Consider the following 101,840-nt stretch of genomic DNA (forward strand, 5'->3'; position numbering starts at 1 on the left):
TTTAACTATCAGTGGTGGACACACACAAATCGTAAAAATTACCAATCATTTTGAGATGGAGATCCTAGGAGAGACCATTGATGATGCTGTTGGTGAGGCTTTTGATAAATCAGCTAAAATATTAGGTTTACCTTATCCCGGCGGTCCTTTAATTGATAAATACGCACAATTAGGAAATCCTAAAGCTTTCAAATTTACGAAACCTAAAGTTGGGGATTTAGAATTTAGTTTTAGTGGTTTAAAAACAGGAATCTTATATTTTGTCCAAAAAAACACAAAAGAAAATCCTAACTTCATTAAAGAGAACTTACACGATATTTGTGCTTCTATTCAATATACCATTATTGAAATCTTAATGGATAAACTAAAAAACACTGTAAAACAAACAGGTATCAAACGTATAGCAATAGCTGGGGGTGTTTCTGCCAATTCTGAAATTAGAAAACGATTAACCACAGCCCAAAAATACTGGGGATGGACAACCTATATACCTAAATTTGAATACACCACAGATAATGCCGCTATGATTGCTATTGCTGGTTATTTAAAATACTTAAACAACGATTATTCTGATATTTCTGTAACTGCCCAAGCGCGTTTAAAAGTTACTGAATAACCCTTTTATAGATTAAAATATGAATAAATTTAAAAGTAGATTCCTTCTCAGCATTACCTATTATTTTTTATGGGTCATTTACTTCCTATTTGCTCGCTTTTTATTTTTAGTATATTATTACGAAAAAACTTCAGAACTAAGCTTCTTTACTACTTTAAAAACATTTGTGTATGGTATTAAGTTAGATTTTTCTTTTGCCGCTTATTTAGCAGCTATTCCTTTTTTTATTATTCTTTTTTCCATTTGGATTCCTAAAAAAATAACCAGCTACTTAATAAAAGGATATACATTTCCTATTATCCTAATTGTTAACTTATTCATGCTAACCGATATTGCTCTATACAAATTTTGGGGAGTTCGTATTGATGTGACTGTACTTAACTATATCAATACCCCTAAAGCAATGTTAGCTTCAGTAAGCACATTACAATTAGTGGGTGGTATAATCATCTGGGTATTACTTTCTACTGCTACTATATATTTTTTCAACAAAGTATTAAACAAAGCGTTTAGCAAAGTGGTTAATGGTCATTTTGTTGAAGCTCCTGTGTTTCTTTTGTTAATTGGTAGTTTAATTGTTCCAATACGTGGTGGTTTTGCTAATATTCCAATAAACCAAAGTAATGTATATTTTTCTACTAATATGTTTGCTAATCATTCAGCAGTTAACTTCATTTGGAATTTCGCTAACACCATTAGTCACAAAACTGACGGTAAGAACCCATACATACACTACAAGCCTGATGTTGCTCAAAACATTATAAACAAAACTAAAAATCAACTTTTAACAGCTAGTACAGATTCTATTCTAAACACACAAAAGCCTAATATAATTTTAATTATTTGGGAAAGCCTTTCTGCTAAAGCTGTGGGAGTTTTAGGCGGTGAATCTGATGTTACTAGTAACCTAAATAAATTAGCCAAACAAGGTATTTTATTTACTAATTTTTATAGTAATGGAGATAGAACTGATAAAGGAATTCCTGCTATTTTAAGTGGTTATTACCCTCAGCCTACTAATAGTATTATGAAAATTCCTTATAAAGCTAGAAAACTACCAATGCTTACTACAGAAATGAAAAAACTAGGTTACAACACTAGCTTTTATTACGGTGGTGATAGTAACTTTGGAAATATGATTACCTATTTACGGAACGGTCAAATAGATAAAATTGTAGATGGAACTGAGTTTGATAAGGAAAATTGGAATTCAAAATGGGGAGCGCACGATCATATTTTTTTAGATCGATTTATGGAGGATTTATCTAACCCCACCCTTAAAGAACCTTTTTTTGAAATAGCACTAACCCTTACTAGTCATGAACCCTATGAATTTCCCGATGAATATAAATTTGGAAAAAGCTCTGTAGAAAACTTATACAAAAGTGCTCAAGCATACACTGATAAAGCTATAGGAAAGTTTATTAACGAGGCTAAAAAACAGTCTTGGTGGGATAATACTTTAATAATTATTTTATCTGACCACGGACATCCGCTTCCTAAACACAAAGGATACTTTAACTCACCTATAAGATTTCAAATCCCTATGGTTTGGTTAGGAGGAGCCCTTAACAAAACAGGTGTTACTATAGACAATTTCAGTGCTCAAAGTGATTTAGCATATACATTAACAGATATGTTAGGTGGAAATCCAGAGCAATTTCAGTTCGGAAAAAACATTTTTAATACTTCTGAAAACCAATACGCCCATTATATATTTAACAAAGGCTTTGGTACAATTTCTAAAAATGGAACCTTTGTTTTTGATTATGTAAGTAATAAGCCCGTAATTAAAGAAGGAAACTACAAACCTTTAGACTCTTTAGGTAGAGCCATAAGTCAAGATGCATATCAAGATTTTTTAGATAAATAAACGTTAATCTTTATTATTAAAAAATGATGTTAAAATCCATTTCATTACATTTACCCTATGAAATGGATTTTATCTTTATTTTTACTTATTTCCTTAGGAATTCAATCACAAAACCTACCTGAAGGCTTTTCATATATCAATGATGTTTCACCAACAATACAGAGTGAACTAAGATATTGTTATAACAATAACTTCATGGGAGTTCCTGTTAATGGATATGAAGAAAACACACTTATAGCAACTACTGCTACTGCTAAAGCTTTGAAAAAAGTTCAAGATGAATTGGCTTTGAAAAAGCTAGGTTTAAAAATTTACGATGCGTATCGTCCTCAAACAGCTGTTAACCATTTTGTAAAATGGGCTAGAGTAATGAGCGATACAATAATGAAAAAACAATATTATCCAGAGGTTAATAAACGTCACTTGTTCAAAAAAGGATATATTTCTTCTAAATCTGGACATTCTAGGGGTAGTACTGTTGATCTTACCATTATCAATTTGGAAACTGGAGAAGAATTAGACATGGGGAGTCCATATGATTTTTTTGGTGTTTCTTCCCATATCACTTATGAGAATCTTTCTGACCATCAAAAAGAAAATAGGCAATTACTGCAAACAGTAATGAAAAAACATGGTTTCAGATCTTACAGTAAAGAATGGTGGCATTTTACCTTAAGAGGTGAACCTTTTCCTAAAACTTTTTTCGATTTCCCTGTAAAATAACTAGTTTTAACTCTTAAATTTATAGAGCCTCATAAAAATCGGCATTATAATTGTTAAGTTTTTTTAATGAAGAAAATAATATCAACACTCGCAATCTTTATTTTATATAGTATAACATCTAATGTTTTTGCTCAAATGGATGGTACAATAGGCAATAAAGAAAAGGAGAATACTTCCTTCGGAATTATTACTGCGCCTGCAAAAGAAGTTATTAAACCTAAGAACTTAGATTTCAATAGTGATAGTGGTTTTAAAACTGCACATAACGACCTACAAAAAGAACTTGAAAAACAACGAGCTAAAAGTGAGTTTGAAAATAAAGGAATTTTAACAAGAGCTAAAATTGCCGAAGAACAACACCTAAAAGCTTTTAAGCAAATAAATGGAATGTATCAATACCCTGTTATTGATCAAGATTTAGGAAGTTTCAGAACAAAAAGTGGTAGTATCAATATTATTTGTAGAGATTACCAATATCCTGATGGAGACAGAGTAACCATCTATATAAATGGCGTACCTGTTGTAAGTAACCTAACACTTAAACAACGTTATCAATCTTTTAATCTTCCTCTAGATGAAGGCATTAACACCATAAAAATTGTTGCCCTAAATCAAGGAACTTCTGGTCCTAATACTGCTGCTTTTAAAATTTACAATGATGCTGGTATGCTAATTTCATCAAATGAATGGAACTTAGCTACAGGAGCAAAAGCTACAATCATTGTAGCAAAAGAAAAATAAATCGTAAAAGTTCTAAAAAACTTATCATAACTTTTCACAATAACCCTTTTTTAAATTACTAAAAACTACTTACTTTTGTAGCTACGTTTTGTAACAAACAAACTTTAAAATAAACAACTAATATATAATGAAGAAAATCACCAAAGAAACCTATATCAACTGGTATAGAGATATGCTATTTTGGAGAAAGTTTGAAGATAAGCTAGCAGCAGTTTATATTCAACAAAAAGTAAGAGGTTTTTTACACTTATATAACGGTCAAGAGGCTGTTTTAGCAGGTTCATTACACGCAATGGATTTGACTAAAGATAAAATGATTACTGCATACCGTAACCACGTGCAACCAATTGGTATGGGTGAAGACCCTAAACGTGTTATGGCAGAATTATATGGTAAAGCAACTGGTACTTCACATGGTATGGGTGGTTCAATGCATATTTTCTCTAAAGAGTACCGTTTCTATGGTGGTCACGGAATTGTAGGTGGACAAATTCCTTTAGGTGCTGGTATTGCTTTTGGAGACAAATACAAAGGTAGCGACGCCGTTACTTTATGTTATTTTGGTGATGGAGCTGCTCGTCAAGGTTCTTTACATGAAACTTTTAACATGGCAATGAACTGGAAATTACCTGTAATATTTATTGTTGAAAACAATGGATATGCCATGGGTACTTCAGTTGAAAGAACTGCAAACCATACCGACATTTGGAAATTAGGTTTAGGGTACGAAATGCCTTGTGGACCTGTTGACGGAATGAACCCTATTAAAGTTGCCGAAGCTGTTGATGAAGCTATTCAAAGAGCTCGTCGTGGTGATGGACCAACTTTCTTAGAAATGAAAACGTATCGTTATAGAGGTCACTCTATGTCTGATGCACAACATTACCGTACAAAAGAAGAAGTTGAAGAGTACAAAAAAATAGATCCTATCACTCAAGTTTTAGATATCATCAAAGAAAACAACTACGCTACTGAAGATGAAATCAAAGCAATTGATAAAGAAGTAAAAGATATGGTTAAAGAATGTGAACAATTTGCAGAAGATTCTCCATATCCAGAACTAAATCAATTATATGATATGGTATACGAACAAGAAGATTATCCATTCATAAAATCTAAGTAAACTATGGCTACAATTATAAACATGCCTCGCTTAAGCGATACAATGGAAGAAGGAGTGGTAGCTTCTTGGTTAAAAAATGTAGGAGACAAAGTTGAAGAAGGTGATATTTTAGCTGAAATCGAAACAGATAAAGCTACAATGGAATTTGAATCTTTTCACGAAGGAACATTATTACATATCGGTGTTCAAGAGGGCGAAACAGCTCCTGTTGATAGTTTATTAGCTATTATTGGTGAAGAAGGAGAAGATTTTTCTTCATTATTAAATGGAAACACTTCTGCTCCTGCTGAAACAAAATCAACAGAAGAAACTAAAACTGAAGAGCCAAAAGCATCAAACACAAGCACTGATATTCCTGAAGGAGTAAAGGTTGTTACTATGCCTCGTTTGAGTGATACTATGACTGAAGGTACTGTGGCTTCTTGGTTGAAAAAAGTAGGTGATAAAGTTGAAGAAGGTGATATTTTAGCTGAGATTGAAACTGATAAAGCTACGATGGAGTTTGAATCTTTCAACGAAGGAACTTTATTACATATCGGAGTTCAAGAAGGTGAAAGTGCTCCTGTAGATAGTTTATTAGCTATTATTGGTGAAGCTGGAACTGATGTTTCTTCATTAGTAGAAGCACATAAAGCAGGTACCTTAACAAGCTCAACTACTACTGAGAAACAAGAAGAAGCTCCTAAAGTAACAGAAGAAAAGAAAACAGAAACTGTAACTACTCCAGTAGCAACTGTATCAAATAATAACGGAGGAAGAATTTTCGCATCTCCTTTAGCAAAAAAAATAGCAAAGGATAAAGGAATCAATTTAGCAGACGTTAAAGGTTCTGGAGAAAATGGCCGTATCGTTAAAAAGGATGTAGAAAATTATACTCCAGCTGCAAAAGTTGAAGCACCTGTAGCTACAAGTACTGCTGCTACTCCATCAGCTGTAACTAATTTTGCTATTGCTGGCGAAGAAAACACTTCTGAAGTTAAGAATTCTCAAATGCGTAAAGCTATTGCTAAGGCATTAAGCAATTCTAAATTCTCTGCTCCTCACTTCTACTTAAATATTGAAGTAGACATGGACAATGCTATGGCTTCTCGTAAAACCATTAACGAAATTCCTGATACTAAAATATCTTTCAATGATATGGTAGTAAAAGCTTGTGCAATGGCATTGAAAAAGCATCCTCAAGTAAACACTAGCTGGACGGATAATGATACATTATTCCACAGTCACATTAACGTTGGTGTTGCTGTAGCAGTAGATGAAGGTTTAGTTGTACCAGTAATTAAGCATACTGATGCTTTAACTTTAACACAAATTGGTGCAGCAGTACGTGATTTAGCAGGAAAAGCTAGAACTAAGAAAATTACTCCTGCCGAAATGCAAGGAAGTACATTTACGGTTTCTAACTTAGGAATGTTTGGTATTGAAAGTTTTACTTCAATCATAAACCAACCTAATTCTGCTATCTTATCGGTAGGAGCAATTGTACAAAAACCAGTGGTTAAAAACGGAGAAATCGTTGTAGGTAATACAATGAAGTTAACCTTAGCATGTGACCACAGAACGGTTGACGGTGCTGTTGGTGCTCAGTTTTTACAAACTTTAAAAACATATATTGAAAACCCTGTTACCATGTTAGCATAGTTTTTAATAAAAGTATAACAAAAAAAGCTCACCAATGGTGAGCTTTTTTATTAAAATAAACTTATTTGATTGGTTTGATGTTTATCAAATTTAGAAAGATCTAGCGGAGGTAAATGTTGATCTTTTAAATATAGTTTTCTTGCTAACTTAAACTGCAGGTTAATTTGTTCGGCTATTTTACCTTCTCCTCGCATTCTATTCCCATAACGAGAATCATTTAAAGCCCCTCCATGACAATCTTCTATTTGATGTAAAATTTTATCAGCTCTATCAGGATAAGTTTTACGTAGCCAATTGGTAAATATTTCTCCTATAGCTCCATTGAGACGCACTATTGTATATCCTATTGATGCAGCTCCTAACTCACTTACTTTTTTTACTAATGGTAATATTTCATGACTGTTTATAGACGGTATTATTGGCGCCATCATTACATTAACTGGAATTCCGTTTTCTGAAAGAATTTGCACTGTTTCTAACCTTTTTCTTATCGATGCTGTTCTGGGTTCTACCACTTTTCTAACCTCTTCCGATAGCGAGGTAATGGATATGCTTACCCTTACCAAATTCAATGCAGCCATTTCTTTCAATACATCTAAATCGCGAAGAATTAATGAGTTTTTGGTTATCATACTTGCTGGATGTTTCAACTTGAGTAGTACCTGCAACATTTTTCGGGTAATCTCTAACTTCTTTTCTATAGGTTGATAACAATCTGTGTTCCCCGAAAACATTATATCTTGAGGTTGCCAATTCTTACTTCTCAGTTTTTTTTCGAGTAATTCTGGTGCATTGGCTTTATATAAAATTTTACGCTCAAAATCTAACCCTGCTGAATACCCCCAATATTCATGTGTATTGCGCGCATAACAGTAAATACAACCATGCTCACACCCCTGATAAGGATTCATAGAATATGAAAAACCTATATCTGGACTCGTTACTTTATTCAAAATTGTTTTAGGATAAATTTCCAAATAAGACGTTTTGTTATTATCAGCTGATTCACTTTCAGCCTCGCAATAATTTAGAAAGTCATCCAACACTGTATGCCGATGCTGTAAAAACTTATTTTGGGTATTGTGTTGTGCGCCACGTCCTTTAATGATGTCCACAGTAAAAAGATGAATAGATTAGAAATCACCTTAAAATTACACTATAAAACACGACACAACTGTTAAAGAAAAAAGATTTTATAAACAAAAAAACCATTCTAGTAAAGAATGGCTTTTCATATTTTAAACTTTTCTTGTTTTGTTCATTAACCAAAAATCGGCCAGTACCAATGTGGTCAACGCTTCTACAATTGGTATTGCTCTTGGAACCACACATGGATCATGACGTCCTTTACCATGAATATCGGTAGCTTCACCTTTTGAATTAATTGTTGCTTGATTTTGCATAATCGTAGCTACTGGTTTAAACGCTACACGAAAATAAATATCCATTCCATTAGAAATTCCTCCTTGAATTCCTCCTGATAAATTAGATTGTGTAGTACCATCTGGATTAAAAATATCATTGTGTTCAGACCCTTGCATTTTTGCTCCACAAAAACCACTACCAAATTCAAAGCCTTTTACAGCATTGATTGATAACATAGCTTTACCTAATTCGGCATGTAATTTATGAAATATTGGCTCTCCTAAACCAACAGGTACATTTTGAACCACACAAGTAATAGTACCTCCAATAGTATCACCTGCTTTACGTATTTCATTTATTTTATCAATCATAATTTCAGCAGACTTTTCATCAGGACAACGTACTATATTACTTTCTGTTTTTGAAAAATCTAATTCTTGATAAGGTTTCATCATAAATACATCACCTACTGAAGAAGTAAATGCATTTATGTTTATATGATTGATTAACTGCTTTGCCAAAGCTCCTGCTACTACCCAATTAGCAGTTTCACGCGCAGAAGTTCTTCCTCCTCCTCTATGATCTCTAATTCCGTATTTTTTGTCGTAAGTATAATCAGCATGAGAAGGGCGATACACATCTGTGTTATGATTATAATCTTTACTCTTCTGGTTTGTATTCTTAATTATAAAACCAATAGAAGCACCTGTAGTAACACCTTCAAAAATTCCTGATAAAAATTCTACAGTATCTGGTTCTTTACGTTGTGTTACAATTTTTGACTGACCTGGTTTACGACGATCTAATTCATATTGAATTGCCTCAAAATCTACTTTCATTCCTGCTGGGAATCCATCAATAACACCTCCTATTGCTACTCCGTGAGATTCTCCGTATGTAGTTACTTTTAAAATATTTCCAAACGAATTAAACATAATTAATAAATTTAAGAACGAAGGTAGAGTTATTTTACAAGAAAAACTACATTTAAAAGTCTATTATTTCTCAATAAACTTCCTGTTTTACCTAGTCTATTATGAGCTTCAATAAGAAAAATAATATTTTTTTCTTATCCGAATTAAAGCAAACATACTGATTGCAAAAGTGTTATAATTACCATTGCTTTTTGACTGAAAAAAAACATAAAAAAAGTAGGCAAAAACTTTTTTAGAATTGAAAAAAGGTCATATATTTGCATCCGCAATCAGGGAATACTTGATGAGGCGCTCAGGAGAAATGGCAGAGTGGTCGAATGCGGCGGTCTTGAAAACCGTTGACTGTAACAGGTCCGGGGGTTCGAATCCCTCTTTCTCCGCAAGTCCGAAGCGAAAGCTTCGGATTTTTTTTTAGGGGATTAAAGAAAAAAAAGCTTACATAATTGTAAGCTTTTTTTGATTTTATGTTAATATTAATACAACACCTTTTTAAAATAAATATATTTGCAGCTTTAAATAAAACAGAATGTTTAAGAGAATCCCTAACTATATTAAGTATCTCTTTAGTAATACTTTATTCCTATTCTTATATATCTCTATTTTCAGAATTATTTTTTATTACTTTTTTTCTGGAATAGAAAATCAACCTACTCATGAAGTATCAAAAGCTTTCTCTTTAGGTATTCGTTTTGACATTAAGCTAGCTGTTATTAGTTTTTTACCTCTTGCTATTTTAATTTTCATTGTTAATTATCGATTTTTTTCTAAACCTTTTTTCAAGAAACTTAGTGTATTTTACATCATTCTTACATATATAACAATTACCTTATTCCATATTTTTGATTTTGGTTATTATGACTACTTAAATATTCGTTTAGACTCTTCTTCCTTACGATTCTTAAGTAATATTGGTATCTCAACACAGGTTCTTTTTGAAAGCTACCCTGTATATAAAGGTATTTTCGCTTTTATCATTTTAATATTCTTCCTGTACAAATTTTCAAGTTGGATTTACAATATTTTTAATACTTCTGAGGAGCATGTTTCAAAAAAGAAAAAGGCATTTTTTATTGTGGTACCTTTTTTATTATTCGCTTTAGGCATTTACAATAGCTTTACACACTACCCTTTACGTTGGAGTGAAGCTTTCTTTTCAAAAAACAATGCTGTAAATCAATTTGCCTTAAACCCTGTTCTATATTTTTTCGATAGTTTTAAATTCAGAAATGAAGGTTTTGACCTTGAAAAAACAAAAAAATACTATCCTGCCATCGCCAAAGAGTTACAATTACCTAAAGACTCTATTTCTTTTAAAAGGATTTATCATAAAAACGATTCATTAAAATACTCTCCAAATATTGTAATTGTAATGCTAGAGTCTTTAGGAACGGTGCCTATGAGTTATTATGGAAACCCTTTAAACTCTACTCCTAAAATGGATAGCATTATTAAAAAAAGCATTAATTTCTCTAATTTTTATGTACATAAAGCAGGTACTGCTGCAAGTGTCTTTGCCAGCATAACCGGTTTACCCGATGTTGATGGAATTAGAACAGCCTCTAGGAACCCTAGAGTTATTGACCAACGAATTATTTTTGATCAATTTAGTGGTTATGAGAAACTTTATTTTTTAGGAGGAAGTGCTAACTGGGCTAATATTAGAGGTATTTTTCAATCAAATATTCAAAACCTAAAAATATTTGAAGAAGGTAGTTTTGAAGAAGAAAACAGAGCTGATGTTTGGGGAATTGATGATTATGATTTATTTAAGGAGGCTAATACTGAACTTGAAAAATTACATATTAATAAAAAACCTTTTATAGCTTATATTCAAACAGCTACAAATCATATGCCTTTTACGGTTCCTGAAAATAAAGAAAGTTACCAGCCTTTAACTAAAGACACCTTTAGTAAAGAGTATTTAAAAAAAGCTGGTTTTGATGGGATTGATAGGTTAAATGCCTTGCGTTACCTAGATTTCAATGTAGCTAGATTCTTGAAAAGAGCTCAAGAATCTGGGTACTATGATAATACTATATTCCTATTCTTCGGAGATCACAATACCTCTATGAGTTATGTAGACCAGTATAGCAAGCTATTTAATTTAAATTTAAACGTTCATAACGTTCCTTTTTTTATTCACGCTCCTAAACTAGCACAACCTAAAGAAATTAAAAAATTCAGTAACTTAATTGATGTAATACCTACTGCAGCGGGTTTAGCAAATATTAATTACACTAATTATACTCTAGGTACAGACGCTTTAGCTAAAAATACTTCAGACTATGCCTTTTTATATTCTAAAATAAAAGGAGAACCTGCTTTAACTATTTTAAAGGATTCTTTATTATTTACCAAGACTGTTAGTAATAACTATAGTCACTTATACAACATGAACGCTAAAGAATATACAACTGACATTAAAAAAAACTATCCAACTTTACATCAAAAATTAGATAGTTTATTAAATGCCGTATATCATAGTACAAAGTACTTATACTATAATAATAAAAAGTAATTATAAATTCATTCTCCTATCTAAAAGATCATATAATTTATAAGCTAAAAGCCCGATAATAGTTCCGTTAATAAAACCAGCCAATATATCTATAGGAAAGTGTACTCCTAGATACAATCTACTGTAAGCAAAAATTAAAGGAAACAGTACTAAAAATTTTATATATTCAACATGCTTTTTAAGTAATAAAATCATAAATACAGTTACAACAGTTGAAGTAGTAGCATGTCCAGAAACAAAACTATAACTTTGAGGTCTAATTAGAGTTCTCAATACATCTTTTATTTCAGGATCATTATTAGGACGCAACCTCTCAAAAACTCCTCTTATAAAATTTGTGAATTGATCAGAAAAAGTAACCAATAGAGTTAAAAAAATAATTGTAAACAATCCTTTCTTCCATCCATAGTATTTAAATACTAAATATAGAATTAAAGCAAACAATGGTGTCCATGAAAACTGGTTGGTTATTGTTAACCAAAACCCATCCCATTGCTCACTCCCTAAATTATTAAGATAAATTAAAAACTCTTTATCTTTTTGTATAATATTTTCTATCAAAACTACTTTCCTACTTTTAAAACTTCTATTTCAAAAATTAAATTTGATTTAGGAGGAATTGGCCCCATTCTTTGATCTCCGTATCCTAAATAATAAGGAATAAATAAACGTACCTTATCTCCTTCTCTCATTGTTTTTACTCCTTCTTTCCAACCAGCTATTAAAGGAAAGTTCTCATCATTAACCGTAAAAACAAAAGCTTCTCCTTTATCTAGGCTTGAATCTATTTTTTTTCCGTCTGTTAAATATAATGTATAATGTGCTGTGGTAGGTAAAGCTGGATTAACTTTTTTTCCATTTCCTTTTTGTAATGATAAAATTTTCAAACCTGAATTGGTTGTAATTGCATCATTAATTCCTTGTTCTTCTTGGTATTTCTTTTTTAGTTCTTCTAATTTTTGTTTACGCTCTACCTCCTTCTTTTCTGCATTTGTTAATTCTTGTTCAAATACTAATGATGCATTGAATTGTTTAGCTTTTTCTCCTATCCTTAAAATCTCTACTTTATTAATAACGTCTCCCTTTTGGATCGTATCTACCACCATTTGACCTTTTAAAACACGTCCGAAAACAGAATGTCCTCCATCTAACCAAGGAGTAGCCTTATGAGTTATAAAAAACTGACTAGAGTTTGTTACCGGTCTTGAGTAGTTAGCCATAGATAAAACACCTGGCCCATCATGCTTATGCAATAATTCACCTTCTTCATCTGTAGTAAATTCGTCAGGAAAAGTATAACCTGCATCTCCACTTCCTTTACCTGTTCTATCACCTCCTTGTATCATAAAGTCTTTAATTACCCTATGAAATTTTACTCCATCATAAAAAGGAATTCCTTTTAAAGAATCAGTCATTTTAGGATGTGTCCCTTCACTTAAAGCTACAAAATTAGCCACCGTCATAGGCACATCTTTATCAAAAAATTTCACCAAAATATCACCTTTATTGGTTTGAATATCTGCATACAAACCATTTTCTAAATTAGAATACTTCGCTGTCTTACATGAAGCAAAAACCACTAATAAGAATAGTAGAACTTTAAATAGTTTCATTAATTTATTTTTAAAAAATTACTTTTATAAACAATTAATTAGGTTAACAGCTAGTGCTAACCTAATTAATTATCAACTCTTTGGGTTAAAATTTATTTTACCTCTAATAACTCAACTTCAAAAACTAAAGCTGAAAAAGGCTTTATTGGACCTCCTGGTCTAGGATTAAATCCGTAAGCTAATTCTTGAGGAATAAAGAACTTGTATTTTGCTCCTGGCTTCATTAACTGTAAACCTTCAGTCCATCCTTTAATTACCTGACCTACTCCAAACTCGGTTGGCTCACCTCTTTCTACCGAACTATCAAACACTGTTCCGTCTATTAAAGTACCATGATAATGAACCTTAACTCTAGAATTTGTTTTAGGAGCTTCTCCTTCACCTTCTTTTAAAACGATATACTGTAATCCACTTTCAGTCGTTTTTACTCCATCTTTGTTTTTATTTTCCGCTAAAAACTCTTCTCCTGCTTTTTTGTTATCTCCAAACTCTGCTTCCGCTTTTTTAGCCTGCTCTTCTTCCATTTGCTTCATTCTTTCTTGTTGCTTCTTTTGAAAGAATGCTCTTAAAATATTATTGATGTCTTTTGATTCTATCAATAAATTAGTAGAATCCATACCATTTTTGAAACCTTGAACAAATAAACCTTGATCCATATCATCAAAATTTTGTTTGATTTTGTTCGCCATATCTAGCCCTAAAGCATAACTTACAGAATCTACTTCTGTTGCTAATGAACTTTTTTGTTGGAATTGACCATTGCTACATGATACTACAGATAAACCTACTACCGTAGCTGCTAAAATATTAGTTAATTTCATTGTCTTTTTTTGATTTTATATCGATTAGTGTTACTGTACTTTGTATTGGCTGATTTACAGCTATTTTATTTCCATCTCCTATAACTCCAAAAGCTCTATACGATGGAATGACAAATGTAATGGTTTCTCCTTTTTTCATCAACTTTATTCCATCCTGTAATGCAGGAATAAAATCTTCTTTGTCTACTTTATAACTTATCTCTCTTCTTTCATAAATAAGTCTGTTGTTAATATCTGAAATACTATACGATAACAAAACCACATCTTCTGTTTTAGGACTATTACTTAATCCTAAGGTGTCTTTTGTAACGTAAGTATACCAAAAACCATGAGGTGAAGTTTTATATTCTGTAATTGTATCTTGAGAAATCCATTTTTCTAAACGCTCTTTTTCTAAAGCGTTTAATTTTTTATTCTCTTTAAGAACTTCTTTATAAAAGTTTGTTGTACCGTGTTGCTTAGGCCTTCTTGCCTCAGGTTTTTCACAAGCAACTGTTATCAATAAAGTTATAAGAATAAAAAGTATTGTTTTATGCTTCATACGAATTTTGTAATTCTTGTTGATACGAAGTTAATAACGTTTTAAATCTTGCTATCGTATCTTCCATACTTTCATCACTTCTTCCACCTGCAGCATTATCATGCCCCCCTCCATTAAAATAGTTACGAGCAAACTTATTAACTGAGAAATCTCCTTTAGACCTGAAAGATATTTTTATAATTCCTTGCTCTTCATCTTCTATAAAAATAGCTGCGAATACAATTCCTTTCAAAGATAGTGCATAATTAACAACTCCTTCAGTATCTCCTTTTTCGTAATTAAACCTTCTCTTTTCTTCCTCCGTAAGTGTTATAAATGCAGTTTTATACTCTGGTAATACCTTCATATTACTCAAAGCTTGTCCTAACAACAACAACCTACTGTATGAGTTCGAATCATGCACATTACTGTGAATTCTATCATTTTCAGCTCCTTTATCTATTAAATCAGCTATAATTCTATGAGTTGTGCTCGTTGTAGAACGAAAACGGAAAGAACCCGTATCAGTCATAATACCTGTATACAAACAAGTAGCTATATTCTTATCTATCAAATCAACATCTCCCATCATTTCAATAAAATTGTATACCATTTGGCATGTTGAAGACATTGAAGTGTCTGAATACATATACTTGAATTCATCTGGTTGTTGATGATGATCTATCAAGGCAAAGTCATTTTCATATTGCTCTAAGGTATTTTGCATATCATCTCCAACCCTATGCAAAGCATTAAAATCTAATAAAAAAACGATATCAGATTTTGTTAAAGCTTTAACCGATTGTTTATTTTGCCTATCAAAACGCTTTACAGTTTCTGAACCTGGAACCCAATGTAAAAACTCAGGATATTCATTTGGCATCAACACTTGTGTTGTATGCCCTTTTTTATCTAAATAATGTTTCAACCCTAAGGTTGAACCAATTGCATCTCCATCAGGATTTCTATGTCCTATAATCACAATATTTCTAGGTTGTGACAAAAATTGCTTTAGTTCTGTAAAGTGCTTTAAAATCATAAGTGGCGAATATACAAATTAATGCTTTATTAACCTTTTTAAGCTTTTCTTTTCGTTTCTTCGCATAAAAATTAAATCATTATGACATTTATGAAATCTCTAATTTCATTTATACTTTTAGTTACTTTTTCTATTATCTCATTTGGTCAAGAAAATTTTACCATTGCTTTTGGTTCATGCAACAACCAAAAACTTGACAATCTTTTTTGGCAAGATATTGTTTCACTGCAACCAGATGTATGGATTTGGGGAGGCGACAATATTTATGCCGATACAAACAATATGCGTAAAATGAAACGCATGTATAAAACTCAAAAAAACATAAGAGGATACAAAGAGTTAAGCTCAACAACTCCTATTCTTGCTACTTGGGATGATCATGATTATGGTAAAAACGATGCAGGAGTAGAATTTGAAATGAAAGACAAAAGTCAGCAGTTGTTTTTAGATTTTTTAGATATTCCTAAAGATTCTCCTAGAAGAAAGCAACAAGGTGTTTATCACTCAAAAATATTCAAAACAAAAGACGGTGATGTTAAAGTTATAGTACTTGACACCCGCTACTTTAGAACTTCACTTACCAAAGGAACTAACGGACAACGTTTTCAACCAAACAATTATAACGAAGGTACTGTTTTGGGCGACACTCAATGGAAATGGCTTACAAACGAACTTACAAGTTCTACCGCTACATTTACTGTAATTGTTAGTAGTATTCAAATCTTATCAAAAGAACATGGTTTTGAAAAATGGGGCAACTTTCCTCATGAAGTAGATAAACTATTCAACTTAATTAAAGAGGCTAAAAACACGAATGTAATTCTTCTTTCAGGAGATAGACATATTTCTGAATTCTCAAAAACAACTGTTGAAGGATTAAAATACCCTATTATTGATTTTACTTCAAGTGGATTAACTCATGCTTATTCTTCTTTTACTTCTGAAAAAAATAGCTTCCGAATTGGAAATGTTGTAAACTCTTTAAGCTACGGTACGTTACTTTTAGATTTAAAAACTAAAAAAGCTACCCTACAAATGCGAGGTAAAAACGGAGCTATCCTACAAGAAATCAACGAAATATACCCTTAACTTGTGAATAACATTAAAAAGTGTATTTTTGCGCCGATTTATACAAAGTTTGTGTAAACAACAACAATTAAGGAATTTATCATTTTATTGATAATTATTACATTTAATAATGGCAACAAATAGAACTTTTACAATGATTAAACCAGATGCTGTTGAAAACAGACACACTGGTGCAATTTTAGAAAAAATTAATGCTGCAGGATTTAGAATCGTGGCTATGAAAAAAACTCAAATGACTAAGCGTGATGCTGAAACTTTTTACGGAGTACACAGCGAGCGTCCTTTCTTTGGTGAATTAGTTGAGTTTATGACTCGTGGACCAATCATCGCTGCTATTTTAGAAAAAGATAACGCTGTTGAAGATTTTAGAACTTTAATCGGTGCTACTAACCCAGCTGAGGCTGCTGAAGGAACTATCCGTCAATTATACGCTACTTCAATTGGAGAAAATGCTGTACACGGTTCTGACTCTGATGAAAACGCAGCTATCGAAGGCGCTTTCCATTTTTCAGGAAGAGAAATGTTTTAATTTCTATTCTAGAAAAACTAACAAATAAATAAAACTCGCTATAGTTATGTAGCGAGTTTTTTTATTGCTTTTTATTTACTGATTGCAATTAGAACAAGTTCCTAAAATCACCCCATTAAAGTTTTCTAACATATACTTTTCAGGCAGCATTACTTTTATTTCTCCTTCTAAACACTCAACCTTCCCGCAGGAAACACATCTAAAATGAAAATGATTGTGTTTATGCTTCTTCTCTTCATTTTACTTAATGCGATTGTATCGTAACAATAATTAAAAAGCATTTCTTTACTATCCTCTTAACTTAATTTCTCTAAAATTATAAAATTTCAAATCCTACTACCTTTTCTCTATGAAGCTTAATTAAATACTTGTTTCCTGAAGCATCTATAAATCGATACGTCACATAACAAATTGCATCCTCATGTTCATTTAAAATATTTATACAGTCTAATCCCAATTCTTGTTTAGGATTCTTGAAGGTTTTTGCAAGATAATCTGTGATAACGCTGATGATAACATCTTGATTATCTTCAAAAAAATGAATAGCATTTAGCTGTTCTTCTTCCATCGAATGTAAAAAGCTAACAGCTATATTATCAACATACATATTAGTGTAACAATTAGTCTCTTGATCTAGTATAACAGCTGTAAAATCTTCATTCACCTGCCTATATCCTTTAATATCTGTAACCTCTATATAACAATCGTATGAACGTGTTTGCATATTTTTTTTTATAAATCTATTCTACAAACTAAAAGTACATAATTTTAATAATCTTTAAAAAGACACAACAACAAACACACTGAATAAATTTAATCTCATATCTTTATAGAACATAAACTACGCTGAATTTTTAAATTATAAAAAACGAATATAATTAACAAGTAAACCTTGTTGTATTTAACCTTTAAAAATTAAACCTATGAAAAAAATAATAATCTTATTAATTATCACATTATCATTAACATCGTTTACTAAATATTCCGAAAGTGACTTCAGTATTATAGGGAAATGGAAAGGGGAAGACAAAAAAGAAGCTGCTTACTTAATTTTTAAAAAGAATGGATATGCCTACTTTAAATATCAAGGGCAAACTTTAGGGGGAAAGAAATTTCTTATTAATGAGGAGAAAGCAACTATGACATATGAAGTAGATTACTCTAAAAAACCAATAGAAATTGATTTTATCGTTAAAACAAAAGCAAGCGGTGAGATGAGCAGATTATTGTGTATTGCCGAAAAAATTGAGAAAAACACTATTAAACTACAATTTGGTTTTAACGGTAAACGACCTACTGAATTCAATGATAAAGATGGAGTCATCTTCAAAAAAGTTAAATGAACCCAAATATCAAAGAAACAAAATTTATATTTAAAAAAAAGGTAAATAAGTCTATACCAACATCAATTTTTTCACTAACTCCTCACCCATTTCTTCGTTAATCATACGAACAATCTTATCTTTTCCGTAACTTAATTCTTCTCGTAATACAGAAGAGGATAAACGGACTATTAATGTTCCGTTTTGAAGCTTCACCTCACTAGTATAAGAAGCAACTCCTGCACCCATTAATTTTGCCCAAGCTTCATCTATTTGAATTTTTTGAAACCCTTTTTTTAAATTATTTTCCTCAATAAAACTTCCCATTAAGTCTTTTAACGAAAAACTATCATTTTCTCTTTTAGCCATTTACTCTACTTTATGCTCTGTTCTTAACAACGCTATTATAATTTAAAAATCTGATATTCTTGGTTACTCTGTTTAATCACATCCTCTGTTCGTTCTGCATGGGTATCAGTAATAAAAATCTGACCAAACTCATCACTATTTACCAAATCTACAATCTGAGCTACCCTGTTTTCATCTAACTTATCAAAAATATCATCTAACAACAAAATTGGCGTTACGTTAGATTGTTGCTTAATAAACTCAAACTGCGCCAGTTTTAACGCAATTAAATACGATTTTTGCTGTCCTTGCGAACCAAATTTCTTAATCGGATGCTCCCCTATTTCAAAACTTAAATCATCTTTATGAATTCCTGCCGATGTGTATTGCAAAATTTTATCTTTCTCTAAATTTTGCTGTAACAACAACTCTAAAGACGTATCATGCAACTGACTTTTATAACGTAAATTCACCTCTTCTTTTGCTCCTGAGATAATTTGATGCTTTGCATTAAAAATAGGAACAAATGCTTCTAAAAACACTTTTCGTTTATTATAAATAATCGACCCATATTCAATCAACTGTTCATCGTACACCTTAAGGTTCAATGCATCAAACGTTCTGTTTGCTGCAAAATATTTTAACAAAGCATTTCGTTGACTTACAATCTTTGTATATGATATTAAAGCTTGTAAATATTGCTTATCTTGTTGTGAAATTACACCATCAATAAACTTACGACGTGTTTCACTTCCTTCAACAATTAAATCTCTATCCGCAGGAGAAATGATCACCAACGGTAACTGCCCTATATGTTCTGAAAACTTTTCATAGACTTTACCATTACGCTTTAACACCTTTTTTTGCCCTCTTTTTAAAGAACAAATAATCTTTTCTTGTCTATCATGTAACAAATAATCACCCTCAATCATAAAAAATTCTTGACCATGACGAATATTCTGTCCTGCTATCGAATTGAAATAACTTTTAGCAAAAGACAAGTAATAAATTGCATCTAATATATTGGTTTTACCAATACCGTTATTCCCCACAAAACAATTTATTTTCTTTTGAAAATCAAAAGTTTGCGACTCAATATTTTTAAAATTAACCAATGATATTTTTTGCAAATACATGAATAAGTGTTGTTTCAAAAAAGAATGCGCAAATTATCGAAAATTTACCAAAAAACGACTTTTAAAATCCAATTAAAAAAACTATTTTTGTCGCCACTAATTTTTTAAGCAACTATGGCTACATACAAGAAAAGAGGTTACAAACCTAAGAAAGAAAAGGTTACACAAGAAGTAGAAGAAACATTTGATGAAACGCAAAGTACTACCGCTGAAGTATTTAATACTTTAGACGAAACTGCAAACAAATCAGAGGAATGGATTGAAAAAAACAGCAAGCCATTATTTTACGGATTGGTAGCTATTGCATCTTTAATTTTAGTGTACTTAGCTTATAGCAAGTTTATTGCTGAACCTAAACAACAAGAAGCTTCAAATGAATTAGCATACCCTAGAGCTTTATTTGATGAAGCTGCTACTTTTGCTGGTGCCAAAGCAGATTCTATCTACAACTTAGCTTTAGCAGGAGGAGTTAATGGAAAATATGGTTTTATTGATATTGCTGATCAATTTGGTGGCACTAAAGCAGGAAACTTAGCAAACTACTATGCTGGTATTTCTTACTTAAAAATGAAAAAATATGAAGAAGCTATTGAGTATTTAAGTAGTTTTAAGTCTGATGATGAATTATTAGGACCTACTGCTTTAGGAGCTATTGGTGATGCTTTTGCAGACATTAACCAACCAAAGGAAGCTTTAGACTACTACCAACAGGCAGCCAACAAAAAAGACAATCAATTTACAACTCCTTTATTCTTATTCAAAGCAGCTCAAATTGCTATGGATTTAAAAGAGTACAGTAAAGCTGAAAAATTATACACAACCATTAAAGAAAAATACGCTGATTCTGATCAAGGAAGAGATATTGAAAAATATATCAACAGCGCAAAATACGCTCAGTAATGGCAACAACAAATTTATCTTATTACGATAAAGCTTCAATCCCAAATGCGAAACCTTTTCGATTTGGGATTGTTGTTTCAGAATGGAATCCTGAAATCACTCAAAACCTTCATAAAGGAGCAATTGAAACTTTATTAGACTGTGGTACTGAACAAGAAAATATTATTTCTTGGGACGTTCCTGGTAGTTTTGAATTAGTGTATGGATGTAAAAAAATGATTGAAACTCAAAAATTGGATGCTATCATCGCAATTGGAAACGTTATCCAAGGTGAAACTAAGCATTTCGATTTTGTATGTGAAGGAGTAACACAAGGAATTGTAGATTTAAACATCAAATACGATGTTCCTGTAATTTTCTGTGTACTGACTGACAACACCAAACAACAATCATTAGATCGCTCTGGCGGAAAATTAGGAAACAAAGGAATTGAATGCGCCGTAGCTGCTATTAAAATGGCTGCTATTAAAAACCAAGAACGTACATCTAACTCATTAGGATTTTAATTTCTTTTAAAACAGAATAAAAAAGCGAGAAATCTTATAAAGGTTTCTCGCTTCTTTTTTAACTTTAATTTATCCACAATTTTTGACCACCTCTCTATAATTCAGTAACTTTGAATTTCGACTTATTTGGTGTGATTTTTGTTCCACATAAGCTATTAATAAAGCAACATTTTTATGGGATTTATCAAAAGAGAAAATAAAAAGTTCGATTACAAACCTCGTTATTATCAAGGAGAAGGGAATCCTTATGAGATAAAACAAAAGTTTGATCAATATAGAACTACTATTGGAAAAAAGAAGAATTTAAAAGGAAAATTCAATGCTGCTTTAGACGATCTTAAAGAGTCAGGATACCGATTTAACAAAACAATCGTAATTATCGCATTGATTTTAACACTTGTTTTCTTATTCATTATTGATTTTGATCTTTCAATCTTTTTCCCTAAAAAATAACTAAATGTCAGATATCATACAGTTACTTCCTGATCATGTTGCTAATCAAATTGCTGCTGGTGAAGTGGTACAACGTCCCGCTTCTGTTGTAAAAGAATTGATTGAAAATGCTATTGATGCAGGAGCTACTTCAATTACCTTGCTTTTAAAGGATGCTGGAAAAACTTTAATTCAGGTAATTGATGATGGGAAAGGAATGAGCCCAACTGATGCTCGCCTAAGTTTTGAACGTCATGCTACTTCTAAAATTAAAGAAGCACAAGATTTATTTAACTTAAATACTAAAGGTTTTCGTGGTGAAGCTTTAGCTTCAATCGCAGCAATTGCTCATGTTGAGCTAAAAACCAAGCAGGAAGAAGATGAATTAGGTACACAAATAAAAATTGAAGGAAGTGAAATTGTTTCTCAAGAAGTAGTTTCAGCAGCAAAAGGAACAAGTATTGCAGTTAAAAACTTATTTTTTAACATTCCTGCTCGTCGTAACTTTTTAAAATCTGACACTATTGAAACACGTCACATTATTGATGAATTTCAGCGTGTTGCTTTAGCTCATCCAAGCATTTCCTTTTTACTACATCATAATAATAATGAAGTTTATCATTTAAAAAAGAGTAATCTTCGTAAACGTATCGTAGCAATTTTTGGTGCTAAAATGAATGAAAAGTTAGTTCCTATTAATGAGCAAACCGATATTATTACTGTAAACGGATTTGTAGCAAAACCAGAATTTGCTAAGAAAAAACGTGGTGAACAATTCTTTTTTGTTAATAATCGTTTTATCAAAAGTTCTTATTTAAACCACGCTGTTATGAATGCTTTTGAAGGTTTGTTGGAAGGCGGATCGCATCCTTCATATTTCTTATATTTAGAAGTACCACCAAATACGATTGATATCAATATTCATCCGACAAAAACAGAAATAAAGTTTGATAATGAAAAGGCATTATACGCTATTTTACGTGCGACCGTAAAACATAGCTTAGGACAATACAATGTTGCTCCTGTGTTGGATTTTGATAGAGATGCCACTTTAGATACTCCGTATGATTACAGCAAAAAAGGTAATTCTTCTATTCCACCGATAACAGTAGACCCTACTTTTAATCCGTTTAAAACGGAAACTAGCTACAAAGAACCTTCTAACACTAATGGAGCTTCTAAAAATGCTAGCACACACAGCTACCAATCGAGCTTCAAAAAAGACACGGGTAACTGGGAAGCTTTGTACACAAATGTTGATACTTTTGAGCCTATTCAACAAGAACAATTATTTGAATCACAACAAGAAACCGAAACAGGAAAAACCTTCCAAATTCAAAAAAAATACCTGTTGAGTTCTATAAAGTCAGGAGTGGTATTAATTCATCAATCCTTAGCACATCAACGTGTTTTGTATGAAGAATTTTTAGAAAACATTACCGTAAAAGAAGCCAGTAGTCAGCAATTATTATTTCCTGTGAACATTTCATTTTCTTCGTCTGATATTGAAATGATTTACAGTATTAAAACTGATTTAGAAAGTGCTGGATTTATGTTTGATGAGTTCACGAAAGAAAGTGTGGTTATTGCTGGAATTCCAACTTCAATAACAGAAAGCCAAATAACGCTAATTTTAGAGCAGTTATTAGATGATATAAAACTAGAAGTTCCCGATACAAGTTTTAGCCATTTTGATATTATGGCGAAATCTTTTGCGAAATCTTTAGCAATAAAAACTGGTACTTCATTAAATATGAAAGAACAAGAAAATTTAGTTAACAATCTATTTTCTTGTAAGGAACCTAATATTTCACCATTTGGCAAACCAACATTTAAAACATTAACTTTAAATGAAATTGATGCCATTTTCAATAAATAAAAAATTGTATGCCTAGATTAACACAAGCCATAAAGCATTTAATAATCATTAACGTGATTCTATTTTTTGCTCCTCAGTTATTAAATATGGATTTAACCAATTTGTTTGCTTTACATTATCCTAAAAATGAACATTTTGGTATTTGGCAGTATGTTACACATATGTTCATGCATGGTGGTCCTGCTCATTTACTTTTTAACATGTATGGTTTGTGGGCTTTTGGTACTCCGTTAGAACAAATGTGGGGACGAAATAAGTTTTTATTCTTCTATTTTTCTGCAGGAATTGGAGCTGGATTAATTTATACACTTACCAATTATTATCAATTTAATGGAATTTACGAACAATTAATTGGTATGGGAGTTTCTCCTGCTGAAATACAAAGCATTTTAGATATGGGAAGGTATAATGATAGTTTAATTACACTTTCTAACAAAGAAATGAGCGAGTTTTACAGCTTATATAACACTCCTGCAGTGGGTGCTTCAGGTGCAATTTATGGGGTTTTAGTTGCTTTCGGACTAACCTACCCTAATGCTAAACTAGCTTTAATCTTCTTCCCTGTTCCTATTGCCGCAAAATATTTTATTCCGTTGATTATTTTAAGTGATTTATTCTTCGGAATGACCAATTATTCTATCGGTAACATTGCTCATTTTGCCCATGTGGGAGGTGCTATTATTGGTTTTATTATAGCTTGGTATTGGAAAAAAAATCAGTTCAGATTTCAGTAATTTAGTATATTTATAAAAGAAGCTATGTGTTATGAACGTGCTAGATAATTTAAAATATAGATTTAAACACGCAGGTGTAGTTGAAAAACTTATTTATGTAAACCTTGCTGTATTTTTATTGGTTTTTATTACCAACACTTTTGGTTTTTTATTCCAATCAAAAACTAATTTTATTGTTGAATGGTTTGCTCTGCCTGCCAATTTTAACGATTTTATTACTAGACCATGGACTCTTATTACCTACGGTTTTTTACACACAAGTTTCTTACATATTTTATTAAACTTAATCGCTTTGTTTTATGTAGGGTATTTATTTAAGCAATACTTTACCCCTAAACAACTACTTAGTTTTTATTTGTTAGGAACCGTATTTGGAGGTATTATTTTTATAGCTAGCTATAATTTTTTTCCTGCTTTACAAAACGTTGCTCACAATAGTGTTTTACTAGGAGCATCTGCAGGAATTTCAGCAATTTTTATTGGTATTGCTACTTACATGCCTAATTACGAATTAAAATTTCCTTTAATTGGTTTTGTGAAATTATGGGTTTTAGCCTGCATTTGGGTTGCCATTGATGTGATTCAAATTCCTGCTGGTAATGCGGGTGGTCACCTAGCACATATTGGTGGTGCTTTATTTGGTTTTTTCTATGTGCGTAGTGCCAGTAATAAAGAGTTAGATATTTTTACATATATAAAAAAACTCTTTACTAAAAAAGAACCTAAACTTAAAACAGTATATAAGTCAGGGAACAAAACACACACAAACAAGACTAACAAAACGCAAAATCAACAAGATATTGATGCAATTTTAGATAAAATTAGTAAGTCTGGTTACGATACACTTAGTAAAAGTGAAAAAGAATTTTTATTCAAACAAGGAAAAAACTAAATGAGAAAGTATTCGGTAACTCATAAATTTTTATTTTTCATTAATTCAGTTTTTGCAACTGTTTTGTTGCTTTCATATGCGCTTCCGTATATTTCTCCAAAAACAATTCCTTTTCTTTCAGTATTCAGTTTATCTGTTCCTCTATTAGTTGTTACTAACATTTGTTTTTTTATTTACTGGCTTATTAAAATTCATAAAAATGCTTTGTTATCACTCCTAGTACTAATTATAGGATGGTTTGTTTCTACTCCTTTAATTAAATTTACTAACAAAGAAGTTATACTTAATAATGATTTAAAAATCATGAGTTATAATGTTCGTTTGTTTAATCACTATAAACATGAAGATGACACAACAACCGAACAAAAAATATATAAACTCATTAACAATGAAAATCCTGATGTTATTGCTATTCAAGAATTTTATAACTCTAAGCTTCTAGGCATTAAACTTCCTTATAAGTACATAAAAACAAAAACGAAAACAAATAAGTTTGGATTAGCTATTTACTCCAAACATCCTATTATCAATTCTGGTTCTCTTAATTTTAAAAGTAGTGCCAACAATACTATTTTTGCTGATATTCTTGTTGAAAAAGATACTATTCGGGTATACAATGTACATTTAGAATCGTTAAAACTTAATCCGAAAAAAGAGAATTTTGGTGAAAAAAGTTCTGAACGTTTGTTCAAACGCTTGGAGAATGGGTTTGTTAAACAAGTTGATCAAGTTGATTTGATAACTCAACACGAAGCCACCTGGAAAGGAAAAAAAATAATATGTGGTGATTTTAACAACACTGCTTATTCATGGGCTTACAAGCAGCTAGCTACAGATAAGAAAGATGCTTTTATTGAAGCTGGTATGGGTATTGGTAAATCTTTTCGCTACATCTACCCTATGCGAATCGACTTTATTTTGGTAGATAAAAATACGACTATTAATCACTTTAAAACCTATAGCGATATAGAATTATCTGACCACTACCCAGTTATGACTCGCTTACACTGGTAATTTTATTTTTAATTCGGTATAAAAGTGTATTTTTAACCGATTTAAAAACAAATCTATGAAACAACACTACGATGTTGCTGTTATTGGCAGCGGACCATCAGGAGCTTCAACAGCTTTTTATTTAGCCCAAAAAGGTATTTCAACTGTTATTATTGAAAAAGAAACTTTACCTCGCTATAAAACATGCGGAGGTGGTTTTGTTTTTAGAGGACGTAAAAATCTACCTTTTGATATTAAGGAGGTAGTTGAAAAAGAGTTCCATACTGTTGATATTTATCTTGGAGAAAAACTTCATTTTAAAACGCATAGAGAAAAACCAACTATTTCTATGATTATGCGTGATTCTTTTGACAATCTAATTACTCAAAAAGCAAAAGAATTTGGAGCTACGTTATTAGAAAATCATAAATTAAAAGGATTATCTTTTTCTGATGATATTATTACTCTAGAAACTTCTCAGGGGAATTTTACTGCTAATTTTGTAATTGCTGCAGACGGAGCTTTAAGTCCAACCGCAAAAATGGCTGGATGGAAAGAAGATACTCGTAAATTAATTCCTGCTTTAGAATATGAAGTAGAGGTTTCTGATGAAGACTTTGAACGTTTATCTAAAGAAGTTCGTTTTGATATTGATGCTATTCCTTATGGTTATGCATGGAATTTTCCAAAGAAGAAGCATTTATCTATCGGAGTTGCTTCCGCTAGAAGAACTAAAATTAACTTAAAAGAACACTATCAACAATATTTAAAAACTTTAAATATTACAAATATTGTTAGCGAATCTCAGCATGGATTTCAAATTCCTGTTTCTCCTCGTACAGACGGATTTGTTAAAAACAATGTATTTTTAATTGGTGATGCTGCTGGTTTTGCTGATCCTATTACTGCAGAAGGAATTTCTAATGCTATTTACAGTGGTAAATTAGCTGCTGAAGCTATAATTGAGAGTAAAAAAGAGCCTGAATTAGCTGCTAAATTATACCTAGAAAAAATATCGGAAAGCTTACTTCCTGAAATAAAAACTGGTTTATGGCTTTCTAAGTGGTTTTACGAACAAAAAAGTATTCGAAATATTGTGTTAAAAAAATACGGTCAACAGTTTAGCGAAGCTATGGCTGATGTTTTTCACGGGGATAGAAGTTATCCTAAAGACATTAAAAAAACAATTACGAAACGAATTAAAGATTTAGTTTCTTAAAAATAAAGAGCAGCCCCAAAAAGGTTGCTTTTTTTATTTTTAATATTCTTTCATTTATACTTAAAAAGTTAGCACTTATTCTCAAAAAATATTTTGTCTGCTTTTTTTACTTTAACTTGCTGTAAAACTATTGCATCTCTAAATTTTACATTCTAGTGAAAGAAATTAAAACTACTACATCTTTAAAACTTCCTTTTCTGTTTGATGCAGATAAACTATTGCATGATTATTCTCTAGTTGTAAATCAACATTGGATTCCTCATTTTAACAAATCTGGATATGAAGGTGAGTGGAAAGCTATCCCTTTATATACTAATAATGGTGACACTTCTAACATTTTTGCTTTTCAAAATGATAATGGTACTATCCAGGAAACTCCCATAATGAATAATTGTAATTATTTTAGAGAGGTCATTAACTCTTTTCAATGCCCTATTTTATCTGCTCGCTTGCTTCGTTTGAATGTTGGTGCAGAAATAAAACCTCATCGTGATTACAAACTGGGTTATGAAGATGGCAACTTTCGCTTACATATTCCGATTATTACAAATAACAAGGTTGAATTTATTTTAAATGATAAACAATTGAATATGTTGCCTGGAGAATGTTGGTATACGAATGTAAATTATGTACATTCTGTTGCCAACAAAGGAAATAAGGATCGTGTACACTTAGTTATTGATGCAGAAAGAAACGAGTGGTCAGATTCTTTATTCTTTACACTTGCTCCAAAAGATAGCTTTCAACCTATACAAGAAGAAATTGACTCACCAGAAACAATACGTCTTATCTTAAACGAGCTAAAACGTAACAATGAGCCTGCCTCTAAAAAACTTATTCATGAAATGGAACAAAAGTTATTAAAACTTACATCTAAATAATAACTTATGATGAATTTAAAAAAAGAGTTACTGCATATTACTTCTCAATTCTTTGAAGAAAAATCTGATTATTCTTCTGCTTTAAAAGAGTACAAACAATTACTTTTTAGAATTTCAAATGAAACTATAAATAATGAAGAGCATCGAAATAATGTTCAACTTGAAAATGGTGTAGCTATAGGTACTTTATGGGCCGCTAATTGTCTTGATGATTTGGTAAGAACCTATAAGTTTATTAGAGGAATTGAGTTTGCTATTCAAGAGAAAATCTATCAAAAAGACTCACTACATATTCTTTATGCTGGTACTGGCCCTTTTGCTTCGCTTATGCTTCCTTTTATATTAAGGTATGCTGATTTGAATATAACATACACCCTTTTAGAGGTAAATCCTCTAAGTTTTGAGGTTTTAAAAAGTACAATTAAAAAGTTAGGTTTAGAAACTAATAATATCAACTTTATAAATCAAGACGCTACAAAATATCAATTCCCTAAAAACTTTTCTCCAGATATTATTGTGAGTGAAACTATGCAACGTGCATTGGATAGTGAGCAACAAGTTTCTGTTTTTTATAACTTAATGAGTCAGTCTAATTCTAATACTATTTTTATTCCTGAGAAAATTACGTTAGCTATTGGTACAAGCTCTTCTGAAAATAGTAAACCTTACATTCAACAAAAATACTATCGCGAACATGACAAGGTTTTTGAAGTTAGTAAAGAAGCCATGAAATCGAATGATTGGTTATTTGAAAAGACTTCAAACAAATTAGGTTTTACTGAAAAGTATACAGTTTTAAAAGAGGAAGAACTTTCTATAGCTAGTGAAATTGTGGTGATGACAGAAATCACAATTTATAAAAATGAGAAACTTATTATAAATGAAAGTGGCTTAACTGTTCCTAAATACATTAAAGATGTTTCTAACAACAAAAAAGAATCCTTAACTATTAAGTCTCAATATGTAATTGGTATTGACCCTAAACTTGAAGTTACAGTTATTTAAACAAACTTCAAGCTTACTCCTTTTTTCTCAGCATAAACTTTTGCGGCTTCATCTAACTTTAAATTTTTCTCTTTAAACTCTTGGAAGCTTTTAGCTTCAAACTCATTGATTATCATATTAATTTCTTGTTGAGTTTTTCCTTCGTCGTACATATAGGCTATTTCCGCATAGTCTTTTTTATAAAAACCGATGCAAAACTCAAACAACTCGATAGAAGTATTTATCAACTCTTTTGAATCTTCGTTTACTTCTAATTTTTGAACGTCTTTCAAACTTTTTTCTAAATCTGGAATTGTTACTTTATGAAGATATTGAGAGAATGTTGCTGCATATTCTTCTCCGTCATTATCATAGTACTTTAGGTATTCGTTTTTTTGTAATTCTTTCAATTGTTCAAAATACCCTATGCCGTAATTAGCCGTTAACAAATTGGCTTTTAATACCGTTTTTTCAACAACTTTTTGCGGAGTTTCTTTCTGACAACTTATAAACAATATACATACTACAATGATTGTTAAAACACTTTTTACCCTTTTCATTTTCGACTATTCTTTATTGCTTTATAAAAATAAGCTTTCAATTTTTCATAAAAAACATTGCAAACAAGGCTTTTGATTTTTTGTTAGAAATCCCACACCCCTACTTACATTTTACCTTGGTTTGCAATGCTATAAATATTTTTCTTTTTCTTTCTTTTTTAGGTTATATGAATAAGAATGAAGCAACTATCATCCAAACTCCTACTATAATTCCTAATATTCCAAACTTTCCTTGTTTTGGAGCAATCTTCCCTCTCAACTGTTCTGCTTTTTCTTTAGCATCTGCATTCTTTGATAAGAACAATTTATTTATCATTCCGTATCCTAACATAAAACCTAAAACAGCTTCAACTACGCTACCTGCTAAAAAAGTTACCCACCAAATTGGTGCTGTAGTTAACCAACCTAAGTTTAAAATAGCTGAAATTATTCCCCAAATTCCCCAGATACAAAAGATAAGACCAATCCATCCTTGGTAAGGCTCTATTTTTTCTAATAACTCTTTAGCATTAGGTTTTTTGGCTAAAATTAATGACGGTACTGCCACTATACTTAGAAATACTAATGAAATTCCGTAAATCATGTTTAATTAAAATTTAAATGGTTTATATTGATTTATTATTTATGAATTAATAGTGCTGAAGAAAACACAAACAGCATTAATGAAGTTATGATAATAAGCCCCAAAAACATCCACCAAGGTGTTTTACTGGTTTTCTTAAAATCCTTTGCTTTTTTTTGTAAATCTGGAGGCATTTGACTTTTACTCATCTCTAATTTACAATGCCCACAAATACTATATGTTTTTTTGAATAATGGAAAAACAGGAATCCAAAATATATGTACATACAATCTATTTACCTGAATAAATAAATGTTCTGGTGTATTGCAATAACTGCAACTATGATTGTGTACTGGTTGTATGTTTATTTTGGCTTCACGCCATCCAAAAATTACCATAACTTTATTACTTAATAATTACGGTACAAAGATGCGTTGTAAGTGTTTTTTAAAATAGACTGAAACTAGCCAAAGTTAACACCCTGTTTTCAGGGGTGTACTAATTTATTACTCTACAAGTCCTAGTTTTATTGCATATTTGGTTAATCCAGCTAGATTTTTTACGTTGAGTTTTGATATTAAATTCTTTCTGTAACTTTCAATAGTATGCTTACTTAAAAAGAGTTTGTCGGCAATTTCTTGTGTAGTGTATTCTTCAGCAATAAGCTTTAGCACATCCTTCTCTCGTTTGGTAAGTGTAACCATAGTGTCTTTCCCTTTATTAAAGACATTATTCATATAAGCTTGTTTTACCGATTCTGAAAAGTACTTATCGTTACTAAGAATTGTTTTTACAGCTAATAACAACTCTGATTGGGTTGCATTTTTTGATAAATAACCATCAACATCACTTTTTATTAATGTATCTATCATACCTGTATCTGTATGCATACTTACAATTAATGTTTTTATTTCTGGACGAGTTTTCTTAATGTAATCATTTAATGTAATACCATCTATATCTGGCATAGAAATATCACTAACTACTATATCAATTTGCTCATTAGGATTGGTATCTATAAATTTTATAACATTTTCACCACTATTGGCTGTTAACAAAATATTGTAAGCTTCTTCCTTATTAAAAATACTTAACAATCCGTCTAAAAACATTTTGTGGTCATCTACCAGAATAATATTATGCTTCATAGTATACTAATTTAAAGGTACATCAATGTCAATAACAGTTCCTTTGTCTGGAAAAGCATTTATAAACATTTCTCCTTTAATAATTTTTAATCTATCTTTTAAATTTTGAAACCCAAGTCCGTATTTTACTTTTTCTTGATCAAAGCCTGCTCCATCGTCCTCAAAAAGTAATTTTACACTATTATTAAATACGGAAAGTTGAATATCAATTTGAGTTGCTTTTGCGTGTTTTAAAGCATTCGTTAACAACTCTTGAATTATTTTATACAATTCTACTTTTAAATTTTCTTCAATCTTATCAATCTCTTCTTTCGGATGAATTTGTAGTGTTATTTCTTCATCAGACAAGTTCTTAACATTTTCTATATATTCAGAAACTATTGACGTAAAAGCAGAATCTTTAAACTTTTTAGGCATTAAGTTATGAGACAATTCTCTTACTTGATTATAAGTATCATCAACCTGTTGAATAATATTTTCTTTTTGCTGTTTTGTCTCATTTGATAACTGCAGTTTTATAGTTGCTAAATTTCCTCCAATACTATCGTGAAGTTCTCTTGCAATACGTTTTCTTTCATTATTCTGACCTTCTAACGATGCTTTTACCAATTTTAACTCTTGGTTTTTTAAAAGGGCAGATATTTTTTGTTGGTTAACTTCTTCTAACGTTTTGGTTAATTTACTCTGGGTTTGAAGCTTTTGATAGTACATATACAACAATCCCAACACAGGAATTAAAACGACAAGAAAACCTATTAAAATATTTGCTTTTAATGTTTTTTGTCGTTCTATCTCTTGTTTCTGCTCTAATGTTTTGTATTGTACTTCAAGCTCATTAACCTGCTGTTTGTTTTGACTAACTAAAATTTTATTATTTATACTATTTAGTTGTGTCATTAAAGCATGTGCGTTTTTATAATCTCCTGTTTCGGAATAAGCATTTTGAAGTCCTAAAACAACTCTTCTCTCTATTTCTAAATTTCCCCACTGAATAGAGTTTATATATACTGTTGATAGTATTTTCTTTGCATTATCATAATCTTTCTCCTTTAAATAAATACCCCCTAATACATTTCCTGCTTTTGCATACAGTGTAAAAAAACCATTTGACAGAGATTCGTTAAAAACATTATAACAAAGGTCTAATGCTTCTTCGTTTTTATTTTCTTTCCCTAATACTTTACTCAACCATAAGTCAACTTCTAATGCATTTTTAAGGTATCCTTCAGATATATAAAAAACTTTTGCCTTATTATAATTGTCTTTTGCTTTTTCTAATTCGTTCTTTGTGTAATAAATGAATCCCAGTTCAAAAAAAGCATCGTGTTTTAGTTTTTCATTTGGAGCATTTTCAATGCTTTCTTCAATAATTTTTTGTCCTTCTTCTTCTTTTCCTCTTACATATTTTATAGACCCTAATCCTATTCTATTTTTAACATAGAGCTCATCATCAAAATTCTTTTTAGAATGTTCAATTCCTTTTAAAAACCATTTTAACGCCTCATCAAACAACCCTTTTTCTAATTTTCCTTCTGCAATAGCATTTGAAACCTTAGATAGATATTCTTCTTTCTTTAGTAAAAGTTCTTCATTGGAGGTTTCAGTATACAATTTATGTCCATATTGTATAATTGAGTCTATATTCCCTTTTTGCTGATGAAATTCAATAAGATTGTAGGTAGCTGCATACTTTGTCTTAAAATCTTTTGCTTGTTCGATGTTTTTGAAAAGGGAATCGTTAGGTATTGTTGGATTCACCCCAAAAGCTTTAAAACTTTGCATCTCAGATTGTGCCAACATCTTACAACTAAATAATAAAAAGACACCTAAAACAATTTGTTTTAAAGCAACCTTTTTCTTTTCATTTTTTTTAAAACAGTTTTTATATTTTTTCAATTATAGGTTCTTTTTTCTGAAACAATTATGACTTCCAAAATTACAGAACATTTTTATTTCTTAATTAACTATTAGTTATTTTATTCTTTATAACTCCTTCAGAAGAAACAAAACTCTTTCATTCGTACTTCTTTTTTAAAAATTTATTCCTGATAATTTTTATTAGTTAGGAAACCTAACTATATTTGCAATAGAATTTAAAATCTTTATAATTATGAGTAAATCTATTTTTTATCACGCAGGTTGCCCTGTTTGTGTTAGTGCAGAACAAGACATTATAAATCTAATTGGTTTAGACAATGTTGAAGTAGTTCACTTCGGTGAAGACAAAAATCGAATTTTAGAAGCAGAAAATGCAGGTGTAAAATCTGTCCCTGCTTTGGTAACTCCTACTGGTAATGTACTCCATATTAATTTTGGAGCTTCAATGGAAGAAGTAAAAGGATAATTTTTTTGCTCTACAAAGTTAGGAATCCTAATTTTGTAGAGCTTTTAATATTTTAAATTATATAAAATGGAAGTAGCTGTTTGGGATACTTATGTAACTAAGAAAGATGGTAAAATAATGCATTTTGATATTATTGCACCTTCTAACAATAAAGACACTAACATAATTTTTAATTATGGAAAAGAATATTTAAGAACTAAAGGTCTAGAAAACCTAGAAATATCTTCAAAAGAATGTGTATTTTGCCATATTGAAATACTCAAACCCGAATGGGAAGATGCTATACATAAAAAAGGGTATTTTATATACGAAATGGAAAACTGTAATTAATGAAATCTCCTTTTGACTTAAATCAGCAAAACACAAAAATTGAAAGTAAAATAGTTGTGGCTTTAGAGCGAATTTCTGAGGCTTTCAGAGTACTTCTTTGGAGCGAAAGTAAGGAGAACTCTTTAAGCCCTATCCAAATTCAAATTCTAATTTTTTTACTATTTCACTCTGAAGAAAAATGCAAAGTGAGTTATTTATCTGAAGAATTTAATATGACTAAAGCTACCATTAGTGATAGTATTAGAGTTTTATTAAAAAAAGAATTAGTTCAAAAGTTTAGTAACCCTAGCGATACTAGAAGTTATATTATTGGTTTAACCAATCAAGGAAAACAAATAGCAGAGAAATCAGCTAATTTTACACTTAATATAGAGCAACCGTTAAGTTCATTACCTGAAAACCAAAAGAAAGATATACTGGCAGGGCTTTTAAAAGTAATATACCAACTAAATAAAGCAGGAGTTATAACTATTCAAAGAATGTGCTTTACTTGCTCTTATTACCAAAATGAAAACAACGAACATTTTTGTAAACTTTTACAATCTAAATTGGCTTCTAAAGAGTTGAGAATTGATTGTCCTGAACATGAATTTAAGAGTTAATATTTTAAAGCATCAACCCTACTTCTTAACTATATGTTAAAAGGTTTACTTTATTACCTATAACCTTTTATTTTTGACAAAAAATTATAAAATGGCTATACATAACTTGATTCTTCAAACGAAAGAAACAACTATAGAACTAGATGAAGTTCATCTTAGTAATGAAAACAAAAATACGCTACAGCAACTACTAAAAGAATTTAAACACGTAGCTGTTTTGAATCAATACAAACTCCCTGTTGATAATAAAATCTTATTATTCGGACATACTGGTTGTGGTAAAACTACCACCGCTAAAGCTATTGCCAAAAAGCTTAATAAAAAAATTATCATACTTAATTTGGGTAGCATTGTTTCTTCAAAACTAGGAGAAACAGCTAAAAATATTTCCGAAGTTTTTAAAAAAGCTACAAGAGAAAGTGCTGTGTTATTTTTAGATGAATTTGATTACATCGGTAAAGCTCGAGATTATGATAGTAAAGACTCTAGCGAGATGAAACGATTGGTAAATACTGTTATTCAATTAATAGATCAATTACCTAACGATGTTTTATTAATTGCTGCTACCAATCACTCTAGTGTTATAGATACTGCACTTTTAAGACGTTTTCAGTTAAAACTTAAATTCGAAGCACCTAGTGAATCAGACTTAGACAGCTATTACGAAACGTTACTGCAACAATTCCCAGAAGAGTTTAGAAAAGTAAATCGTGTGTACGATATATCTTATGCAGAAGCTAAAGACATTACTTTTAGAACTGTAAAAAATAAAATTATTGAAAAAGAAGAACTGAACAATCAATTCGTAAATGGATAATATTCAAAACAACCTTAGCATTATTCATCAAAGAATACAATTTGCTTGTAAGAAAGCTAATAGAGCGCCAGAAGATGTTCGTTTGTTACTAGCTACAAAAACAGTAAATACTGATAAAATAAATTTTGCTTTAGAACAAGGTGAAACTCTTGTGGGTGAAAATAAAATACAAGAATTAAAGCAAAAGTGTAATGCAATAAAGCACTTACAACCTGAAGTACATTTTATTGGTCATTTACAAAGTAACAAGATTAAAGAAGTTATAAAATGGGCTAGTTGTATTGAATCTATCGATCGTTTATCAGTTGCTGAAAAATTACATCAACGGTTGATTTTTGAAGAAAAAGAAATTGATGTATACATACAAGTAAACACCTCTTTTGAAGAAAGCAAATTCGGAGCCAATCCAGAGGAAACTATTGAGCTTGTAAAAGAAATATCTAAGTTTAAAAACATTCATATAAGGGGATTAATGACCATTGGTTTACTAAGCTCAGAATCCGATGAAGTTCGAAAATGTTTTCGCCTTTTAAAACAGCTTCAAGAAAAAATAAAGGCACTACAAATTCCTAATGTAGCTATGGAAGAACTCTCCATGGGAATGAGTGGTGATTTAGAAATTGCTATTGAAGAAGGTGCTACTATTGTACGAGTTGGAACAGCTATTTTTGGAGAACGTATCTACCCTGATAGCTATTACTGGAACGAAACAAAAAGTAACGCTTAGTTTTTCTGTACTCTTTTTAAATTCAATAAATCAATAGGGTTAATTCCTAAACCTGAAACATTCTTTTGTGTAAAGCGGATTACCTCATCATAATATAATGGTACAATTGGAGCCTCAGCAATAATAATACTATCCATTTTTTGGTATAGCCTATAACGCTTTTTTACATTTACTTCTTTAATGGATTGTTCATACAACCTATCAAAAAAATCATTTTTAAAGTGTGTATAATTAGGGCCGTTTGGTGTAAAGTTTTTGCTATAAAATAACGACACATAATTTTCTGCATCAGGATAATCAGCTATCCAACTTGCTCTAAAAATAGGCAACTTACCATTTGCTTTTCCTTGGCGTAATGTTGAAGGCGGTATCACATCTACTTTAGTTACTATTCCTATTTTTTGTAATTCACGTTGAATAAACTCACACAAATCTAAATAGTTGCTGTTCGTTGTAATTGCTATTTGCGGATTCTCATCTCCTGTCTCTTCTTTGTATTGTGCTACCAACTTCTTTGCTTCTTCAGGTTTGTATGAATATCCTTGTTGATTATTGAATGAAGGCAATCCTTTCGGGATAAATCCACTTGTAGCAGGACTCCCGATCCCGTTTCTCAAAAATTTAATCATCTTCTCCCTATCAAACCCAAAATTTATAGCTTGTCGTATCAATTTCGATTTTGTTGGGAGCTCTTCTTCTCCATCTAAATAAATTCCTAAATATTCTGTGTTTAAATACGCCCCTGTTTTCATATTGATTTTAGAAACATATTTCTCTTTTAAGGTTCCGTCTGTGTTTAGAATGTCATCTTTATACGAAGCATCTAAACTTTTCATAAAATCGATATTTCCTTGAATAAACTGCAAAAACTCACTTTGCTTATCTGGCAAAAAAGTAACAGCTACTGATTCTAAATACGGAAGTTGATTTCCTTTTTCATCCTTTTCAAAATACAGAGGGTTTTTCCTCAATACCAACTTGGTATTTTCTACCCAAAGTTTAAAATGAAAAGGACCAGTTCCTATCGGGTTTGCTCTAAACTCATTTCCAAAATAATCAACTGCTTCTTTTGGTACAACGGAGCAATATTTCATGGCTAACAATCCTAAAAAAGGTGGAAAAGGTTGTTTTAAATTGATTGTAAAAACAGAATCACTCTCTGCTTTGAAATTCGCAACATTTTGTAATACCCACCCACCTGGAGACGCCACATTCTTATCTAGTAATCGATTAAAAGAATATTCAAAATCTTTGGCTATTACATTTCTTGTAGAATCTTTCCCAAACAGTTTGTGTTTATGAAATAATACATCATTTCTTAAATGAAACTGATAGGTTCTTCCATCTTCAGAAATTGTCCAATTCTTGGCTATCGAAGGTTGTACTTGTAAACTATCATCCAACTCTACCAATCCATTATACAATTGATTTACAGCCCAAATATTTCGTTGGTCTTTTGCAAAAGCAGGATCTAATGAAGTAATATTTGAATGCTCGTTATAGCGAAAAACTTGTTTATCAGTAAAATTACTTTTTTCTTTTTTACAAGAAGTTATAACTAATAAAGCTATAAGAACTAATAAAAAATTATGTATTCTTTCGTCTATTTTTATAGTACGTTTTATCTGCAATGTATATGGTTTTATCAATTTTTGTAAAAACTGTAGATTTATCTTTACTTACTATTTCTAGCTCTTTAATCAAATCTATTTTTTTCTCTACTTCTACTCTCTTCTTTATTTCTTCAATTTCATCAGTAGAAAAAATAAAATCTATAAAGCCATCTTCATAAACAGGTTTTATAAACTTAATAGATGAGCTTTTATCCCAAACAACATAATCATTTCCTAAAATATTAATTAATTGAATCATATAAATTGGATCTGTTGCTGAAAATAAACTTCCACCAAATATAGATCCAACATAATTCTTGTTTTTATAACTAACAGGAATTTTCACTTTCACATTCAATAAGTCATCAGATACATATATTATTTTTCCTGTAGACCTTTTGTACATTGGAGATAAGTTAAACCCATACTTAAATATGGTACTTTTCTTAAAAAACTTACTTAAAAATTTATTTAGTGCTGCGTACATAAATTTACTACCTTATCTATTAACCTTTATCAAATCCATACTCTCTTTCTACTTTGCTTATTCGAAGTTGATATTTTTTATACCATCTCTCTCTTCCTATATTTCTAGCTTCAGTATGCTCTATGTTATTTTTCCATTTTAAAATAGCATCCAAACTTTCCCAATAAGAAACCGTAATCCCTACATCACTTCTCGCTGATTCTACTCCTAAGTACCCTTCTTGTTCTTTAGCTAAATTGTCCATTTTCTCAGCCATTTCATAATATCCTTCTGTATCATCTGAAAGAGTTGTGCTAAAAATTACTGCGTAATACGGAGGTTTTAAATTATCTACTATCATAAAATTAGTTCATATTTTGTTTCTGGTAAGCCAATATCGTCACTTATAAATTTCTCTATCGCAACAAAGTTAAATCGTTCTAATATTTTAGCGGAAGCTATATTTTCATCCACCACACACCCAATAAGTTTTTTCATTCCTACCGATTTACAGTACTGTATCAATCCTTCACAAAGCTCTGTTGCAAAGCCATTACCCCAGTATCGTTCTATAAACCGATATCCTATTTCATCATTTCCCTCTTCATCTTTTACCAAAGCAACCGTACCTACAAATTCATTGTCTGATTTACGTTCTATGGCATATATCCAAAAATCATTTTCTTTATTGGTGTATCGTGCTATCAGCTGTTTTAAATCCTCTTTACTTTCTTCTAAATTTTTAGGTTCCCCTGTTGCATATTGCAATACTTTAGGGTTACTTTCTAACTCATAAAAAGGTTCTATATCAACAACTTGAAGCTTTCGAATAAGTAATCTTTTCGTTTCAAAAATCATGAATATTATCGTACTTTTGCAAACCCAAAACTGCTTTAAGCAGTAGTAGATTAAATAAACTATACGAACTTCTAAAAAATTAAAGACTTGTACAAGGCTTTTGTTTTTTATTTAGGACAGAGAAAAGATGAATGTAGATAAGAAAGTAGCTTTTTACACCTTAGGATGTAAATTAAATTTTTCGGAAACTTCAACCATTGCTAGAAACTTTGTAAATGAAGGGTTTGAGCGTGTTGAGTTTGAAGAAAAAGCAGATATATATGTAATTAACACCTGTTCGGTAACAGACAATGCTGATAAACGTTTTAAAAGTATTGTAAAGTCTGCCTTAAAGAAAAATGAAGAGGCTTTTGTTATTGGTGTAGGATGTTATGCGCAATTAAAACCTGAAGAATTAGCTGCTGTTGATGGTGTAGACTTAGTATTGGGTGCTACTGAAAAGTTTAATGTAACTAGCTATATTAACGACTTAACCAAAAATGATATTGGGGAAGTACATTCTTGTGAGATTGAAGATGCTGATTTTTATGTAGGTTCATATTCTATTGGAGATCGTACTCGTGCTTTCTTAAAAGTACAAGATGGATGTGATTATAAGTGTACTTATTGTACCATTCCGTTAGCACGTGGAATTTCACGTAGTGATACGTTAGAAAACGTATTGAAAAATGCTAAAGAAATTTCTGAGAAAGGTATTAAAGAAATCGTTTTAACAGGAGTAAATATTGGTGACTATGGAAAAGGAGAATTCGGTAATAAAAAACACGAACATACATTTTTAGAGTTAGTACAAGCTCTTGATAAAGTGGATGGGATTAATCGTTTACGAATCTCTTCAATTGAGCCTAATTTATTAAAAGATGAAACGATTGATTTTGTTTCAAACTCAAACATATTTGTTCCACATTTTCATATTCCATTACAGTCAGGTAGCGACACGCTTTTAAAGAAAATGAAACGTCGTTATTTACGTAAAGTTTATACCGATCGAGCAGCAAAAATTAAAGAGGTTATGCCTAATGCTTGTATTGGTGTAGATGTTATTGTTGGTTTCCCCGGTGAAACAGATGAATTATTTTTAGAAACCTACAACTATTTAGCAGACTTAGATATTTCTTACTTACACGTTTTCACTTATTCTGAAAGACCAAATACAGAAGCTGTAGAAATGGACGGTGCTGTTCCTAAAAAAACACGTGCAAAACGCAGCAAAATGCTACGCGGATTATCTGTTAAAAAACGTAGAGCTTTTTATGAAAGTCAGTTAGGTAACACCTTAACAGTTTTATTTGAAAGTGAAAATAAAGAGGGATATATCCACGGTTTTACAGAAAACTATGTAAAAGTTAAGACTCCTTGGAACCCTGATTTAGTAAATACATTACATACAATTACTTTAACAAAAATAGATGAAGACGGTTTAGTTCGTTTTGATTTTGTGGATGCTGGAGTTATTGCTTAACTTGTCAACTAGTTCACACAATCAAAAAAACTCATTTATGAAGTACCTATTATACTCTTTTTTAGCCTTAGGAATCTCTTGTGGTATTCCTAAAAAAAGTTCTGAAACCAAATTAACAGAGCCAATAGAAAAAGAAACAATTATTGAAGAAGAAGTTACAAAACCTATAGCTTCTCAAAATGAGTTAATTATTGTTCTTAAAAACGCTAAAAGTATTGATGATGTAAAATCACTTATAAAAAATAGTGGTTTAACTTGGAGTAAAATGGCTTATGAAACAGATGCTTCAAAAATAGGTATTGTTGAAGTTCCTGAAGGAAAGCGTGATTTTTGGATTGATAAACTACAGGAAAGCGGAGAGTTTAGATTAGTTGATGCCAACTCAGAAGAAAAATTAACTAACATTATTTCCGAAGAAAAAAATAACCTTTTAAGAATTATCAAAACTCCTTGTTTTGGTGACTGTCCCGTATATTCTGTTTCTATTGATAAAGAAGGAAATGTTCTTTACAACGGAATTGAATATGTATTAGTAAAAGGAACACAAAAATTTACACTATCAGAAAAACAACTGCAAGAGCTAAACAATAAGCTTAACAAAAAGGATTTTGCTAGTTTTAAAGATGTTTATAGCAACCCTAAAATTCCAGATTTATCTAGTACTTATATAGTTCATGATGGAAAACAAATCTTAATTCGTTTATGGAAAGATATTCCTGATGAGCTTATTGACGTACACGAATATATTGACGGTATTTTATTAGATAAAAAGTTTTTTGAATAATGCCTAAAACTCACTTGTATTTTGTTCCTGGTTTAGCTGCCAATACCAAAATATTTGAGCGTATTTCTTTACCTGAAGAACATTTTGAACTGCATTTTTTAGATTGGATGCTACCAACCTCTATTAACGAAAGCATTGAAGAATATGCTCAGCGAATGTGTGCTAAAATTCAACATAAAAACCCTATCTTAGTAGGAGTTTCTTTTGGTGGAATTATTGTGCAAGAAATGAGTAAAATTATCAATTGTAAAAAGGTAATTATTATCTCTAGCATTAAAAGTAACAAAGAGTTACCAAGACGACTAAAACTAGCTCAAATAACAAAAGCCTATAAACTTTTCCCTTCAAAAATTATAGCAAACATTGAAAGTTACGAACATTACTTTTTCAATGATTATTTAAAAAAACGAGCTGAACTTTATAAAATATATTTATCTATAAGAGATAAAGATTATTTACAATGGGCTATATACAATGTGTTACATTGGCAGCAAAAAGAACCATTAAAAGATATAATTCATATTCATGGAAAAAAAGATGAAGTTTTCCCTATAAAACATATTAAGAACTCTATTGAAATTGAGAATGGTACGCATGTAATGATACTGAATAAAGCAAAAACTATTTCTAAAATCTTAGAAAAGGAATGTTTTTTGATAGATTAAATACCACACCCCAATTTCAACAAAAACTAAAGAAAAAATGAATAAATCAATCCGCTTTTTATCAATTATAACTATAGTATTCGTAGGAATATTATTTACCAATACTATTAGTAAGTCTAACGAACCAACTATTAAAAATGTAGCTGAAACCTATGAAGTTAAAGCTTTAAAGTTACCTGATGATTTAAATTTAGCAGGAGAACGTGTTCCGTTAGAAAAACCAGACATTAAAGAACGAATGGATCGTGAATTATTAGTAAATACCTATTGGCAGTCTAATGGATTACTACTAATAAAACGCGCCAACAAGTACTTCCCTATTTTAGAACCATTATTAAAAAAACATGGGTTACCTGACGATTTTAAATTTTTAGCCTTAGCTGAAAGTGGTTTTATTGATGAAACATCTAATGTAGGAGCTGCAGGTATGTGGCACTTTATGAAACAAACAGGTAGAGAATATGGATTAGAAATCAACAATAATGTAGACGAGCGTTATCATATTGAAAAATCTACAGAAGTAGCTGCTGAATATTTAAAAAAATCAAAAGAGCGTTTTGGTTCTTGGACACTAGCTGCTGCAGCTTATAATGCAGGGAATTATGGTGTTTCTAAAAGACTAGAAGCTCAAGGAGTTACTAGCTATTACGATGCTTTATTACCTGATGAAACTGAACGTTATGTATTCAGAATTTTAGCTTTAAAAGAAATCATCACGAATCCTGAAAAATACGGTTTTACATTCGATAAAGGAGATTTATACACTTTACCTGAAACCTACACTGTAAAAGTTGATACTGCTATTACCAATATTGCCTTATTTGCTAAAAAGTTCGGAACTACCTACAAAGATTTGAAACTACATAATTCTTGGTTACGTGAAAATCACTTAAACAACCGTAGCAGAAAACTATACGAAATTAAAATCCCTGTTCAGTAATGAGTAAAGTAATGCCTTATTTTTATTTTATTTTTGGTTTGGTTATACTATTTGATGGTATTGTTCAATTCTTAGAAAATAAAGAGCTATACAAGTTGCTTTTCTCTTGGAATACAACAGATAAATATTTTTACTTAAGCATAAAAATTATCTTTAGTTTATTCTTCTTTTTTATTGGATATAAAAGATTTAGGGTAAAATCCTAAACAAAAAAAGCTCATTCAAAAGAATGAGCTTTTTTATTTATTTAAACTTTATTTTCTATTGAAAATCAGTATTTAACTTTATGTAATCTAAGAATTCACGTTTAGTTTCTTTGTTTTTAAACGCTCCACCAAACTCAGCAGTAACTGTACTACTTTCAATATCTTTAATACCTCTTGAGTTAACACATAAGTGTTTTGCATCTATAACACATGCAACATCTTGGGTTCCTAATGCTTCTTGCATTGCTTGTACTACCTGCATCGTTAAGCGCTCTTGTACTTGTGGGCGCTTAGCATAATACTCTACAATACGATTCATTTTAGATAAACCGATTACTTTACCATTAGAAATATACGCAACATGCGCTCTACCAATAATTGGTAATAAGTGATGCTCACATGTTGAATATACAATAATGTTTTTTTCAACTAACATTTCACCATACTTGTACGTATTGTCAAATGTTGATGCTTCTGGTTTGTTTTCTGGATTTAACCCCATAAACAACTCATTTACGAAAGCTTTAGCTACTCTTTTAGGAGTACCTTTCATACTATCGTCCGTTAAATCCATTCCTAAAGTTTCAAGAATTTCTCTAACACTTTCTTGAATTTTTTCAATTTTTTCTTTGTCAGAAATATCGAAAGCATCTGCACGTAAAGGTGTTTTTGCCGATGTACCGATGTGGTTCTCTCCTATTTCGTCTATTCTATCGTCATTCATTTTGTTGCTGTTCACTTCAAACATTTCTATCTAAAAATTAGTAGGGCGCAAATTTACAACATTGTTGGTAATTTACTGCACTTTATTTATCAATTCGTCTAAAGAACAAGTAGTTTGCTCTCCTGCCACCATATCTTTAACAACAAGTGTACCGTTTTCAACAGTAGTTACTACAAACTCAATTTCTCTGTTTATAGCGTATTTCCACTGTTTTTTTTGTTGATTATTGCTTGTTGCAACATCAGGATACATCTCTGCCTTTATGTCATTACTACGTAATGTTTTGATGATTTTAACCTTTTCTAAACTCTCGCTTTCTTCAAAATTTAAAAACAATACTTTAGGCTTTGGTAATTCTACTGCTTCAAACAATCCTAACTCTTCCATTACCAAGTAAATTCTATCTAACCCAAAAGATATTCCTACTCCAGAAACATCTTTTAACCCAAAAATACCTGTTAAGTCGTCATAACGACCACCACCACCAATAGAACCCATTTTTACACCTTCTGGAGCTGCTACTTCATAAATGGCTCCTGTGTAATAGTTTAATCCTCTAGCTAAGGTTACATCTAATTCTAAGCTTGCTGAATCTAGCCCTAAACTTTCTACATTATTAACTACGGTTCTCAAATCAGCTACTCCTTGTAATCCTTCTTCCGAACCTTGTAACATAGCCTCTAAAGAAGCTAACTTATCTTGATTACTTCCAGAAAAATTAAATAACGGATCAACTTTTTCTATCGCTTCAGCAGAAATTCCTTTCTCCAACATCTCCTTAACTACACCGTCTTTTCCTATTTTATCTAACTTATCTAAAGCCACTGTAAAATCAATCAACTTGTCTGATGCTCCAATTACCTCAGCAATTCCAGATAAGATTTTTCGGTTGTTGATTTTGATAGTCGTACCTTTTAATCCTAACTTACTAAAAACAGTATCATATAATTGTACAAACTCAACTTCTTGCCATAATGAAGTACTTCCTACTACATCGGCATCACATTGATAAAACTCACGGAAACGTCCTTTTTGTGGTCTATCTGCTCTCCAAACTGGTTGGATTTGGTAACGTTTAAATGGAAATGTAATTTCGTTTTGGTGTTGTACTACGTAACGTGCAAACGGAACTGTTAAATCGTAACGCAATGCTTTTTCAGAAATTTTTGAAGTAACTTTTTGGCTGTCTTTATCTACCAATAAGTTTTCATCTACTTTCTTTAAATAATCACCAGAATTCAAGATTTTAAAAATCAATCTATCCCCTTCTTCTCCATATTTTCCCATTAAGGTTTCAGAATTTTCAAAACTTGGTGTTTCAATAGGTTGAAATCCGAAATTTTCAAACGAATGTTTAATTGTATTGAAAATATAGTTTCTTTTTGCTACTTCTGTTGATGAAAAATCTCTTGTTCCTTTTGGGATTCCTGGTTTCATTTTTTTTGTTAATTATGAATTATGAATTTTTAACTATGAATTAATTGATAATTCATAATTGTCAATTCGTAATTTGATTTGCGTTTTAGCCTGCAAATATCCGAAAAAATATGAAGAAAAATGTTATTTAGCTCTCGCTTTATTTTTGCGCTTTAAACGGTAAATCGTGGCGTTTAACTCAAAACCTAAAAGAAGAATAATTGCGTTCAACCACACAAAAAGCATTAAAATTAACAGGGTACCAATTGAGCCATATAGCTGATTGTATTGAGCAAACTTTACTACATAAATTCCAAATAAGTAAAAGGTAAACATAGATACTACCGTAGTTAAAATAGCACCTGGAGAAAAGAATTTCACATCTTTACCTTGTTTGGTTCCGTACCTAAAGAGTAAAGATACAATGGTAAAAATCATTACTAAAAACAAGAAACCTCTTCCGTAGTAAAAGAGGTCTAAATCTCCTGTGTTTAACCATCCAATTTTGTGAATTCTTGTTAAGGCTATTTGATAAAAAATAATGAGTGTTACCGTTACGATTAAGAAAAATGACATTAGCAATGATACTGCTAACGAAATAAAATAGGCTCTTAAAACATTTCTTACTTCGGTTACATGATAAGAATATTCAAACCCACCAAATATTGCATTTACACCATTTGTCATTAAAAAAATAGAAGCAAAAAAACCAAACGATAACAATCCGCCATATTGATTGTTTATAATATCTTTTATAACAAAATCTACCGCCTCAAAGGTTTTTGGTGGTAATGCTTCTTGCATTAATGAAAGTAACCCATCTTGAAATCCATCAATCGGGATGTAAGGAATCAATGTTAAAATGAATAATAAGAATGGAAAGATTGCCATAAAGAAACTAAAAGCAATACCTCCTGCCCTTGTAGTTAATGCTCCTTTTACAATACCTATAACATACATTTCAAGTACATCGTACAAAGACATTCCTTCTAACCCCGGAATTTTAATTTTCTTTCCAAAGGCCACGAGCCAGTTAATTACTGGAATTTTCTCAAGGTTTTCTTCTATTGGTTTTGTCATATTTAGGTTTAGCTATTTTTTTTCTTACTTCCTTACTCCACCACAATATCATATTTATACAATAGTCCTGCAATATTTTCATTAGAAAATTTTGCTTTTTTAACCCTATTGTTTTCAGGATCGATTGTAAAATTAGTGGCAGTTGTAAAATCTGCTTTTTCTAAATTCGTCTGATCAAAAATTGCTCCTTTTAAATCACAATCTTTAAAGACACCTTTACTTAAGTCAGCTTCAACAAAATCTACTTCTTGCAAATTACAACTTATAAATTTTGTAGTGGGAATTTTTAATTGGTAAAAAGAAGATAAGTTTAGCTGGCAGTTATGAAAGCTCATTTCTAGCAAAAAGTTGTTGCATTCATTAAACTTTACCCCAACCATTTTACAATTTTCAAAAGTGCAATCTTTAAAAAAAGTGTGGTTTACCACTGTATTACTAAAATTACAGTTGATAAACTCACACTCTAAAAATTCAATATTTGAAGCATGTACGTTCTCGAAATTGCAATTCTCGAACGTACAGCTGTCATATTCTCCTTTGTTGATTTTTGTTACTGTAAAATCAACTTTTGTAAATGTTTCGTTGTCAAAGAAATCATTCATTTATTGTAACCCTCTTGCTTTTAGCATTGGTTCTGCCTGTGGATCTCTTCCTGCAAAAACTCTATACATTTCTGCATAATCCATCGTGTTTCCTTTCGATAAGATTTGCTCTCTAAACTTCTGACCGTTTTCTCTAGTTAACAATCCGTTGTTTTTAAACCAATCGTACGCATCGTGACTTAACATTTCTGTCCATAAATACGAGTAATATCCTGCTCCATATCCTCCACTAAAAATATGTGCAAAATATATTGAACGATATCTTGGTGGTACCTCATCAATCTTTAACTTCATTTTAGCCAAAGCTTCTTCTTCAAATTTAGCTACATCTTCAATTGTAGTGTCTGCTGAAATAGTGTGCCATTGCATATCTAAATTAGAAGATGCTAAGTTTTCTATAATTGAATATCCTTGATTGAACGTTCCTGCATCTTTAATTTTTTGTAATAATGCATCAGGAATTACTTCTCCTGTTTTATAATGCAATGCATAGTTGTTTAATACCTCTGGATGTGTTGCCCAGTTTTCGTTAAACTGCGACGGGAACTCTACAAAATCTCTTGCCGTACTTGTTCCTGAAATTGATGCATATTTTTGATTTCCGAATAAACCGTGTAACGCATGTCCGAACTCATGGAAGGTAGTTTCTACATTATCAAAACTAATTAATGCTGGTTCTCCTTCTGCTGGTTTTGGATAGTTACAAACGTTGTAGATTACTGGCTTTTGACCTCTTAATTTAGATTGTTTTACAAAAGCACTCATCCAAGCTCCTCCTCTTTTACTATCTCTTGCAAAGAAATCTCCGTAGAACAATCCTAACTTACTACCGTCTTCTTCAAAAATTTCATACACTACCACATCTGGGTGATATGTTGGAATATCTGTGCGCTTTTTAAAGGTAATTCCGTATAATTTTGTTGCCGCATAAAACACTCCTTTTTCCAACACGTTGGTTAACTCAAAGTATGGTTTTACCTCATCTTCATTTAAGTTGTACTTAGACTTACGTACTTTTTCAGCAAAATGATTCCAATCGTATGGAGCTAAAGTAAAGTCGTTTCCTTCTTTGTTAATTTCTGCTTGGATTTCTTTCGTTTCAGCAGCTACTTTTTCTAATGAACCAGGAATTAATCCGTTGAACATTTCAAAAACTTTATCTGGTGTAGAAGCCATTGTTCCTTGTAAGCTCCAACTAGCAAAGTTGTCAAAACCTAAAATTTGTGCTTTCTTAGCACGTAACGAAGCCATTTTCTTTACTAAATCGCTTGTATCGTACTCACCTGCATCTGTTCTGTGAATAGATTTTTCGAACAATTGTTTACGAACTTCTCTATTTTCTAAAGTTTGTAATAAAGGTTGTTGCGTAGTATTGATTAATTGGATTTCGTACTTTCCGTCTTTCTCTAATCCTTTAATTGTTTCTTCAGAAAGTCCTTTTAACTGTTCTTTATCGGTAACCGTTAAACCTCCTTTTTTACTAGCATCTAATAACTTTTTTCCGAAGTCGTTAGATAAGCTTGCTAACTCTGCATTAATTTCTTTTAACTCGTTTTTCTTTTCTTCAGATAAGTTAGCACCTGCTTTTACAAACTTTTTATATTGTTCTTTTACCAAGTGTTTAGACTCTGCATCTAAATCTAAGTTATCTAAATTATCGTGTACCGCTTTTATTTTTTCAAACAACTTGGTGTTTAATAAAATTTCATCGTTGTGTTTAGAAAACTTTGGAGCTAATTCTTTTTGATTGTCTTTAATTGTATCGTTCGTATGTGCTCCTGCTAAAGCATAAAAAACTGCCTCAACATTATCTAACGTTTTGCTACTTTCTTCAAAAGCTATAATTGTATTTTCAAATGTTGGAGCTTCTGTATTTGCTATAATTTTAGCTATTCCTTCATTTTGAACTTCCATACCTTTTAAAATTGCAGGCATAAAGTGTTCGTTTTTTATTTTGGTAAAATCAGGTGCACCATAAGGTAAACTGCTTTTTACTAATAATGGGTTTTCTACCATGTTTGAAGTGGTTTCTTTTTTAGTTTGCTCTGTTTTACACGACATAGCTACTACTAGCGTTGCTATGAGTAATAGTTGTTTTTTCATGATGTAGTAAGTTATATTAATCGACTGCTTTTAAGCTTAAATCCATATTGTATACTGAATGTGTTAAGGCTCCAGACGAAATAAAATCAACACCACACTCTGCATACGCTCTAATAGTCTTTTCGTTAATTCCTCCAGAAGATTCTGTTAAACAAGTATCTCCTATCATTGCTACCGCCTTTCGGGTATCTTCATAGTTAAAATTATCTATCAAAATTCTATACACACCTTCGTTTTGTAAAATTTCTTCAATTTCTTCTAAACTGCGTGCTTCCACAATAATTTTAATATCTAGTCCTTTTTCCGCTAGGTATTTCTTAGTTTTGGTTATTGCTTGTGTAATTCCACCTGCAAAATCAATATGATTGTCTTTAATCATTATCATATCGTATAAGGCAAATCGATGATTTTCTCCACCCCCTATTTTTACTGCCCATTTTTCTAAAGCACGGATTCCTGGTGTTGTTTTACGGGTGTCTAACACCTTAGTTTTGGTTCCTTCTAACAGGTCTGCAAAAAACTTGGTTTTGGTTGCTATAGCACTCATACGTTGCATGGCATTTAGCACCAAACGTTCTGCCATTAATATGGATTGTGATTTTCCTGATACGTAAAAAACAATATCTCCATACTTTACTTTTTCTCCATCATTTATTAAGGTTTCTACTTCTAATTCTGGATCAACATAATTAAACACCATTTTAGCAAATTCTACCCCAGCAATTACTCCTTCGTCTTTTACCAATAGCTTTGCTTTACCTTTTGCATCGGCAGGAATACATGATAATGAGGTATGATCTCCATCTCCTATATCTTCTCTAATAGCATTGGCTATAATTAAATCTAACTCTTTATTAAATTGTTCTTTTGAAATCATAGTTTTGAATTATTGACGTAAAAATACAACTATTTTTAGTTCTCCGTTTTGAGTTATTAGTTTATTGTTTGATAATTTTTATCACTCCTTTGCTAACAAAGTTCTACAACTTTTACAGTTTTTTTCTAATGTTTAATAGTTTTATAATTATTAAAATGAATCTTGTTTTTGGGGCTAAAAGGGTTGCCATTATTTTAAAAAACTGAAAGCTATTACTTACTATTTAACACTCTTGGTTAAAATACTTGCTTTTACGGTATGCTTTTTATGGTTATTGGTTGTTTTTTTATACTTTGCTGTTAAAAACCTAATTTTTATAAAGAAAAGCTTACTTTTTCTTCGCTTTTAACTACTTAAATAATATGGCAATAAACTATCCTTTTGGTCTTCCGTTGAAACATAATTTTGCTGAATTCGTGCATTATAATGGGTTATTTCTTCCGCATGAAACGGAACGAATTCTTAATTTATGGGATGATAATGAAAAAATTAAAGCTACGCTGAGCGGAGCAGACACTTATGATGATGAGCTTCGAAAAAGTGATGTGATGTTTATTGATAATACTCCTGAAAACGAATGGATTTACAACCGATTGGCTGGTTTGGCTATTAAGTGTAATAACGAACGGTATTGGTTTGATTTATTGGGATTTCATAACAATTTGCAATTGGCTAGTTATACTGAGGGTGATTTTTTTGATTGGCATTTAGATTTTGGTGCTGGTGAAATTTCTGATAGAAAGTTGAGCATTTCCATGCAGTTATCTGACCCAGATGAGTATGAGGGTGGTGATTTACAGTTTATGTTTAATCAGAAAATTGTAAGTGCTCCTAGAGAGAAAGGTACCATTATTGTTTTTCCTTCTTTTATGATGCATCGTGTTACTCCTATTACCAAAGGGGTTCGTAAGTCTATTGTTGGTTGGGTTGCGGGTCCTCCGTATAGGTAGGTTATTAAGAGAGCTTATGGAATTCCGTAAAAATGTATATAGCTATTGTATTAGATTCTTAGGAATTATATAATTAATTAACAAATCCCGATAACTCGTTAATAACTTTTCTTTTTGGTAAAGTATTGATTTTGCTATATTTGATAACCTATAAAATTGCTATCCTTTATTATTGATATCCCATGCTATTGTCGGGATAAAACAACTAAAGTTTGGCATATAACGAGTTGCCACACATTTGAAAAACCAAACTATGAGCAAAAAATTACATCTTATTTTATTATTGATTTTGCCAATGATAGTCTTCGGACAATTATCGGAATCCCTTAATAATATGAAAGCGGATGAAAATCCTGAATATAAAAATTATGAACCTTTGCTATTTAAAGCAACGAAATACATCTTTGATAATCCAGTAAACGTAAAATCAAAGGAATTCATTTCTGCAACACAAATTGTCGGATTTTGGATGAATAAAGATACTGGAATGGGAATACCAACCTTTGGAGATTTTTTCACTTCTCTGACCAATGAAAATCAACAACAATTTCTTTATACAGTTGCAATGATTCATTATGGTTTAGACCAAAAAATCAATCACGGCCGAATTTTGACTTGTAAAAAAATTAACGGACAAAAATACAGTGAACAAGAAGATGTCAGAGAAGTCCAAATCGGTGGAGCAAAAATTTTGCTGGAATATATAGGAGATAAAAACAACAACGTTCCAATTAACTCAAAAACAAAAAAATATGTAAAAGCATATAAAAAAGAGAAGTTGGACAAGATGTTTTTTGACTAACAAATTGGAATGAAAAACGTGTGGCAACACCGTGTAAAAATAATTGCTTGGTTCTTGCCTACTCGGAAAATCCTGCGGATTTTCCTCTGGTTCGTTCCTTTTTAGTAAGTTAGTTGCTTGCACACGCAACTATCCTTACACATAAACGTTGTGCCTCATTAAAAGAAAATGGAAAGAATAGAAATCTACACCAGTAAAAAGAAATCATTATTACTTCTTTTCGGATCCTTAGCATTTGTTGCTCTTGGAATCTGGCTTGTAATGGAAGCCGACAACTTGACTGGTTGGAGAGCAAGAAATCCATTATTCACGAGAGCAATCGGTATTGCATCAATTCTATTCTTCGGACTGGGAATTTTTGTTTCTATCAAAAGACTTTTAAAGTCAGAAATCGCTTTGATTATTGACCCAATCGGACTGAACGTTAATCCAAAAAAGTCAACTTCTGAGTTTATTAAATGGGAAGAAATAATTGGCTTTGAAGAAATAAAAATTCAAAGCACAAGAATACTCATAATAAGAGTCATGAATCCTGAATACTGGCTTGAGCAAGAAACAAATATGATTAGAAAAAAAATGATGCAATTCAATATCAACAACTATGAATCACCATTTAACATCGCTGCTTCAGGACTTAATATTAATTCGACTGAACTGAAGAATACTCTGAACAAATACTTTGAAAAATATAAGAACGAGGCACAACAACGCATATAGCTTATGGCGGGTGAACAGCTACCAGCAAGGTTTTCGCTCCGTAGCCAACTTTTGTTTCGGGCGACAGGAAAGTGCTTCGAAACCGCCACAAGCCATATGCAAACCGTTGGCAGTAATATAAACGAAAATGGAAGAAAACGAAGAAAAAGAGACAAATGTAAAAGCGACAATAGATGCTGTAACGGGATTAGTTAAAGCTGTTCCTGTTTACCAAGATGCAGTTCAGCCAGCCGCAAAACAAATTGGAAAATCATTAGAAACGGTATCTAAAACTGTAAATATTGCACTTGCACCAATAAAAGCATTGGTTTGGGGATACGAAAAAATTGAGGATTTTATTTCTACAAGGGTTTCAGAAAAGCTCAAAAATGTACCTGAAGAAAATATCACTACACCACCACCACAAGTTGCTGGACCAGCAATTGAAGCTTTAAGGTTTTCGGGGCACGATGTGAATTTAAGAGAGCTATATGCTAACCTTTTAGCGACCGCAATGGACAAAGAAACAATACATCAAGCTCATCCTGGATTTGTAGAGACTTTAAAAAATTTAACTAGTGACGAAGCTCTTTTACTACAAGCGTTTACAACACAAAGCTCGCATCCATTAATTGATATTAGAGGTAAATTAACTGATGGTAAAGGATACGCAAACCTGTATTCAAATTATGGGCATTTCCATAAGAAAGTAGCATTAGATAGGTCAGATTTAGTGCCAGCATATATTGATAACTTATGCCGATTAGGAATTTTAGAAATTCCTGCATTAACTTCAATGACCGCACCAAACACCTATGAAGCATTGACGACTGACCCAGAATTAGACCAAATAAAAGATGAAATTACATCTAAACTAAAAAGAACAGTTGATTTCCAAAAGAAACTAGTGAGGCTAACTGAATTTGGAAGACAATTTGTTCAAAACGTTGTTATTGAAAAAAAATAAAAATACTACTGCCAACAATGGCTATAAGTAATTGCTTGCCTTCACCTACTTCTGAAAATCCTCGCGGATTTCAGTTTGGTCTGTACTTGCAAAGTTAAGTGCTAAACCACGCAACTAATCTTATACAAACACGTTGTAAGCAATTTAAACCGACCAAAACTATGAAGAAAATTATATAATGAAATTAACAAGTCCACTTTTATTACTAATTCTATTTGTAACAATGATTAGTTGCAATAAATCAATAGAACAAAAAAATACAACACCTACTCAAGAAAAAACTGAATCGATTGATTCTATAGAAACAGAAAATGTAACTTTTGAAAGTGAAGGGGTTAAATTGGCTGGTACAATTTATAGTCCTAATCATCCACATTCAGCAGTTGTCATTGTGCACGGTTCTGACCAAGTACCTCGAATGACAAAGTTTGCTGAATTGTTAGCCAAGAATGACATTTTAGTATTGACCTATGATAAACGTGGGGTTGGAGAATCTGGTGGAGTTTATGCAGGACCAGAAGTTGGAACGAATAATATTAGTGTTGAAAATCTAAACCTATTAGCAAAAGATGCAAGTTCCGCTGTTAATTTAATTCATAGTAAAGAAAAAGATTTACCCATTGGACTTATTGGTGCGAGTCAAGCAGGTTGGATAATCCCAATTGTAGTAAAAGAAAATCCATTAGTGGAATTTATGGTCTTAATGAGTAGCCCTACAATAACTACACTTGAACAATTGAGATTTCAATTTTACACAAATGGGAGAACCGATTTTTGGGATAATCACACAGAAAAAGACGCACGTGAACATATTAAAAACGACCCTGACAAATTTCAATTTGAAGCTACTGACCCAAAAGAGGTTTTAAGAGAATTATCAATTCCTGGTCTTTGGGTTTTTGGAGAAAAAGATATTCAAATTCCTGTGAAGATGTGTATTGAGCATCTAAATGCTTTAAAATTAGAGAACAAACCATTTGAGTATGTTTTGTTTCCATCATTAGGACATAATACCAATATGACAGAACCAATAAATATTTCTGTCAATTGGATAAAACGAAAGGCATCGGAAATTAAGAATAATAAATAGAAATACAAACTTAGGATGGCTATAAGTAATTGCTTGTTCTCGCCTACTTCTGAAAAACCGAACATAATACAAAAATGAAACAAAGTTTATTAATAGCTCTTTTACTAACTATTCCGTTAATCAATATTTTGGCACAGGAAAAAACACCTATTTTAACTGGAAAAGTTGAGATTTCAATTACAGAAGGAACTTTTGAATGTGATTTAACATTAAGTGAAATACCTCACATTGAAGATTATTTTATCCGTCTAAATTCAGGAATGAATATACTTCATATGAGAAGTAAAAAACCAAATGATTTTTTAATCTATTACAGTAAATCACTTAATGACAGCCTATCAACAGGGGAAAGTAACGCCTATTTTTTTAAAAATAATAGTGGAAAAGGTAAGTTTCTTCCAGAATCCGTTCAGTTTAAATATGTAGGTAAGTTCCCTGTTGTAAAAGATACGATTGAAAATTACAGCCGAAAAGATTGGAAAGGAAATATAGCATTTAATCGAAATTCGGTTCGTTCAGATGGACGTCAATCCGCTTGGTATCCAATTTTGTACGATATTACAAACGACAAAGTATTAGAAAAAATAAAATACAATATTGAACTAACTTGTTCTGACTGCAATACATTATACATGAATGGTAATAAACCAATTAAAGCACAATCATATAATTTTAAGAGTGAAAGTCCACAAGAATTGACACTTTTTTGCGGCAACTATGATTTTGCAGAATTGAATAATACTTACTTTTTGAATTCAGGTCTTGATAATGAAGAGGTAGAAGAATTTGGAGAGCTTATAAATTCTTATAAGAACTTTTACTCTAAAAATTTAAATATATCTTTTGAACAACCAGTTAGTTTTGTTCAAACAACACCAATCTCAAAAAAAGACGGATGGATGTTTGTTTCATATCCAACAATTATGAGTATTGGTTGGAAAAATAGCCTAAAAAACATTGTTGAGCCAAAATACCAAAATTTTTATCGTCCTTTTATAGCTCACGAATTAGGTCATTTCTATTTCGGCACTTTCAAAGTCTTTAATTCTGAACTTGGAGATATGATGAGTGAGGGGTTTTCAGAATTCTTATCATTACAATTGACAAAGAAATTTATAGGAGAAGATGTTTACAAGGAAAAAGTAAATGAGAAAATTAAAAATTTAGAAAAATTTAATGCTACACCTTTTGCTAAAATAAAATCTGATTCTGAATATAACAACAGACAATTATATGTTTACAATTATGCACCAATAATATTCCTTGCTATTAAAAAAGAAATTGGGGAAAATGAAATGTGGAAATGGTTAAATAGAATATTGATTAAACCAACTAAATTCACCGATTACAATTTTTTAATCTCGACATTACAGCAAACATTAAAAAATGAAAAGGAATTAAACACCTTAAAAACCAAATACTTTGAGAGTGACAAATCACTTGAAAATGCAATTAAAAAAATAGAAACGGAATAAAACCCACCTAAAACAAAGAACTGAGGTAAAAACAAGTAAATTTTATACTTTTTTAAACTAAAGTACTTTTATAGTTCATATCATAAGGTAAACCACTTTTTACTATTGCAAAAGCTTGTTTTAGTAGCTTATTACACACCGCTATTAAAGCAAGTTTTTTAACCTAAAAACTATCCTCTTTAAAATTTGTCAAACATTCGTAATTTTGCCCTATGAAAATAAAACTACTCGCCATAGGTAAAACTGACAATAAGCAGTTACAGCAATTAATTGACGAATACCAAAACCGATTAAAACACTATGTAAAGTTTGACTTGGACATTATTCCTGACATTAAAAATGTTAAAAACCTAAGTGAGTCTCAACAAAAAGAAAAAGAAGGTGAGTTAATTTTAGCTAAATTACAACCTACAGACCAACTAGTTTTATTAGACGATAAAGGAAAACAGCACACTTCTATGGAGTTTTCTCAGTATTTACAAAAGAAAATGAACTCTGGTATTAAACAACTAGTATTGGTTATAGGTGGACCTTATGGTTTTTCAGAAGCTGTTTATCAAAAATCGCAAGGAAAATTATCGTTATCTAAAATGACGTTTTCTCACCAAATGATTCGTTTATTTATTGTGGAGCAAATTTACCGTGGTTTTACCATTTTACGTAACGAACCTTACCATCATGAATAGCATTTTTTTTCATTCTTAAAAAACCTTCAACAAAACAATGTTCTTTTAGTAATAAGCTATATTTTTGCGCCCCGAAAAATAAAACTTATTAAAATGAAAACATTAAGATTATTAGTTTCAATCTTTTTTGTATCCCTTATTAGTATACAACAAATTTCAGCCCAGGACGATATTAAAACTTTAAAAGCTCAAGTTAAAAACAAACAAAGCCAAATTAGTGCTAATGAAGAGATTTTAATGAGCGGCGTTACAGCCTTAAAACGTGTAAAAGGTAACTTAGAGCGCTTTAAAAACAGCAAAAAGGCTACAAAACAAGAAGTAGAAAGAAAAGAAAAAATCGTTGCGAATATGCAACAAAGACTTACCAAGTTAAATTCTCAAATAGATTTACATAAAAAAGATTTAGCTACTCTGGAAAGAAAATTAGCTAGAAAACTTAAAAAAGAGCAACCTGTAGAAAAAGTTGAAAACACAACTCAAAACACTGAGGTTGCTTATGACGATAACATTAGTAGTGAGCAAAAAGAAATTCTTTTACAAAAGCAAAAGCTTGAAGAAGCTCGTAAAAAGTTAGATGAAGAAAGAAAAGCTAGAGAATTAGCTTACTTAAAAGAGCAAGAAACGTTACGTTTAGAAGAAGAAAAATTGAAGCAATTAAGCAATCAAATTAAAGCTAAAGAGCAAAACATTAGCAAAGAAAAAAACACATTAATCAGCGATCTTGAAGATGATATTAGCATTAATGAAGAAATTTTAATCAGCGGAAAAGAAGGTTTAGCTAAAATGAAATCTAAACTAGAAGAAGCTAAAAAAGATGCTTCTACCTCTAAAGAAAGTATCGAACGAAAAGAAGCTATTATTAGTCAAATTGAAACTCGTTTGCTAAAAATTGAAAACGAAATAGACGCTAAAAAACAAGAATTAGCAAAGATAAAAGGATAAAAAAAGAGGCTTTCAAGCCTCTTTTTTTATTTCTCTATGTTAACGCTTTAAGCAACAGTATTCCTTCTACAAATAAGAAAAACACAAGTAAAGATGATAAAAATTGAATACATTTGCTTTAGTTAATTACCAATACATGAAATTAGTTTTTGCTACTAACAACCTAAATAAGCTTGCTGAAGTACAAAAAATGCTTCCTACTACTATTGAGTTACTTTCTTTAAAAGATATTAATTGTTTTGATGATATTGAAGAAACAGCTACAACCTTAGAAGGAAATGCTCAAATTAAAGCCAATCACATTAGCGAAAAATACGGTTACAACTGTTTTGCCGATGATACAGGTTTAGAAGTTTCTGCTTTAAACGGGGCTCCTGGAGTATATTCTGCACGATATGCAGGTGAACCTACCAATGCAGAAAACAACATGCAAAAACTCTTACAAGAATTAGATAACCAAACTAATAGAGACGCTCAGTTTAAAACCTCGATTTGTTTAAACTTAAACGGGGAACAATTTTTATTTGACGGAGTGTGTAAGGGAACCATTTTAACATCTAAACAAGGTGAAAAAGGTTTTGGATATGATCCTATTTTTCAACCTGAAGGATACAATAAATCATTTGCAGAAATGACAGCTGAAGAAAAAAACAACATTAGTCATAGAGGATTAGCTATTCAGCAATTAGTTTCATTTCTAAAATCAATAAACTAGTTGAACTTATCAAAAACATACACAACACATTTTATACTCTTATTTGTAATACTGCTTGTTTTATTTATTACAAACATTAGTTTAGGGTCTGTTTCTATACCTTTAAAAGAAATTTTCAACTTACTGTCAGGAGGTGTTGCTTCAAAAAGTAGTTGGGAAACCATTATTATAAGCTACCGACTACCAAAAGCTATTACAGCAATATTAGTAGGATCAGGACTTTCTATAAGTGGTTTGTTAATGCAAACCTTATTTAGAAATCCGCTTGCTGGTCCTTTTGTTTTAGGAATCTCTTCTGGTGCAAGCCTTGGTGTAGCATTGCTTATTTTAGGTTCTAGTGTTTTTGGAGGATTTTTTCTTGTTGCTATTTACTCTAACTGGGCGTTAGCCATTGCAGCAAGTGCAGGATCTTTCTTAGTATTATCTTCCGTTATTATAGCTGCTAACAGAGTTCGTAATACGATGTCTATATTAATTATTGGATTAATGTTTGGTTCGTTAACATCCGCAGTTATTAGCGTACTGGCTTTTTTTAGTGAAGCTGAACAAATACAACAATATTTATTTTGGAGTTTTGGAAGCTTAGGAAACTTAACTTGGGCTGAACTTTCTGTTTTTGGAATTATTTACCTAGTAGGAATTCTTGGAACATTTTTAGTTATTAAACCTTTAAACAGCTTTTTATTGGGAGAAAACTATGCAAAAAGCTTAGGAATCAACATCAAAAAAAGTAGAAATATAATTTTACTAATCACAAGTATTCTTACAGGAGTAATCACTGCTTTTTCAGGTCCTATTGCTTTTGTTGGATTAGCTGTTCCCCATATTGCAAAAATGATTTTTTCTACTTCAAACCATAAAATATTATTGCCTGCAGTTGCTTTAATTGGAGCAATTATTCTCTTAATTTGCGACAGTATAGCGCAATTACCTACAAGCGAGTTTACCTTACCTATTAATGCAATAACATCGTTATTTGGGGCTCCTGTAGTTATTTGGCTTTTAATTAGAAAGAAGAAAATATATGTATAAAACTAAGGTTATAAACAATTAAATAAGTAAACATCAAGCAACAACAACAAAATACCGTCTTACAAACAGAAAACCTTTCAATAGGTTATAAATCAAAAAAGCAAGAAACTCTTATTGCTTCAAACATTGATTTAGCTATTGAAAAAGGGAAATTTGTTGCTTTGTTAGGAAAAAATGGAATTGGAAAATCAACCTTACTTCGTACTATTTCTAAAGTTCAAAAACCTTTAAAAGGTGTTGTAAAAATCAATCAAAAAGAACTTTCTTCTTATTCAAACCAAGAGCTTTCTACTTGTTTAAGTTTAGTACTAACCGAACGTTTACCTTTAAGTCAGTTAACCGTTTTTGAATTAGTTGCTTTGGGACGACAACCCTACACCAATTGGATTGACAAACTCACACAAGAACACTTAAAAAAGATTCTCTGGGCAATTGAACAAACTGAAATTACACATATAAAAAACAAACGTTTTTACGAGTTAAGCGATGGTCAATTACAACGGGTACTAATTGCCCGTGCTTTAGCCCAAGACACCGAAATCATTATTTTGGATGAACCTACTGCTCACCTAGACATACACCACACATTCAAAGTATTTTCCCTCTTAAAAAAATTAGTAAAAAATACTGGTAAAACTATCATCATTTCTACACATGAAGTAAACCTAGCTATTCAATTAGCAGATGAGTTTATTTTACTTTCAGAAAGTCAATTATATACAGGTACTTCGCAAGAATTGATTGAGCAAAATGCTTTTGAAGAACTTTTTCCTAAAGAACTTATAAGTTTTAACAAAACGTTAGAACAATTCGTTATTAAGAAAAATTAAATTTGAATCCCTGTAACATTTTGTTACATTTGGATACTAATCAAACTAAACAAACCTTAATTATTGATGAAAAAATTACTTTACATGGTAGGTGCAATTGCATTGGTAGCATGTGGTTCTAGCAAAGAAACAGCTAGTACCGACAATGATACTACCACTGATTTTGCTGCTAAATATGCCAAAACCATTACTGCTAAAGATTTAGGAAAACATTTATTTATTTATGCTTCTGATGAGTTTGAAGGAAGAAATACTGGTGAACCTGGACAAAAGAAAGCGGTAAAATATTTAAAAGATTTCTACGTAAGTCAAGGAATTGCTTCTCCGCTAGGTGGCGATGATTATTATCAAGAAGTACCTTCTGAATATTTAAGTAATAACCGTAGAGGAATCATTTTAAAAGATTCTGAAAACGTTCTTGCATACATCAAAGGAACTGAAAAACCAAACGAAATAATTGTTATTTCTGCTCACTTAGATCATGAAGGTATTAAAGATGGTGAAATATACAATGGTGCTGATGACGATGGTTCTGGAACAGTGGCTATTTTAGAAATTGCGGAAGCTTTTAAACAAGCAGCTGATGCTGGTAAAGGCCCTAAACGCTCTATTTTATTCTTACACGTAACAGGAGAAGAAAAAGGATTATTAGGCTCTAAGTATTATACTGAAAATCCAATTTTCCCATTAGCAAATACGGTTTCCAATCTAAACATTGATATGATTGGTAGAGTTGATGATCGCCACAAAGGAAATCCTAATTATGTATATTTAATTGGTTCTGATAAATTGAGTACTGAATTACACAATATTTCAGAAGCTATGAACAAAAAATATACAAACATTGACTTAGATTACAAATACAACGATGATAACGACCCTAACCGTTTTTATTATCGTTCAGACCATTATAATTTTGCTAAGCATAACATTCCTATTATTTTTTATTTTAATGGAACACATGCTGATTATCATAGACCAACCGATACACCTGACAAAATTAACTATGAAATGTTAGAAAACAGAGCTCGCTTAGTTTTCCATACTGCATGGGAAGTTGCTAATCGCGAAAATCGTGTTGTTGTTGATAAGGCTGCTAATTAAGGTCTATCCAAATTTAAATTACAAGTTATAAAGCTCATCAAATTGATGAGCTTTTTTTATGCTTAACTAACAACTCAGATTAAAATCCTTCACTAAAAACTAGCTTTACAAACAGCAAATAGATTATTTAACGGTTAAAAAAAAATAATTAGAAAAATAATCTAACTTTTAACCTTTTAAATGACAAACAATATTGTTTCATTTACTTTTGCCCGCTTAAAATTTCACCCATGGCAAACGAGCAAAAACTATCAGTAGAAGATCAAGAAAAACTACATAAACTAGAGCAAGAATTAAGCACTGCTCGTGATACTTTTTTAGGATATCCAGTATCAAAAGATTTTGACTATTCTGAACTAAATAAATTCTTTCAATACCCAATTAACAACCTTGGTGATCCTTTTGAACAAGGCACTTACCGCGTACAAACCCACGAAATGGAACGTGAAGTTATAGCTTTTTTCGCTAAGTTATTTAGAGCTAATCCGAAAGATTTTTGGGGTTATGTAACTAATGGTGGTTCTGAAAGTAATTTATATGGTTTGTATATTGCCCGTGAACTGTTTCCTAAAGCTATGGTGTACTATTCTGAATCTACACATTATAGTGTACGTAAAAACATTCACCTACTAAATATTCCAAGCATTGTAATTAAATCGCAAGAAAATGGTGAAATGGATTATGAAGATTTTGAAAATACTGTTCGTATGAATCGTCATAAACCAGTAATCGTTTTGGCTACTTTTGGCACAACCATGAAAGAAGCTAAAGACGATATAGGCAGAATTAAAGGAATTTTAAGCAACCTAGCGATTCAAGACCACTATATTCACTGTGACGCTGCTTTGGCTGGTTCATTTGGTCCGTTTATGCAACCCCGTTTACCATTTGATTTTATGGATGGTGCAGATAGTATTTCTATCAGTGGACATAAGTTTATCGGTTCACCAATACCGACTGGAGTATTAATGGCTAAACGATCAAACAGAGACAGAATCGCCAAAGGCATTTCTTATATAGGATCATTTGATACTACCATTACAGGTTCTCGTAACGGACATTCACCGTTATTTTTATGGTACGCCTTAAAGCAATTAGGTATTGAAGGCCTACAAAAACGCTACGAGCATAGTTTAGCTGTAGCTGAATATTGCGAAGCTGAATTACAAAAAATTGGAATAAATGCTTGGAGAAATCCTAATGCTATCACTGTAGTGCTACCAAAAACTCCACAAAGTATTAAAGATAAATGGCAGTTAGCTACTGAAGGTAACATTTCTCATGTCATTTGTATGCCTAACGTAACAAAAACTCAAATTGATGAATTTGTAAACGATTTAAAAAATTGTACAGAACAGATTATTGAGGAGGAATTTTCCTATGATTTTTCATTAAGCTAACATTCAGTTAAATTATAAACAGTACTTTCGGCTACTTTAAAAGAAAAATTAATTATGAAGAAATTACTATTATGCACAATGCTTTTTGCATTGTCATTTGCTTATGGGCAAGAAAAAAAAGAAAAATTAACTATTGATAAAGGTACGTGGTATACTGCTGGAAATTTTTCAATTGGAAAAAGTAATAATGAATTTGAAGGTTCTCCTGAAACTTCTAAATATTTTAACTTTAACTTCTCTCCTAAGGTAGGATACACTATTAACGACAACTTAATTATAGGTTTAGGTGTAGGATATGGGTATTCAAAAAGTGAATCAGGGAGTGAAATTGGAAAAGGTAACTCGTACCAAATCTTTCCTTATATCAAAAAACACTTTCCACTTGGAAAGAAATTAACTATTTCGTTACAAGGAGAATTTAGTTATAGTTATTCTGACTATTCAAACAATATTACTCCTGATCCATACGAAAGAAGCACCAACCAATATTTTATAGGAATGAGACCTGGAATGACTTATTTTTTAAACAAAAATATTGCCTTAGAAGCTAATATAGGTAGTTTAGGTTATTCTAAAATAGACCGAGAAGATTCCGATTTTTCAAATAGCAAATTCGACAGTTTTAATTTTAGCATCAACTCAACTGATTTATTTTTTGGCCTATCATATTATTGGTAGTATTAAAGTTTACAAATCAAACAAAAAACGCTAAGAAAATTCTTAGCGTTTTTTTATACATTCTATTATTTGAAACTTTTTATTTTGTTGTAACACTCTTACCGAAGTAAAAAGCTTTGTTAGGTGCGTACTATAATTCAAATGTAAATTAGCAACTAACAAAAACCTACCATTTACTTTCAAGCAACTTTCTACACCCCTAAAAAGATTGAGTGCCACTTCAATGTTATTCTCATGTTCGAAATGAAAAGGCGGATTCGACACTACCAAATCAAACGAGTTCTTATCTAATTTTTCTAAAGTGTCATCACACACAAACTGTGCTTTTTTCCCTTCTAAGTTAATTTTAGATGACTCAATAGCTAAATTAAAATCATCTAGCAAAGTTACTTCTGCTTGTGGATTTTGATTCATTACCTCATAAGCGATAATACCATTTCCTGAAGCTACATCTAATACTTTTAACTCATTAGGTTTTAATTGTAAGTTCTCTAAATAAAATTGCGTTCCTATATCTACACTTCCAGAAGAAAACACGCCATAATATTGCTGTAAGACATGATTTTTCCATGCAATTGTTTTAACAAGCTCTTTCTTTTGTAGTTTTTTCTTGGGTGATTTTAATATCAATAATCGCGCTTTTTTCCAAGCTTTTGATTGCGCTACCTCTTCAAAATACTGTTCAGCAACCTTTATAAAAGAAGCCGAAAAATATTTAGTCATAAACCCACATACTACTTCAGTTTTTTCATGCGAAGCTTTATGAATTTGCTGTAAGAACAACTCAAACAATTCTATCGACTTTGGAATTTTAATCAGTGCTAAATCAACACTCTCTAAATCATCTAAAGGAGTTTTATAATCAACTTCTACAGACAACTTGTTCAATTCTAAATTTTGACGAATTGCTTTTTGCTGACTAGCGTACGTCCAAATCGTAGTAACTTTCTTGTCGTGTAAAGCACAATTCCACACCCCAAAACGATCATTAAAAAGATGTACCGTTTCTGTTTTTCTATTGGTAACAGAATCTAATACTAATAATTCGGCGTTACTCCAAGCACGCAAACTTTTATCAAACGTTTTGGGGTAACGTTCTAACTGATATGTTTGAGAATTAAACTCCAACAAACTGTTTTTAATACATTAACACATCTTCTTCTGGAAAATAAATCTTATCTAACGAAGTAATTTCTCCATTTCTATCTCTCCTAAAAATGTGTTTTGACTCAATTTCTGTGATAGATTCTTTACCCATAGCTGCTGTCATCTCTTTAACTGCGCTAATGGTTTTTTTATGGTAATTCTTTACACGTACATTTTTATACTCAACAACTAAAGCTTTTACCAAATCTTTCTCTTGAGTTGCTACTCCTACTGGACAAGTATCCATGTTACATTCACGAGCTTGAATACAACCTAAACTCAACATAAAACTACGCGCCATTCCAATAGCATCAGCACCTAAAGCTAAGTATTTAATAATATCAAAAGCATCAATAGCCTTTCCACTTGCTATAATCTTTATTTGTCCTTTTAACCCGTATTTTTTCAATGTTTTGTTTACAAAAGAAAGCCCTTCTAACAATGGAGTTCCAATGTAATTTGAAAATTCTAAAGGTGCAGAACCAGTTCCTCCTTCTCCTCCATCAACAGCTATAAAGTCAGGGTAATTATTAGCATCAGCGAATGCTTTAATCATAGCTTCAATCTCTTCGTTATCTCCTACACAAAACTTAATCCCCACTGGTTTTCCTCCTGATAAATCTCTAACTTGTTGAATAAAGTTGATCATTTCTTCAAAACTAGAAAAAGCTGAGTGTCCTGGAGGTGAATCAACACGTGTAAAAGGCTCTATTGCACGAATTGCTGCAATTTCTTTTGTGTTTTTCTTTGCAGGTAAAATTCCTCCATGACCAGGCTTAGCTCCTTGAGAAAGCTTTATTTCAACCATTTTCACTTCTGGTCTTACAGCATTTTGCTGAAAAACTTCTGGATCAAAAACACGTTTACCATCTATACTTTTTCCTGCTCCGAAATACCCTGTTCCTACTTGGAAAATTAGATCTCCTCCTTGTAAATGGTAAGGTGATATTCCTCCTTCACCTGTATTGTGTGCAAAGTTCCCCATTTTAGCTCCTTGGTTTAACGCCATAATGGCATTCTTACTTAATGAACCAAATGACATAGCAGAAATATTTACTATTGAAGCGTCGTATTTTTGAGAACACTTATCAGACCCTATTAAAACCCTATCTCCACCAATATTATGATGGTCTTTAGGAAATAGTGAATGTTTTACAAACTCATACCCTTTTGCATATACATTATGCTGAGTACCAAAAGGCACCGTTTCTATCTCTTCTTTTGAACGCTGATAAACAATACTTCTCTTTTCACGGTTAATTGGTTTTCCGTTTAAATCATCTTCAATAAAGTATTGCTGAATTTTTTCACGTTCTTCTTCAAAGACCCATCGCAAACGAGCAATGACAGGAAATGCCCTCATTAGCGAGTGTTTCTTTTGAATAAAAGCGTCGTATATTGCTAATAAAGTAATAGCGGTTGCTATTGTTAACAATATTACATTCCCCATATCTGGCATAAAGTATACTAATACCCCGCACAGAATATTAATGGCTAAAACTACAGATAAGATAGTATCTCTCATTTCTTTTTTTTTTGAGAACAAAAATACGATTTTAACTATAAAAAAAGCCCTGACACATAGCCAGAGCTTCTCGTATATTATTAAACACGTAAAATTACTTTTTGAATTTTGCGTATTTGTTTTTGAACTTATCAATACGCCCTGCAGTATCTACTAACTTAGACTTACCAGTGTAGAAAGGATGTGAAGTTCTTGAAATTTCTAATTTGATTAATGGATATTCAACACCATCAACATCTAAAGTTTCTTTTGTGTTAGCAGTTGAACGCGTTAAAAAAACATCTCCGTTAGACATATCTTTAAACGCTACCATTCTATAATTTTCTGGATGTATACCTTTTTTCATCTCTTGTAAATTTTAATCTTTTATTTTTGTTGAAAAATATAAAGTTGGTAAATCTTTATAATCATTCATAATTCAAAAACCTGCAATGGCTATTTGAGGGTGCAAATTTAACCCTTTTTTTTAATTTGCAAACAAATAATTTGCTTTAATTTGTAGAACAAGATTTAAAATACAGAAAATAACTCTTAAACATATGCGTTTTTATACACTCTTAACTTTAGGAATAGCTACTTTACTCGTAACTTCTTGTAGCGAAACTAATTACAAATTCAAACTTGACACTACAAAGAAAACAACTTTAGGTCAAAAAGCAGCTATAAAATTTGAACAATTAAACGGTGATCAAATAGATTCTGTTCAATTATATGTAAACAACAAACGTGTTAATAAAAACGAATCTAGTGTTATAATTAATACAGCTGATTTTGGCGTAGGTAAACACGAGGTTACCGCCTTGGCTTTTTATCCGAATAAATCTAAAAAACTAAACAATTCTATCGAAGTTTTAGCACAAAAAGCGCCTGTTGTATATTCTTACAAACTTCTTAACACCTATCCGCATGATAAAGAAGCCTACACTCAAGGTTTAGAATACAAAGACGGATATTTATATGAAAGTACAGGACGTAGAGGTCAATCTACTTTGCGTAAAGTGGAGATCAAAACTGGAAAAGTTTTGCAAAAAATTGATTTAGACGCTAAATACTTTGGAGAAGGAATGACCATTTTTAACAATAAGATATATTGGTTAACATGGCAAGCTCGTAAAGGTTTCATCTATGATTTAGAAACCTTTAAACAACTTGGTTCTTTTAATTATGATAATAGTAATGAAGGTTGGGGACTAACACACAGTGACTCTGAGTTAATAAAAACTGACGGAACTAATAAAATTTGGTTTTTAAACCCTGAAAATCAACAAGAAAAAAGAAACATTCAAGTATACACTCATGATAGAGCTTTAGACAAACTAAATGAAATAGAATATATAAACGGTAAAATCTTTTCTAATTACTGGAAAACTGACGGAAAAGTTAAATCTACCATTGCTATCATAGATCCTAATAGTGGAGTTGTTGAAGGATTAATTGGTTTAGATGATTTACGTGATATCATTTTAAAAGAACAAACTTTAGATCAAGACGAGGTTTTAAACGGAATTGCTTATGATGCTGAAAACAATCGTTTGTTTGTTACAGGAAAGCATTGGGGAAAATTGTTTGAAATTGAATTAATCAAACAATAAATCTCTTCATAAAAACAAAAATCCCGTTTCCTAAACAATTAAGAAATGGGATTTTTTATTTTCTCTTATTTTTTATAAATCACTCCATTTTTCATTACAAAAACCACATTTTCCATTGTATGGATGTTTTGAGTAGGATCTTCATCTACTGCGACGATGTCTGCAAAAAAACCTTTTTTAATCTGACCTAACTCATTTTTCATATCTAACAATGCGGCATTAGTTACTGTAGCAGATTGAATGGTCTCCATAGCTGGCATCCCTGCTTCTACCATATATCCAAATTCTTTTCCATTCTTACCGTGTTTAAATACTCCAGCATCAGTACCAAAAGCTATTTTTACTCCTCTTTTGTAAGCTCTACTAAAAGTTCCTTGTATTTGCGGACCAACAGCTAATGCTTTAGGCACTACAATTTCTGGGTAAAATCCTTTTACTTTTGCTTTCTCTTCAACCTCTTTTCCTGCTGTAATAGTTGGTACTAAATATGCATCATATTTTTTCATCAACTCCATTGTTTCATCACTCATATAAGTTCCGTGCTCAATAGTTTTCACTCCTCCTATAATAGCCCTTTGCATTCCTTCATCTCCATGAGCATGCGCTGCCACATGCATTCCGTAGTCTTTTGCAGTTTCACAAATCGCTTTTATTTCATCAATATTAAATTGTGGATTATCGCCACTTTTAGCCATACTTAACACACCTCCTGTTGCTGTAATTTTTATACAGTCAGCTCCATTTTTATAACGTTGACGTACTGCTTTTTTAGCATCTTCAATCGAATTCACAACCCCTTCTTTCGGACCTGGATTACCTATTAATTCTCTACTATTACCGTTTGTTGGATCAGCATGCCCACCTGTAGTAGCTAAAGATTTCCCAGCTGTAAACACTCGTGGACCAGTTATTTTTCCAGCTTTAATTGCTTTTGCTAATGATATATTCACTCCAGTTCCTCCCAAGTCTCTTACTGTCGTAAAACCATTTAATAAGGTTGTTTCTGCAAACTTTACAGAATTATACGCTCTATCAGCTTCATTCAAAATATATTTTTCCAACCTTGATTTCGGACTATGTTCACTTTCAATATGCACGTGCATATCAATTAACCCTGGCATTACTACCTTATCTTTTAAGTCTATAACAACATCTTCTGAATTTTCAGGACTTACATATCCTTTTAATACATCAATAATTTTATTTCCATTTACTACAATGGTTTGCTCTTTATTTATTTTACCTTTTTCTGTATCAATTAACTTTCCGCAGAATATATAGGTATTCTGAGCAAATGAAACAATCGACATCGTTAAAAACAGTACTAAAAAAAATCTTTTTTTCATGATAATTTAAGAATGATTAAGTAATAAATGTAGTGATTTTTATGTAGCTTGCCTTTTTAAATTTTAACAGTTACATGAAGAACGTTGTTATTACAGGAACCAGTAGAGGTATTGGTTTTGAATTAGCACAGCAGTTTGCTAATCAAGGACATCAAGTATTAGCATTATCTAGAAATACAAAACCTTTAGAGCAAATAAATCATTCAAACATTACAACTATTTCTGTTGATTTATCTAACGAAATAGATATAGAAAAAGCGGTTAGTTTTGTTGCTACCGAATGGAAGAAGGTAGATATTCTCATCAATAACGCAGGAAAATTGATTAATAAACCTTTTGAACAATTAACAACACAAGATTTTGAAGAGGTATATAGAGTAAATGTTTTTGCAGTTGCTGAATTAACTAGAAACCTTTTACCGTTTATGCAAAAAGGAAGTCATGTAATAACTGTAAGTAGCATGGGAGGAATTCAAGGAAGCATGAAGTTCCCTGGATTAGCTGCCTACAGCTCTGCCAAAGGTGCAGTAATTACTTTATCTGAATTACTAGCCGAAGAATATAAAGAACAACAAATAGCTTTTAACGTCTTAGCCTTAGGTGCTGTACAAACAGAAATGCTGGAGGAAGCTTTCCCTGGTTATGAAGCACCTTTATCAGCAAAAGAAATGGCTAACTACATTTTTGATTTTGCTTTAACTGGCAATAAGTATTACAACGGTAAAGTTTTACAAGTTTCTAGTTCTACCCCTTAAATTCAAGTATTACATTTGAAAAAAACACTAGTTAAATACATCCCTGAAGAAGCTATTCCATTAGTTGAATATTTAATTATTGAGCACAAAATCAATTTAAAAATAGTGAGTGAACGTCAAACTAAACACGGTGATTTTCGTCGCTTACCAAATGGGCACATGCAAATTACAGTGAATAACAACTTGAACCCTTATCAGTTTTTATTGACGTTAGTTCATGAAATTGCTCACCATGTTACTTATCAAAAATTTGGAAGAGTACAACCCCACGGTAAAGAATGGAAAACAGTATTCCAACATTTAATGCTCCCTTTTTTACAACCAGAAATCTATCCGAAAGATATACTACCATATTTAGCCAACTACCTAAAAAATCCGAAAGCTAGTACCGATACTGACGTGAATTTATCACTAGCTTTACGAAGAGGTCAATCTGAAAACGGAAAGAATTTTATCTTTGAAGTTCCTAATGGTAGTGTTTTTCAATTTAAAGACACCTTATACAAAAAAGGAAGTAAACGAAGAACACGCTATGAATGTTTAAATTTAAGTAACAAGCGTGTATATTTATTCAACCAAAATGCAGAAGTGAAACTAGTAGCTTTAAACAAATAATACTTGTATGAATACTAATTATTACGCAGTAATTATGGCGGGTGGCGTAGGTTCTCGCCTTTGGCCTATAAGTACTGAAAAGTACCCTAAGCAATTTCATGATTTATTAGGAACTGGAGAGTCTTTGTTACAAAAAACCTTCAACAGAATTAATCAATTAATTCCAGTAGAAAATATTTTAATTGCCACTAATAAGCGTTACGAACAATTAGTATTAGAACAACTTCCTGAAATTAGCAACAAACAGCTATTACTTGAACCTGCAATGCGTAACACTGCTCCTTGTATTTTATATGCTGCTTTAAAAATTCATCAGCAAAATAAAAATGCAGTGATGTTAGTTGCTCCATCGGATCATTGGATAGAAAACGAAACTGAATTTATTAAGAATATTGAGACTTCTTTTAAGGCTTGTGCTAAAGAAGACATGTTAATGACTTTAGGAATTCAACCAAATCACCCTAATACAGGGTATGGTTATATCCAGTTTGAAGAAAATTCTTCTGAAATAAAAAAAGTAAAAACCTTTACCGAAAAACCGAACCTAGAAAAAGCTACAGAATTTTTAGCGAGTGGTGATTATCTGTGGAACGCCGGCATTTTTGTTTGGTCAGTTTCAAGTATTTTAGATACTTTTAAAAAGTACCTCCCTAAAATGGTTAATATTTTAGACAATGGAAATAATGTATACAACACTGATCTTGAAGACGATTTTATAAAGAACAACTATGAAAAGTGTGAAGACATTTCAATTGACTTCGGAATTATGGAACGTTCTGAAAAAGTACATGTGCTCCCTGTAGATTTTGGCTGGAACGATCTAGGTACTTGGGGATCTTTATACAATAAATTAAGTAAAGACAAGTATCAAAACGCAACTGTTGGTGCTAATACTATTTTTAAAGACGCTAACGGAAATATGATTAGCACTCAAAACGGTAAGAAAGTAGTGGTTCAAGGATTACAAGATTTTATTGTTGTAGAAAAAGATGATGTATTGGTTATTTGTCCACGTAAAGAAGAGCAAGACATAAAACAACTACGAACAGAAGCAAAAGATGCTTTTGATGAAAAGCATGTATAACTGTCATAATACTTTATATCATTAAAAAATGCTATAAAAATGAATCGAAATTATGTTGACGGTACTCTTATTACTCTTGTAAAATCAATTATAATTATACCTTTAGGAACCACTTACTTAGCCTTGATTGGCTATATAGGGGTTCAAAATCCTAGAACCGACTATTTTATTTTTGCTTTTTTCTATGGTTTATTCTCTTCTCTTTTAATCAAATACATTATAGATTCTAACAAAAGACGTTTCATTTATGATATTAAACACAAAAGAATAAAACCTATATTAAATTTTAAATATACCAAAAGTGAATGGGTTCTTTTTATTCAAGAAAACCTAACAAAAAGAAAGAAAAAACATACTATAATTGTTCTGTTCATTTTCTTTATTTCCATTTCCTTAATACTTTGGGGTTATAACTTAAAAAATGATGGTGAATTTGCTTTAGCTGTAGGTTACAACTTATTAATGATTTCTATTTTCTGGGGAATATTCTCGTACAGATTTTCAATATCTCCCTTAAAACACGCTTTAGACTGTCCTCTAAGAGAGATTCAATGTTTTAAATATGGCTTAGTTCTCATGAACGAATACTATATTATTAAAACCTTTAGTTATATGAAAAACGTATCGTTAAACAAAAATCACAACAAACACAGTATTTGCTTTATAGATGAGACTAAAGGTACTAGCCTTGAAGGATATGATGCTAATAGAATTATGAAATTTACTTTACCAATACCAAAAGAAGAAAAAGAAAATTCAAGAAAAATATATACCACAGCTTTTAGAAGCCTATTAACAAGTAAATAAAGTTATTTTGTTTTTACTCTTCTTATTTCTTCTAACACTAAAGAATCAAAAATTTCATCTTCACTTAAAAACTTACTTTTTATAGAAATATAATTTAGTCCATCTATTTTACCTTCTAAACGCATATAATCCTTTTCAGTAGTTAAAATTATTTTTTGTTCAGATGGTAACTCTTCAAAAGATTTCTTAATAGTTGAAATGTCTTGCTGAGTAAAATTATGATGGTCTGGAAAATTTAAATGCTTAAAACCTACTTTCTTTTCCTTTAAAAAGTTCAATAATGGTATCGGATTTGCAATTCCCGTTACTAACAATACTTCTTTATCTTTCAAGTCTGAAATTGCTAGTTCTTCTGTTCCTTTTAAATCTTCGTCGTATGCAATCGTTGTAAAAAATACTTTTTGACATGACTTCGGGTTTATCTTTCGTACTATCTTTTCTTGTGCTGCCTTCGATAAATCCTCAGGACATTTAGTAACCACAATCACACTCGCTCGTTTAGCTCCTCTCCTACTTTCACGTAAATTCCCTGTTGGCAACACAAAATCGTCAACATATAAGTCATTATACTTAGTTAGTAAAATATAACTACTTGCAGTTACTTTTCTATGCTGATAAGCATCATCTAACAATACTACTTGTGGCGGAATATCATTCTGTAACAACTGCTGAATTCCGTTTGTTCTATCAGCATCCACAGCCACCGTAATATCTTTTTTAAATTTCTTATAAAATTGCAGCGGTTCATCTCCAACATCTTCAGCTGTATGCGTATCATTTACCAGTTGAAACCCTTCTGTTTTACGTTTATAACCACGACTTAACACCGCTATTTTATAATCATCCTTTAATAAGCGTATCAAATATTCAATCTGCGGAGATTTTCCTGTTCCACCAACACTTAAATTTCCAACAGCAATCACTGGGATATCAAAAGAAGTAGATTTTAAAATACCTATATTAAAAAACCAATTACGAATTCTCGTAATAGCATCGTACAAAACAGCAAACGGAAATAATAAAAATCGAAGTAGCTTCATTACACCAAAAGTAATAATTTAAGCATTAATGTACAGGATACTTTTATTTTCATTTTTCTACTTTGTAACTTTGCTATAGTAATATTTTGAAAACGTACCCAAATGCAAATAAAAGACGTCACCAACTATATTGAACAATTAGCACCGCTTTCATATGCCGAAGATTTTGATAACGTTGGTTTATTAATAGGTAATTACAGTACTGAAGTTACAGGAGTTTTAGTTACGTTAGACACTCTTGAAGAAACTGTAGACGAAGCAATTGCTAATAACTGTAATCTTATTGTAAGTTTTCATCCCATTGTATTTAGCGGACTAAAAAAGATTAACGGCAACAATTATGTAGAACGCGTCGTATTAAAAGCTATTCAAAATAACATTGCTATTTATGCTACACATACTGCATTAGACAATGTAAATAATGGTGTCTCAGCAAAAATGGGAGAAGTTTTAGGGTTAAAAAACATGAAAACACTTATTCCTAAAAAAGGAATCATCAAAAAACTAACAACGTATGTTCCTTCTCAAAATGCTGACAATCTTCGTAACAAATTATTTGAAGCAGGTGCAGGAAACATTGGTAATTATGACAACTGTTCTTTTAATGTAGAAGGGAAAGGAAGCTATAGAGGAAACGAAAGCTCTAACCCTACTATAGGTGAAAAAGGAGAACTCATGTTTGAAAAAGAAACCTGTATTACGGTTACTTTCGATTCTTTTTCAGAAGGAAAAATACTTTCAGCTCTCTTTAAAAATCATCCGTATGAAGAAGTTGCCTATGAAGTTATAACCTTAGACAATCAAAACCAACACGTAGGTATGGGTATGATTGGCGAACTTCCATCCGCAATGAAAGAAAAAGACTTTTTATTATTTGTAAAAGAAACATTTAAAACAGGCTGTGTTAGACATTCTGAATTACTTGACAAACCTATTAAAAAGGTAGCTGTATTAGGAGGTTCAGGAAGTTTTGCTATTAAAAACGCAATGCGAGCTGGTGCAGATGCTTACATAAGTGCTGATTTTAAATACCATGAGTTTTTTAAAGCAGAAAAAAGCATCTTGCTGACTGATGTTGGTCATTATGAAAGCGAACAATTTACAAAAAATCTTTTAGTTGATTATCTTAGCAAAAAATTTAGTACTTTTGCAATTATTTTAAGCGAAAAGAGTACAAATCCAATATACTATATTTAACAGATGGCAAAAAAAGAAGTAACGGTAGAAGAAAAATTAAGAGCGTTATATGATTTACAGTTAATCGATTCTAGAATTGACGAAATTAGAAACGTTCGCGGTGAATTACCTTTAGAAGTTGAAGATTTAGAAGATGAAGTTGCCGGATTAAACAAGAGACTTTCTAATTTAGCTGAGGATGTTAAAAATTTAGAAACCGATATTAGCAATAAAAAATTAGCTATTGACGAATCTAAAACATTAATTAAGAAGTACGAAGAACAACAAAAGAACGTTCGTAATAACCGTGAGTTTGATTCTTTAACTAAAGAAATTGAATATCAAGAATTAGAAATTCAATTATCAGAAAAAAGAATTAAAGAATTCAAAGCTAAAATCGTTCAAAAGAACGAGGTTATCGAGAATACTAAAGAGAAATTAACACAACAAGAAAACCATTTAACTCACAAAAAAGGTGAATTAGATGCTATCTTAAAAGAAACTGAAAAAGAAGAGCAGTTATTAAAGGAAAAATCAGAAGAGTTTTCTCAGTCTATCGACGATCACTTATTATCTGCTTATAAAAGAATTAGAACCAAAGTACGTAACGGATTGGCTGTTGTAGCTATTGAGCGTGGTGCTGCTGGAGGTTCTTTCTTTACAATTCCACCACAGGTGCAGTTAGAAATTGCTAACCGTAAGAAAATTACCATTGACGAGCACAGTGGACGTATCTTAGTTGATGCTGCTTTAGCACAAGAAGAAAAAGAAAAAATTGATAGTTTATTCGCTTAATATTTTTTCTACAATATATTTTTAAGCCCTCTTTTTAAGAGGGCTTTTTTATTTATTATAGTACAAGTATGCTACATTAACTTTTTACCTAGTAATTTATTAGCCTAAACCTGTAAGTTCCTTTTTTTTACTATATTTAGGCTGCTAAATAAAAAAAGAACAAAATTGCTAAAACTTTATATATCCCATACTGTGTTCTCCGGATAAAACAACTAAATTTTGGCATATAACGAGTTGCCAGTAATTAAAAATGAACTACGGAATTTACATAATAATCGGATTTATAATTGTTCCCCTTGGAATATTATTTGCCTATTACAAAGATTATAAACAGAATAAAATTGAATTTAAAAACTCAATAAAAACAGTTGGAAAAGGACTAATTAATGGCATTATTCTACTTGTTATAATCGGAGGTTTAAAAATGGCTTCCGAATTTATAATTCCATTTAACAAAGATCATGGAATTGAATTCAACTCAGAACGAGAAAAACTTGGAATCCCAACTGTCGCTTCTAATTGGAAAATTGACAACCATTATTCTGGGCAATTTGAGACGCAATGGTGGAAACCGAACCCAAGAAATGGTCATTTTAAGAAAATCATAGAATACGGAATATTTAATATCAAACCTGAAACTGATTATTATCAAAACGAGAATATAAAGGGAACATTCGCTTGGTCTAAATATGATTTTGAAAAGAAAACAATTCAATACTTTCTGGGAAAACCTAATGAAAAAGAAATCTCAGTAACTGAAAGTGGAAAATTAAAGTATGGAAAACCGACTATAATTGTAAATATCAATAAAGATGAATTTAATAATTATATAACTGAAAAATAACTACTGGCAACAAAGTGTATAATTAATTGCGGCTGAATTTCCTCATCGGAAATTAAAAAACCCTTATTTATAAGGGGTTTAAGTTAAAAAGGCAACAATAAGGCAACAAATATTTGATTATAAGAACTAACCAAAGGAAAGAAATAATAGATAAAATTAGGAACTTATTAAACGATAAAAATAAAACCGTTCGTGTAGAACGGTTTTATTATTTAAACATCAACCGTTAATTAGCTGTTCCAGAGCCTAAATAAACGCTGTTTGACACGATACTACCATCTGCTGTAGTAAATGCCATAAAAAGCTCAACAGTATCTCCTGCATAGGTACTTGGAATTGTAATGATTTGAGATCCTACAGTTCTATCAGCACCATCAAGAATATACATTGATTCTTTTTTACTTGGATTGTAAACTAAAATCATTGCTTTATCGGTTGCATTTGCATTACCTTCAGCAGAGTTATCATCCCAAGTAAATTCTACTTGTCCCGCAGTTGCTAAATCTGTTGCAGGGTTCAATGCTCCTGATAGATTACCTCTACTTAATAAAGCTAAAGAATAATCAACAGTAAAGTTTGGTGCAGCTCCTGTAATCGCATTATTCAATACATAAGACATTGCTGCATTAAACTCTGTTTTTTGCACCGCATAAGATTTATACCCTTTCTTGATAAAACCTAAATTCGGTTGAAGATACTCCAAAGTAACAGTAAACTTGTTTCTTTGGTTAACTTGTCCTTCTGTTCGTGGATTTGCCACACTTGAAGGTTTGATTCTCAAATAGTCAATACCTTTCCAAGTAGCACCAACTACATTTCCTACTTTACCTGATACACCGCCCAGGATTCCTTGTGAAATAACACCCATTGTATATAAAATTTAAAATTAATACTTGTTCGAAGTTGGTACGGACTTGGTACGGTCTTTAACCAACACAAGTAATATATGGCAAATACTATGCTAATCGATTGATTAGGTTTTTGTTGCCCTTTGTTGCCCGATTTTGCTTTTTAGAAAATAAACTTTGAATATATGACACCTTTAAATCTGCCATTTTTGAAATGACTTTTTGTAATTCTGCTTCTTTTCTGCTAATAGCTGAAACAATACTAATATGCTTCTGCAACTCTTTAGATTCATTTAGTAATGAAGTGTAGCCATCTTTAAGCGTGTTTCTACAATCATCTATTGAAATGAACGGAATAACACTGCCTTTTAAATAATACGCATAGAAACCGCCTATTTGTAGCATCATCGATAAATGATAAAGGGTATGTTTTTCTTTTTCGGTTGGTGCAGTTACCACAAAGCAATTAGGACAGGGATTTATTAAAGGCTTTCCGCTGTTTTGCCCTTTGTTCAGAATAAAAAAATGAGGTTGCGAGTAGGTTCTTCCGATTTGGTGTGTTTTCAGTTCAAAAGTTGACATAGCTATCCAATTTAAAATTGCTTCGCTACGCTTCGCACCATTAATTTTTTAAAAGAAAAACAATAAAAAAAGAAAGCCGTATGTTCTTGTGGCGTGGATAAGGCTGTCAAGGTTTTTGGAAAAAATACTACCCTCTTTTTTTAATAATATTGGGGTGGAGATTTTTTTCAAAACCCGTAGGGCGTGACCTTTATAGCCTTGCGCGTTGGCTGTGGTAGCCACATATATTTGCTACCTTTTTTTATTTATTTTTTGTTGTTCTAAAACATCTAATATGTCTTGTTTTTTGTAAAAAATTCTGTTGCCCATACGAATTGGATTTAAAATGCCGTGTTTATTCCAGGAATGTATTGTTACTAAACTTATCCTTAAATAATCAGCTACTTCTTGTCTTGTTAGGATTTCATCATTTTGTTTTTTAGATAATTCTTTAAGGTAGTTTTCAATTTTAAACATTAGTTTATCTGGCTACCGCATCTGCTAATTCATCTATTGTAACCTCTGTGATTTGGATTGTTTTTGTAATCATCTTGTTTTCTTTTTAGTTAATTGATTTCCACTTTTTGGGGCATAAACTCTTAAAAAAATAGGTTATCACCAATTTGAGCATTGGATGAAGCGGTTGTATGGGTAGCGTTTTAAATAGTTGTTTGATAAAACAGCATTTAAACAAGCTACTTATACAGGACTTTTAGGCAATAGCTTTTTGTTTTTTTGAGGTACGAGAAAAAGCAATATGCTATGGCGTATTACTACATTTTATGAACCTATTTTTTTAAAACCGCTGACTTGGGTGGTGGGGAAAAGTGGTCTTTTATATTTGTTAACGAAATGAAACAAACAAAGACTTGAGGTAAGGAATACTTGGACTTAACGATGGTTTTGTGCAGCTTGAATAAGGTAACGAATATGCATCATTTTAAGCTAAATTTTCATATGGCTATTGTTTCAGTTTAGTTCGGATTTTTATTGAAAGTTCGGGTGTGCGCGTGGGAAAAGCGGCTATTTTACATAATGGCGTTATAACTACAGCTTTGGTGATGCGGTGGGTGTAGCGGCTGCTATTATAACTACCCGTTATGTAAACATAGCTTTGGGTAGTTTTTGGTGTGAGGGATGGCAACAGCTCTTTGCTTTTTTATTGTACTACTTTTAAAATATAATAGCAAATAAAATAAGCAATGTGCTGTGTGAGGGTTGGCAACCAAAAACTACAAGTGCGGTGGATAGCGGAACAAAACAAAAGACAGAGGATTTTGAGGTACGAAAAAACTGGGTTTTGGGTTGTGGGGACAATTACCAACTCATTCGTTGTAATCTAACTGCATTTAAAATTGCTAATAATGCTACTCCTACATCTGCAAATACTGCTTCCCACATCGTCGCTAAACCACCTGCTCCTAAAATCAGTACAATTACTTTGACACCAAATGCCAAAATAATATTTTGCCAAACGATTTTTCGTGTGGAACGACTTATTTTAATGGCTCTAACTACTTTTGAAGGTTGGTCGGTTTGAATGATAACGTCTGCTGTTTCAATAGCTACATCACTACCCAAACCACCCATTGCAATTCCAACGTTACTTGCTGCTAAAACAGGCGCATCGTTTATACCATCCCCTATAAATGCTACTTTATTTTCAGGATTATTTTTTAATATTTCAACTTCGTTTAACTTATCTTCTGGAAGTAAATCACCTTTTGCATTTTCGATGTTCAACTCTTTAGCGACTTGTTGAGTAATGGAATCTTTGTCACCGGAAAGCATCATAATATTTTTGATACCAACTTTTTGTAATTTGACAATTGTTTCTTTGGCATCTTCTTTTAATTCGTCTGCTATTACCACATAACCAGCAAACTTGTTATCTATTGCAACTAATACAATAGATTCTACAATATTTTCCGTTTCCGCTGGGACTTCTATATTATTAGCAATCATTAATGCTTTATTACCTACTAAAACTGTTTTACTATTTACAATTCCTTTTAATCCTTTACCTGCAATTTCAGAAACGTCTTGAGCTTCAAAATCTTCTCCTTCTGATTTATACTCTAAAATTGCTTTAGCAATTGGATGCGTGGATTGTTCTTCCATCGCCATTAAATATTGCATAAATTCGGTTTCTTTCCAATCAATTGCTTTTACTTCTTTGATTTTAAAAACACCTTTAGTTACGGTTCCTGTTTTGTCCATTACCAAAGTATTTATCTTGGTCATTGCATCTAAAAATGAAGCACCTTTAAATAAGATTCCATTTTTTGAAGCTGCTCCCAATCCACCGAAATATCCTAATGGAATTGAAATCACTAACGCACAAGGACAAGATATTACCAAGAAAATTAATGCTCTGTATAACCAATCTCTAAACACATAATCATCTACAAAAAAGTAAGGTATAAAAGTAACACCAATAGCTAAAAACACTACAATTGGTGTGTAGATACGAGCAAACTGTCTGATGAATAATTCTGTTTTAGATTTATGTGCTGTTGCATTTTGAACCAAGTCTAATATTCTCGCAATAGAACTGTCTTCAAACTTATTGGTTACCTCAACTTCAATAACGCTTTCCAAATTAATACTACCCGCGTAAACCTTTGCTTCTTTTTGAATGGAATCTGGTTTGCTTTCTCCTGTTAACGCAGCTGTATTTAAAGATGCTTTTTCGGATAATAAAATGCCATCCAATGGAATTTTTTCACCTACACGAATTTGAATTTTCTCTCCAATATTGACAACTTCAGGCGAAACACTTTTATAATCTCCCTCACGAAATACATTGGCTTCTTTAGGTCTAACATCTAATAATGCTTTTATATTTCCTTTTGCACGATTTACAGCAGCACTTTGAAATAATTCGCCTACTGCATAAAATAGCATAACCGCAACGCCTTCGGGATATTCACCTATTATAAATGCCCCAATAGTTGCTATAGACATTAAAAAGAACTCGGTAAAAACATCGCCTTTTATAAGATTTTTCCATCCTTCTTTTACAACAGGAAACCCTACAGGAAGATATGCAATACCATACCAAGCAATACGAATCCAATCCTTAAAGAAGGAAACATCAAAATAATCTAAACCTATACCAATGATAAGCATTGTAAAACTTATGATTGCAGGTACATAGGTTTTGAATGCACTACCATTACCGTGGTTATGGCCATCGTCGTGACTGTGCTCGCCTTGTTGTTTTTTTGGTTCTAAGTCACGTAAGTTTATTTTTTTCTTTTTCATATGTTCAAATCAAGTTTGATATCATTTTAAAAACTACTTCGATAATTTCAATATTCTCAATGCACCGCGCATTACAAAAGTGAAAACGATGCCGCCAATCACTAAATCGGGCCATTTACTATTCAGAAAATAAACCAGCACCCCAGCTACTATAACACCACCATTAACAATAATATCATTGGATGTAAAAATGGCACTTGCCTGCATATGAGCCTCTTGACTCTTTGCCTTGTTGATGAGCCAGAGCGATATCAAATTACCTGCCAATGCGAAAATTGAAACGATAATCATCCATTGAAACAAGGGTGTTTCGGTATTGCTAAAAAACCTTCTCAAGACCTCTGCAAACCCAAGTGTTGCCAATGCCATCTGAAAGTATCCGCTGTATTTCGCAACCTTCTTTTTTCTTGAAATGGCACCGCCTACCGCAAATAGGCTTAATGCATATACGATGGAATCTGCCAGCATATCTAATGAGTCTGCCACAAGACCCATCGAAGAAGAAATCCAACCGGTGGTCATTTCGATAACGAAAAAGCCAAAGTTGATGCCCAAGACCCACCATAGGATTCTTTTTTGTTTGGATTGGTCTTCCATTACGGGTGGTTCGGCTTCTGTGGTTCCTTCTAAGGAATCCCCAAGTTTTAAGCTGGCTATAGACGTTTTTATCGCCTTGACGTCGTCCACGTGATATACTTCCAATTTTCTGTTTGGAATATCAAAATCCAAGTGTTTTACTTGAGCATAAGACTCTAACTTCATCCGAATCATCTGCTCTTCTGAAGGGCAGTCCATTTTAGTTATTATAAAAGTGCTTTTTTTCAAAATCAATCTAATTTGTTCGTTTGTTTATTAAAGTAAATTACTGCTGCATTTTTCGCATATTCCCTTTAATATCAGGTTCACATTTCTCACTTCATAATCGTCTGGCAAGCTTTCTTTCGATATCTTATTCGGTAAACAGATTGTTCTTCTGCAATCGGTACAATGAAAATGCAGATGTAAATCTATACCGTATTTATTTTTGGCGTTTTCATCAGAAATAGCATATTTTGCCACTCCGACCCCATCATTAATCTGATGAATCAGCCCTTTATCCTCGAAAATCTTGAGATTTCGATAAAATGTCGTTCTGTTTGCTGTTTTATTGGTTTCGCTCTTTTGAACAAAAGCCTTTTTCAAATCGGAAAAGGACACGGCACTTTGCTTCCTTTTCAGGAACTTGTATATCTTCAACCTCATTTGAGTAGGTCGAATACCGTGATTTAATAGTATCTTTTCCGTTTTAGTCATTGCAATATTAATTCAAAAGCAAACCCTTTTTTCAAAACATATATTTGATGCTATTTCTTATAAGCCAAAAGCCTTAACGCATTAAAAACCACAAGTAATGTTGAGCCTTCGTGGATGACCACTGCAATACCGATATTGGCCCAACCCATAATGGTCGATGGGATAAGCAATGCCACAATACCGAGGCTTACCCAAAGGTTTTGCTTGATAATTGCCTTTGCCTTCCTGCTCAAGCCTATGGCAAAGGGCAGGGTTTCCAATTTATCGGCCATTAGGGCAATGTCTGCAGTTTCCAAGGCCACATCACTGCCCGCTGCACCCATTGCGATACCTACTGTGCTGTTTGCCATTGCAGGGGCATCGTTCACACCGTCGCCTACCATTGCGACTTTGGATTCCTGTTCTTTTAATTTTTTAATGGCATCTACCTTTTCCTCTGGCAACAGGCTTCCCCAGGCATCGGTCAACCCAATTTCTTTAGCAACGGCATCGGCAACCTTTTGATTATCCCCGGTTAGCATTATCATCCGCTTGATACCGATTTCCTTTAATTTTTTCAGTGTTTCCTTGGCCGCTTCCCGTGGGGTGTCCATCAGGGCGATGATACCTATATATTCTTTGTTCCTTCTTATGAGCATCGTAGTATTTCCACCACCTTCAAGTTCTTTTACTTTATTCGATATATCTTCGGATGGTTTTGCTTCATCGAGGTCTTCGTACAAGTCAAGGTTTCCAATATAGATTTTATCCTTGCCCAAAGAAGCTTTGATACCTTTTCCGAGAACTGCTTCCAAATCTGACGCATCGATAATATCAGTACCTTTCAGACGCTCTTTCCCATCCCTTACGACGGCTTTGGCCAAAGGGTGGTCGCTCAAGTTTTCAACGGCAACGGCTATCTTTAACAGTTCATTTTCTTCAATATCCCCCAATGGTACTACTTCGGTAAGTTTGGGCTTGCCTTCGGTAAGCGTGCCTGTTTTATCAAAAGCCAAAGCGGTTATGACCCCTAAATCCTCAAGTGGTCGCCCACCTTTGATGAGCACGCCGCCACGTGCTGCCCTTGCCACACCGCTCAATACGGCACTTGGTGTTGAAATGGCCAGTGCACAGGGACTTGCAGCTACCAATACCGCCATTGCACGATAAAAGCTGGCACTAAACGGTTCGTCAATGACCAGAAAGGCAAAGAGTAGGATACCAACCAGTATCAGTACGGATGGCACAAAGTATTTTTCGAACTTATCGGTCAGCAGTTGCGTGGGGGACTTCTGGGTCTGTGCCTCGTTGACCAATTTGACCAGTCGTGACAGGGTAGAGTCTTTGGCTTCTTTGATTACCTTTATTTCCAGCGTGTTATTACCGTTGATAGTTCCGGCAAATACCCGATTTTCATCCTTAATATCATCGTCTACCGAATAGTCCCTGCCTGTATCTTCCACGGGAAGTTTATCCACGGGTACACTTTCCCCAGTAATAGGGGCCTGGTTTACACTGCTTTTTCCGTTGACCACGACGCCATCTGCGGATATTTTACTATTGGGCTTGACCACTATAATATCGCCAATACTCAATTGCTCAATTCCAACTTCTTCGGTCTTGCCATCTTTTTTAAGCAATGCTGTTTTTGGTGCAAGGTCTGCAAGCGCAGCAATGCTTTTTCTTGCTTTGTTCATTGCGTAATGTTCCAAGGCGTGCCCAAGGCTAAATAAAAACAACAACAGTGCACCTTCTGCCCATTCTCCCAGAATGGCGGCACCAATGGCAGCGACCAGCATTAAAAAATCAATTTCAAAACCACCCTTGGCCACAGTTTGAACCGCTTCCTTGGCCGTAAAGAAACCACCGAAAAAGTACGCGCCAATGTACAAAGTAAGACTGACCCAATCCGGGATGGATTCCACATAAGAAAGCCCGAAACCTATCCCGAGAAGTGCCCCACAGATAATGGAAAAAATAAGCTCCGTATTTTTACCGAAAACCCCACCATGGGCGTGCTCTTCTCCTTCCTCGTGGGTCTCGCCCTCCTTGTGCTCGTGGCCCTCTGTGGAAGTTTGCTCTTTAGTATCTTCCTTCTTTGAACGTTCCTGTTTTTTTTTGGATGCTTCGGTGTAATTATTTTCGTTTGAAGAACTCCGCTGAACCTGAAGGTCTTCCTTTTCAATCTGTTTACTTATTTCATCAAAATTTGTTTGCTTTTTATCAAACTCAAGGCGCACCATTCCAGAGGCCGAAACGGAAGCCTCCAAAACCCCATTGATTGCCAAAAGGCTTTTCTCTATGGAACGTGCCTGTCTTGTATGTCTGATTCCTTTAACCTCAATGAGCAAATGCCCGTATTTTTCGGTAATCTCGGCACCTGTCCGTTCTGCGAGAGATTGAATGCGGTCTATGGAAATAATATCGGGGTCATAATGAAAACAGAGCTGTGGCGTGGCATCTTCTTTTGTATCGGCAACGTGCACTTTTTCAATACCCTCTTTAGCCTGTAGTTCTTGAATAAGCCTTTCAACACAATTATCTTTTTCGTTTGGAACTTGCGGTAGGATAACCGGGATTTTTATTTGTAGTTTTTTCATTTTTTACTATTTTTTTTAATCCATTCTTTGGCATCGTCTTTTTCTTCTGGCTTATAAAATTTTATATGTGCCTCTGAAAAAGGAAGCAATGCCTCGGTAAATTGCTCCTGCCATTTAACGCTACCCACTAAAGCAACACGCTTTAAATGTGTTTCATTCGGAAGATTTAATTCAATGCCCTTCCAATAGGCACTTACCGTCCAGCCTTCAAAATTTTGCATTTCAATGTACCAGGAAACTTCCTGATATGCAGTTATATGTTCTGTTAAGACCGGTATCAAGTTTTCATAATCCTTGGCATCCAGCTTATTCTCTGCCACCATATATACAGTAGCCTCTTTTTTATAGATTGTTATCATTGCTCACTATTTATAAATGATAATTGAATTTAAAAACCAAACGTTTAATCCAGATTGTCGCTGCATTTTTCACAAATGCCCTTTACCACCAAGTTGATATCCTCGGTAATGTAGCCATCAGGTAAGTTGATATGAGGGATTTTATGCTCTGTTAAACAGACAGTTTCATTACAATTGTTGCAATGAAAGTGTATATGAAGGTCGTTGCCAACCTCGCACTCACAATTTTCTTCGCAAAGGGCGTATTTTATAACACCTGTCCCATCCTCAATTTGATGTACAATACCTTTTTCCTCAAACGCTTTCATAGTCCTAAATAGGGTGCTTCTTTCACTGACCTTAAAATCCTTTTCCAAATCGCCAAGACTGATGGCCACCTCTAATTCTGCTAAACGCTTATAAGTCATAAGGCGCATAGCCGTAGGTCGTATCCCTTTGCTTTCAAGTAGTTGGACTATTTTTTCCATTTGTGATAAAGTGTTTTATAGGTCGTACCGTTTTAAGGAATCTCCAGTTTTAATCTGAAAGGCATCTTCAATATTTGCTATATATATAATACCATCTCCAGGCCCGTCGGTTTTGGCGTTGGCTATAATTGTTTCAATGGCCGCTTGGGCTTCCTCATTTTGGCAGACCAGTTCCAGCTTAACCACTGGACTGTCTGTAACGTGAAAATCCAGCGACGGTCTTGCACCTTTTGATTTGAATGCACCAGTGCCTTCAGCTTGTGAAAGGGTCATACTTTTGAACCCATTATCAGATAGTGCTTCAATGACTCTTTGGATTCGGTTCGGTTTTATAAATGCTTTTATTTCCTTCATATTATGAATTTTTTAAATTTTTAATCGATTTTGAACCGAGCCTGTTTTCTAATTTTTAACAAACTAATTAAGACGATAAACAAACTCGGAATCAAAACCTTTGGTTTTTCTTGAATTAATGGTCGTGTTCCAGTTCGCCTTTAACCATTTCAGAAGACAGGTTATAAGCTCCTTTGATGACCACTTTGGCATCCGTTGAAACTTCGGCAGGAAGATTGACTTCAACAAAGCCCAAATCAGTTAGTCCAACCGTTACGGGTACCATTTTAAATTTCATTTTGTTCGCTTCCATTGCTTCATCTTCATCCAAAATAAAAATAAAGGATTGCTCGCCTTCTTTTATAATGGCAGCTTCCGGTACGGCAAAACCCTTTTTCTCGCCTTGCACTATTCGCCCTTCCACATACATACCCGGCAATAGGTTTTTATCCTTGTTTTCAATATCTGCCAGAACTTCCAAAGCTTTTGGGTCTGTATTGAAGGTTTTACCAACAGACCGAACGGTTGCTTTAAGCAGTTCATCTGGACGAGAGGCCGTGGAAAAATATATCTGTTGCCCTTGCTTGATTTGCTTTATGTCCTTCTCATATACTTTGAAGTTGACATAAATCTTTGAATTATCGCTTATTGAGAACATTTTGGATTGTTGTGCCACGTAATCGCCAAGGCTAATCATTACTTCATCCACATACCCACTTATAGGCGAGGTAATGGGAACAGCGGAATATATCTGTCCTTCCGCCACTTTGTCCGGGTTAATGCTCAACAGTCTCAATTGGGACCGCAAACCATTGACGCTGGATGTTGTAGAACGAAATTTTGACTGTGCCATTTGAAATTCCTTGCCAGAAGAAACACCTTTATCATAAAGAGTCTGCTTGCGCTCAAAATCCTGTTTCAAAAAGACCAATTCATCATTTTTTTCCTGATAATCTTGTTGCATTGCAATGATATCAGGGTGTTCTATATATGCCAACACCTGTCCTTTGCTTACGTTATCTCCGGGTATTACTTTTATGGAACTCACATTTCCACCAACAAAAGGACTTATGTTCGCCTTGTCCTGTGGGAAAAGTTCCAGCGTTCCTGTTACCTTAATGTTGTTCCCTAAATTGCGTTCCTCCAAAAGTTTCATTTCCAAACCTATGGTTTCGGCCTGTTGCTTTGTGAGTTCCACAACGCCTTCTTCCTCGCTGTGACCTTCTTCTTCTCCTTCACTGTGGCCTTCCTCGCCGTGTGCATCTTCTCCAGCTTCATTGGTTTTTGATACGCCTTCAGCTTCGTTATGCCCAAGTTCAGATTTTTGGCCATCGTTACAACTCATAAACATAAGCGTAAATAATACGGTACTTACTAATAGTATATTCTTCATTTTTCTTCTTTATTATATTATAGATTACCCAACTGATATTGTACCTCAATAGATTGTTGGTTGTATTGATTGATGTATTCCAAATGTGTTTGCTTTATCCTGATGGCACTGTTAAGGATGGTTATATAGTTGACATAATCTATTTCGCCTTCCTTGGATGCCAATTCTGCGGTGGTTATTTGTTCTTCCGCCAAAAGCAATGCGCCTTCTTCATAATACTGCAATATTTTCCGCGTTTTTTCAAGGGATTTGAACAATTGCGACACCCTACTTTCGGTGGTTGCCTTTTGCTCCAAATATTGATTTTCTGCGACCATTGCATCTGCCTTGGCTGCCTTTATCCTCGATTTCTGCGGAAAAAACCATAACGGAATACTAATACCTGCCTGATAGGTATTGAATCCAGAAACATCATCCACTACTTGCCTTCCAAACGATAAACTGAATTTCGGTAGGAGTTGCGATTTTTCAACACCCACATTTGCTTTACTTACTTCGGCGTTCTGCAACGCATATTGCAATATTGGGTTGTTTGCTACCGAGGTAGAATCCAAATTTGCCATAAAATCCAATGGCTCGTAAAAATCGTTCACCGTTTCAATGCTTTCATCCGTTCCCAAATACTGTTTTAAAGCACGTTTGGCAATTTCAATATCATCATAGGCTTGTTGTTTTAATACTTGTATTTGCTGATATTCCGAAGATGCTGAAATAAATTCCAATTTGCCTGTTTCTCCCGTATCATACCGAAGTTGGGCAGCGGTCTTAAAATTGGCATAAATACTGTCCAGTTGGTCTGCAAAGCGCAACTGCGCCTTATAATAATTTATTTGGTCATACGCTTGCATCACATTACGCACCAATTGTTGTTCACTGGCCACATAAAACTTTTCTCCCAAGGCAATACGCTCTTTGTAAAACTTCGATTTTGAAAAACCGGAAAGCAAATCAATGTTGCCCTGTTGCACACCAACGGTTGTCTGCACTCCAGGAAGATTATTTCCATATTCTTCTTTGCCCGTGAAAACTTGAGTGCTACCAAGGTCAAAACTCGTTCCCTTTAGTGCCTTTTCCCGTTCAATAAATGCTTGGCTCTCTTTAAGTGATGGATAATTCTGTTTAGCCATAGCAATAGCCTCATCAATGGTCAAGGTCTTTGGGATTGTACCATCTTGATTGGTGTCTTGGGCAAATGAAGTACCAGAAGCCATCAAACCTCCAACCATCAATAATACGGTTACAATATTGGTTGATTTTTTAATATAACTTACATCTCCACCATTGTCCTTCTTTTCTTTTCGGGATTCCAGCCAATAATAAAGAATAGGAATAACCACCAAGGTCAGAAATGTTGCCGTAAGCATTCCTCCAATGACTACTGTCGCCAAAGGTCGCTGTACTTCTGCACCACCAGAGGTAGAAATCGCCATTGGGATAAAACCCATAATTGTTGTAATGGCTGTTAATAAAATTGGACGTAAACGTTCGTGCGTTGCTTCGTATATACGTTTTTTTAAATCTGTCATTCCACTGTCTTTTAATTCATTGAATTTGTTTATGAGTATGAGTCCGTTTAATACGGCAACTCCGAAGAGCACGATAAACCCGACTCCGGCAGAAATACTGAAAGGCATTCCACGAATCAACAAAACGAAAACACCACCAATGGTCGCCAAAGGCACTGCCATATAGATCATCAAGGCCTGTGTAACTGAATTTAAAGCAAAGTAAAGCAGAACAAATATTGTTAATAGAACGATTGGAACTACAATCATCAATCGGTCTGAAGCACGTTGAAGGTTTTCGAAAGAACCTCCGTAGGTTACAAAATAACCTGGTGGCAGTTTCACGTCCGTTTCCAATTTTTGTTGAATTTCCTCGACCATCGATTTTACATCGCGCCCACGAACATTGACCCCTACCGAAATACGACGGGAGGTATTGTCCCTTGAAATCTGCATCGGACCTGGCTTATAGCTGATATCTGCAACCTCCTTTAATGGTACTTGTGCACCGTTTGGCAAATCGATATAAAGATCTTTTAAGCTGTTGATATCTTGTCGATATTCCTCTGCCAAACGAATGACCACATCGAATCGTTTTTCCCCTTCAAAAATGACTCCTGCCTGTTCTCCAGAAAATGAAGCACTTACATAATCATTCAGCTTGTCAACGGTTACTCCGTATTGAGCCATTTTTGCGCGGTTATACACCACGGTCATTTGGGGCAAACCACTTGTAGCCTCTACGTTAAGGTCTGCAGCACCCGGAACTTTCCGTATGACCGCAGCAATTTCCTGAACCTTATCTGCCAACACGTTTAAATCTTCTCCATATAATTTGATGGCTACGTCCTCACGAACGCCAGTCAGCAATTCATTAAATCGAAGTTCAACAGGTTGTGTAAACACAAAATTTACGCCGGGAACTACTGAAATTTTTTCTTGAATCTTTTCTATGAGTTCTTCTTTACTATCTGCGGATGTCCATTTACTCTTGTCCTTTTCAAGAATAATATAACTATCCGCAATATCCATAGGCATTGGGTCTGTTGGTATTTCGGCCACACCAATCCTTGAAACTACCGTTTTTACTTCTGGAAATTCATTGATTAAATTCTGAAGTTTTTTTGAAGCCTCAATAGATTCTGTAAGACTGCTCCCTGGTTTTATCAAGGCTTGAAAGGCAATATCGCCTTCATCAAATTTCGGGACAAATTCTGCTCCCATATTGCTAAATACAAATCCTGCAATTAATAGCAATGAAACCGCTCCTATAACCACACCAGCCCTAAAGCGAAGTGCAAAATTTAATATAGGCAGATAGATACGATTCAGAACCCCCATAATTTTATCACTGAACCTATCAATCTTGTTTTCAAATTTGGCAAACCAACTATTTTGATTTTTAGCAGGTTTTAAAAATAATGATGACATCATTGGTACGTAGGTAAGGCAAAGAATAATTGCCCCTAAAACGGCAAAACCAAATGTAAATGCCATTGGTCGAAACATTTTCCCTTCCACACCGGTCAAAAACAGAATAGGTGTAAAAACTATAAGAACAATTAGTTGACCGAAGAAGGCAGAATTCATCATTTTACTTGAAGAGTCATAGGCGATTTCATCCATTTCAGCTTGGTTAATGGCGGTTGTGGATTTTTTCATCCGTTGATGAATGTGGAAAACCGCTCCTTCCACGATAATCACCGCACCATCTACAATAATCCCAAAATCGATCGCACCCAAGGACATTAAATTTGCCCAAATGCCAAATTGTTTCATCAAAATAAATGCAAATAATAGGCATAAAGGGATTACCGACGCTGCTATCAAGCCACCACGGAAGCTTCCTAAAAGCAAGACCAAAACAAATATGACAATAAGGGCACCTTCTATTAGATTTGTTTTAACGGTACTTGTGGTTGCCTCAATAAGTTCACTTCGACTTAAAAAAGCATCAATATAAACGCCTTCCGGTAAGGATTTTTGGATTTCTACAATGCGCTTTTCAACATTTTCTATAACGTTACTTGGACTTTCGCCTTTCAGCATCAGTATTTGTCCACCAACAGATTCGTGGCCATCTTGGGTAAACGCACCATATCGCACCTGATTCCCATAGCCCACTTTTTCAGCGACATCCCGCACTAAAACAGGGCTTCCGTTTTGTGTGGTTACAACGGTGTTTTCCAAATCTTCAATGCTACGCGCCAAACCTTCTCCGCGAATGAAATTTGCTTGGTGGTTTTTCTCGATATAAGCACCACCTGTATTGGCATTGTTCACTTTCAGGGCTTCAAAAACCTGATTCATTGTAATGCCAAAACTTTTTAATTTATCAGGATTTATGGCCACTTCATATTGTTTCACATACCCTCCAAAAGCATTGACCTCGACCACTCCTGGAACTAATGCCATTTGGCGTTTTACAATCCAATCTTGAATAGTACGAAGCTCCATTGCATCGTATTTATCTTCGTAGCCCTCTTTTAGTTTTAGGGTGTATTGGTAAATTTCGCCCAGACCTGTAGTTATTGGTGCCATAAATGGCGTACCAAAGCCTTCAGGAATTTCTCCAGCAACTTCGGTTAATTTCTCTTGCACCAATTGCCGGGGAAGATAAGTGCCTGCCTCGTCCTTAAAAACAATGGTAACTACAGACAACCCAAAACGAGACACCGAACGCAGTTCGATAACATCAGGAAGATTTGCCATTGCCAATTCTACCGGATAGGTTACAAACTGCTCAATATCTTCAGTACCTAAATTTGGGGCAACTGTAATAACCTGTACTTGGTTGTTGGTAATATCGGGTACAGAACCCAGATTTATAGTGGCCATAGACCAAATGCCCGTACCTACAAGTGCCACTATAAAGAGCCCAATAATAAACTTGTTATTAATGGAAAATGAAATGATTTTGTTAATCATAGAAAAATTTTAATTCAGTTAAACATATCATTTTGCGCTTCGCGCAAAATAAAAGCGAAGCAATGCTTTTGTTAAAAAGCATTGCGTAAGGATATAGCTATCCTTTAAAAAACTGAATTATGCCTGTGGTGGCTGTAAAATGGAAGTGGTAAAATCTTTTTTTATACCGTTTAAGTAGAGAAAATCTTGAGAAGAAATGTATTTAAACTCAAATTTTATTTCTGCGAATTTGAAATAAGTTGCGTTTATATGGCAACATTGGCAAATACAAAATGGGGAACATAAATCTGCATCTTGATGTTGGTGGTTATCACCTAAATCTTGAGAAATTTCTGTTTTAACTTCATTGTCAAAAGTACCTGTATCTTCACAAGGCACTAAATTTAGTGTGAAGATATAGATTGACAATATGAATGCTAAAAATTTCATTAAGGCAAATATAAGAATTTTTTAATGCAATGGTTGTGCAAAGAAAAAAGGCTTCGGATTATAAAAACCATAAGGTTTCTTGACCAAAAGGTGGTATTTCCTTGCTTTCAAAACGAGGTGCTATTTCTGCAACCATTTCAGGATATTTAATTGTTATTGGTACGTTTTGTTGACGTAAGGATTTCCAATATAGCCTACTAAATTGATACACTTGCTCTATTAGCTTTCTAATCATTTTACTATCATTTAAAGCCTCTGGTGTAGGACTTGATATTTTAAGTTTTATTGGAAATGAATAACTTGAATGACTTGGGTATTTTACAGTATTGTTATACCTCAAATTATTAAAGAGTAAATATTTATATTCTCCTTTAGGGCCAATATTTATATATGTGCCACTCATTGGAATTAACTCACCATTCCAATTTTGGTCAAAAGCAATAATATCTTGTGATTTTGTTTTATTAATATTAAGAACAAAAAGAGGACAAGGCAATTGAAGTTTATCCATCATTTCTAAAACAGGTTGTATTTCTTCATCCTTCATATCCTTATAAAAGTGAATCACTATTTTTTCAGGTATTTGGTTTGTTGGTACGTATTGATAGATAGCATCACTTAATGCACCCCCTAACTGTTTAACATCAGATTTACTGAAATAATGAAATTCATTAAATCTTCCATTATTTTTAAAACTAAATGCACTCGCTACATATCGAATGTTTTCTTCGGTATTTTTAAATGCACCCACACCTATAACTAATTCATTTTTAGGTTTGACATTTAGTTGCCAAGGTGTACCATCTAATTTTGCTAATAAGGCTAATGATATATTGGTTAAATCGTATATAAACTTATGTTGATTTCTTCTAAATCTATCAAACTCTATTACTTGAGATATAATTCTTTTATATAAAAGCTGCTCTTTAACCTTGTAATACACTAACTTTTTTTCAAGATTGGGTTCGTGCTTGTTAAAAGGACTTAAATAAATAGCAACATAATTAATGTTAGGGTCTGATTTAAAGTCTTTTATACCTTGTGAAATTTGAGGTAATGGATTTTCTAAATCATCAAATATTATATTGACATTATTATCGAAATGTGCTAAAACACCTGCATAAATATTTAAACCTTTATACCAACTTGTACCATCTTCCAATAATTTTTGCAATGCTTCTACTTCTTTAGCATAACTTGTATGATATATAAAGAAGAAATGCACATTATCTAACTGACAAGGATTTAAAGGCTTTAAATTCTTAAAATCAATTTTGGGATTTCTACCAACACCATTTTGAAACACTAAATCATTGCTTTCATCAGCAACTTCACCAATTCGATTTATTTCTACAGGTAAGTAATCGTCATTATTAACAGGTATAACTTTTTTAAATTCTTCACTTAAAATGAAATGTTGAATAAACTTATCGATTTTGTGTTTATAACTTATATATTTATTGGAATCATCTTTTGGTTCTGGTTGAATATTAAAAGCTGTTCGTAAATCGTTATTCAAAATGGCATAAGCCATTGTGTTATCATCAATAAATTCCTTTTCCTTATGATATTTTAATAACCTCATTTTATATACAACTTTATTAAGATTTGTTGTTGAGGTATGTTTTATAATTTCAGAAATAGGTTTTTTAAACACTTTAGCCATACCATCATAAGAAATAACTAACTCACCATATTCACTAACTTCTTTAATTTGTACTTTGACAGTAAACTTATAATACTGTGCAAAACTTTTATTTTGATATGATCTATTACCTATCCAAATTTGATTATCATTCACAAAGTTTTGACCAACAAGTTTTTTTATGCTTTTAAAGAATTTTTTGATTCGCCAATTATAGTAATGCTTTATTAAGTCGGTTGGTTGTTCTTTTAGATTGAGTTTTAAAGGCAAATATCCTTCCTTTTCATAAATAAATGATGTGTAGATAAAATCAGGATTTTCTTCTTTTATACCAGGAAACAAATCTTCTATATTGGTTGGAAACTTTGTTTTATACAACTTTTGAGCATTACCAATTTTCTCTTTACTTAAATAAAAAGTTATTGGTTTGTCTGGTAAATCAAACGTTATGATATTGAAATAAAGTTCCTGACTCATAATACTTGGGTTTATTAATTCTACTTCTTGCTCAATCTATTAATTTTTTGTTCTACAATTTTGAGGATTTCCGTACTGTTCTTTTCATCTTTTAACATAAAGACAATTTTATCTGCCATCCAGAATTGAAGCAATTCATTTTTATTTTGTTTTAATACTTTGGCTAATGCTTCAGCTTGTTCTTTACGAGCCATACGAGTACCACGTTCAATTTTACTTAAAAGTGCCGTATCAATATTCATTTGAGAAGCAACTTCTCTTAATAATAATTGCTTTTCTTCTCGTATTTCTCTGATGTATTCGCCAAATGTCATTTTGGGGATATTTTGACTTGTCAATATTTGTCTAATGTAAGAAAAAGAAAATAAGAACTAACAAAAAGATATTAACAATTATAAACAGGAAATGAGGAAGTTAAGGATTTAAGGATATAAAGAATTTTTATAAATCCTTGTTTCCTTAAAATCCTCAAAACCCTTATTGTGCTTTTGTGGGATTTGTATAATTGTTATGTGCTTCCCTATGTATTAGACCAGCATCAACAAATTTAGTAATATAGCCTTCTGCTGTTTTATGAGGAATCTTGTTTTTGTCGGCTATATTTAGGTAATCTTGTCTTGAAAATTGATAAGGTAGTGCTTCTAAAAAACGTTCTTTACGATTGGCTCTTTTTACTTCTTTTTGTTCGATAGGTAAATCGTTAAACACCTTACTACTGTGCTTTACTAATACGCTTATCATTTCCAATGTATTTTCAAAATCTATATCCTCACAATATCTTACTTGGTTTACATCACCATCTTCCATAATGCGAAATACAGAAAACAACATTATAATTCTAAATGCTATTAACCCCAAACGTCTAACAGTTGCTATATAGTCATCGGGTTGAAGATTGAGGTATTTGGTTTGAAGCTTCTCAAAAAACACATTAAACTTTTGTTGTTGCTCGGTTGTTAGCCTTACTTCAATATCAGGATTGTTTTTTAGGGTTTTGTATAACCCAAAAAATTCTTTTCCTAATTGGTCGTAATATTCATCTAAACCATTGGTTGTATCAGTTTGAAAAACGTTCTTCCAAGTAGGTCTGATATTCATATAATAAAACATAAAACGACTAAACAAGCCATTTTCAGCACTTGGAACCAATGCCTGAATCTGCTTTGGTGTACCAGACAACACCGTTGACAAACAAGGTCTTTCAATATCTACATACTCTCTGTCCGTTCTACGATAGTAACTAATGGTTTCGTGGTGGAATGCTTTACGAAAACCATCGGAATAATTACCGTAATCACTTTTAAAAGCTTGTGCTAAAGTATCTCCTTCGGTTTCAAAAATTAACCCTCTACCTTCATTATCCGATATTAATTGATAAACACCTGTTACACTATTGTTAGCCGGAATAAACAGCATTCTTTCAGGTGGTTTACTCGGTTTTTCCATAGTTTCACTTTTGCCCTTATTCATATTATAAGTAGCCATTTCAACTTGATGCTGTTGTTTTAGGGTTTTGGATTGTTCGCGCTTTTCTTTGTGAACAGGATTTACCAAATTTTTAATTTGGTTTAATCTCCCTTTTCCTGCTGAAGCAGGTGCAGTAACAAATAAATACAAGTTGCTAAACACTTTCCGTTGGTCGTACACACCAAACAATTTAGGAAAACAGGCACTAAATGCAGTTAATGCACCCAACAACAAAATATCACGTTCTTCATTACTGCTTGATGGTTTTACTACTTGTTGCAAAAATGTTGGGATGTTGTTGTAAACTGTTGTTGGTATTGTTGGCAATGGTTGTTTTTCTTCCTCTGGATGTTGCGATACTTCAACAACTTGTTGTTGCTGTTTTGGTTTAATACCAACTTGATGCAAATGGTGGTATAAGGTTGCTATGCTTATACCGTGTCCTTTTGCTTGTAAGCATTTATTATACTGTTCGTCGCATTCTTTATGGTCGTAACCTGAATAATTTCTGCTAATTCTATGGTAGTAATCACGTCCAGCTTCACCGTATTCCTCTGAAATAGCAAAACCAATATCACGCCACTTTTCATAAGTATCAGTAATATCGATACCTAATTGTTCTAAAGCGTTGATATATGTTTCAATATCATTTGCAACAACCGTTGTCGGTTTGTTGTTGATTGGTTTTTTAGGCACTTCTTTTTGCTCTGGAACAGCTAACCAATCTTTCGGGTTGAATATTTTTGTCATAGCTTTTGATGTCTTTTATGTAGGTATGCCAATGGATCGTGGGATAAAAAACACGCTCTGGAAATGTCTTTACCCGATTGGTCTACCTCAATGTTATATGTTTGCTTTATGTAATTGGCCACCGCAATAAAATATTCGTTGTGTGACACTTTCGATAAATCGATTCTAATTATCCATTTTAAGCCTTCTCCTGAAGGTGATGTAAACAACATTTCGGTTTCGAAATATTCATCGTTTAATAATTGTTGTTTTAGTTCTTCAAGATTTTCTAAATGGTCAAAATCGATTGTCAATAATGATGAATGCTCAATTAAGCTATCATCATTTCGTTTAGAAAACACACCTGAAAATGTTACATAATCAAAATGATTTGCTTTAAATTTCCGTGCTTCTTTAGGGTTTTTAATCGCTCTAAATTGCTCTGTGATACTTTTATACTTATCGCTTGTAATACGCTCAAATATTTGGTGTAATCTTACTTTTTCAGTTGGAAAAACATTTCTAATTGGTGCTTTGTAAAAACTGCTGTAAGCATACCAAGTATCATCAGGTGCATCTAACCAGGATAATTCATCTTCTTTTTTAACTTCAAAATTTAGATGCAGTACCTCATTGATTTTTAGTAACAATTCTTCTTCATTAATGATTTTAAAATGATAGGATGCAAAATCGAATACATCACCTTTAAAATCGGTTAATTCTATGTCGTAATGCATTGCCTTATTTTCAACAACATTAATTTGTAATGTTGATTTACCACCATTAAAAGGATTTCGGGTTATCCCACAGTCCCTTCCTTTTAAGGAAAGGACTGTTGATTTAGGATAATACTGCCTTAATACATAAGCGTAAATATTCAAACCGTAATGCGTTTTCTTTAAGATGCTCTCTTTACTTATTTCCATCGCATTTAAAATTTGGGTTATAATAATTGCTTTGTAATAGTTCCTCTATATCAGATACTTTGTAATAAAACTTGCCTTGAATCTTGCTATATGGAATCGTGCCATTTGAACGGAATGTTTGCAATGTCCGTTGGCTAATATGTAGCGTTTGCATTACGTCCTGATTGTCAATCCACGTATCTTTTAAGCGTTCTGCTCTCGTAGCTCTTATTAATTCGATACGTGCCTTTAAGTCCTTAATCTCTTGTGAGAGTGCCAAGAGTAAATCGATGATTTCAGTCATAACTAAATCCTTCCTTTTTTGATTAAGTAATTAGCTGCCTGTTGCTCGATTTCATCTTGGGAATCCATACGGTTACGCAATAACCATTGGTCTAATTCCTGACGTTGGAAATAGATTTTTTTACCATTCGGTTTATAGTGTGGAATGGCTCCCGTACTTGTAAGTTTATACAAGTGCGATTGTGATAGTTCTAAATACTGACAAGTTTCATTGAAATTCAATACTTGCTTTTGCAACGTTTGTTGTTCTACTAACAACTTTTCGATGCGTTCTAAACGTTCAATTATTTTAACGTCCATCTTATTATAAATTTTAATTTAAAAATGGACTTCTGCGCAAAAGTCATCCTTGATTGTCAAGGACATAACAAATATTGAAAAAGGTGTTTGGTATAACAGAAAAGAGAAAAAATGGTATTATTAAACCATTGTAAAACAATGATTTACACCGTTTTTGGTATTATCTATTTGGTATTAAGTAGAGAAAATACCACTTTTAAAAGGTGAAGTTTTATTTGATTTGGTCAAGCCAAAAATTGGCTTCAACTAATTTTTGATAGGCTCTTTTTTCAGTACCTAAAAATCTACGGTATTCTTTACCTGCATTACTACTTGGCCCATACCTATAAGCAAAGAATTTATAAATGTGTTTAGGCTCTATTTTTTTAGATGGTTTACTGTCAAAAAATATTCTTTCATTAAAATATTTAGTTTCTGTTAACTTAACCATAAAAGCTGCAAGTAATATTTTATTACCTCTATCCTTTATGAAGTTATATTCATCATCTATAATGCCTTTTTCATTTAATAGCTCCTCTAATTTTGCAAATTCTCTTTGTTTAATCTTATTAATAAGTGCGTTATAGGATAAGACATCATTGTTTTCCTTTCTAAAATCACCTTGTATAGCGTTGAAAATTGAACTTTGTTTTACTTGTTTCCTGACCGTTTTTATTTCTGCACCGGAATAGGATTTTACAATTAACTCTTGAGGTGGTTCTTCATTAAAAAATACTTCGTGCAGTTCTTCTATTGTATAAATTTCAGCATCACTTAATTCTGAAAATCGTTCTTGAAGTTCCATAAAAAGCATCATCGCATTTGCTTTTAAAAATGAAATGATATAGGCTTCATCAGATTTATCATTTTGAATTGGCTTTAAAGACAAACTTTCAACAATAACATTATCTGAAATGTAATTTTTAATCTGGGTTAAATAATTTAAAAATTTACGGTGAGCATTATCATATAGAAAAGACAAGTGATCAGCTGTTGAGTTTGCATCAAGTGCATTATTAATTTGATTAAAATTTTTGATGTACTCGTTTTCTATTAATTTTAAATAGTATTTACGCTTGTTAGAATACGCCTTTTTGAAGTCGATTTCATATTTAGGCGTTGTATTGAGGTATTGCTTTTTAAAGCCTTTTAAAAGCTCTTTAAATTGGTTTTCGGTTCTTTTATCATCAGTAACCTTTTCCACATACAGTAAGTCGATAAATAAGTCTTTAGCCATTTGGGTTAAGGTTTATTCTGTAAGCTGCTTGTTTCTTTTTGTCATCAATTACTTTAGCGTAAATTTGAGTTGTTTTCAAATTCTTATGACCTAACATTTTTGATACTGTATATATATCAGTACCCAAAGTCAGTTGTAATGTTGCAAATGAATGTCGCGCACAATGGAACGTGATATTCTTCTTAATTTCTGCATCACCAACCCATTCTTTTAGTAGGTCATAATTTCTCTGAACGTTATTAATATTCTCGAAAACTTTTTTAGTCGATTCGCCTTTTTCTCCTAACAATTCAAATGCTTGTTCGGAAATTGGTAAGGTTTCAGCTCCTTTAGTTTTCTTTTGCTTAAATCTAATAAAATTTCCATAGGTTTCTGAATATTGGATTTCAGACCATTGAAGTTTTGTAATATCTGACCAACGTAAACCTGTAAGGCAGGAAAATAGAAAAGCATTTTTTAATTGTGGATGTCTGCTATCTGTATTAAAAAGCTTTCTAACTTCTTCTAAAGTTAAAAATTCCATATGTGTATCTTCTTCTTTAAAATTTTCAACTGAAATAGCAGGATTGTATTGAATTACTTTTTCTTTAACAGCTTGTCGTAATACAGCTAAAAGTTTTTTAAAATATGCTGATTTTGTGTTTTGGCTTAATGGTCTTTTACTTCTGGAAAGTGCTTTTTTGTCTAAATACTCTTTAAAACCTTCTACCCACTCTTCATCTATTCTTTCAAAAGAAATTCCCGTAGGATGATAATCTTTTAAATGTTTTAGAGTACTATTCCATACACCTAAATTACCTTTACTTTCTGAACGTCTTTCAATCCATTGTTCTAAATACACGAAAAAATTGCCTTGTTTCTTTTCTTTATTTTCAAAACCATAAATATTATTCTGTACCTCTAAATGTCTTTTGGCTCTGATGCTTTCAGCAAGTTGTAAGATTTTCTTGTTTTCTAATTTCTGTGCTTTAGTTAAGGACCCTTTGTCGGGTTCTGGCGTTAAATATAATTTCAAGTACTCGTACTTACGATTTCCGTTTTCGTAATAATCAAGATATAAACTAATTCGTTTCCCTTTTCTACGTTGGCGTAAAGTAACTTTCATTTTCCTTATATTTACTGTGTTATACTATGCGTTTTAAGAGTGTTATATGGGCAACAATACGGCAACAAATATAAGCAAAAAAGGGTAGTTTGGCAACAAAAAAGAACACTGAAAACCCTGTAAAGCAATGATTAATAGATAGATAACAAACAAAAGAAAGATAATGAATTTCCTAAAGGAAATTCAATCTTATTAATTATCTTTCCAAAACATCGGAAAACGACTCGCGCCCTTTTCCCGCAAAAAATCATACACAAATACGTTGGGCATAATTAAAAAATAAGGATGGCACATAAAAATATTGACGAAAAAGTTTGGCTAGATAATGCGAAAACTATCAAACAGTTTATTGATCAACGACACATTTATGAGCAACTTTGCGATGAAATAGCTTTTGTTCTAAAGTTCGCTATGGAAGAAAGTGATTTAGAATATTCAGCTATCAGCAAAAGATCAAAAACACTAAATAGTTTTTTAGAAAAAATCACAAGAAAAAAGTATAAAGATCCTTTTTCTGAAATAACTGATTTCGCTGGAGTGAGATTAGTTTTCTTATATAATTCTGATTTTGATAAAATCGAAAAAATTGTCAAAGATAATTTTAAAATTATTGAAAAAGTAGATAAACTAAATGACAAAGGAGTTGATAAATTTGGTTATGGAGCTATACATTACATTGTACAACTAAATAAAAATCATGCAGGTGCTAGATATGATAATTTGGTTGATAAAAATTGTGAAATTCAAATAAGAACTGTATTACAAGATGCATGGTCAATTATTGACCATCATTTAGTCTACAAAAATACTTCTTCTGTTCCTAAAGAGTTACGCAGAAAGCTAAATAGTCTAGCTGGCTTGTTTGAAACTGCTGATGATCAGTTTAATCAACTTCGCGAAATGAGGGAAACATATATCAAAAATGTAGATAAATCAAAAAGCAGTCCTGATGAATTTCTAAATACGGAATTAAATCTTGATTCATTCAAACAATACATTTCTTGGAAGTTCCCAAAACTTCCTTTAGAAACCTTTGATGATCAATCTTCCATTGCTTTTAAGGAACTAATAAATGCAGTAGATTTAAGCAAGTTATTAGATTTAGACAACCTAGTAAATAAAGGTATTAAAAAGTTTGAGCAGAAACAGCCAAAATTTGATGATCATCCTAACTTTCACTCTAGTTCGGTTGCTACAATAATTTCTGTAGGATTAACAAATAAAAAATTAATGTCAAAAATGGGAATTCCAAATGATTGGAAAGAACTTTTAGAATAACTATGCCCAACAAAGAACTGAGGTAAAAAACAAGTAAATTTTATACTTTTTTAAACCAAAGTACTTTTATAATTTGCATCATAAGGTAAACCACTTTTTACTA

The 101,840-nt window shown here is 32.4% G+C and carries 103 protein-coding genes, 1 tRNA gene and 1 pseudogene (1 of these 105 only partly in view); 53 read left to right on the plus strand and 52 right to left on the minus strand.

All coding sequences use genetic code 11. The features are described from left to right. The 6 genes from tsaD to C8N26_RS11680 all read left to right on the plus strand — a co-directional run. A protein-coding gene (gene tsaD, locus C8N26_RS11655; RefSeq protein ID WP_120187437.1) for a tRNA (adenosine(37)-N6)-threonylcarbamoyltransferase complex transferase subunit TsaD crosses the window boundary here: on the plus strand, positions 1 to 616 show its 3' portion. The gene continues 413 nt to the left of window position 1, outside the view; 616 of the gene's 1,029 nt are visible here — the last part of the coding sequence; its start codon lies off the left edge, out of view; its stop codon occupies positions 614 to 616. Between the two features lie 19 nt (positions 617 to 635). Further along, complete coding sequence (locus C8N26_RS11660; RefSeq protein ID WP_245962565.1) at positions 636 to 2,489, plus strand: LTA synthase family protein; 1,854 nt, start codon at positions 636 to 638, stop codon at positions 2,487 to 2,489. A gap of 57 nt (positions 2,490 to 2,546) precedes the next feature. Beyond that, entirely contained in the window at positions 2,547 to 3,212 is a 666-nt protein-coding gene (locus tag C8N26_RS11665) for a M15 family metallopeptidase (RefSeq protein WP_120187438.1), read from the plus strand. A 66-nt stretch (positions 3,213 to 3,278) separates the two neighbouring features. After that, a complete protein-coding gene (locus tag C8N26_RS11670; protein ID WP_120187439.1) occupies positions 3,279 to 3,953 on the plus strand; it encodes a DUF4397 domain-containing protein in 675 nt (224 codons plus the stop codon). A 127-nt stretch (positions 3,954 to 4,080) separates the two neighbouring features. Then, positions 4,081 to 5,076, plus strand: a complete 996-nt coding sequence (gene pdhA, locus C8N26_RS11675; protein WP_028892997.1) for a pyruvate dehydrogenase (acetyl-transferring) E1 component subunit alpha — start codon at positions 4,081 to 4,083, stop codon at positions 5,074 to 5,076. A gap of 3 nt (positions 5,077 to 5,079) precedes the next feature. Beyond that, complete coding sequence (locus tag C8N26_RS11680) at positions 5,080 to 6,717, plus strand: pyruvate dehydrogenase complex dihydrolipoamide acetyltransferase (RefSeq protein ID WP_120187440.1); 1,638 nt, start codon at positions 5,080 to 5,082, stop codon at positions 6,715 to 6,717. A 50-nt stretch (positions 6,718 to 6,767) separates the two neighbouring features. On the opposite strand, the gene C8N26_RS11685 is transcribed toward C8N26_RS11680, so the two are convergent. Next, positions 6,768 to 7,832, minus strand: a complete 1,065-nt coding sequence (locus C8N26_RS11685) for a PA0069 family radical SAM protein (protein ID WP_245962566.1) — start codon at positions 7,830 to 7,832, stop codon at positions 6,768 to 6,770. A gap of 123 nt (positions 7,833 to 7,955) precedes the next feature. Next, positions 7,956 to 9,020 carry a chorismate synthase gene (gene aroC / locus C8N26_RS11690; protein WP_120187442.1) on the minus strand — a complete coding sequence of 355 codons (1,065 nt, stop codon included), beginning with the start codon at positions 9,018 to 9,020 and terminating at the stop codon, positions 7,956 to 7,958. 292 nt (positions 9,021 to 9,312) lie between these two features. Here aroC and C8N26_RS11695 point away from each other — a divergent pair. Further along, positions 9,313 to 9,397 (plus strand) — tRNA-Ser (locus tag C8N26_RS11695). Positions 9,398 to 9,543: 146 nt separating this feature from the next. Then, a complete protein-coding gene (locus C8N26_RS11700; RefSeq protein ID WP_120187443.1) occupies positions 9,544 to 11,535 on the plus strand; it encodes an LTA synthase family protein in 1,992 nt (663 codons plus the stop codon). Here C8N26_RS11700 and C8N26_RS11705 read toward each other — a convergent pair whose 3' ends face one another. The 5 genes from C8N26_RS11705 to C8N26_RS11725 form a co-directional block, all read right to left on the minus strand. Next, the gene (locus tag C8N26_RS11705) at positions 11,536 to 12,096 is read right to left on the minus strand and encodes a phosphatase PAP2 family protein (RefSeq protein WP_245962567.1); all 561 of its coding nucleotides are present in this window, start codon (positions 12,094 to 12,096) and stop codon (positions 11,536 to 11,538) included. 2 nt (positions 12,097 to 12,098) lie between these two features. Beyond that, positions 12,099 to 13,148 carry a peptidylprolyl isomerase gene (locus tag C8N26_RS11710; RefSeq protein WP_120187444.1) on the minus strand — a complete coding sequence of 350 codons (1,050 nt, stop codon included), beginning with the start codon at positions 13,146 to 13,148 and terminating at the stop codon, positions 12,099 to 12,101. A 92-nt stretch (positions 13,149 to 13,240) separates the two neighbouring features. Next, positions 13,241 to 13,969: an FKBP-type peptidyl-prolyl cis-trans isomerase gene (locus C8N26_RS11715; RefSeq protein WP_028892992.1), complete on the minus strand. Its 729-nt coding sequence runs from the start codon at positions 13,967 to 13,969 to the stop codon at positions 13,241 to 13,243. Continuing rightward, positions 13,956 to 14,510 carry a gliding motility-associated peptidyl-prolyl isomerase GldI gene (gene gldI / locus C8N26_RS11720; RefSeq protein WP_120187445.1) on the minus strand — a complete coding sequence of 185 codons (555 nt, stop codon included), beginning with the start codon at positions 14,508 to 14,510 and terminating at the stop codon, positions 13,956 to 13,958. The genes C8N26_RS11715 and gldI overlap by 14 nt, the downstream gene beginning before the upstream one ends. After that, positions 14,500 to 15,528: a DHH family phosphoesterase gene (locus tag C8N26_RS11725; RefSeq protein ID WP_120187446.1), complete on the minus strand. Its 1,029-nt coding sequence runs from the start codon at positions 15,526 to 15,528 to the stop codon at positions 14,500 to 14,502. The genes gldI and C8N26_RS11725 overlap by 11 nt, the downstream gene beginning before the upstream one ends. An 81-nt stretch (positions 15,529 to 15,609) precedes the next feature. Here C8N26_RS11725 and C8N26_RS11730 point away from each other — a divergent pair, with 81 nt between their 5' ends. Further along, positions 15,610 to 16,617 (plus strand): alkaline phosphatase D family protein, encoded by a 1,008-nt coding sequence (locus C8N26_RS11730; protein WP_245962568.1) that lies wholly within the window; start codon positions 15,610 to 15,612, stop codon positions 16,615 to 16,617. A 109-nt stretch (positions 16,618 to 16,726) separates the two neighbouring features. Then, entirely contained in the window at positions 16,727 to 17,146 is a 420-nt protein-coding gene (locus C8N26_RS11735) for a nucleoside-diphosphate kinase (protein WP_120187447.1), read from the plus strand. Between the two features lie 316 nt (positions 17,147 to 17,462). On the opposite strand, the gene C8N26_RS11740 is transcribed toward C8N26_RS11735, so the two are convergent. Beyond that, entirely contained in the window at positions 17,463 to 17,870 is a 408-nt protein-coding gene (locus C8N26_RS11740) for a hypothetical protein (protein WP_028892987.1), read from the minus strand. Positions 17,871 to 18,069: 199 nt separating this feature from the next. Between C8N26_RS11740 and C8N26_RS11745 the strand changes: the two genes are divergently transcribed. Continuing rightward, entirely contained in the window at positions 18,070 to 18,489 is a 420-nt protein-coding gene (locus C8N26_RS11745) for a hypothetical protein (protein ID WP_028892986.1), read from the plus strand. A 51-nt stretch (positions 18,490 to 18,540) separates the two neighbouring features. Here the strand turns inward: C8N26_RS11745 and C8N26_RS11750 are convergent, their stop codons facing one another. Together C8N26_RS11750 and recF are read right to left on the minus strand one after the other, a co-directional pair. Next, a complete protein-coding gene (locus C8N26_RS11750; RefSeq protein ID WP_028892985.1) occupies positions 18,541 to 18,837 on the minus strand; it encodes a DUF721 domain-containing protein in 297 nt (98 codons plus the stop codon). Positions 18,838 to 18,872: 35 nt separating this feature from the next. Next, entirely contained in the window at positions 18,873 to 19,952 is a 1,080-nt protein-coding gene (gene recF / locus C8N26_RS11755) for a DNA replication/repair protein RecF (RefSeq protein ID WP_120187448.1), read from the minus strand. A gap of 114 nt (positions 19,953 to 20,066) precedes the next feature. Here recF and C8N26_RS11760 point away from each other — a divergent pair, with 114 nt between their 5' ends. The 10 genes from C8N26_RS11760 (at position 20,067) to C8N26_RS11805 (ending at position 29,393) form a co-directional block, all read left to right on the plus strand. Continuing rightward, positions 20,067 to 20,852: a tetratricopeptide repeat protein gene (locus C8N26_RS11760; protein WP_120187449.1), complete on the plus strand. Its 786-nt coding sequence runs from the start codon at positions 20,067 to 20,069 to the stop codon at positions 20,850 to 20,852. Next, positions 20,852 to 21,358: a 6,7-dimethyl-8-ribityllumazine synthase gene (gene ribH, locus C8N26_RS11765; protein ID WP_028892982.1), complete on the plus strand. Its 507-nt coding sequence runs from the start codon at positions 20,852 to 20,854 to the stop codon at positions 21,356 to 21,358. Before C8N26_RS11760 ends, ribH begins: the two co-directional genes overlap by 1 nt. 174 nt (positions 21,359 to 21,532) lie before the next feature. After that, positions 21,533 to 21,811, plus strand: coding sequence for a riboflavin synthase subunit beta (locus C8N26_RS11770; protein ID WP_120187450.1), 279 nt, complete (start codon positions 21,533 to 21,535; stop codon positions 21,809 to 21,811). Between the two features lie 4 nt (positions 21,812 to 21,815). Next, positions 21,816 to 23,669 carry a DNA mismatch repair endonuclease MutL gene (gene mutL / locus C8N26_RS11775; RefSeq protein ID WP_120187451.1) on the plus strand — a complete coding sequence of 618 codons (1,854 nt, stop codon included), beginning with the start codon at positions 21,816 to 21,818 and terminating at the stop codon, positions 23,667 to 23,669. A gap of 8 nt (positions 23,670 to 23,677) precedes the next feature. After that, complete coding sequence (locus C8N26_RS11780) at positions 23,678 to 24,403, plus strand: rhomboid family intramembrane serine protease (protein ID WP_120187452.1); 726 nt, start codon at positions 23,678 to 23,680, stop codon at positions 24,401 to 24,403. A 31-nt stretch (positions 24,404 to 24,434) separates the two neighbouring features. Next, the gene (locus C8N26_RS11785) at positions 24,435 to 25,295 is read left to right on the plus strand and encodes a rhomboid family intramembrane serine protease (RefSeq protein ID WP_120187453.1); all 861 of its coding nucleotides are present in this window, start codon (positions 24,435 to 24,437) and stop codon (positions 25,293 to 25,295) included. Next, positions 25,296 to 26,309, plus strand: a complete 1,014-nt coding sequence (locus C8N26_RS11790) for an endonuclease/exonuclease/phosphatase family protein (protein ID WP_120187454.1) — start codon at positions 25,296 to 25,298, stop codon at positions 26,307 to 26,309. Between the two features lie 55 nt (positions 26,310 to 26,364). Beyond that, positions 26,365 to 27,507, plus strand: a complete 1,143-nt coding sequence (locus C8N26_RS11795; RefSeq protein WP_120187455.1) for a geranylgeranyl reductase family protein — start codon at positions 26,365 to 26,367, stop codon at positions 27,505 to 27,507. A gap of 155 nt (positions 27,508 to 27,662) precedes the next feature. Further along, positions 27,663 to 28,388 carry an aspartyl/asparaginyl beta-hydroxylase domain-containing protein gene (locus C8N26_RS11800; protein WP_120187456.1) on the plus strand — a complete coding sequence of 242 codons (726 nt, stop codon included), beginning with the start codon at positions 27,663 to 27,665 and terminating at the stop codon, positions 28,386 to 28,388. A gap of 6 nt (positions 28,389 to 28,394) precedes the next feature. Beyond that, a complete protein-coding gene (locus tag C8N26_RS11805) occupies positions 28,395 to 29,393 on the plus strand; it encodes an SAM-dependent methyltransferase (protein ID WP_147418505.1) in 999 nt (332 codons plus the stop codon). Here C8N26_RS11805 and C8N26_RS11810 read toward each other — a convergent pair. The 5 genes from C8N26_RS11810 to C8N26_RS11830 form a co-directional block, all read right to left on the minus strand. Then, positions 29,390 to 29,932 (minus strand): hypothetical protein, encoded by a 543-nt coding sequence (locus C8N26_RS11810; RefSeq protein ID WP_120187458.1) that lies wholly within the window; start codon positions 29,930 to 29,932, stop codon positions 29,390 to 29,392. The two genes, C8N26_RS11805 and C8N26_RS11810, sit on opposite strands and share 4 nt — an antisense overlap. A 163-nt stretch (positions 29,933 to 30,095) precedes the next feature. Continuing rightward, positions 30,096 to 30,515 (minus strand): hypothetical protein, encoded by a 420-nt coding sequence (locus tag C8N26_RS11815; protein WP_120187459.1) that lies wholly within the window; start codon positions 30,513 to 30,515, stop codon positions 30,096 to 30,098. A 35-nt stretch (positions 30,516 to 30,550) separates the two neighbouring features. Continuing rightward, the gene (locus C8N26_RS11820; protein ID WP_120187460.1) at positions 30,551 to 30,892 is read right to left on the minus strand and encodes a zinc-ribbon domain-containing protein; all 342 of its coding nucleotides are present in this window, start codon (positions 30,890 to 30,892) and stop codon (positions 30,551 to 30,553) included. A 108-nt stretch (positions 30,893 to 31,000) separates the two neighbouring features. Continuing rightward, a complete protein-coding gene (locus C8N26_RS11825; RefSeq protein WP_028892971.1) occupies positions 31,001 to 31,642 on the minus strand; it encodes a response regulator in 642 nt (213 codons plus the stop codon). Between the two features lie 6 nt (positions 31,643 to 31,648). Next, a complete protein-coding gene (locus tag C8N26_RS11830; protein ID WP_120187461.1) occupies positions 31,649 to 33,538 on the minus strand; it encodes a tetratricopeptide repeat-containing sensor histidine kinase in 1,890 nt (629 codons plus the stop codon). A gap of 214 nt (positions 33,539 to 33,752) precedes the next feature. On the opposite strand from C8N26_RS11830, the gene C8N26_RS11835 reads away from it, so the two are divergent. The 5 genes from C8N26_RS11835 to C8N26_RS11855 all read left to right on the plus strand — a co-directional run bounded on the left by C8N26_RS11835 (position 33,753) and on the right by C8N26_RS11855 (position 36,462). Next, positions 33,753 to 33,986: a thioredoxin domain-containing protein gene (locus tag C8N26_RS11835; RefSeq protein ID WP_099215373.1), complete on the plus strand. Its 234-nt coding sequence runs from the start codon at positions 33,753 to 33,755 to the stop codon at positions 33,984 to 33,986. A 66-nt stretch (positions 33,987 to 34,052) separates the two neighbouring features. Next, positions 34,053 to 34,316, plus strand: a complete 264-nt coding sequence (locus C8N26_RS11840; RefSeq protein ID WP_120187462.1) for a DUF2024 family protein — start codon at positions 34,053 to 34,055, stop codon at positions 34,314 to 34,316. Further along, complete coding sequence (locus C8N26_RS11845) at positions 34,316 to 34,918, plus strand: MarR family winged helix-turn-helix transcriptional regulator (RefSeq protein ID WP_120187463.1); 603 nt, start codon at positions 34,316 to 34,318, stop codon at positions 34,916 to 34,918. The genes C8N26_RS11840 and C8N26_RS11845 overlap by 1 nt, the downstream gene beginning before the upstream one ends. A 91-nt stretch (positions 34,919 to 35,009) precedes the next feature. Further along, positions 35,010 to 35,735: an AAA family ATPase gene (locus tag C8N26_RS11850; protein ID WP_120187464.1), complete on the plus strand. Its 726-nt coding sequence runs from the start codon at positions 35,010 to 35,012 to the stop codon at positions 35,733 to 35,735. Next, complete coding sequence (locus C8N26_RS11855; protein WP_120187465.1) at positions 35,728 to 36,462, plus strand: YggS family pyridoxal phosphate-dependent enzyme; 735 nt, start codon at positions 35,728 to 35,730, stop codon at positions 36,460 to 36,462. The genes C8N26_RS11850 and C8N26_RS11855 overlap by 8 nt, the downstream gene beginning before the upstream one ends. On the opposite strand, the gene C8N26_RS11860 is transcribed toward C8N26_RS11855, so the two are convergent. Genes C8N26_RS11860 through C8N26_RS11875 form a run of 4 tightly spaced genes read right to left on the minus strand, consistent with a single transcriptional unit; the run spans position 36,459 to position 39,399 of the window. Then, positions 36,459 to 38,093 (minus strand): ABC transporter substrate-binding protein, encoded by a 1,635-nt coding sequence (locus tag C8N26_RS11860; protein ID WP_394342652.1) that lies wholly within the window; start codon positions 38,091 to 38,093, stop codon positions 36,459 to 36,461. The genes C8N26_RS11855 and C8N26_RS11860 overlap by 4 nt on opposite strands. Beyond that, complete coding sequence (locus C8N26_RS11865; protein WP_120187466.1) at positions 38,050 to 38,562, minus strand: DUF4442 domain-containing protein; 513 nt, start codon at positions 38,560 to 38,562, stop codon at positions 38,050 to 38,052. The genes C8N26_RS11860 and C8N26_RS11865 overlap by 44 nt, the downstream gene beginning before the upstream one ends. 19 nt (positions 38,563 to 38,581) lie before the next feature. Further along, positions 38,582 to 38,902 (minus strand): antibiotic biosynthesis monooxygenase family protein, encoded by a 321-nt coding sequence (locus C8N26_RS11870; RefSeq protein WP_028892962.1) that lies wholly within the window; start codon positions 38,900 to 38,902, stop codon positions 38,582 to 38,584. Beyond that, positions 38,899 to 39,399 (minus strand): GNAT family N-acetyltransferase, encoded by a 501-nt coding sequence (locus C8N26_RS11875; protein WP_120187467.1) that lies wholly within the window; start codon positions 39,397 to 39,399, stop codon positions 38,899 to 38,901. The genes C8N26_RS11870 and C8N26_RS11875 overlap by 4 nt, the downstream gene beginning before the upstream one ends. Before the next feature lie 127 nt (positions 39,400 to 39,526). Between C8N26_RS11875 and mtaB the strand changes: the two genes are divergently transcribed. Genes mtaB through C8N26_RS11895 form a run of 4 tightly spaced genes read left to right on the plus strand, consistent with a single transcriptional unit; the run spans position 39,527 to position 43,250 of the window. Continuing rightward, complete coding sequence (mtaB, locus tag C8N26_RS11880; protein ID WP_120187468.1) at positions 39,527 to 40,861, plus strand: tRNA (N(6)-L-threonylcarbamoyladenosine(37)-C(2))-methylthiotransferase MtaB; 1,335 nt, start codon at positions 39,527 to 39,529, stop codon at positions 40,859 to 40,861. Positions 40,862 to 40,898: 37 nt separating this feature from the next. After that, the gene (locus C8N26_RS11885) at positions 40,899 to 41,645 is read left to right on the plus strand and encodes a DUF6438 domain-containing protein (RefSeq protein WP_147418506.1); all 747 of its coding nucleotides are present in this window, start codon (positions 40,899 to 40,901) and stop codon (positions 41,643 to 41,645) included. Next, the gene (locus C8N26_RS11890) at positions 41,645 to 42,310 is read left to right on the plus strand and encodes an alpha/beta hydrolase family protein (protein WP_120187470.1); all 666 of its coding nucleotides are present in this window, start codon (positions 41,645 to 41,647) and stop codon (positions 42,308 to 42,310) included. The genes C8N26_RS11885 and C8N26_RS11890 overlap by 1 nt, the downstream gene beginning before the upstream one ends. 37 nt (positions 42,311 to 42,347) lie before the next feature. After that, a complete protein-coding gene (locus C8N26_RS11895) occupies positions 42,348 to 43,250 on the plus strand; it encodes a lytic transglycosylase domain-containing protein (protein ID WP_028892958.1) in 903 nt (300 codons plus the stop codon). 261 nt (positions 43,251 to 43,511) lie between these two features. On the opposite strand, the gene folE is transcribed toward C8N26_RS11895, so the two are convergent. The 6 genes from folE to nadC all read right to left on the minus strand — a co-directional run bounded on the left by folE (position 43,512) and on the right by nadC (position 50,258). Further along, positions 43,512 to 44,180 carry a GTP cyclohydrolase I FolE gene (folE, locus tag C8N26_RS11900; RefSeq protein ID WP_369791964.1) on the minus strand — a complete coding sequence of 223 codons (669 nt, stop codon included), beginning with the start codon at positions 44,178 to 44,180 and terminating at the stop codon, positions 43,512 to 43,514. A gap of 72 nt (positions 44,181 to 44,252) precedes the next feature. Further along, positions 44,253 to 45,617, minus strand: a complete 1,365-nt coding sequence (gene hisS / locus C8N26_RS11905) for a histidine--tRNA ligase (RefSeq protein ID WP_120187471.1) — start codon at positions 45,615 to 45,617, stop codon at positions 44,253 to 44,255. Between the two features lie 123 nt (positions 45,618 to 45,740). Next, positions 45,741 to 46,676: a YihY/virulence factor BrkB family protein gene (locus tag C8N26_RS11910; protein WP_120187472.1), complete on the minus strand. Its 936-nt coding sequence runs from the start codon at positions 46,674 to 46,676 to the stop codon at positions 45,741 to 45,743. A 32-nt stretch (positions 46,677 to 46,708) separates the two neighbouring features. Beyond that, positions 46,709 to 47,278, minus strand: coding sequence for a pentapeptide repeat-containing protein (locus tag C8N26_RS11915; protein ID WP_120187473.1), 570 nt, complete (start codon positions 47,276 to 47,278; stop codon positions 46,709 to 46,711). Continuing rightward, a complete protein-coding gene (locus C8N26_RS11920; RefSeq protein ID WP_120187474.1) occupies positions 47,279 to 49,381 on the minus strand; it encodes a M3 family metallopeptidase in 2,103 nt (700 codons plus the stop codon). A gap of 16 nt (positions 49,382 to 49,397) precedes the next feature. Then, positions 49,398 to 50,258 carry a carboxylating nicotinate-nucleotide diphosphorylase gene (gene nadC, locus C8N26_RS11925; RefSeq protein WP_120187475.1) on the minus strand — a complete coding sequence of 287 codons (861 nt, stop codon included), beginning with the start codon at positions 50,256 to 50,258 and terminating at the stop codon, positions 49,398 to 49,400. A gap of 362 nt (positions 50,259 to 50,620) precedes the next feature. Between nadC and C8N26_RS11935 the strand changes: the two genes are divergently transcribed. The 6 genes from C8N26_RS11935 (at position 50,621) to C8N26_RS11960 (ending at position 56,238) form a co-directional block, all read left to right on the plus strand. Further along, positions 50,621 to 51,208 (plus strand): 2OG-Fe(II) oxygenase, encoded by a 588-nt coding sequence (locus C8N26_RS11935; protein ID WP_120187476.1) that lies wholly within the window; start codon positions 50,621 to 50,623, stop codon positions 51,206 to 51,208. 253 nt (positions 51,209 to 51,461) lie between these two features. Next, complete coding sequence (locus tag C8N26_RS11940; RefSeq protein WP_147418507.1) at positions 51,462 to 52,010, plus strand: hypothetical protein; 549 nt, start codon at positions 51,462 to 51,464, stop codon at positions 52,008 to 52,010. 168 nt (positions 52,011 to 52,178) lie between these two features. Further along, on the plus strand, positions 52,179 to 52,727 hold the full coding sequence (locus C8N26_RS11945; protein ID WP_120187478.1) for an STM3941 family protein: 549 nt from the start codon (positions 52,179 to 52,181) through the stop codon (positions 52,725 to 52,727). A 127-nt stretch (positions 52,728 to 52,854) separates the two neighbouring features. Further along, a complete protein-coding gene (locus C8N26_RS11950) occupies positions 52,855 to 53,673 on the plus strand; it encodes a DUF4393 domain-containing protein (protein ID WP_120187479.1) in 819 nt (272 codons plus the stop codon). Between the two features lie 178 nt (positions 53,674 to 53,851). Further along, positions 53,852 to 54,763: an alpha/beta hydrolase family protein gene (locus C8N26_RS11955; protein WP_120187480.1), complete on the plus strand. Its 912-nt coding sequence runs from the start codon at positions 53,852 to 53,854 to the stop codon at positions 54,761 to 54,763. A gap of 74 nt (positions 54,764 to 54,837) precedes the next feature. Then, positions 54,838 to 56,238, plus strand: coding sequence for a gluzincin family metallopeptidase (locus C8N26_RS11960; protein ID WP_120187481.1), 1,401 nt, complete (start codon positions 54,838 to 54,840; stop codon positions 56,236 to 56,238). A gap of 52 nt (positions 56,239 to 56,290) precedes the next feature. Here C8N26_RS11960 and C8N26_RS11965 read toward each other — a convergent pair. Next, positions 56,291 to 56,398 (minus strand): annotated as a pseudogene (locus tag C8N26_RS11965) (IS110 family transposase); the annotation flags it as partial. A gap of 52 nt (positions 56,399 to 56,450) precedes the next feature. Here C8N26_RS11965 and rlmH point away from each other — a divergent pair. The 8 genes from rlmH (at position 56,451) to C8N26_RS12005 (ending at position 63,625) form a co-directional block, all read left to right on the plus strand. Beyond that, a complete protein-coding gene (gene rlmH / locus C8N26_RS11970; protein WP_120187482.1) occupies positions 56,451 to 56,924 on the plus strand; it encodes a 23S rRNA (pseudouridine(1915)-N(3))-methyltransferase RlmH in 474 nt (157 codons plus the stop codon). Between the two features lie 93 nt (positions 56,925 to 57,017). Continuing rightward, positions 57,018 to 57,866, plus strand: coding sequence for a coiled-coil domain-containing protein (locus tag C8N26_RS11975; RefSeq protein ID WP_120187483.1), 849 nt, complete (start codon positions 57,018 to 57,020; stop codon positions 57,864 to 57,866). A gap of 136 nt (positions 57,867 to 58,002) precedes the next feature. After that, positions 58,003 to 58,581 (plus strand): non-canonical purine NTP diphosphatase, encoded by a 579-nt coding sequence (locus C8N26_RS11980; RefSeq protein ID WP_120187484.1) that lies wholly within the window; start codon positions 58,003 to 58,005, stop codon positions 58,579 to 58,581. After that, positions 58,582 to 59,613 carry a FecCD family ABC transporter permease gene (locus tag C8N26_RS11985; RefSeq protein WP_120187485.1) on the plus strand — a complete coding sequence of 344 codons (1,032 nt, stop codon included), beginning with the start codon at positions 58,582 to 58,584 and terminating at the stop codon, positions 59,611 to 59,613. Positions 59,614 to 59,738: 125 nt separating this feature from the next. Beyond that, positions 59,739 to 60,443: an ABC transporter ATP-binding protein gene (locus C8N26_RS11990; protein ID WP_317124627.1), complete on the plus strand. Its 705-nt coding sequence runs from the start codon at positions 59,739 to 59,741 to the stop codon at positions 60,441 to 60,443. Between the two features lie 66 nt (positions 60,444 to 60,509). After that, positions 60,510 to 61,547, plus strand: a complete 1,038-nt coding sequence (locus tag C8N26_RS11995) for a M28 family metallopeptidase (protein ID WP_211327806.1) — start codon at positions 60,510 to 60,512, stop codon at positions 61,545 to 61,547. Positions 61,548 to 61,777: 230 nt separating this feature from the next. Beyond that, positions 61,778 to 62,947 carry a histidine decarboxylase gene (locus C8N26_RS12000; RefSeq protein ID WP_120187488.1) on the plus strand — a complete coding sequence of 390 codons (1,170 nt, stop codon included), beginning with the start codon at positions 61,778 to 61,780 and terminating at the stop codon, positions 62,945 to 62,947. A 54-nt stretch (positions 62,948 to 63,001) separates the two neighbouring features. After that, a complete protein-coding gene (locus tag C8N26_RS12005) occupies positions 63,002 to 63,625 on the plus strand; it encodes an outer membrane beta-barrel protein (RefSeq protein ID WP_120187489.1) in 624 nt (207 codons plus the stop codon). A gap of 42 nt (positions 63,626 to 63,667) precedes the next feature. Here the strand turns inward: C8N26_RS12005 and C8N26_RS12010 are convergent, their stop codons facing one another. From C8N26_RS12010 to C8N26_RS12020, 3 genes are all read right to left on the minus strand, one after another. Beyond that, the gene (locus C8N26_RS12010; protein WP_147418508.1) at positions 63,668 to 64,753 is read right to left on the minus strand and encodes a methyltransferase; all 1,086 of its coding nucleotides are present in this window, start codon (positions 64,751 to 64,753) and stop codon (positions 63,668 to 63,670) included. A 10-nt stretch (positions 64,754 to 64,763) separates the two neighbouring features. Next, complete coding sequence (locus C8N26_RS12015; RefSeq protein ID WP_120187491.1) at positions 64,764 to 66,296, minus strand: FMN-binding glutamate synthase family protein; 1,533 nt, start codon at positions 66,294 to 66,296, stop codon at positions 64,764 to 64,766. 94 nt (positions 66,297 to 66,390) lie between these two features. Then, positions 66,391 to 66,642, minus strand: a complete 252-nt coding sequence (locus tag C8N26_RS12020) for a type B 50S ribosomal protein L31 (protein ID WP_028892937.1) — start codon at positions 66,640 to 66,642, stop codon at positions 66,391 to 66,393. Positions 66,643 to 66,835: 193 nt separating this feature from the next. On the opposite strand from C8N26_RS12020, the gene C8N26_RS12025 reads away from it, so the two are divergent. Beyond that, complete coding sequence (locus C8N26_RS12025) at positions 66,836 to 67,888, plus strand: glutaminyl-peptide cyclotransferase (RefSeq protein WP_120187492.1); 1,053 nt, start codon at positions 66,836 to 66,838, stop codon at positions 67,886 to 67,888. 65 nt (positions 67,889 to 67,953) lie between these two features. Here C8N26_RS12025 and C8N26_RS12030 read toward each other — a convergent pair whose 3' ends face one another. Continuing rightward, positions 67,954 to 69,234 (minus strand): metal-dependent hydrolase family protein, encoded by a 1,281-nt coding sequence (locus C8N26_RS12030; protein WP_120187493.1) that lies wholly within the window; start codon positions 69,232 to 69,234, stop codon positions 67,954 to 67,956. A 74-nt stretch (positions 69,235 to 69,308) separates the two neighbouring features. Here C8N26_RS12030 and C8N26_RS12035 point away from each other — a divergent pair, with 74 nt between their 5' ends. The 4 genes from C8N26_RS12035 to C8N26_RS12050 are packed head-to-tail and all read left to right on the plus strand — an operon-like array spanning position 69,309 to position 72,495. Continuing rightward, on the plus strand, positions 69,309 to 69,989 hold the full coding sequence (locus C8N26_RS12035) for an SDR family NAD(P)-dependent oxidoreductase (RefSeq protein ID WP_120187494.1): 681 nt from the start codon (positions 69,309 to 69,311) through the stop codon (positions 69,987 to 69,989). Between the two features lie 15 nt (positions 69,990 to 70,004). Continuing rightward, a complete protein-coding gene (locus C8N26_RS12040) occupies positions 70,005 to 70,604 on the plus strand; it encodes a SprT-like domain-containing protein (protein WP_120187495.1) in 600 nt (199 codons plus the stop codon). 7 nt (positions 70,605 to 70,611) lie between these two features. Further along, positions 70,612 to 71,688, plus strand: a complete 1,077-nt coding sequence (locus C8N26_RS12045; protein WP_120187496.1) for a mannose-1-phosphate guanylyltransferase — start codon at positions 70,612 to 70,614, stop codon at positions 71,686 to 71,688. 39 nt (positions 71,689 to 71,727) lie between these two features. Beyond that, the gene (locus C8N26_RS12050) at positions 71,728 to 72,495 is read left to right on the plus strand and encodes a hypothetical protein (protein ID WP_120187497.1); all 768 of its coding nucleotides are present in this window, start codon (positions 71,728 to 71,730) and stop codon (positions 72,493 to 72,495) included. A 2-nt stretch (positions 72,496 to 72,497) separates the two neighbouring features. Here the strand turns inward: C8N26_RS12050 and lpxK are convergent, their stop codons facing one another. Then, positions 72,498 to 73,535, minus strand: a complete 1,038-nt coding sequence (gene lpxK / locus C8N26_RS12055) for a tetraacyldisaccharide 4'-kinase (protein WP_120187498.1) — start codon at positions 73,533 to 73,535, stop codon at positions 72,498 to 72,500. 102 nt (positions 73,536 to 73,637) lie between these two features. Here lpxK and C8N26_RS12060 point away from each other — a divergent pair, with 102 nt between their 5' ends. The 3 genes from C8N26_RS12060 to C8N26_RS12070 all read left to right on the plus strand — a co-directional run bounded on the left by C8N26_RS12060 (position 73,638) and on the right by C8N26_RS12070 (position 76,350). Further along, positions 73,638 to 74,732, plus strand: coding sequence for a Nif3-like dinuclear metal center hexameric protein (locus C8N26_RS12060; protein WP_120187499.1), 1,095 nt, complete (start codon positions 73,638 to 73,640; stop codon positions 74,730 to 74,732). 3 nt (positions 74,733 to 74,735) lie between these two features. After that, positions 74,736 to 75,506, plus strand: coding sequence for a zinc ribbon domain-containing protein (locus tag C8N26_RS12065; RefSeq protein WP_120187500.1), 771 nt, complete (start codon positions 74,736 to 74,738; stop codon positions 75,504 to 75,506). 250 nt (positions 75,507 to 75,756) lie between these two features. Then, complete coding sequence (locus C8N26_RS12070; protein ID WP_120187501.1) at positions 75,757 to 76,350, plus strand: hypothetical protein; 594 nt, start codon at positions 75,757 to 75,759, stop codon at positions 76,348 to 76,350. A 226-nt stretch (positions 76,351 to 76,576) separates the two neighbouring features. Here C8N26_RS12070 and C8N26_RS12075 read toward each other — a convergent pair whose 3' ends face one another. From C8N26_RS12075 to C8N26_RS12175, 21 genes are all read right to left on the minus strand, one after another. Continuing rightward, positions 76,577 to 77,218 carry a DUF6266 family protein gene (locus C8N26_RS12075; protein ID WP_120187502.1) on the minus strand — a complete coding sequence of 214 codons (642 nt, stop codon included), beginning with the start codon at positions 77,216 to 77,218 and terminating at the stop codon, positions 76,577 to 76,579. Between the two features lie 88 nt (positions 77,219 to 77,306). Then, complete coding sequence (locus C8N26_RS12080; protein ID WP_120187503.1) at positions 77,307 to 77,780, minus strand: DUF6943 family protein; 474 nt, start codon at positions 77,778 to 77,780, stop codon at positions 77,307 to 77,309. 231 nt (positions 77,781 to 78,011) lie between these two features. Continuing rightward, a complete protein-coding gene (locus tag C8N26_RS12085; RefSeq protein ID WP_120187504.1) occupies positions 78,012 to 78,236 on the minus strand; it encodes a helix-turn-helix domain-containing protein in 225 nt (74 codons plus the stop codon). A gap of 840 nt (positions 78,237 to 79,076) precedes the next feature. Next, positions 79,077 to 81,026: a heavy metal translocating P-type ATPase gene (locus tag C8N26_RS12090; RefSeq protein WP_120187505.1), complete on the minus strand. Its 1,950-nt coding sequence runs from the start codon at positions 81,024 to 81,026 to the stop codon at positions 79,077 to 79,079. Positions 81,027 to 81,059: 33 nt separating this feature from the next. Beyond that, on the minus strand, positions 81,060 to 81,851 hold the full coding sequence (locus C8N26_RS12095; RefSeq protein ID WP_181898143.1) for a cation transporter: 792 nt from the start codon (positions 81,849 to 81,851) through the stop codon (positions 81,060 to 81,062). Between the two features lie 27 nt (positions 81,852 to 81,878). Continuing rightward, positions 81,879 to 82,319 carry a Fur family transcriptional regulator gene (locus tag C8N26_RS12100; RefSeq protein ID WP_120187506.1) on the minus strand — a complete coding sequence of 147 codons (441 nt, stop codon included), beginning with the start codon at positions 82,317 to 82,319 and terminating at the stop codon, positions 81,879 to 81,881. Positions 82,320 to 82,369: 50 nt separating this feature from the next. Further along, positions 82,370 to 84,898 (minus strand): heavy metal translocating P-type ATPase, encoded by a 2,529-nt coding sequence (locus C8N26_RS12105; RefSeq protein ID WP_120187507.1) that lies wholly within the window; start codon positions 84,896 to 84,898, stop codon positions 82,370 to 82,372. Further along, positions 84,895 to 85,257: a SpoIIAA family protein gene (locus C8N26_RS12110; RefSeq protein WP_027126745.1), complete on the minus strand. Its 363-nt coding sequence runs from the start codon at positions 85,255 to 85,257 to the stop codon at positions 84,895 to 84,897. The genes C8N26_RS12105 and C8N26_RS12110 overlap by 4 nt, the downstream gene beginning before the upstream one ends. Positions 85,258 to 85,301: 44 nt before the next feature. Next, on the minus strand, positions 85,302 to 85,724 hold the full coding sequence (locus tag C8N26_RS12115) for a Fur family transcriptional regulator (protein ID WP_120187508.1): 423 nt from the start codon (positions 85,722 to 85,724) through the stop codon (positions 85,302 to 85,304). 15 nt (positions 85,725 to 85,739) lie between these two features. Continuing rightward, positions 85,740 to 86,078 carry a P-II family nitrogen regulator gene (locus C8N26_RS12120; RefSeq protein WP_120187509.1) on the minus strand — a complete coding sequence of 113 codons (339 nt, stop codon included), beginning with the start codon at positions 86,076 to 86,078 and terminating at the stop codon, positions 85,740 to 85,742. Between the two features lie 115 nt (positions 86,079 to 86,193). Next, on the minus strand, positions 86,194 to 87,450 hold the full coding sequence (locus C8N26_RS12125; RefSeq protein ID WP_120187510.1) for an efflux RND transporter periplasmic adaptor subunit: 1,257 nt from the start codon (positions 87,448 to 87,450) through the stop codon (positions 86,194 to 86,196). A gap of 17 nt (positions 87,451 to 87,467) precedes the next feature. Further along, positions 87,468 to 91,883, minus strand: coding sequence for a CusA/CzcA family heavy metal efflux RND transporter (locus C8N26_RS12130; protein WP_120187511.1), 4,416 nt, complete (start codon positions 91,881 to 91,883; stop codon positions 87,468 to 87,470). A gap of 117 nt (positions 91,884 to 92,000) precedes the next feature. Continuing rightward, positions 92,001 to 92,312, minus strand: a complete 312-nt coding sequence (locus C8N26_RS12135) for a DUF6660 family protein (RefSeq protein ID WP_120187512.1) — start codon at positions 92,310 to 92,312, stop codon at positions 92,001 to 92,003. A 58-nt stretch (positions 92,313 to 92,370) separates the two neighbouring features. After that, positions 92,371 to 94,434, minus strand: a complete 2,064-nt coding sequence (locus C8N26_RS12140) for a Piwi domain-containing protein (protein WP_120187513.1) — start codon at positions 94,432 to 94,434, stop codon at positions 92,371 to 92,373. 20 nt (positions 94,435 to 94,454) lie between these two features. Further along, positions 94,455 to 94,748, minus strand: a complete 294-nt coding sequence (locus tag C8N26_RS12145) for a helix-turn-helix domain-containing protein (RefSeq protein ID WP_113966042.1) — start codon at positions 94,746 to 94,748, stop codon at positions 94,455 to 94,457. Between the two features lie 163 nt (positions 94,749 to 94,911). Beyond that, complete coding sequence (locus tag C8N26_RS12150; RefSeq protein ID WP_120187514.1) at positions 94,912 to 96,651, minus strand: DUF3987 domain-containing protein; 1,740 nt, start codon at positions 96,649 to 96,651, stop codon at positions 94,912 to 94,914. Continuing rightward, positions 96,648 to 97,556: a BT4734/BF3469 family protein gene (locus C8N26_RS12155; protein WP_120187515.1), complete on the minus strand. Its 909-nt coding sequence runs from the start codon at positions 97,554 to 97,556 to the stop codon at positions 96,648 to 96,650. The genes C8N26_RS12150 and C8N26_RS12155 overlap by 4 nt, the downstream gene beginning before the upstream one ends. After that, positions 97,543 to 97,839, minus strand: a complete 297-nt coding sequence (locus C8N26_RS12160) for a helix-turn-helix domain-containing protein (protein ID WP_072349425.1) — start codon at positions 97,837 to 97,839, stop codon at positions 97,543 to 97,545. Before C8N26_RS12160 ends, C8N26_RS12155 begins: the two co-directional genes overlap by 14 nt. A 2-nt stretch (positions 97,840 to 97,841) precedes the next feature. Continuing rightward, entirely contained in the window at positions 97,842 to 98,138 is a 297-nt protein-coding gene (locus C8N26_RS12165; RefSeq protein ID WP_093026613.1) for a helix-turn-helix domain-containing protein, read from the minus strand. Positions 98,139 to 98,349: 211 nt separating this feature from the next. Next, the gene (locus C8N26_RS12170) at positions 98,350 to 99,354 is read right to left on the minus strand and encodes a DUF6617 family protein (RefSeq protein WP_120187516.1); all 1,005 of its coding nucleotides are present in this window, start codon (positions 99,352 to 99,354) and stop codon (positions 98,350 to 98,352) included. After that, positions 99,347 to 100,459 carry a site-specific integrase gene (locus tag C8N26_RS12175; RefSeq protein WP_111126203.1) on the minus strand — a complete coding sequence of 371 codons (1,113 nt, stop codon included), beginning with the start codon at positions 100,457 to 100,459 and terminating at the stop codon, positions 99,347 to 99,349. Before C8N26_RS12175 ends, C8N26_RS12170 begins: the two co-directional genes overlap by 8 nt. Positions 100,460 to 100,744: 285 nt before the next feature. On the opposite strand from C8N26_RS12175, the gene C8N26_RS12180 reads away from it, so the two are divergent. Beyond that, a complete protein-coding gene (locus C8N26_RS12180) occupies positions 100,745 to 101,737 on the plus strand; it encodes a GTP pyrophosphokinase (RefSeq protein ID WP_120187517.1) in 993 nt (330 codons plus the stop codon). Positions 101,738 to 101,840 lie beyond the last annotated feature (103 nt).

The organism is Tenacibaculum lutimaris, assembly GCF_003610735.1.
Taxonomy (GTDB): Bacteria; Bacteroidota; Bacteroidia; order Flavobacteriales; family Flavobacteriaceae; genus Polaribacter; species Polaribacter lutimaris.

What these genes read in the sequence shown, in the direction of transcription:
- C8N26_RS11660 (WP_245962565.1), top strand. Translation starts at nt 636, where the DNA reads ATGAATAAATTTAAAAGTAGATTCCTTCTCAGCATTACCTATTATTTT.
- C8N26_RS11665 (WP_120187438.1), top strand. Translation starts at nt 2,547, where the DNA reads ATGAAATGGATTTTATCTTTATTTTTACTTATTTCCTTAGGAATTCAA.
- C8N26_RS11670 (WP_120187439.1), top strand. Translation starts at nt 3,279, where the DNA reads ATGAAGAAAATAATATCAACACTCGCAATCTTTATTTTATATAGTATA.
- pdhA (WP_028892997.1), top strand. Translation starts at nt 4,081, where the DNA reads ATGAAGAAAATCACCAAAGAAACCTATATCAACTGGTATAGAGATATG.
- C8N26_RS11680 (WP_120187440.1), top strand. Translation starts at nt 5,080, where the DNA reads ATGGCTACAATTATAAACATGCCTCGCTTAAGCGATACAATGGAAGAA.
- C8N26_RS11700 (WP_120187443.1), top strand. Translation starts at nt 9,544, where the DNA reads ATGTTTAAGAGAATCCCTAACTATATTAAGTATCTCTTTAGTAATACT.
- C8N26_RS11710 (WP_120187444.1), bottom strand. Translation starts at nt 13,148, where the DNA reads ATGAAACTATTTAAAGTTCTACTATTCTTATTAGTGGTTTTTGCTTCA.
- C8N26_RS11715 (WP_028892992.1), bottom strand. Translation starts at nt 13,969, where the DNA reads ATGAAATTAACTAATATTTTAGCAGCTACGGTAGTAGGTTTATCTGTA.
- gldI (WP_120187445.1), bottom strand. Translation starts at nt 14,510, where the DNA reads ATGAAGCATAAAACAATACTTTTTATTCTTATAACTTTATTGATAACA.
- C8N26_RS11725 (WP_120187446.1), bottom strand. Translation starts at nt 15,528, where the DNA reads ATGATTTTAAAGCACTTTACAGAACTAAAGCAATTTTTGTCACAACCT.
- C8N26_RS11730 (WP_245962568.1), top strand. Translation starts at nt 15,610, where the DNA reads ATGACATTTATGAAATCTCTAATTTCATTTATACTTTTAGTTACTTTT.
- C8N26_RS11735 (WP_120187447.1), top strand. Translation starts at nt 16,727, where the DNA reads ATGGCAACAAATAGAACTTTTACAATGATTAAACCAGATGCTGTTGAA.
- C8N26_RS11740 (WP_028892987.1), bottom strand. Translation starts at nt 17,870, where the DNA reads ATGCAAACACGTTCATACGATTGTTATATAGAGGTTACAGATATTAAA.
- C8N26_RS11745 (WP_028892986.1), top strand. Translation starts at nt 18,070, where the DNA reads ATGAAAAAAATAATAATCTTATTAATTATCACATTATCATTAACATCG.
- C8N26_RS11750 (WP_028892985.1), bottom strand. Translation starts at nt 18,837, where the DNA reads ATGGCTAAAAGAGAAAATGATAGTTTTTCGTTAAAAGACTTAATGGGA.
- recF (WP_120187448.1), bottom strand. Translation starts at nt 19,952, where the DNA reads ATGTATTTGCAAAAAATATCATTGGTTAATTTTAAAAATATTGAGTCG.
- C8N26_RS11760 (WP_120187449.1), top strand. Translation starts at nt 20,067, where the DNA reads ATGGCTACATACAAGAAAAGAGGTTACAAACCTAAGAAAGAAAAGGTT.
- ribH (WP_028892982.1), top strand. Translation starts at nt 20,852, where the DNA reads ATGGCAACAACAAATTTATCTTATTACGATAAAGCTTCAATCCCAAAT.
- C8N26_RS11770 (WP_120187450.1), top strand. Translation starts at nt 21,533, where the DNA reads ATGGGATTTATCAAAAGAGAAAATAAAAAGTTCGATTACAAACCTCGT.
- mutL (WP_120187451.1), top strand. Translation starts at nt 21,816, where the DNA reads ATGTCAGATATCATACAGTTACTTCCTGATCATGTTGCTAATCAAATT.
- C8N26_RS11780 (WP_120187452.1), top strand. Translation starts at nt 23,678, where the DNA reads ATGCCTAGATTAACACAAGCCATAAAGCATTTAATAATCATTAACGTG.
- C8N26_RS11785 (WP_120187453.1), top strand. Translation starts at nt 24,435, where the DNA reads ATGAACGTGCTAGATAATTTAAAATATAGATTTAAACACGCAGGTGTA.
- C8N26_RS11790 (WP_120187454.1), top strand. Translation starts at nt 25,296, where the DNA reads ATGAGAAAGTATTCGGTAACTCATAAATTTTTATTTTTCATTAATTCA.
- C8N26_RS11795 (WP_120187455.1), top strand. Translation starts at nt 26,365, where the DNA reads ATGAAACAACACTACGATGTTGCTGTTATTGGCAGCGGACCATCAGGA.
- C8N26_RS11805 (WP_147418505.1), top strand. Translation starts at nt 28,395, where the DNA reads ATGATGAATTTAAAAAAAGAGTTACTGCATATTACTTCTCAATTCTTT.
- C8N26_RS11810 (WP_120187458.1), bottom strand. Translation starts at nt 29,932, where the DNA reads ATGAAAAGGGTAAAAAGTGTTTTAACAATCATTGTAGTATGTATATTG.
- C8N26_RS11815 (WP_120187459.1), bottom strand. Translation starts at nt 30,515, where the DNA reads ATGATTTACGGAATTTCATTAGTATTTCTAAGTATAGTGGCAGTACCG.
- C8N26_RS11820 (WP_120187460.1), bottom strand. Translation starts at nt 30,892, where the DNA reads ATGGTAATTTTTGGATGGCGTGAAGCCAAAATAAACATACAACCAGTA.
- C8N26_RS11825 (WP_028892971.1), bottom strand. Translation starts at nt 31,642, where the DNA reads ATGAAGCATAATATTATTCTGGTAGATGACCACAAAATGTTTTTAGAC.
- C8N26_RS11835 (WP_099215373.1), top strand. Translation starts at nt 33,753, where the DNA reads ATGAGTAAATCTATTTTTTATCACGCAGGTTGCCCTGTTTGTGTTAGT.
- C8N26_RS11840 (WP_120187462.1), top strand. Translation starts at nt 34,053, where the DNA reads ATGGAAGTAGCTGTTTGGGATACTTATGTAACTAAGAAAGATGGTAAA.
- C8N26_RS11845 (WP_120187463.1), top strand. Translation starts at nt 34,316, where the DNA reads ATGAAATCTCCTTTTGACTTAAATCAGCAAAACACAAAAATTGAAAGT.
- C8N26_RS11850 (WP_120187464.1), top strand. Translation starts at nt 35,010, where the DNA reads ATGGCTATACATAACTTGATTCTTCAAACGAAAGAAACAACTATAGAA.
- C8N26_RS11855 (WP_120187465.1), top strand. Translation starts at nt 35,728, where the DNA reads ATGGATAATATTCAAAACAACCTTAGCATTATTCATCAAAGAATACAA.
- C8N26_RS11865 (WP_120187466.1), bottom strand. Translation starts at nt 38,562, where the DNA reads ATGTACGCAGCACTAAATAAATTTTTAAGTAAGTTTTTTAAGAAAAGT.
- C8N26_RS11870 (WP_028892962.1), bottom strand. Translation starts at nt 38,902, where the DNA reads ATGATAGTAGATAATTTAAAACCTCCGTATTACGCAGTAATTTTTAGC.
- C8N26_RS11875 (WP_120187467.1), bottom strand. Translation starts at nt 39,399, where the DNA reads ATGATTTTTGAAACGAAAAGATTACTTATTCGAAAGCTTCAAGTTGTT.
- mtaB (WP_120187468.1), top strand. Translation starts at nt 39,527, where the DNA reads ATGAATGTAGATAAGAAAGTAGCTTTTTACACCTTAGGATGTAAATTA.
- C8N26_RS11885 (WP_147418506.1), top strand. Translation starts at nt 40,899, where the DNA reads ATGAAGTACCTATTATACTCTTTTTTAGCCTTAGGAATCTCTTGTGGT.
- C8N26_RS11890 (WP_120187470.1), top strand. Translation starts at nt 41,645, where the DNA reads ATGCCTAAAACTCACTTGTATTTTGTTCCTGGTTTAGCTGCCAATACC.
- C8N26_RS11895 (WP_028892958.1), top strand. Translation starts at nt 42,348, where the DNA reads ATGAATAAATCAATCCGCTTTTTATCAATTATAACTATAGTATTCGTA.
- folE (WP_369791964.1), bottom strand. Translation starts at nt 44,180, where the DNA reads ATGAATGACGATAGAATAGACGAAATAGGAGAGAACCACATCGGTACA.
- hisS (WP_120187471.1), bottom strand. Translation starts at nt 45,617, where the DNA reads ATGAAACCAGGAATCCCAAAAGGAACAAGAGATTTTTCATCAACAGAA.
- C8N26_RS11910 (WP_120187472.1), bottom strand. Translation starts at nt 46,676, where the DNA reads ATGACAAAACCAATAGAAGAAAACCTTGAGAAAATTCCAGTAATTAAC.
- C8N26_RS11915 (WP_120187473.1), bottom strand. Translation starts at nt 47,278, where the DNA reads ATGAATGATTTCTTTGACAACGAAACATTTACAAAAGTTGATTTTACA.
- C8N26_RS11920 (WP_120187474.1), bottom strand. Translation starts at nt 49,381, where the DNA reads ATGAAAAAACAACTATTACTCATAGCAACGCTAGTAGTAGCTATGTCG.
- nadC (WP_120187475.1), bottom strand. Translation starts at nt 50,258, where the DNA reads ATGATTTCAAAAGAACAATTTAATAAAGAGTTAGATTTAATTATAGCC.
- C8N26_RS11935 (WP_120187476.1), top strand. Translation starts at nt 50,621, where the DNA reads ATGGCAATAAACTATCCTTTTGGTCTTCCGTTGAAACATAATTTTGCT.
- C8N26_RS11940 (WP_147418507.1), top strand. Translation starts at nt 51,462, where the DNA reads ATGAGCAAAAAATTACATCTTATTTTATTATTGATTTTGCCAATGATA.
- C8N26_RS11945 (WP_120187478.1), top strand. Translation starts at nt 52,179, where the DNA reads ATGGAAAGAATAGAAATCTACACCAGTAAAAAGAAATCATTATTACTT.
- C8N26_RS11950 (WP_120187479.1), top strand. Translation starts at nt 52,855, where the DNA reads ATGGAAGAAAACGAAGAAAAAGAGACAAATGTAAAAGCGACAATAGAT.
- C8N26_RS11955 (WP_120187480.1), top strand. Translation starts at nt 53,852, where the DNA reads ATGAAATTAACAAGTCCACTTTTATTACTAATTCTATTTGTAACAATG.
- C8N26_RS11960 (WP_120187481.1), top strand. Translation starts at nt 54,838, where the DNA reads ATGAAACAAAGTTTATTAATAGCTCTTTTACTAACTATTCCGTTAATC.
- rlmH (WP_120187482.1), top strand. Translation starts at nt 56,451, where the DNA reads ATGAAAATAAAACTACTCGCCATAGGTAAAACTGACAATAAGCAGTTA.
- C8N26_RS11975 (WP_120187483.1), top strand. Translation starts at nt 57,018, where the DNA reads ATGAAAACATTAAGATTATTAGTTTCAATCTTTTTTGTATCCCTTATT.
- C8N26_RS11980 (WP_120187484.1), top strand. Translation starts at nt 58,003, where the DNA reads ATGAAATTAGTTTTTGCTACTAACAACCTAAATAAGCTTGCTGAAGTA.
- C8N26_RS11995 (WP_211327806.1), top strand. Translation starts at nt 60,510, where the DNA reads ATGAAAAAATTACTTTACATGGTAGGTGCAATTGCATTGGTAGCATGT.
- C8N26_RS12000 (WP_120187488.1), top strand. Translation starts at nt 61,778, where the DNA reads ATGGCAAACGAGCAAAAACTATCAGTAGAAGATCAAGAAAAACTACAT.
- C8N26_RS12005 (WP_120187489.1), top strand. Translation starts at nt 63,002, where the DNA reads ATGAAGAAATTACTATTATGCACAATGCTTTTTGCATTGTCATTTGCT.
- C8N26_RS12015 (WP_120187491.1), bottom strand. Translation starts at nt 66,296, where the DNA reads ATGAGAGATACTATCTTATCTGTAGTTTTAGCCATTAATATTCTGTGC.
- C8N26_RS12020 (WP_028892937.1), bottom strand. Translation starts at nt 66,642, where the DNA reads ATGAAAAAAGGTATACATCCAGAAAATTATAGAATGGTAGCGTTTAAA.
- C8N26_RS12025 (WP_120187492.1), top strand. Translation starts at nt 66,836, where the DNA reads ATGCGTTTTTATACACTCTTAACTTTAGGAATAGCTACTTTACTCGTA.
- C8N26_RS12030 (WP_120187493.1), bottom strand. Translation starts at nt 69,234, where the DNA reads ATGAAAAAAAGATTTTTTTTAGTACTGTTTTTAACGATGTCGATTGTT.
- C8N26_RS12035 (WP_120187494.1), top strand. Translation starts at nt 69,309, where the DNA reads ATGAAGAACGTTGTTATTACAGGAACCAGTAGAGGTATTGGTTTTGAA.
- C8N26_RS12045 (WP_120187496.1), top strand. Translation starts at nt 70,612, where the DNA reads ATGAATACTAATTATTACGCAGTAATTATGGCGGGTGGCGTAGGTTCT.
- C8N26_RS12050 (WP_120187497.1), top strand. Translation starts at nt 71,728, where the DNA reads ATGAATCGAAATTATGTTGACGGTACTCTTATTACTCTTGTAAAATCA.
- lpxK (WP_120187498.1), bottom strand. Translation starts at nt 73,535, where the DNA reads ATGAAGCTACTTCGATTTTTATTATTTCCGTTTGCTGTTTTGTACGAT.
- C8N26_RS12060 (WP_120187499.1), top strand. Translation starts at nt 73,638, where the DNA reads ATGCAAATAAAAGACGTCACCAACTATATTGAACAATTAGCACCGCTT.
- C8N26_RS12065 (WP_120187500.1), top strand. Translation starts at nt 74,736, where the DNA reads ATGGCAAAAAAAGAAGTAACGGTAGAAGAAAAATTAAGAGCGTTATAT.
- C8N26_RS12070 (WP_120187501.1), top strand. Translation starts at nt 75,757, where the DNA reads ATGAACTACGGAATTTACATAATAATCGGATTTATAATTGTTCCCCTT.
- C8N26_RS12075 (WP_120187502.1), bottom strand. Translation starts at nt 77,218, where the DNA reads ATGGGTGTTATTTCACAAGGAATCCTGGGCGGTGTATCAGGTAAAGTA.
- C8N26_RS12080 (WP_120187503.1), bottom strand. Translation starts at nt 77,780, where the DNA reads ATGTCAACTTTTGAACTGAAAACACACCAAATCGGAAGAACCTACTCG.
- C8N26_RS12085 (WP_120187504.1), bottom strand. Translation starts at nt 78,236, where the DNA reads ATGTTTAAAATTGAAAACTACCTTAAAGAATTATCTAAAAAACAAAAT.
- C8N26_RS12090 (WP_120187505.1), bottom strand. Translation starts at nt 81,026, where the DNA reads ATGAAAAAGAAAAAAATAAACTTACGTGACTTAGAACCAAAAAAACAA.
- C8N26_RS12100 (WP_120187506.1), bottom strand. Translation starts at nt 82,319, where the DNA reads ATGACTAAAACGGAAAAGATACTATTAAATCACGGTATTCGACCTACT.
- C8N26_RS12105 (WP_120187507.1), bottom strand. Translation starts at nt 84,898, where the DNA reads ATGAAAAAACTACAAATAAAAATCCCGGTTATCCTACCGCAAGTTCCA.
- C8N26_RS12110 (WP_027126745.1), bottom strand. Translation starts at nt 85,257, where the DNA reads ATGATAACAATCTATAAAAAAGAGGCTACTGTATATATGGTGGCAGAG.
- C8N26_RS12115 (WP_120187508.1), bottom strand. Translation starts at nt 85,724, where the DNA reads ATGGAAAAAATAGTCCAACTACTTGAAAGCAAAGGGATACGACCTACG.
- C8N26_RS12120 (WP_120187509.1), bottom strand. Translation starts at nt 86,078, where the DNA reads ATGAAGGAAATAAAAGCATTTATAAAACCGAACCGAATCCAAAGAGTC.
- C8N26_RS12125 (WP_120187510.1), bottom strand. Translation starts at nt 87,450, where the DNA reads ATGAAGAATATACTATTAGTAAGTACCGTATTATTTACGCTTATGTTT.
- C8N26_RS12130 (WP_120187511.1), bottom strand. Translation starts at nt 91,883, where the DNA reads ATGATTAACAAAATCATTTCATTTTCCATTAATAACAAGTTTATTATT.
- C8N26_RS12135 (WP_120187512.1), bottom strand. Translation starts at nt 92,312, where the DNA reads ATGAAATTTTTAGCATTCATATTGTCAATCTATATCTTCACACTAAAT.
- C8N26_RS12140 (WP_120187513.1), bottom strand. Translation starts at nt 94,434, where the DNA reads ATGAGTCAGGAACTTTATTTCAATATCATAACGTTTGATTTACCAGAC.
- C8N26_RS12145 (WP_113966042.1), bottom strand. Translation starts at nt 94,748, where the DNA reads ATGACATTTGGCGAATACATCAGAGAAATACGAGAAGAAAAGCAATTA.
- C8N26_RS12150 (WP_120187514.1), bottom strand. Translation starts at nt 96,651, where the DNA reads ATGACAAAAATATTCAACCCGAAAGATTGGTTAGCTGTTCCAGAGCAA.
- C8N26_RS12155 (WP_120187515.1), bottom strand. Translation starts at nt 97,556, where the DNA reads ATGGAAATAAGTAAAGAGAGCATCTTAAAGAAAACGCATTACGGTTTG.
- C8N26_RS12160 (WP_072349425.1), bottom strand. Translation starts at nt 97,839, where the DNA reads ATGACTGAAATCATCGATTTACTCTTGGCACTCTCACAAGAGATTAAG.
- C8N26_RS12165 (WP_093026613.1), bottom strand. Translation starts at nt 98,138, where the DNA reads ATGGACGTTAAAATAATTGAACGTTTAGAACGCATCGAAAAGTTGTTA.
- C8N26_RS12170 (WP_120187516.1), bottom strand. Translation starts at nt 99,354, where the DNA reads ATGGCTAAAGACTTATTTATCGACTTACTGTATGTGGAAAAGGTTACT.
- C8N26_RS12175 (WP_111126203.1), bottom strand. Translation starts at nt 100,459, where the DNA reads ATGAAAGTTACTTTACGCCAACGTAGAAAAGGGAAACGAATTAGTTTA.
- C8N26_RS12180 (WP_120187517.1), top strand. Translation starts at nt 100,745, where the DNA reads ATGGCACATAAAAATATTGACGAAAAAGTTTGGCTAGATAATGCGAAA.